Origin of the sequence: Lentilactobacillus sp. SPB1-3, from assembly GCF_026913205.2 — a bacterium.
GTDB classification, from domain to species: Bacteria; Bacillota; Bacilli; order Lactobacillales; family Lactobacillaceae; genus Lentilactobacillus; species Lentilactobacillus terminaliae.
Genome location: NZ_CP168151.1, coordinates 1095756 through 1211098 on the forward strand (window position 1 = coordinate 1095756; position 115343 = coordinate 1211098).

Consider the following 115343-nt stretch of genomic DNA (forward strand, 5'->3'; position numbering starts at 1 on the left):
GTAAAGCATCTTCATTAAATCGTTCATCAGGGACGCCTACTGCGCGAATCAAATGATTTTTCATATCATCTAATCCGGAGAATAAATCTGTTATCTCACCATTCTCGCTAAGTGCCAAGGCATTGATCGTAAAATCTCTTCGCTTTAGATCTTCCTCTAATGATCTGACAAATGTGACTTCATCTGGTCTCCGATAATCTTGATAAGTAGATTCAGTTCTAAACGTAGTTACTTCATAACCATTTCCATGGTCTAAAACCATTACTGTTCCATGTTGAATTCCGGTATCAACAGTTCTATCAAAAATTTGCTTAACTTCTTCTGGATACGCACTAGTTGCGATATCAACATCATGAATTTCTCGGCCAAGGATGGTATCTCTGACCGAACCGCCAACAAAATAAGCCTCAAAACCGGCGGCTTCAATTTTTCTAAGAATTGGTAATGCTTCTTCAAATTCAATTGGAAATTTATTTATCTTCACAATAATCGCCATCCGTACATTAATTTACTCACTAAACCATACTAACAGAATGCTGTGCGATAAAAAAGATAGACAACTATATCTTTCTGCTGTTAATATAGAACGGCTATCGAAATTTTAAGGGGGGTCTACGATGAGTAAAGTTAAAAAATTATTTCTAAACCGGGTTTCGTTCGCCGACTTGTTGGTGATTGCGTTAGGAACTGCTTTATATTCTTTTGGAATCATCTACTTTAACCTTGCTAATAAATTAGCTGACGGCGGTGTAACTGGTATTACATTGATTTTAAAAGCGCTATTTAACTTTAATCCAGCCTATTCGACAATTATTGTCAATATTCCGCTGTTTTTAATTGGAATGAGATTTTTAGGAAAACGGGATATGTTTTACACTTTGTATGGAATTCTTGCCCTATCATTCTTCTTGTGGGTCTGGCAACAAATTCCCATTCATATCAATTTGCAGCATGATTTATTGCTTGCCTCTTTGGGAGCTGGGCTCTTTGGTGGATTCGGTTCCGGACTAGTTTACCGCTTCGGTGGAACTACTGGAGGTATCGATATCATTGCCAGATTGTTTGAACGATTCCGTGGTATTCAAATGGGGCAATCCCTATTAGTGATCGATGTTTTGGTTCTGCTATCTTCATTGATTTACTTAGACATTCGTCAAATGGCTTATACATTGATTTATATCTATATTTTTTCACAAATCGTTAATTTCACGCAACAAGGTGCTTATACCGCTCGAGGAATTATTATTATTAGTAACCACTCCGAAGCAATCGCAGCTTCATTAATGGAGGAACTATCTCGAGGCGTAACTTACTTGAATGCCGAGGGTGGCTATTCTCGTGATGAGAAACAAGTTATTTATACAGTTGTTTCTCCTAGCGAATTGCATGGCCTAAAGCAAATTGTCGAAGGCATTGATAAACAAGCATTTATTTCAATTATTAATGTCCATGAGGCAATTGGTGAAGGGTTCACTTACAAACGGCCCAAAAAATTCAATCTATTTAATTAAAAACATGACAAAAAAGGTAATTAGATTTTCTAAACAGAAATCTAATTACCTTTTTTCGTATTTAATCTAGTAGTCTAACTCTTCATCTAACATCGATTGCATTTCAAAGTCTTCAGGGTCTACCTTAAGATACTGTTTCAATAACTCAATTTCTTTATCACGATCACCGTTTTCTCGATAGAAGAAAATAGCATCCTTCAAGAATTTAGTATCAGTATCTAACTCACGTTCAGCAATTTGAAAATTAGTTGTGGCTCCTTTAATATCACCTTTATGACTCAATGACATTGCCAGATTGTACGACAAATGGGCATCAAACATCTCTTGATCAGCCACTGGCTTCAACAATTCGATATTCTCATCGTCTTTACCGTTATCCACATACCAGTCTGACAAACGACTCAAAATCGAAATATCATCCGGTGCAGTCTCACGGGCCTTAGTGAGGTATTCCCCAACTAGTTCCATTTGACCCGCCTGCTTGGCGATTTCACTAGCTTTGACCCATAGCTGTTCATTATATTGGTCATTTGCCAGTCCTTCTTGAACCGTGATTAATGCCTTATCTACTTGATTTTGTTCGACGTAGGCATCAGCCAAGTATGGATATAAAGAACTGTATTGAGGCTCATCTTCTCTAATCTCTTCGAAAACGTCAATTGCTTGTTGATATTCTTTCAAATTAAAGTATGTGAATCCTAATTCAAATTTGACGTCGGAATTCATATTAATAGTCTTGATTTGCTCAAGATAACCAACGGCTTGTTCAAACTTACCTGTCTGGGCGTAGGCAACACCTAATCGTTCAACTAGGTTTATTGCGGACATCTCAGTCACACCTGACTTGATTAAATCAATGTAATATTTGATTGCCTTTTGAAATTGGCGAGTGGAAAAATAGAATTCGGCAAGAGCCAACCATATTGCTGGCTCCTCAGGAGCTAATAATTGGGCTTCTAACAACTTTTGCTCGCTATTCTCAATAAGTCCCTGGGTTTGATACAAATCAGCTGAAACCATCAAAGAACTTACATATTCGTCAGAGTCTGGGCTAACAAATGATAAATACTCCAAAGCCTTATCATCATCGTCGGCATCGATTGCCAATTCTGCCAAATTAACTTTTAAAGTATCATCATCAGGATACTTTTTTAATAATTGTTCATAAATTTCTTTTGAGTGATCAGAAAAACCATATGAATACAGTTCTTCTGCTAATGAAAATAAATATTCATCAGTATCGTTTTTTAAGGCTAGTTTATAATTCTTTTCAAAATCATCTAATTGACCCTTCTCTAAAAAATCAAGGGCAGTTTGTGAATAATTCATAATGACCTCCTTAAATAAAAAAAGCCAGTTCGACAATTGCCGATCTGACTTACCAGATGAACACTATTTTACAGCATCCTTAAGCGCTTTACCAGGTTTGAATGCTGGTACTTTGCTTGCTGGAATTTGGATTTCTTGACCTGTTTGAGGGTTACGTCCTTTACGGGCAGCACGTTCACGTACTTCAAAGTTACCGAAACCGATCAATTGAACCTTGTCTCCCTTTGCTAAGCTAGCTTGGATAGAATCAAATACTGCATCTACAGCTGCTGTAGCGTCTTTCTTAGTTAAACCAGTTGCAGTTGCAACTGAGCTTACTAATTCTGCTTTGTTTGCCATAAGTGTATTCACCTCCCTCGAAGATAGGTATGTAAAACATCACAAACTTGATTCATCAAAGAATCAGAATTGCTAAAATAACGCTGTTTCCAACATCATTTCTTGTTCAAAGATAGCATAAGAATACTGTCATTGCAATGTTTTACGCCAAAATTATCATAAAATAACGATTTTTTGATAAATATACCTTCGATTTCACAAATTACTTCCGGCTGCGTTTTATAAGGTGAATTGGTGTTCCAGTAAAATCAAAATGATCTCTAATTTGGTTCTCTAAGAATCTAGAATAAGAGAAATGCATCAATTCAGGATCGTTTACGAAGATAACAAATGTTGGTGGGCCAACCGCAACTTGAGTTGCGTAATAGATTCGTAAACGCTTAGTATTAACCGTTGGTGTGGGATGAATAGCAATAGCATCCATAATGACATCGTTCAATGCTGAAGATTGAATACGACGTTCATGGTTGTCATATACTCGCTTGATCAATGTTGGTAATTGTTCAATTCGTTGTTTAGTTTTTGCTGACACGAAAATTATGGGAGCATATGCCATGTATTGGAATTCATCTCGAATAATCTTTTCAAAGTCAGTCTGTGTATGATTATTCTTTTTCAATGTATCCCATTTGTTAACAACAACGACAATTGCCTTACCAGCTTCATGAGCATACCCAGCAACTCGTTTATCTTGTTCACGAATTCCTTCTTCAGCATTAATAACGAAGAGAGCAACATCACTTTGGTCAATTGCACTCATTGCCCGCATGACAGAATAACGTTCAGTATTTTCATATACCTTACCACGCTTACGAATTCCGGCAGTATCAACCATAGTGAATTCAGTGCCATCAGCTTCAAAATGAGTGTCAATGGCGTCACGAGTGGTTCCAGCAATGTCAGAAACAATTACTCGATCCTCACCCAGCAATGCATTAACGATAGAAGACTTTCCAACATTAGGTCGGCCAATCAAACTAAAGCGAATATCACCGTTATCAGCTTCTCCTGACAAGTCTGGGAAGTTTTTAACGATTTCATCAAGTAAATCACCAATTCCTAATCCGTGGACTCCAGAAATTGGTAATGGATCGCCAACCCCCAAAGCATAAAAGTCGTAGATATCTTCCCGAGTTTCGGGATTGTCAGCCTTATTGACCGCTAGAACAATCGGCTTATCACTTTGATAAAGAATTCTAGCAACCTGTTCATCATCATCAGTTAATCCGGCTTTAGCGTCCACAATAAACACAATGACGTCTGCTTCTTCAATGGCGATTTCAGCTTGACTTCTAATCTGAGCTGAGAATGGTTGATCATCAATCTGAATACCACCAGTATCAATCATTGCGAATTTAGTAGTTAGCCATTCACCATGGGCGTAAATTCTATCACGAGTTACTCCTGGAGTATCTTCGACGATTGAAATTCTTTCACCCGCAATTCGGTTAAATATTGTTGATTTTCCAACATTTGGACGACCAACAAATGCAACAGTAGGCATTTTCATAAAAATTCCTCCTTTCCTCTTACGAAAGAAAAAGATTATCCCGCAAAACGAGGATAATCTTTTTTACTCGTACTTGTTTATTTGTTTTCTGAATCGTTAAGTTCGTTACCGATAATATCACCTAAAGTGAAACCTGATTCTTCTTCAGGAGCATTACTTGTTGAATTGTCGCTAACGGATCTATTGTTCTTTCTGTTGTTTGAACGGTTATCATTTTCTTCACTCTTAGGAGCTTCAGTCAAAGCTTTAATTGACAATGCCAAACGTTTTCTATCAGGATCTACATCAAGAACTTTAACCTTAACATTTTCACCTTCGCTCAAAACATCGCCTGGAGTAGCAATGTGTTCATGAGCAATTTGTGAAATATGAACTAATCCTTCAACACCTGGGAATACTTCAACGAAAGCACCAAAGTCAGTCAAACGCTTAACAGTACCATCAAGTACTTCACCAGCAGATGCCTTTTCTTCAATGTTATCCCATGGTTCTGGCAATGTTTGCTTAATTGAAAGAGAAATTCTGTTCTTGTCAAAATCAACTGAAAGAACCTTAACTTTAACTTCTTGACCCACTTTAAGTACATCAGAAGGTTTGTTAACTCTTTCGTATGCAATTTGAGAAACATGAACTAATCCATCAATACCACCAAGATCTACAAAGGCACCAAAGTCAGTTAAACGAGCAACTTTACCTTCCACGATGTCGCCTTCATGAAGAGTAGACATTAATTTTTCACGGTTAGCAGCATTCTTAGCTTCAAGAACTGCACGATGTGAAAGAATCAAACGGTTAGTTGCAGGATCAATTTCAATAATTTCTAATTCTAATTCTTGATCCTTGTATTCGTTCAAGTTGTCGACAAAATGATCTGAGATCATTGATGCTGGGATAAATCCACGCACACCAGTATCAACAACTAAACCACCCTTAACAACTTGTGTCACTTTGGCGGTGATAGTTTCTTTGTTATTTGATTTTTCTACTAACTCATCCCAAACTTTACGAGCTTGTAGACGACGTGATGAAAGAAGGTAACTTCCGCCTTCCTTGTCACTACCGATTCTTGAAGTGACAACTAATTGTAATTTGTCACCAATTTTAATATCTTTAACATCTTGATCAGAAGCTAGTTCACGTTGTGGAACTACTCCTTCAACACCGGCACCTTCAATGCCGACGATAAGTTGTTGGTTGTCGTCAATTGCTAAAACTTCAGCAGTAACAACATCTCCAACATTAACTTCACTCACACTATTTAAAGCATCTAATAAATCATTATTTTCGTTATTGGCGTTTTCACTCATCAAACATTTCCTCCTTGAAACAACTCTAACCCTAAGTTTATCTTATATTGGTTATAAATGCTAGTTTAATCATCAATTAGTTAGAATTGAGTTCATCTTTTATTACAGAAGCAATCTTTTCAACTACTTCTTCAATGGAAAGTGATGTGGTATCAATCTCCACTGCATCATCCGCTTTAGTTAAAGGCGAAATTTTTCTATGAGAATCTTTGTAATCACGTGCCTCTATCTCTAATTGCAATTCATCTAGAGGCGTATCGATTCCCTTTTCTATGTTTTCTTTATATCTTCGTTGAGCACGTTCTTCAACACTGGCAATCAAAAAGATCTTAACTTCAGCATCTGGAAGAACAGTAGAACCGATATCTCTACCATCCATAACAACACCGCCATTAATAGCGATTCGTTGTTGGTCAGCACTTAGTTCTTCTCTAACTGTACTAATTGCCGAAACAGCAGAAACGGAGTTGGTGACGTCTTCTTGACGAATGGCTTCGGTGATATCTTCACCATCAATGTATACGAGTTGTCCTTTGTCGCTTGGTGCAAAACTAATTTCTGAAGATCTTACGATATCAGAAATAGCAGTTTCGTTATCAAGTGAAAGACCACTTTTCAATACTTTATACGTAATTGCCCGATACATTGCTCCAGTATCTACATAAATATAACCAAATTGTTTAGCAACTAACTTAGCTACAGTACTTTTACCAGCAGATGCTGGACCATCGATTGCGACTTGTATTCCATTCTTGTGCATATTTTAAATTTCCAATCCTTAATTATTTTACCCGTAGTTTTTGACCGGGGTGTAATTGAGAGCTTGAACTCAAACCATTCATCTTCATCAACTGGTCAACAGTCAAGCCATTGTTGACGGCCACACGATATACCCCCTGCCCTGCTTGAACAGTTGCGTAGTCGCCACCAGATCCACTTGTACTGCTTGAATTAGTTCCTGAACCACTTTGTGAATCAGTAGTTGTTTGGGAATTATTTGAGTTAGTAGCAGATGCGGTACTTGAACCCGACTGACTATTTTGAGACGTTTGACCGGTGTTGTCAACATTATTGTTTGTCTGTCTAGAAGATTGGTTATTACTTGGAGAAGATGATCCACTAGTAGAATCATTGTTAGTCATCGACTGATTATCATTTGCATTTGATGATTCTTTTGGAGCAGTCGATTTTTTGGCTACACGAGGAGTGGATTCTTTAGCTGAAGTTGATTTTTTTTTTGAATCAGATTGAGAAACCATGGACACAGAAGAAGAATTATTACTAGTCCCATCTTCTCTGCCCATCGCATTTTGTTTAACCATTCCATAAGTCAATGCAATCAATGAAATGATAACTATTAATGCGACGACAACAATCGTAATTACATTATGGTTGCTGTTTTCCTTCCGGAGTTTCACTCTTGAAAGATTGCCATCTTCATCACGATCTTCAGAAAAGGTTTGATTCCAAGGTTCCTTTTCTTCAGATGGCTTTTCGTTTTTAAGCGCCATACTTTCTCCTCCTTTAGATATCTATACTAAATTTTAGCATTAAATATGCAAAAGCTGTAATTAATTTTTTGATAAAAATAGTTGATTCACAACACTAAGCCAATCTTCTGACTGTTCATCAGCTGATACTTTTTGACTATTAATTGAATGTTCATCCATAAATGTCTGAACATCTATCCAAAATTCATCATCGATATCACAACAAAAGCCTGGCTCAGATTCATATGTGGATTGAAAAGGTGTTAATAGTTTCTCTCTTCGACACGTTGTACTCATTATATAATCAATCATTTGAGCAAGTTCGACTTGGCGTTGAATTTTTCTTTTTTCAAATATTTGTTGAACTTCATTAAGTGGAACTTGATGACCAATATAATACTTGATGACTCGATATGACTCATCGTTAAATTCAACATCCGGATGCGCATAAGCATATTCTATCTCATTGCTTGTAGGAATAGTTTTATCCAATAGTCCTAAATGAATGAATCGGTCATCATCACTAAACAATGCCAAAGCGACTCCTTTTTCCCCGTCTCGCCCACACCGACCAATTTCTTGCATATAACTTTGCAAATTGGCAGGGATATGAAAATGAATCACGAATCGAATGTCTTGCTTATCGATGCCCATACCGAATGCACTAGTAGCACATATCACATCAATCTGGTCATTCATGAATTGCTGTTGGACTGAATAACGATCTTCACTAGTCATACCACCATGGTAGGCTAACACCTTCAAATTAGCGGAAGCAGCAAGCTGTTCAGCAATTTTTTCAGCCTTTACCCGACTGGAAAAATAAATGATTCCCTTACCTGATATCGTTGATAAAAATTGCTTTACAACAGCTAATTTTTCCTTTTCATCTGCCACAACTTTTGCGGCTAAAAATATATTCGGTCTATTAACCGGTTGCGATTCGATATCAACCTCGCCATTCTCAAAACCAAGCTTGCTGATTACATCTTGTTGCACTTTATCAGTTGCTGTCGCGGTAATCATTAAGGTCAGTGGCGAATTAAGTCGTGTCCTAATCCATCCTAAATCTTGATACTCAGGCCGAAAATCTGGTCCCCATTCTGAAACACAATGCGCTTCATCGACCACGAACAACGAAATCTCCAATTGCTTAAAATGCTCCAGAACGTTTTGATTGGACAACATTTCTGGCGAAATATAAATATATTTATATTGAGAAATATTATTTAAAACGATTTGTTTTTCAGAAAAAGAAAGATTAGATGTTAATGCCACCACTCTTTTTTCACCAAGATATTGCATCCGTTGGACCTGATCTTGCATTAAGGATATTAACGGTGAAACAACCACCACCGTACCAGAGTTAACTCTGCCAAATAACTGATAGATCAAAGTTTTTCCGCCACCGGTGGGAAGGATAGCAAAAACATCGTCGCCCTGTTGCAACTTGGTTAAAACCTCTAATTGACCCGGACGAAAATCGGTAAAACCAAATTCTTCATTTAAGGTTTTTAAAAGATCAACTGGCATTTTCACGACTCCTCATTATTTGATACATTCTGAACTCAAAAAAATCGATTTGTAATTTCTGAGATAGTGACTTGTCAAACTTCCATTCAAGAATTGAATCTGGAGCGAATTCATCTAATTTATTGATTAAAGATTTATTCAAAACACGGTCAAATAATGGCTGTGGATCTGGTAACAAAATGGCGCATTCTAATAAATGTTCTCGAATAGTTGTGACTTTGACCCTTCTCTTATCTGCAATGGCAATTAATGATGAGTTGGATCTAGAAAACATGTCCCACGTTACCAGCGCACTGTGAGAGATTCGGTCTCTTTTAACACCTCGGAACAGCAAATCCATACTTGAATTTTTCAAATCAATAAAGCCCTTAACAGCCAAACAATCTCCCATATAAAGCCATAATCTTACTTCACTTTCACTCATCGATACTTTATTTGCAATCTGCTTAGGTGTCTGACCGAATCTTTCATGACCAATCAATGTTTGAGCATAAAAATCCGCCAATTCTTTTGACATAGTGGAAAGTACTTTTATCCAACCATCCCTCATAAGTTCAATTAAATCGGTGGCCTTGTTTTTAATGAACCACAATTTGACTAAACTATCATTCAACATGTCAATGGATTGCGGATAATAACGATTATTTTGATAACTATATTCAGAAACTACCTGCGTTGCTAATATAATTCTTTTCTTGAATAATTCCACGTCGTACTGACCAGCTGTCTTTAAAATATCGACTTGGCCAACCGTCTGTAACAAGTCGTCTCGAGCTTGATCGCCAAGTTCAGTTAATTGGATGAAATTGTTCTCAGGCTCAATAATTAAACCCCGTTGCTTTAAATCATTGATACTTTTATTTAAATCATCTAGCGACAATCCATGAAAAGAATCCAGATAATCTAATAGTCCGTAATTAAATCCCCAAAATAAGTTAGAAACCGTTCTTTTACCGATTAAGACGTTGAAAACAGCCTTAATTCTCCGCGGTTCAGATGACGAACAAAACAACAAAATTAGCATATCAGTTTGCATGATTCTCCTAAACTAACTACCTGCCATTAAAGACAAAGTAGTTCCGGCTAAATATTTAATAAGGATTAGCCTTCCTTCAATAACTTAACTATCAACCGTATTCATACTAAAAATAGGATAACATCATTCATACATGTTCATGAAGAATATTTGCATGTAATTTCCATGAGGGCAAAATAAAAGGCAATTCATCACGCCTAAAACGTGTTTCCTTGCCAAAAATTCAATGAGACTTAATTTTGTAACTAATTTTTATTTACCGACTATGCTTGAATACCGGTAACAAATAATCCTTGAGCAGCAAAAATACAATTGATACCGTGATTCCTTTAATTATATTAAATGGCGCAACGCCATATAAAAGAATCGCATTCAATGGCATTGATAACTTTAATCCTACCAACTGCATATACATTGGTAACACGAACAGCCAGTTTAATAATGTCATCACAACTGTGATTGATAACACCATCGAGATTACTAAAGTAAGATTCTGAACCCATTTTTTTGAATTACGGGTTAAGCTAGCAACCAATTCATAACCAATAATTAAAGTGATAGAAGACACAAAAGCGGCTGCAACACCAATTAAATTAATAACCGACGCTCCGGTTGTTACCCAATATAAAGCGGCCTTTAAACCGGCAACCACAATTCCGGAAGCAGGTCCAAAAACAACGGCAGCAATCAAAATTGGAATATCACTTAAATCAATTTTCATCCACGGAACAAACGGGATAATTGGAACCGCAATAAACATTAGAACATAAGACATTGCCGATAATACCGACAACTGAACCGTCCTTGAAACAATCATTTGGTGCTTTGAACTATTTTCCATTGTAAAAACTCCCCTTAACAATGGCAATCTTCAAAAAAATCCCGACACGAGTGCCAGGACAATTGTATTAATACAATCTTCTGCATACCAGACTATACTGTCGGCACTGGAATTACACCAGTTCAACCACATTACTGTGGGTCGCGGACTATCACCGCCGGTCGGGAATTTAACCCTGCCCTGAAGACTAACCAAATTATTTAATTAATTAAAATATATCAAATTCACAGCTAAAGTCAATTTAAGTTACTTATCATTTGTAAGTTTTTTCAATTGTTCTACTTCATGCGGCTTCAAACGGCGATATTCACCAGGAGTAAGGCCATTTAAGTTCAAAAATCCGTAATCAGTTCTACTCAATTTTTGAACCGGATGACTAATGGCATCAAACATTTTCTTAACTTGATGATTTCTACCTTCATGAATAGTTAATGAAACAATTGATGACTTACCATCATCTCCTGGTTTAACCAAGCTTGCAGATGCTTTAGCGGTTTTCTTTCCATCAATCATGACACCATCACGCAATTGTTTAAGCTCTGGAATGGTAACAGTTCCCTTAACCTTAGCAACATAAGTCTTGTCAACTTCGTACTTAGGGTGGGTCAACTTATTGTCTAAATCACCATCGTTAGTTAACAATAATATTCCTGAAGTATCATAATCAAGACGACCAACGGGATAAATTCGATATTCGACATCATCAAAGAAGTCTAAAACCGTCTTTCTACCTTTGTCATCTGAAACCGTCGTAATAACACCACGAGGTTTGTAGAACAAATAATAAACTGGTTCTTCTTTTTGAATTTCAATGCCCTTGACCACAACAGTATCACTGGCCGATACCTTAGTACCAAGTTCTTTCACTACTACTCCATTGACCTTAACTTCGCCATTTGTAATGTACATCTCAGCTCTTCTTCTTGATGCAATACCGGCTTGAGCAATTGCTTTTTGTAATCTTTCCATTTATTAGTTTCCTACCTTTACTTACTATCAATTTCTCGATTAAAACGTGTCATCAATGCGTCACTTGTATCTTCAGTCAAAACTTCATCTTTCGGTAATTCTGGCAGTTCATCTTTAGACTTTAGACCAAAATAATCTAAACAATAGTTAGTAGTCCTGTATGTTTTAGGATTACCAACTTCTTTTTTTATCCCTGCCACTTCGATCAATCCTTGGTTCAATAATCGATGAATAATAGCGGAGCTGTTTACTCCCCGTATTTCATCGACTTCGATTCTAGTGATTGGTTCATTATACATAATAATAGCGATAGTTTCTAATGCGGCTTGTGATAGAACCCTAGGCTTGGCATCAACGATAAAATCAGCCACAAATTCTTCAAAATCAGTCTTGGTTTGCAAACGATAGACTTCATCACTCACAGTGATCATTAATCCTGAATTTTCATCTTTTAGTAAACTATCTTCCAATTCGGATAGAAGTTGCCGACAAGCTGGTTTTGAAAGAGAGACACTATGAGCTATTTGAGAAAGTGAAATTCCTTCGTCACCCGAAGCGTAAATCAATGCCTGCATTTTTGCAAAATCAGTTGGCACACTAAGCATCTCCTTTAGTTATGATTATCGGATCATTTTTCTGAATTTGAGTTAATTTAATTTCTTGATATTTCGCCATTTCTAAAATCGCCAAGAAGTCAGTAATGACTTCTTCAGGAGCAGCTGCTTGCTCTGTCAGGTCGTTAAAAGTTATCTGCTCAGAATTAGTCATTATTTGTCGAATAGCTTCTGTTTGACTCTCAATAGTGTAACTCCATTCATGAATCACCGTCGACATTGGCTGATTATATCGCAACCGCTTCAACGCATCGACAAAGGCAGCCATCAAATCCAATTTGTTAAACGGAGATGGTTCTTGTAACGTCTCAGGCTTAGTTCCAACAATCATTGGGGATCGAGTGTAACTCTTTCGGCGTTTAACTTCTCCTTGTCGAAAGAAATCAGCAACGTGCTTATATCTTTGATAATTCAGCAATTGATTAACCAAATCTTCTCGAGGATCTTCCTCTTCTTCATCAACATTGTCAGTAGGTGTTGGCAAAAGCATCTTCGATTTGATCATCATTAACTTAGCGGCCATCACTAAATACTCACCAACAACATTTAAATCTAACCGCTTAGCATCATAAATATATTCCATATACTGATCAGTAATTTCGGCAATTTGAATATCATAAATATCCATCTTTGTTTGCTGAATTAAATGCAACAAGACTTCCAATGGTCCATCAAAATCTGTTAAGTGCAGTTCAGGTAAACCATTTTCCGTCATGATTTAGTTTGCTCCCAACTCTTTAAAATATTGTGAGTACTAAGACTACCGACAATTTGTTTTTCATTATAATAAGCGGCTAACTCATCTAACATCTGGTTGCAACTTGACTGGGTTTGGTTTTGCGGTGTCAAAATAAATTGGTGAATCACTACTTGATCATCGTGCTCTTCAACACCTAAAAGTCCTGCCCAGTTATGAGCATCATTTTGCCAAAGTAATATTTGACGTTGATCTGACTGATCATACCATTCCATTTCCTGAGTCACTAGATCCATATTGGAAAATTCAGTTATTAAAGAGAGTAAGCCCATCGTAATTTTTTCATAGTCCTTACGATATTGATAAAGCATTTTTAAACCTCCTAGCTTCTTGGATGATATTGTTCATAAACTTTAGCCAAATGTTTTTTAGAAACATGCGTGTAAATTTGAGTGGTGGAGATATCTGAATGGCCCAACAATTCCTGAACGATTCTTAAATCTGCACCATTTTCTAATAAATGCGTCGCAAATGAGTGCCGCAACGTATGCACAGTAACATGGTGCTCAATTCCAGCCAGTTTGGCATATTTTTTGATCATTTGCCAAATAGCCTGCCTGGTCAATTGATGACCGTGCGCATTCAGGAATATTGACGAGGTATTAGTCTTATCCCGTAATAAATCAGGACGAACATCATTTAAATAACGCTCCAACCATTCTTTAGCGATATCTGAAATTGGAATAATTCTTTCTTTGTTACCCTTTCCCAACGTCTGGATCAAATTCATGGGTAAATGCAGATCAACTAATTTTAAATTGATCAACTCAGATACTCGCAGACCTGTCGCGTAGAGAACCTCTAATATTGCTCGATCTCGTAAACCTAACTTTTTAGTGACATCCGGTGTCTCTAAAAGTGAATTAACTTCATCGACTGAAAGAACGTCGGGCAAAGTTTTGGCCTGCTTTGGTGCATCAATCTTAGCCATTGGATCACTGGTAATTTGATTAAATTGGTATAAATAAACAAAGAACTTCCGCAAACTAGAAACCATATGAATAATAGTATTGCGGGATTTTTTCTGTTTTTGTAATTCTTCGAGAAGATTCAAAACATCATACTGGTCTATCTCAGCAATCTGATTCTTATTCAATGCAAAAAAATTAACAGCTTCAGTTAAATCTTGCCGATAACTGTTAATTGTATTATCAGATAGTCCTCGCTCAACTTGTAAGTAATGCAAATAGTCTTGAACTAACTCAAGCATCTTAATCCCTGTCTTTTAAAATAATTTTGCCATCTTCTTGGCTGATCAATCTTTCTTTTAATAAATGGCCTAATGCCCGCTTAAAGGCACCCTTACTGATACCAAAGAATGTTTTGATAGCTTCTGGATCACTTTTATCAGAATATGGTAACTCACCATCAGCGCTGTGTTGTAGAACAGCTAAAACCATAGCCGCGTCATCGCCAATTGCTTTATAGGCTTTAGGCTTAGTTGACATATTAATTGTTTGATCACGTAATTGGCCAATAACTCGGCCTTCAATTACTTCACCTAATCTTGGTTCTTGAACCCGTTCGTCTGGATGCAAAAATACCAATTCATAATTATCAGTTATTAATCTAGTTCCAGCCATTTTCAACCTGTAAGCAGTTGCTTTAATTGGCTTATTATTCACAACTTTTTTAGGTTGTTGGGAAATAGCTTGGAAGATTTCTTCGTCTGCTAAGTGACCCCAAATTCTGCCCTTATTATCAACACCTAAATCGATCATCAACTTATCGCCTTCTTTAGGCCATAAATTAGTCATTGTTGGTAGTTCATCCAAAGAAACTACGACGTCTTTGTTAGGTAAACCAACGTTAACAAACACTCCTAGTCCGTGATGTTGTTTAACTACTGTGGCGAATCCATAATGATCTCGTCTAATATCTGGAATTTGACGAGTGACTTGTAATTTATGTTGTTCATTCTCATAAGTAAAGCCAGTGAACATTGATCCTAATTTCAAAGGCTTTTGGATTTCTTCTTTTGATAACATGAAGGTTGTTCCTTCAATTTGGACAAAGTAACTTTCATCATTTTCATCAGTTACCTTACCGGTTAAAACATTTGCTAATAATTCGTTCATATAAATCTCCATTCAAGATGTTATTCCATTTCATTTTACACGCTTTTTCATGTGAGTGCTAATTCCTTTACTCTAAAGCAATTTAGTCAAATAGGCAAACAAAAAAAGTGGAATGGAGAAATCTCCATTCCACTTTCAAGTTTAATTAGTAGTGATTAGATTGAGCTTGAGGCACCATGGTAAATTACACCACGACGTGAGTCAACTGTAATCAATTCACCATCAGAAATCTTGCTAGTAGCGTTAGCTGCGCCAACGATAACAGGAATTCCCATTGAAATACCAACAACGGCTGCGTGTGATGTTAAACCACCATTTTCAACAACAACTGCTGAAGCTTTTTCAATAGCTGGTAAGTAATCTTTATCAGTTGAGCTAGTTACTAAAATGCTTCCTTCAGTAACTTTGTTGTTAGCATCTGAAGCACTCTTAGCTAAAACAGCTTTTCCGATAACAGTCTTGTCACCAACACCTTGGCCTTGAACTAACTTTGAGCCGATCAATTGAACTCTCATCAAGTTAGTAGTACCACTTTCACCAACTGGAACACCGGCAGTAACGATAATTAAATCGCCTTCCTTGGCTAAACCAGTTTCAACGGCTTTCTTTGATGCAAGATCAAAGATTTCGTCTGTGCTCTTAACTTCATCAACAAGTACTGGATGAACACCCCAGTTAACCATCAAACCACGACGAGTTCTCTCATCGAAAGTGATTGCTAAGATGTCTGCATCTGGATGGTACTTAGAAATCATACGAGCAGTGTAACCTGAACGAGTAGCAGCAACGATAGTGTGGATGCCAAGTTCCTTAGCAACACGAGCAACTGAGTCACCGATTGATTCAGTAACATCACTAGCATCGAACTTAGGACGTGGAGTACCGAAGTCAGCAAAAGCATTTTCAGCCTTAACATCGATTCTTGCCATAGTAGCAACAGATTCAACTGGGTAGTCACCGTTAGCACTTTCACCAGAAAGCATAGTTGCATCAGTACCATCAAAGACAGCGTTAGCAACATCAGATGCTTCGGCACGTGTAGGACGTGGGTTTTCTTGCATTGAGTCAAGCATTTGTGTAGCAGTAATAACTGGCTTGCCTAATGCGTTACATTTTTTAATTAAAGTTTTTTGTACCAAAGGTACATTTTCAGCTGGAATTTCAACACCCATGTCTCCACGAGCAACCATCAAACCATCTGAAACCTTGATGATTTCATCAAAGTTGTTGATACCTTCTTGTGATTCGATCTTAGGGAAGATTTGAACATGTTCCATGTGCTTTTCTTCAAGTAATTCACGGATATCCATAACATCTTGAGGTTTACGCACGAATGAAGCAGCGATAAAGTCAATATCGTGATCCAAACCAAAACGAATATCACTTGAATCTTTTTCAGTGATACCAGGTAAGTTAATTGAAACACCTGGAGCGTTAACACCCTTACGTGATCCAAGAAGACCATCGTTTTGAGCAGTAACAACTAACTCACGGTTAGCTTCGTCTTTTTCTTCAATCAATGTGTCCAACAAACCGTCATCGAATAAAACGTGACCGCCAACATGAACATCATCAAACAATCCTGGGTAAGTAACAGCGATTTTTTCTTTAGTACCTTCAAGACTGTCATCCATTGAAATACGGAAAGTATCACCAGTATGGAATTCAAGCTTGCCGCCCTTTTCCACAGTGGTACGGATTTCAGCACCCTTGGTATCAAGCATAATTCCAACTGTCTTACCAGTCTTCTTTTCTGCTTCATGGACATTGTTCATGCGGCCTTCATGTTCTTCATGATCACCGTGTGAAAAGTTAAATCGGAAAACGTTTGCGCCTGCTTCGATTAGTTGAGTAATTGTGTCAACGTCAGTACTTGCTGGTCCAAGCGTACTTACGATCTTAGTTTTCTTCATAAGAAATATCTCTCCTTGTTTGATGGACACCCAGTCAAGTGATTATTAAAATCACCGTCGACTAGGTTCCCAAATTGATTTCACAGATTATTTTATCACTTTTAAACCGCAATGTCTGCCCATTTTTGAGGCCTCACATTCGTTAAAAAAGATAAATCTACAACTACCAACAAAGAAAAGGCTTACATGGATGAAATTGAATTATAAATTCACTTATAAACCACATTATCGCTACCTAAAATATCGACTAATTTTTCCTTTATTGTATCATCACTTGGCAACCACAGTTTCGATTCTAACTTAGTTACTTTTTCAGTTTTGGCATCGTACACCACAACTGGTGACGTGTTGGCTTGGTTAGCCAACTCTTTAATAATTGCAAATACCGCGCGCTTATCTACTCCGTCATTTAAACGTAGGTACCATATTTTGGGTTGTTTGCGCTGAAATGATGATAGTGCATTAGACGCTGGAACGACGCTGTTGGCAATTAGTTCCAGTGCGTCTCGTTCTTCAACGTTACCGTTGATCAATAAGACTAAATCCTTTTTTAGCCAAGACTGAATCTGACTGAACAACTGCGGGAAAACAGTGACAGACAAATCTCCAACCGTGTCATTACCTGATATAAACGCCATCTGCTTGCCGGTTTTGGTTCTAATCGTCTTAACCCTAGTGACATATAGCAAGACAGAAACATTTTTCATAGACTTCGTCAGATCAGCTATAGAAGTTATAGTCACAAATTGATTTAACTTCTGAAATCTTTCTGTTGGATGGCCTGAAAGATATGCGCCCAGCAACTCGTTTTCCTTAGTTAACTTAGTAGTTAGTGGTAAATCATCTAAATGTGGCATCTTGGGTTCTAGTGCCTTAAATAAACTAAGCGAATTTCCTGAAAGATTAATAGAATCAATAAACTCTGGAGCCGCAGCAATTAACTCCGCACGATTATTAGCGAACTCATCAAAACATCCAGAATAGATCAACGCTTCTATACTATCTATCTTTCTGAATTTTTCATCGATACGGCTAATGAAATTTTGAAACGATGTGAACTTTCCGTTGACTTGCCGTTCATCCATAATAGCTCTAACAAAATCACTACGGATACCTTTGATACTACTTAATCCAAACCTGATTTGTTGATCAGTGATCACAAAGTTTCCCTGACTATCATTGATGCTAGGCGGTAATATTGTGATTTGCCGTTTTTTAGCATCAGCTATATATTGTTTGACCTTCACATCATTATTTTGAACAGATCTTAACAAGGCAGCGAAAAATTCTCCAGGGTAATGAACCTTCAAGTAGGCTAATTCCATTGCCATCTTACTATAGGCGAATGCATGTGACTTGTTGAATCCATAGTTCGCAAATTTCTCGATGTACTCAAATGTTCTATTGGCCACAGATTCGGAATATCCTCGCTGTTTGGCACCATCAATGAAGGTAACCTTCATTTTTTCCATCTCAGCGATTTTTTTCTTACTCATAGCTCGTCGTAAGATGTCGGCCTGACCTAGTGAAAATCCTGCCAATGTACTAGCAACCAACATAACCTGCTCTTGATAAACAATGACCCCATACGTTGGCATCAAGATGTTTTTCAAAGAATCATCAATATAATCAATAGGTTGTTGAGAATGCTTGCGGTTGACCACCTCATCAATATTATCCATTGGACCAGGACGGTACAAAGCATTAACTAAAGCAACGTCTTCAAATGAAGTTGGAGCGATTTTTCTCAATACATTACGAATTCCATTGGATTCAAATTGAAAGATTCCGGTGGTATCTGCATCAGCGAATAACTTGATGGTATCCGAATCATCTAATGGTATTTGTGAAGGATCGATCTTGACTCCTGAATTATCGCTAACCAAATCAAGAATGTCAGCTAAAATTGATAGATTTCTTAATCCCAGAAAATCCATCTTTAATAAACCGGAAGTTTCTACATATTCCTTGGGATACTGAGACATCAATAAACCTTCATTACCATCCTGCAACGGAACATGGTTTACCAACGGATCATCACTTAAAACTACCCCAGCTGCATGAGTTGAATAATGTCTTGGCAAACCTTCCAATTGGCTTGCGACTTTAAATAGTTCAGCGTTGATTGATGAATCGCTAATCAAATTTTGCAATCGTTGAGAATTAGTTTGCGCATCCCTTAACGAAATGTGTAACGCATTGGGAATTGCCTGACTCCACTGATTCTGTTGGGTCACTGACAAGCCAAACGTCCTTCCAACATCTCTAATTGCTTGTTTCGCAGCCAAAGTCCCAAATGTTATGATTTGGCCGACCCGCTCATGACCATACTTATTACCGACATATTGAATTACCTCATCCCGCTTAGTATCCGGAATATCCAAGTCAATATCTGGCATTTGTGCCCGCTCAGGGTTTAAAAATCGTTCAAACAATAAGTCATATCGAATTGGGTCAACATCCGTAATTCTTAGTACATAAGCGACTAGAGAACCAGCAGCCGATCCTCTTCCGGGTCCGGTAATAATATTGGTTCGATGAGCAAAATTGATAACATCTTCAACGATTAAAAAGTAATCATCAAACCCCATCGAATGAATGACTTCTAATTCATGTTGTAAACGAGCGTAGTATGGTCTTGAATCCTCAATTTTGTCAGAATCGATTCTGTCTTGTAAACCTTGTTCACAAATCATTTTAAGATAGTCTTGTGAAGATTGATTATTAGGGGTGACAAATTTAGGTAGCTTTGCATCCTGCACATCAATCGTGACATTAGCATTATTTACTAATTGCTCAAGTTCCTGTAGAGAACTCTGCAAATTCTTTTGGATAAATTGTTGTTCAACTTCTTCAGCAGGTCTTAGGAAATACTCACCACGCTTGCGACTTGCTTCAAAAACATTTTCAATTTTAGTGCCATCATCGATTGTATTTAAAACTCGACTCAAAAATAAATCTTCTGGTTTTAAATAGTCGACTTTAACATCAGCAATCATTTTGATGCCATTGTCTGCAGCCAATTTGCTCAAAGTGTCAACCACCGTTGTCGATTGGTGAAAATCAACTCCCAGCTTGATGTCATTGGCATTAACACCCATATCCCTGAAACTGGCAATCAATTTCGAAACTTGTTGTTGCTGACCTTGAACTATCAGATCACTGACTTCACCTAAAGCGGGCAATACAATGACCACACCAGATAACATATCAACTAACTGAGAGGCATTGGCATCTTCAGTTGTGTTTGCTAGCGTTGAAATCCGCAATAGATTTTGATACCCTTCATTATTAACTGCCACCAGACTTAAAGGATAAGTCTGCTCTGTTAAGATCACTCCTGGCATTTCGAGCGTCAAGCCAATGATTGGTTTCAATCCATTTTGTAAACATAAGTTATAAAAAGATGGAACAGCATACATAACATTCAAATCACTGATACCCAAACTTTGATAACCAAGATTCTTGGCCTGGGTAATTAGGTCAGTAAGTCGAATCGGACTTTTTAACAAGCTAAATGCTGTTTTAATTCGAATTGGGACAAAACTCAAAGGTGACGCCTCCTTTATATTAGTTATAATTATAACAGAGGATTAATTTGCATCCCCATAGAATCTATTTATTTTCTTAGTTAATTGTGCTATTATACTTTTGATAGCGAGGTGGGCATGATGTCAAAACTTATTATTAGCAACATTGTAGCAATTTTTTGGGCGTTCATCTTCGGTGAAGTAATTGGATATATTGCTTCTGCCCTTGAATTAATGCCATATAGTAGCCTAGAAATCGGAATTACCGCAGCAATCACTGTATTTATTGCTGTTAACGGAATTTACCTGATCAGCAAGGTTTCCGAATCCTAATAACAAAAAGAGTGAGTCGATTGCGACTCACTCTTTTTTTATGCATTTTTAGTAACTTTAAAAGTTAGATTATCATTATCTAAATCAATTAGTACAGAACTGTCTGGGGCAATCTCATCACCAATAATCATTTTAGCAATTGGTGTCTCAACCCGACTAGTAACAAATCTTTGCATTGGTCGAGCCCCATATTGAGGATCATAACCGTTATCTGCGATCCACTGCTTAGCAGCATCAGAAATCTTCAATGTAATTAATTGAGCACGCGTCCTTTCAGATAAGTGATCAATAATCTTTTGAACAATTTGCTTAATGTTGTCTTTGGTCAACGGAGCAAATGTAATTACGTCATCAATTCGATTTAGAAATTCTGGTTTGAAACTTGCTTGGAGCAAAGTATTAACTTGTTCTTTAGCCTGTTCACTAACTTTACCGTCCTCGTCAGTTCCAGACAGAAGAATATCAGATCCTAAATTAGAAGTCATAATCAAAATAGTGTTTTTAAAGTTAATGGTTCTACCTTGACTATCAGTCAATCGGCCATCATCTAAGACCTGAAGTAAGATATTAAAGACATCGGGATGAGCTTTTTCAATTTCATCAAATAAAACAATCGTATATGGATTTCTTCTAACTGCTTCAGTTAGCTGCCCACCTTCTTCGTAACCTACATAACCAGGGGCTGCACCAACCAATCTTGAAACTGACTCTTTTTCCATATATTCAGACATATCGATTCGGACCATGTGATCTTCGGAATCAAACAAGTCTTCTGCCAATGCCTTTGCCAATTCCGTCTTACCGACACCAGTTGGTCCAAGAAATAGGAATGAACCTAATGGCTTAGATGGATCAGACAATCCGGCCCGAGAACGCAAAACTGCATCTGAGACAGCCGTAACGGCTTCGTCTTGACCAATGACTCGCTGATGCAAGTTATCGGCTAATTTCAGTAATTTTTGCCTCTCACCTTCAACCAATTTATTGACTGGAATACCAGTTTGCCGACTTACTACACCCGCAATCTCTTCGCTTGTAACAGATTCAGAAACCAGCCAATCATCGTGCTGATCATTGCTTTCCAATTCATTGATTTCTTTTTCTAGATCCGGAATCGTTCCGTGTTGTAAAACAGCTGCTTCATTTAAATCGTAATTATTTTCAGCATTGATCAAATCATTTTTGGCCTGATCTAATTTCCGTTTCACATCACTAAGGTGTTGAATAGACTTCTTTTCAGAACCCCATCTGGCGTTTAGTTCATTGACTCGTTCTTTGATTGACGCTAAATCTTTTTGAACATTGGCCAATCGTTTCTTAGAAGCGTCATCAGTTTCCTGCTTCAAGGCTGCTTCTTCGACCTCTAAACGAATCAATTGCCGATTAGCAGAATCTAATTCAGCCGGTTGCGAGTTCATCTCAACCCTAATCTCAGCCGATGCCTCATCGACCAAATCAATTGCTTTATCAGGCAAATTACGATCAGTAATATAACGATCAGATAGTTGGGCCGCTGCAACTAAAGCATTATCATGAATTTTAACGCCATGATGAATTTCTAAACTTTCTCTCAGCCCTCGTAAGATTGTAATTGTGTCTAAGACGGTTGGTTCTTCAACCAGTACCCGTTGGAATCTTCGTTCAAGCGCTTTGTCTTTTTCCATGTACTGACGGTATTCATCTATTGTAGTTGCACCAATTAGATGTAACTCTCCCCGAGCCAGCATTGGCTTTAAGATATTACCCGCATCCATACTACCTTCAGCTTTACCTGCGCCAACAATGTTATGAATTTCATCAATGAACATAATGATTTGACCGTCAGACTTACGAACTTCCTTCAACACAGCTTGGAGCCGTTCTTCAAACTCGCCACGGTACTTGGCACCGGCAATCAATGACCCCATATCTAGCTGGTAAATGGTCTTATCTTTAAGATTTTCAGGAACATCATTAGACGCAATTCGTTTGGCTAGTCCTTCAACCACTGCAGTTTTCCCTACACCAGGAGCACCGATCAGCACTGGATTGTTTTTCGTCTTTCTTGAAAGAATAGTGATTACTTCAAGAATCTCTTTATCTCGTCCTACGATTGGACCTAGTTTATTTTCTCTAGCAGCTTTTACTAAGTCAGTACCATATTTCTCAAGAGATTGGTAAGAATCTTCTTGGTTTTTGTTAACTACCTTTTGTCCGCCACGAATTTTATCAACGACATTTTGAACTTTTTGTTCAGTAATATCTTGATTAGCAAGGTAATCCTTAAACTTGTCACCATGAATACGCATTAACGCAATCGTTAAAGTATCCACTGCGATATATTTGTCATCAAGCTTATTTTTTACTTGTTCAGCATCTTGTAATAATTCATACAGATTTGAAGACATTGATTGACCATAAGAGACATTCGCCCCTTCTACGACAGCAATCGCGTCAATTTCGTCATCAAGTTCTTTTTCAACAGCGTTGATGTCTAAACCCAATTCAGAATAAATCTGGCGAGCAAGTTCTCCTGGTTGAACTAATGCTTTAAATAAATGTGCAACACTAATATTTTGTTGTTTTCTAGTAACTGCAATTTGTTGAGCAGATGATATCGCAGTTGCCACTGCTTCAGTTAAATTATCTGGATTCATTTTATTATCACCTTTTTTACTGTAATTAAAAAAGTTTGAAATAACTTTGTATTCCAAACTTGATTGCATATATTCTAACAAATTATCTGTTGTTTGACCAATCCTGACGTTTATTTTTTTGCGTAAAGTTTGGAAATTTCAATAATAACATCGACAGCTCGTTCCATAGTTTTAATTGAGACATATTCAAACCGACCGTGCATATTTTCACCACCGGCGAAGATGTTAGGGGTTGGTAATCCCATGTAAGAGATTTTAGAACCATCTGTACCACCACGAACCGGAAAGACGTTTGGCTTAACACCAACATTTTCCATTGCTTGCTCAGCAATCTTCACAACTTCAGGATTCTTAGCAACAATTTCTCCCATGTTGTAGTATTGATCTTTTAGTTCTACCTTGATTCGATCAACGCCGAAGTCATGATTCATTTCATCGGCAATACCGGCAAATAAACGTTTTCTAGCTTCGAATCGATCACGATCATGATCTCTGATAATATAGCTCATTTCAGCATGGTCAACTGTCCCTTGAAAATCGTCAACGTGGAAAAATCCTTGCCGATCAGATGTTTTTTCAGGACGATCATATACTGGTAATTGGCTATGAAAATCCATGGCGACTTGAATAGCGTTGACCATAATTCCCTTAGCTTCGGCTGGATGCACATCAGTACCAGTAACTGTTACTTTAGCGGCTGCCGCGTTGAAAGTTTCATAGTTAAGATCGCCTAATGGGCCACCATCAACAGTATAAGCAACGTCAGCACCAAAATCATCAACATCAAAATGATCTGCACCAGTCCCAATTTCCTCATCAGGGCCAAATGCCACCTTAATAGTTCCGTGTTTTTCTTCTGGATTATTTTGAAAATAAGTAAGCATAGAAATAATTTCTGCCACACCCGACTTATCATCTGCTCCTAACAAAGTTGAGCCATCGGTTGTGATCAAAGTGTCTCCTTCATATTTCTTTAAACTGGGAAATACTTTAGGGTTAAGTTGATATTGTCCCGCTTGGTCTAAATTGATTACTGAATGGCCGTCATAATTCTCGTGAATTTGTGGCTCAATATTAACTGAATTAAATGCCGCCGTATCAACATGTGAAATAAAGCCAATTGCTGGAACTTTATCCGAGACATTGGCTGGGAGAGTTGCAAAGACATACCCACTTTGTTGATTAATATGAACATCGGTCAAATTTAAATCTTCTAGCATCTTCTTTAATTTGTTAATGAACTCAACCTGATTTTCAGAAGAAGGAATGGTAGTAGAGTCAGGATTTGACCGCGTATTTTCCTTCACAAAATTCAAAAAATTAGGAATTAATTCTGTATATTTTGCCATAATGATTCCTCCAATATTATCTAAATGTAAATGGATCAGTATTTAGTTGCGAGGCACTAATTTGAATGTCCCAGTTCAATTCACGTTTCCAATTATTAAATAATTCAACCAACTTTGGTTTACAAATACTTTCGATATGATGACCTGGATCGATAACCGGCATATCTGCAGCGAGCATATCATGACCAGTATGGTAATAAACATCACCAGTAACGTAAACATCAGCGCCCATCTTTTGAGCAAGTTGATAAAATTTACCACCATCCCCACCAAGCACTGCGACTTTTTTAACTTGCCGTTGCTCATTGTTAGCAATCACTCTTAATCCAGCCACTTGATATTTATCCTTAACCATTTGAGTAAAATCAGCGAGTGTCATTTCGGATTCGAGTTCACCCACTCTACCCATTGTGTATTGATGAAATTTATCTTCTACCTTGATCAGACTGTAAAAGGGCTTTTGTAGTGGATGGACATCGTTAAGAGCTTTAATAACTTGGTCTACTTTACTTTTGAACACTTCGAATTCAAGTCTGACATTACCTCTTTCGGTTGGTTCACCAACATTTCCCAAATCCGGATCAGAAAATGATTTAGGTACGTAATAGGCAGTTCCGTCAACTTCGTAAGTATAACCAGTATATTCGCTGTTATTAACTTCGGCGCCAGAATCAACTAGTGACATTCTCACGGCCGCCGAATAAACCTTGGGCACTTGAACGGTTAGTCGATAAACAGGATCGATATAACCTGGCACCATACCAGATAAATTCTTAAGGCCTAATTTTTCGGCTAGCCAATCATTCATTCCATTATCTGCAAAATCCAAATTGGTATGGGCTGAATACACTGTAATATTATTTTGAATCAACTTAGCGTACATTGCATTTTGTGGATCAGATAAATCCAAATTTTTAGCTGGCCGAAACATCATTGGATGATGTGAAAAAATAAAATCAACTCCGTTCTCAATTGCTTCGTCAACAACTTGAGGGCGAACATCTAGTGTAACCATTAATTTTGAAGTTTCAGCATCCAATGAACCTAATTGCAATCCGACTGGATCTTTTTCCATCGCCAAATACTTAGGAGCAAACTTTTCGAAACGGTCGATAACTTGCTTAACTTTCACTGTTAAGGATCTCCTTTATCATTTCAATTTCGTTTGTGAACTGACTAACTTTTGTTTGATCAGCGTGATGTGACTGAACAATATTGTCTAAGATGCCCTGCTTTTGGGTTAATTCCCGTTGCCACTTTTTAATGAACGTTTGATTTTGTTCAATTCTCAATTTCGGTCCAAAGAATAAATCTTCAGCAGCATATTGAGGAACTTGGCCGATTTGTTGGCCAACAATGATTTCGTAGATATGACCATCTTCTTCTAAGATGTCTTCAGCAGTAATGGTGTAACCATTGTCCATCAGCCACCGCCTAACATTTTCTTCACCAACGTTTGGTTGTAAAATAAGGGTTTCTTCACCGGTCAAACGCTCTTTATCGGATTCAAGAATATGGGTAATTAAAGCTCCCCCCATTCCGGCAATGGTGATGTGGTCAACATTATCTCCTGGTTCAATGGCTGCTAAACCATCAGCTAACCTTGGCTGCAACATTTCGTTCAAACCGGCTTTAGCAATCTCATGCTTGGCATTATCAAGTGGTCCTTCACGAACCTCTCCGACTACTCCATACTTAATAATACCGTTTAAAGCTAAATTAATCGGTAAATATGCATGATCTGAACCAATATCTGCTAATCGACTGTTAGGTTTTACGTATTTTCCCACCGTTGCAAGGCGGACTGATAAATGTGTACTATTCATTATTAACTCCTCAATGTGCTTGGTAATTCAATTATAATTTATCCACATACAAAAAAACAGGGACAGCTCAACATTTAGTTAAGCTGTCCCTGTTTTTATTTTTACTCTAAGAAATCTTTAAGTTGTTTACTACGTGAAGGATGGCGTAATTTACGTAACGCCTTAGCTTCGATTTGACGAATTCGTTCACGGGTAACACCAAACACTTTACCAACTTCTTCAAGGGTTCTTGTCCGACCATCATCAAGACCGAATCTCAAACGAAGAACGTTTTCTTCACGATCTGTCAAAGTATCCAAGACACCTTCAAGTTGTTCTTTTAACAATTCATATGCAGCATGATCAGCTGGGGATGTAGCATCTTGATCTTCAATGAAGTCACCAAGATGAGAATCATCCTCTTCACCAATTGGTGTTTCCAATGAAACTGGTTCTTGAGCAATCTTCAAGATTTCTCTAACCTTTTCAGTTGGCATAACCATTTCTGCACCAATTTCAAATGGTAATGGTTCACGACCAAGATCTTGCAAGAATAATCTTTGAATTCTGATTAACTTGTTGATAGTTTCAACCATGTGAACCGGAATCCGGATAGTTCTGGCTTGGTCAGCAATGGCACGAGTAATCGCCTGTCTGATCCACCAGGTTGCATAAGTTGAGAACTTGAATCCTTTGCGATAATCAAACTTCTCAACGGCCTTCATCAAGCCCATGTTACCTTCTTGAATCAAATCAAGGAATTGCATTCCACGACCAACGTAACGCTTAGCGATGGAAACAACCAAACGTAAGTTAGCTTCAGCAAGTTCTTGCTTAGCTTCTTCATCACCATCTTCAATTCGTTTAGCCAAATTGATTTCTTCATCCGCGCTTAATAATGAAACTCGACCAATTTCCTTAAGGTACATTCTAACTGGATCATTAATTTTAACTCCAGTAGGAGCAGAAACATCAGAAAGTTCCTTCTTAGTTACTTTCTTAGCGGCCCCAATAGCCCGTGGATCTGGATCGCCGTTTTCATCAACAACACTGATTCCGTTATCTTCAACATTTTCCAATAACTCTTCAATGCCCTTTTCATCAAGTGCATATTGTTCAATGATTTTTTCGCTTAATTCATCATAAGTAACATGGCCAATTGGCTTATCATGTTTGATGATCTCGTTAAGTTCTGTTTGGTAAGGTAATTTCTTTTCAGCGGTTTTTGCGCTTTTCTTTGTTTCATCTTTTTTTGCCATTCAAAGTGCCTCCCAGTATGCTAAACATGTTTACCAGCCTGTTTTTTTTGTTCCAATTGAACAATCTCAATTGTTAATTGTCGTTGCCTTTGTACGTCCCCAATCGTCACAGCTTCCTGTAATTCTTGACGTTTACTTGCGATTTTATCAATAACTGGCGCACGATTTATAATCAAGTTTACATAATCGTCGATTTCACTATCAGTAGATTCACCAGCTAAATCTAGTGAATCGATTTCCACTAATAACGATTGCAAAGCATTTTCAGTAATGAAGCTACTCATTGTGGCCACATTATACTCGTCGAACTTAGTGAAATAACCTTCCGACAAAAGATACAGCATTTGAAACTCTTCGTCAACAAATGCGAAATTTTCAATTCCCTGAACTTTCAGCCAAATGTCATGATCGTGCAACATCCGATTAAGTAACCTAGCTTCTGCAAATTGAACCAGATTCCATTTCTGACTAACTTGTGCAGGCTGATTTATCGGTGCAACCGCCACATTAGGTTGATAAGAACTATCATTGTGCGATTGCTGCCGTTGATTAGAAGCGGCTAAAGTTTCTAACCGACTACTAAGTAATTCCTTTGAAACATTAAATTCACTAGCAACTTTATTTAGATACAAGTCACGAGTGATTGGAGATGACTCCTTAGCAATTACGGTTAATGCTTCAGAAATATAATTACCAGAATCAACCTCCGACTCTAAATTATACTGCTTTTTTAGATAATTGAGTTCAAAATCGATTGGTGAAGCTGCATGTTTTACCAACTCCATAAATTGATCAGTTCCTCGTTGCCTGATAAATTCATCCGGATCCAAATTGTCAGGAACCGTCACGATTTTTACGGCGACTTTAGAGTTATTAGCAAAACTGTCGATTGCTCGCTTGATTGCTTTTTGACCGGGTGTATCCCCATCATAAGAAATCACGACTTCGTTGGTAATACGAGAAATGTCGTACACTTGCTCATCAGTTAAGCTAGTACCCATTGAAGCGATTCCCGAATGGATTCCGGCCTGATCAGCTGAAATAACATCCATGAAACCTTCAAGTAAGATTGCTGGATCATTTTTTCGAATACTTAGTCTAGCTGAATCGAGGTTAAATAACACCTTACGCTTATTAAAAATTTCTGTTTCCGGACTATTTAAATACTTAGGTAAGTCCGGTTGCTTATTAAGCAGTCTTCCAGAAAACGCCACAGTTTTACCATTCTCGTTTCTGATGGGAAACATCACCCGATCGACAAACCGATCATACAAATCACCACTGTCATTTTCTGAGAACAATCCTGATTTTCTAAGTAACTGAAAATCAGTTTTCTTTTCATCAAAGAATGGCTTTAATAATCGTTGACCTGGAGCGAATCCCAAATGATACTTCTCAATGGTGTCATCGGTTAAGCCGCGCTTCTTCAAATAATCTAAAGCAGGTCGGCCTAACTCAGTATTAACTAGAATATGATGGTACAAAGTTACTGCTTGTTCGTGGATATCCATTAATTGAAATGCAACTGAGTTTTCACGTTTTGCTTGCTGATTACCATCACTAGCATATTTTTCATCTAAATGAATATTTTGAAGGTCAGCAACCTTACGTACAGCCTCTGGAAACGTTAAATTTTCGAGTTCCATCAAAAATTTAAATACGTTACCACCACGACCACAGCTAAAGCAATGAAAAATTTGTTTGTCTTCGGATACCGAAAAAGATGGGGTCCGTTCCTCATGAAAAGGACACAGGCCAAACAGATTTTTCCCAGATTGAGTAAGTTGAACATACTGTGACACAACGTCAACAATATTAACTTGTGAACGAACTTGCTCGATCACTTCTTCAGGGATCATTGCCATTTACCTCGCCTCCCATCTTTAAAGCTCTCTAATCCATGAAGAAGTCGCACTTAAAAAGTGCGACTTCCTCTTAGCGACACATATTAGATGTTACCATACTAATACACGTTCCACAATCAAAATGACTTAGCCTTTAACCACTAATTCATCCAGATTTCCGACGTGCATAATCAAGTTAGCAATGATCGTTAATTGTTTCAAACGATTATTCTTGACTGCTTCATCTTTAGCCATGATCATTGTCTCATCAAAGTAATTGTTAATGTCTTCTCTTAATGATGCTAATCGTTCGAAAGCATCGTTGGCACTAACTGCCATAAAGTCGTTGGCAATGTTGTTGACCGCAGCATTTAACTTAGTTTCTGAATCATTTTCAAATAATGTATTATCAACTGTTAGATCACTAGTATCGAAATCACCCTTTTGAGAAATTCTCAATACTCGAGTTAAAGCCTCAACACTCTCTTTGAAATGATCATCATCAGAATGCTCTGTAAGCACCTTACCACTCTCAATGTTAAACAAAATGTTAGTTGCTGAACCACTGGTAACTGCAGCACTGATATCATATCTAGTTCCCAAATCGTTAAGGTATTGACGAATACGATCCTTAAAGAAATCAGTGATGGTTGCCACTTGAGCATCCATATCTAATTTTGGAGCAACATTCTTATCACCCATTAACTTAATGACTTCGTGAAGTGTTGCTTCTAAATCAAAGTTCCATTGCTTATCGGCAACGATTCTAACGATTCCTGAAGCCTGACGACGAAGCGCATAAGGATCATTTGATCCGCTAGGAATCATACCAGCAGCAAAGAAGGTAATGATTGAGTCAAGTTTGTCAGCGATGGCTAACACTGAGCCAACTTCACTTTCAGGTAGATCTGAACTAGCAGAAATTGGCATATAGTGTTCACGAATGGCGGCTGCCACTTCAGCATCCTCACCGTTTAGCAAGGCATATTTTTCACCCATAATACCTTGAAGTTCGGCAAATTCGCCAACCATGCCAGTTACCAAGTCAAACTTGTAGATTTCACTAGCGCGCTTAAGATGTTCTAATTGACTAGATGTTAAACCTAACTTTTGACCATAGTAGTCAGCAATGACAGCAACTCGTTGCATCTTTTCATACATAGTAGAAATCTTGTCATGGAAGCTAACCGTCTTCAAACGATCTACGAATTGGTCGATGGTTTGTTTTTGATCTTCTTCATAGAAGAACATCGCATCTTCTAGTCTGGCAGTAAGAACCTTTTCATTACCTGCAGACACATTTTGAATATCCTTGTCATTTCCATTTCTAACAGAAACAAAGTATGGCAATAATTTGTCATCGTCACCTGTGACATAGAAGAAACGTTGATGATCTCTCATTGATGTAATCAATACTTCATCAGGAATCGCTAAGTATTTTTTATCGAAGTTACCAAAGAAAGCGGTTGGCCACTCAACTAAGTTGTTAACTTCTTCCAATAGATCTTCATCAATATTAATTGTCCACTTGTTATCAGAAGCAATTTTGGCAATTTGCTTACGAATTAAAGCTTTTCGACGATCTGCATCTGCGATAACAAATTGAGCAGTTAATTGTTCTTCATAATCGTCACAATTGTCAAGTTCAATCGCTTCACCTAAGAATCTGTGACCACGAGTAACTCGATCAGACGTTACGTCTAGAATCGACATTGGGATCACTTTATCATTGAGTAATGCAACTAACCATTTAATTGGTCGAACGAACTCAAATGAGTATTCGCCCCACTTCATCATTGTAGGGAAAGTCATTGCCATAATGACGTCTTTTAAACCAGCCAAAATTTCTTCAACTGTCTTACCGGCAATGTGCTTTTCAACATAAACGTATTCAACACCCTTCAATTCTTTAAAGGTAATGTCATCTACGCTGGCACCTTGACCCTTAGTAAAACCGATAGCAGCTTTAGTCCAGTTACCTTCAGCATCCAAAGCGATTTTTTTAGCAGGTCCCTTAACAGTTTCATCAATGTCAGGTTGTTTATCACTTAAACCATTGATTTTTAAAGCCAATCTTCTAGGAGTACTAAAAGTTTGCATTTCTGCGAATTCGATTCGTTGTTCCTTTAGATAATCTTTGGCGCGTTTTGCCAACTGATTAATACTAGGAGTCACAACGTGAGCTGGCATTTCTTCCAAACCAACTTCTAATAAGAAATTCTTAGCCATTATTTTTCCTCCTCATCTTTTAATAAAGCTTGGCGTTTCTTTTCATCTTTAATTAGAGGGAAACCAAGTTTTCGTCGTTCTTCAACAAATTCTTTGGCAACCATCCGCGCCATATTACGAATGCGTGATAAGAATCCGGCTCTTTCAGTAACTGAAACGGCTCCACGGGCATCCAACAAATTAAATGTGTGACTACATTTTAGAATATAGTCATAAGCTGGATGAACAAGGTTCATATCTAATAGTCGGTGAGCTTCTTTTTCATATTCATTAAAGAAGTTCATCAACATCTCTTGGTTGCTTTCTTCAAAACTATACTTTGAATGTTCAAATTCAGGTTCTTTGAAGATATCACCATACTTAACGTTGTCAGACCATTCAAGATCAAATACTGAGTTAACATCTTGAATATATGATGATAGTCTTTCCAAACCGTATGTAATTTCAGAAGCAACTGGATTCATTTCTAGACCACCGACGATTTGGAAATAAGTGAATTGAGTGATTTCCATTCCATCGAGCCAAACTTCCCAACCAACACCGGCACAACCCATTGAAGGGTTTTCCCAGTTATCTTCCACAAATCGAATATCATGTTCCAAAGGATCGATACCTAATTCGCGAAGACTGCCAAGATATAGTTCTTGAATGTTTTCAGGAGATGGCTTCATCAAAACTTGAAATTGATGATGTTGGTAAAGACGGTTAGGATTTTCACCATAACGACCATCAGCTGGTCTTCTAGATGGTTCAATGTATGCGGCGTTCCATGGTTCTGGACCAACCGCTCTTAAAAATGTGTAGGGACTCATGGTTCCGGCACCTTTTTCAGTATCGTAAGCCTGCATTAACATACATCCCTGTGCAGACCAATATTGCTGTAATCTTAAAATAATTTGTTGAACAGACAATTTTTCAGTCATACGAGTTCCTCCTAATTTTGGCCACAAAAAAAGTCCCTATGAAAAGTAAACTAAAAACAGCTCACTCAACATAGGGACGATATTATCGCGGTTCCACCCTAATTCTGGTAAATACCAGCACTTAATTTTCGACTACCGAAAGCGCCAAGGGTTTTTAGTCAGCTTACACTATCCTGACCTCGCTGTAAAAACCACGATTATCAATATCTTTCATGTCGAAATATTTAACTAAAAATAATGATAGTTTAACGACAATTAATTGTCAACGCACACTATAGCTTAAAGTTACTTAATTGATCCAAAAACTTCTTGCTCTTGGGCACGTACCCAACACTTCTTGTGTAAATCTGGTCGATTACCTGACGAAGCTTGGACTTGGTATCTGCATTCACATCGATTTTATTTAACTTACGAAAATCAACCACAGAAAATAATCGTAAGTAATAAATCGTTCGCTGATCTAAATGCAGTCGATACTCATCCTGATCCCAATGATTGGAGCATAACAAACCACCCATTGACTCAGAATAGTCAAACGGCAGGTCTTGTCGATGACAAACAACACAATCGACCCAATTGGGTGCGACACCAAATGCCTCTAGTAATTGAATTTCAAAAATATTCGTAATAATACTGGCATCAAATCCGTCATTCATCAAAGCCAAACCAAGTGACAATTTTTCAAACCATTCTGGAATCTGCACACTGTCCGGAAATGCAAAATCGATCAGTGACATGACATAAGTCGCGTAGGCATTGATCTCAATATCATCACTAATTTGTTGATAATGAGAAACAGTATTGCCGGAGTTGAAGTAGGATAACCCTTCCTCTTTAATGACACCATTGAAGGTACCATAAGTAAATGGCAACACTGCAGCCCGATTTTTAAAATTTTGTCGTTTGGCTCCACGCACGATAAACATCTTTTTGCCAAATTGTTTAGTAATAAATTTAGCTAGCATATCGTGTTCACGATATGCTTTTTGATACATTAATATTCCGGTAAAGTCTGTAGCGCCAATATTTGCCACGATCATTTACCTCCATCATGCTAGTAATTATCTTTGCGATAACCGTAAGATTGTAATAGCGATTGTTTATCTCTCCACTTAGGTTGAACTTTAACCCAAAGTTCAAGATACACCTTATTACCCATAAGATTTTCAATATCTTGGCGAGCAAGTGTCCCAATCTTTTTGAGCATTGTCCCACCTTTACCGATAACGATTGCTTTTTGACCATCCCGCTCAACGATAATGGTTGCTTGAATGTTTAGAACATCATTTTCATTTTTGATTCGTTCAACGAACACAGCAGTTGATGTAGGAATCTCTTGACGAGTTAATTGAAAGACTTTTTCTCTAATCAACTCAGAAATAACAAACCGCTCTGGATGATCCGTAATTTGATCTGCTGGATAATACTGAGGTCCATTTGGTAATTCACCAACTAATGAGTCAACCATTTGAGGAACATTGTTGCCTTCCAATGCAGAAATTGGAAAGACTTCTTTAAATGGTAAGGCAGTCTTGTACTGTTCAATTACAGACAACAAGTCATCAGGTGTGATCTGATCAATTTTGTTGATAATCAAATAGATTGGTTGGTCAACTTTTTTAAGTTGATCAATGATGAAGTTATCACCCGCACCACGTCGTTCAGTTGCATTAACCATAAATAAAATGGCATCAACTTCTTTAAGAGTAGAAAGTGCAGAATCCACCATAAAGTTACCCAGTTGATCCTTTGGTTTGTGAACACCAGGTGTATCGATGAATACCACCTGGGCTTCATCGGTGGTATAAACACCCTGAATCTTATTTCTAGTTGTTTGAGCCTTGTCACTCATAATTGCAACCTTTTGTCCAACGACACGGTTTAAAAATGTTGACTTACCAACGTTTGGACGGCCAACAATTGCGACGAATCCTGATTTAAAATTTGGATTATCCATAATTTACCTCACTATTTAATAAATTCGATGATTTTAGGAATGAAAATTAAGCAACCGATGATAACGGCGAAAAATGCAGAAAGCAACACGCCTCCAGCACCAATATCTTTAGCTCGTTTTGCCAATTCATTATACTGACGACCCACAATTAAATCGACAACATTTTCAACAATACTATTCAAAACTTCCGAGCCAATGACAGCAAAAAATGCCGCGAACAGCCACAGCCAGTCGTTTAAGTTAATTTGGAAGATAACTCCCATGATTAACACGACGGCCGCAATAATTAAGTCAAACCGAAAGTTCCGTTCTTCCAGAACCAGCCGACAGATTCCTGAAATTGCATGACCAACCGATTGAAAAAATGACTTATTCTTCTCGATTTGATGCTTATCTCTTGAGACCATACGCATTTAAAATCTCTTTTTGTAATGGAAACATCACGTCGGCATCCGCTTTTTCCATATGGTCATAACCATTTAAGTGTAAGAATCCATGAACTACTAAGAATCCTAGTTCCCTGTCAAAAGAATGTTCGAGATAATCAGCTTGCTCAGCAACTTTATCTACTGAAACGAAGATATCTCCAATGTTTTGTGGAATTTCAGCCATCAAATCATCGTCCAAAATAATGGGAAGGTCTTCATCCGCTTCGTCTTCAATTGCAAAACTGATTACATCAGTTGGTCGATCGACGTTTCGATACTCACGGTTGATTCGTTGAATTTCATCGTTATTAACCAAAGTAACCGACATTTCTGTGTTTTCTGGCAAATGAATATACTCACCAGCAAAATTCAAAACATCACGAATTAACTTTAATTTATCCTCAGAAACTTTATCTGCAGTTTTATCATAAATTTCTAAATCCATTGAATACTCCTATTTGATTACCCAGCGTTATCTTCGTAGGCATTAATAATCTTGGAAACTACCGGATGACGTACAACATCCTTGGAACTAAAGTTAACAAATTCAATTTGATCTATATTAGCTAAAATTTTCTGTGCGGCTACTAAACCACTTCTAGCATTTCTAGGCAAATCAATTTGTGAAATATCACCGTTAACAATCATTTTTGATCCAAAGCCAAGTCGAGTCAAAAACATCTTCATCTGCGAATTAGTGGTGTTTTGGGCTTCATCTAAAATCACAAATGCATTATCTAATGTTCGACCCCGCATATAAGCTAGAGGAGCGATTTCAATAATGCCACGCTCAAGTAAGCGCTCAGTATGTTCCGTCCCTAAAATGGCGTGTAAGGCATCATAAATGGGTCTAAGATAAGGATCAACCTTATCCTTTAAGTCACCGGGTAAGAATCCCAAACTTTCACCTGCCTCGACAGCTGGTCGAGTAAGTACAATGCGGTCAACGATTCCTTTTTTAAGGGCCGAAACCGCCATAACAACTGCCAAGTATGTTTTACCGGTTCCTGCGGGACCAACTCCAAATACAATGTCATGATTTCTAATTGCCTGTACATATTGTCTTTGGCCGAAAGTCTTAACTCGAACAGCATGATTTTTAGCGTCTTTGATCAAGACTTGATCATATAAATCGCTAAAGTACTCTAAAGTACCATTTTCAGCCATATTAAGTGCGCTAACGAAGTCACTTGAATTGATACTAATACCTTTTTCTATCAAACCAAGAATGTTTTTAAGAATCAATAGCGTAGTGTCGACAGCAGCCTCTTCTCCGGATACTTTTAGACTATTGCCAAACACATTAATTGAAACATTCAAACCACTTTCTAGGATAGAAATATACTCATCCTGAGCACCAACAATTGTTAGTAAATTATTTTGTTCTGCAACAATGAATTCTTTAGTTGTTACTTGTTCTTCTGCCAATAATTACGGCTCCCTTTCAATTATTAACTTTGGAGCTGTTCCTTAACGAGTTTATTAATAACATTCCCGTCGGCCTTGCCTTTAACCTTAGGCATAATAGCTCCCATTACTTTACCAAAATCTGCCATTGATTCAGCACCAACTTCAGCAATTGTCTCAGACACGACCTTTGATACTTCGTCTTCTGACATTTGAGCTGGAGCATAAACCTCTGTAAGCTTTAATTTATTTTCTTGATCAGCAACTAAATCATCACGGTTACCCTTTTTAAACTCAGTAATCGACTCATTAATTTGCTTAATTTCTTTAAGGACGATTTGACCAACTTGTTCGTCAGTCAACTCTTGATTATTGTTTGCGACTTCAGCGTTAGTAATCTGCGCCTTCAATCCTCGAATAACTGTTAATTTTTCCTTATCCTTGGCCTTCATAGCCTCTTTTAATTCGGAATTTAATTGCTCTTTGATTGACATTGCATTTCCTCTTTTCAAATTATACCTAAATTTTAACATTAAAAAAGACCGAAGACTAATCAATAGTAGTCTTCGATCCCTCTATGGTTGAAATTAGAAACGACGTTTCTTCTTGTTGTTACGTTTACGTGCCGCCTCAGACTTTAACTTACGCTTAACACTTGGTTTTTCATAAAATTCTCGTTTACGATATTCTTGTAGTGTACCGCTTTTTGAAACTGTACGTTTGAAGCGTCGAAGAGCATCATCAAGAGACTCGTTTTTACGAACGACTGTCTTTGCCATGTGAAATTCCCTCCCTCCGAGCTCAAAGTTTAGTTTTGATATTTAATAATACCAAAACGGTTCGAAAATAATTATACATAATTTATCAAACCTCGTCAATTGTTTCTGAAAAAAAGCCTTTTCATGGTAGAATTTATTTAGTAAATACATTCAAAGGAGTAGCAACCATGACTGCTAAACAAAACATCTATATCATTTCTGACTCAAGTGGTGGAACTGCACAAACTGTTGCCCAAACAGCCGCCTCACAATTTAAAAATCTAACAACTGAAATCAGACGATTCCCTTTTGTACAAACCGAATCAATGTTGACTGGGATACTGAAATTAGCCAAACAAAATCAGGCAATTATCTTTCACACATTGGTCAGCATTGAACTAAGTAACCAGGTTGCAGAATTCTGTCATCAAAACAACATGTACCATTTTGACTGTGTTCAGCAACCAATGAAGATGCTTGCTGAAGCAACTGGAGAAAAGCCTGCCCACGTTCCAGGCCTCATTCATGATTTGAATGAAAATTACTTTGATCGCATTTCAGCAATCGAATTTGCCGTTGAAAACGACGATGGTAAGAACACTAAGGGACTACTACAAGCAGATATCGTCTTGCTAGGGGTTTCTAGAACTTCTAAGACCCCATTGTCCTTATATTTGGCTAATCACAACCTGAGGGTCGCTAATTTACCAATTGGGCCTACCATGCAAATTCCTGAAGAATTAAAACAGGTGGAAACTAAACGGATTTTCGGCTTGATCAACACACCAGAAAAGCTCAGTCGTATTCGAAAACAACGGATGATTTCATATGGGATGGATGCTAACACGCCATATTCAGATCCAGAATACATTAAAAAAGAGCTCGATTTTGCAAAAAAACTTTATCGTAATCTTGGTTGTTTATCAATCAACGTTTCAAACAAGTCTATTGAAGAGACTTCCACAATTATTTTAGAGAGTCTGGACCTAGACGAAACGGATCTAAATCCTGATTAAAATGGTTTGTTTGCCATCATATCTTTAATGATATCAGGATTAAACTTTTGTTCTCGCAACATTTTAACTTCATAACCATGAGGATTGTAACGAATCTTTTTATCGTTCTCATCCTTCAAAACTGGCGTTTCCATAATCTTGGGAACGCTTTTTAGTTGGTCATGATGAGCAATGTAATTTAAGGCATCAAAGCCGATCGTCCCCAAACCAATGATTTCGTGACGGTCTTTGTGACTCCCCATTGGATTTTTAGAGTCGTTCAAATGAACCACTTTTAGTCGATCAATACCGATAATTTTATCAAATTCAGCCAGGACATCATCGAAATCATCTTTGACGTTATAACCAGCATCGTTAGTGTGACAGGTATCAAATGTAACTGACAATTTATCATTGTCTTGAACACGATCAATGATTGCTGCAATTTGTTCAAAAGTAATGCCGACTTCTGTCCCCTTACCCGCCATGGTTTCGATTGCAATTTGAGTGGTTTGATCAGGTTCAATAACTTCATTTAAACCTTTTGCAATATTTTCAATTGCAGCTTCGGGGCCAGCACCTACATGAGCTCCTGGATGCAAAACGATTTGTGAAGCACCAATTGCTTGTGCTCTGCGAATTTCTTCATGTAAGAAATCAATACCGAATTGAAAACTCTCTGGCTTTTGGGTATTGCCTAAATTAATGATGTAGGGAGCATGGACAACAGAAGCGACTAAGCCATTTTCCTGCATGTATTGTTGCCCAGCTTCTCCCATTAATTGATCAATCGGTTTTCGAACTGTGTTTTGAGGGGCACCAGTGTATACCATAAAAACATTTTCTTTTAAATCATGTGCTTGCTTAGCAGAACCTAAAAACATTTCTTTACCATTCATATTGACGTGTGAGCCAATTAAAAAAGTATCTGTATTCATCGATTATCGTCCTCCATTCATAATTAATTTTGCCACTTGATTAGAAGCTTGACCTGTTTCCCAAGAACAAAAGCGTTCATTAAAGTCTGCCAACTGGTGTTCAAAGCCTGGGAATTGACCATATTTGCAAAAATCGCTCAGCTTGTTGAAGAAATCTCCTTCATTGGTTACCAATGGGCCAGATAAATTGTCTGCTTGATAGTCAAAGTAAAATCCGCGTAATTCATCCCGATAATGGTCTAAATCATACGCATAATACAATGTCGGTCTCTTTAAGTTAGCATAGTCAAACATCACCGAAGAGTAATCTGTAATCAGCATGTCAGAGATTAAATATAACTCATTGATATCATCGTCTGCTAACACACTAACCCGGTCCTCATATCCCGTTATGTCAATTTTATCCTTAACAAGGTAATGAGGTCTAATAATTAGTTGCGTATCATCATCAAAACGGTCGAAAAATTTCTTTAAATTAAATGGTAATTCAAAATTATAAACGCCCTTCTGCTGATAATCATCATCACGCCACGTAGGAGCATACAAAATTACTCTATGAGGCTGCTTACCTAGTAATTTTTGTTTGAGTCCCGCAATCTTTGTTTCATTGTTTTCAGTATATAAAACGTCATTTCTTGGATAACCGATATTCAAAAAGTGATTATGAAATCCAAAAGCAGATTTAAAAATATCTTGAGAATATTGGTTAGGCGCAATTAAGACGTCCCAACGATCTGCCTCTTGTTGAAATTCTGCATGATACTTAGTCGTTGTAGTGCCAGGAATCTCAACATTTTCAATGTCTTTGCCCAATTTTTTCAAGGGTGTTCCGTGCCAGGTTTGAATATATCTAGTCCCACGATTTTTATGCCACCACAGTGGAAGACGTGAATTCATGACCCAATATTCCGAGGTGGCCATCAAAACTGCCCATCTAGGAGTAAACCTACGAATCAATTTCATTTCTGGATGTGATTGTGCCAATCGTTGATATTCTGAAGGCTTCACACTGAAATAAGCAGTACCTTTATAAGTTGAATCCAGTTTAACTAATTCTTGATAAATCGCGAATGGATTGTCATTAATATCTCGTCCATTAAAGCTTTCAAACATTACCCGACCTTTTTTTACCGGAATACAAAGAAACCCATCGTTAATAACGATGAGCACTAGTCGAGCAATAAGTTTTATTAGTTGTTTAAATTTATTACCCATTATCTTTGCCTGCCTATATAAGGTCAACAAATCTTGACCGGAATTTGTAATGCAGATGTGATCCTACTAGTAAGAAGAACAAAACAAAACCCCAGAATACCAAGTTTAAAGTTCCTTGTTGCCAGAAATGTCCTTCATTAAACATGGCTTCTCTAAATCCGTTAACCACGTAGAAGAACGGATTTAACTCAAGAACACGAACCATTGGTGCTGGAAAGGCGTTAGTTTGGAAGTTAAACAAGACACCTGATAGGTAGAATAACATTCTCATAACAGATTGAAGTAAGATTTTGTAATCTCTAATCAAAACAGAGATAGTTGAATTAAAGATACCAAATGCGATTAACCAAGCAATCATACAAATGAAGTAGTAAATCCATTCAAACCAAGAAATTGTTGGAAAAACGTTGTTCAAAAAACCAATTAAAATGGTGAAAACCAACATGGTCCAAAAAGTCGTTAAATTGCTGACGATTTTAATTGTTGGCAAGATGCTGACTGGAAATTTCATTTTCGAAACCATACCAACTCGCTCATAAATACTCTTTGACGCATCTAGAGTAACTCGGTTCATGAAGAACCAAGGTGTAATACCGATTACCATCCAAGGTAAATAACCAATCCCATGAGTTGCATTACCATGTTTCAAACCGACACCGAAAACAATCCAATAAATTCCAATTTGAATCAATGGGTATAAATATTCCCACATTAAACCTAAATAATGGCTTTGATACTCTGCTTTATCTTCGTAGCGTGAAATTCTGAAAATGATTCCCAAATTTTCAGCTTGTTCTTTAATTAATGTCCATACTTCTTTCAAAACGAGCTCTCCTTAAATTAAATAATTAAAAGTTTTGTAAGTAATGTTCAATAACTCTATCCGATGCATTACCGTCATTAAAAGTATTCCAGCGTTTGTTAAATTCCTGAAAGTCCGAGGGTTGATCTGCCACAATTGCTGCTGCCAGTTCTTTGACAGTAAGTAGCGGTTTGTCGGGTAGCCAATCTAAGAAATCATTCTGGATTCCGGGATCTTGACGATATCTTTCTAAATCATACATAAAGAAAATAACTGACTTAGCATTTTTTAGCAAGCTAAAATCAAACACCACCGAAGAATAATCGGTGACCAAGGTATCAGTAACGGTCAATAAGTCATTGGTTGAAAACTGATGGTAGAAGCGGATCCGTGGATTTCTAACTTCACGAACTTTATCTTCGCGATCCTGAACTACAGGGTGCAATTTAATGACCACGATGGAATTAGGATCACTAGTAAGTGCATTGCTGACTCCGTTAGGTAATTTAAAATTACCATCCTCACGGTACGTCGGTGCGTATAAGATGACCCGTTTACCTTTTAATTCTGGAGCGGAACGAAAGATTCGGTCTCTGGAAGCCTGAATAGCTTCATCATCAAATAATTCATCCGATCGTGGATAACCCAACAGTTTCATCTGATTGGCTTTAGCATGATAACTTCTTTCGAATACTTGCCCCATGGATTCAGAAGACACTATGTAGTCATCAAATTTATCATACACTGACTCGAATCGTTTCTTATCAGAAGTAGTTCGATCATTTGTTGTTGGATCTTCCCAACCAAACTTTTTAATGGCACCATTTGCATGCCAAAGTTGAACTACCTTCATTTTAGGAGTTTTAACCAAGCCACCTAAAAATGCATAATAGTTATCACAAAAAATTAATCTAGCACTCATGACCTTCGGGATTTTTCCCAAAACAAAGCTCACATTATCTTTAAAAGGTCTGGTAATAATACCGTAAGCAGCTAAATCTGTAGCTGCGGCCTCAGTGTTACTTCGATAATAAACCAAAAGTCGACTATTCTTCGGTTTTTTTGCAGCTAATTTTTTTATGAAATCTACATTATTATCAAAACTCATAAAGTAGACAATGTTTCTCTTTTTTCTAAACAAATTCAGAATCGACATGACCCTAATTAAAAAGAGATAAATCACTTTCAACACACTCACCAATTTCTATTCAGATTCGTTAACCTGAGTATTATAACATACTGCGTTCACGATTTTTTTGCCAACAACAATCGTAGATAATTCTTTAGAATTAGGGCATCGGATCGTAAAAACGACCAACGATTTTAACTGTATCTGATAATGAAGCAAATGCGTGTGGATCAGATTCAAGTAAGGCTTCTTCCAATTCCCCCATCTCATACCTCGAAATGACCGTGAACAGAATCGTTTTTTGGTCATGTTGATATGCTCCTTCAGCATTATGCACGATGGTAATTCCTCGTCGTAAATGATTTTGAACACTATCAATCACTGTGTTAGGCCGTGATGTAATGATCATAACTTGCATTCGCTGTTGTTTAGTATATGTCATGTCCATTACCTTAGCATTCACAATTAAACTCAAAACAGAATAGAACGCGTATGGCCATCCATACATTAAACCGGCAGCTAAAATAATGAATACGTTAAACATAATATTGATTGAACCAATTGAGCGTCCAGTTCGATCACGAATAACGATTCCCAAGATGTCTAATCCACCAGTAGAAATACCATTTTTCAAGGCAAGACCGGTACCAAAACCATTAACTGCCCCACCAAAAATGGCGCAAATAATGGGATCATGCGTTAGTTGAATCGGATGCATCATTTGAATCATTAAACTTGATAAAAACACGGTAAAGATGGTAAAAATCGTAAATTGGTGACTAATTGCCTTCCAAGCTAATAAAAATAGCGGAATGTTAAGTAAGAATAATCCCACACCAGTAGTAATAGTGATTGGTAAAAAACGTTCAGAAACAGTGGTCAATAATTGCGCAAAGCCTGTGATTCCTGAAGAATATATGTGTCCCGGTGTCCAAAAGAAATTAACCGCGATGGAAACTAAAATTGCGTAGATAAAAGAAGTTGATGCTTTGGTGATATAAGCATGTCGCTTAAGCACTTTTGAAACGTCGTCCATTAAATTAGCCATCCCCATTTAAATTTTATTCATATTGATTATATGCTTATTTATGTAATAAAAAAGGCCGATTTTTAATCAGCCCATTTTTAATGCTATTTTTTGTCTTCATCATCATGTTCAGTGACGAAAATTCCTAAATCTTCTAATTGTTTATTAGCAACTGGTGCTGGGGCGCTAGTCAATGGTTCAACTGCTTTGGAATTCTTAGGGAACGCAATAACATCACGAATGTTATCACGATCAGCCAATAGGCGAACAAATCTGTCCAAACCAATTGCAAGACCACCATGAGGTGGAAAACCATAATCCAATGCCTCTAAGAAGTAACCAAATTGTGATTCTGCACTTTCTTTAGTAAATCCAAGTGCTTCAAACATTTTTTCTTGAATGTCGCGACGGTGAATACGAATTGATCCCCCACCTAATTCGAGACCATTTAAGATAATATCGTAACTTTGAGCATACGCCTTGTGAGGATCTTCATCTTCATTCATCAAGTAATGAACATCTTCTTCATTTGGCATAGTGAATGGATGGTGAGCAGCTACATAACGCTTCAAGTCAACATCGTAATCAAACAATGGCCAGTCGACGATCCACAAGAAAGCAAACTTAGATTCATCGATCATATTTTGTTCTTTAGCAATTTGAACTCGTAAGTAAGCTAAGGTATTTGCAACAACCCGACTATTGTCAGCAGCAAATAATAATAAGTCACCGACTTTAGCCTCAGTAGTAGCCAAAATTTGATCTCTGACACCTTCATCAGCAAAGAACTTAGCAATTGGTCCTGAGAAACCATCATCAGTAACTTTCAACCAAGCAAGTCCTTTAGCGCCAAAGCGTTCGACATACTTACCAAAAGCATCTAAGTCTTTTCTTGAATAAAGGTCTGCCCCACCAGGAACAGCAATTGCTTTGACTTGGCCACCGTTTTCGACAGCAGAAGAGAATACCTTAAAGTCAACTGACTTCATAATTTCAGAAAGATCCTTCAATTCCATACCGAATCTAACATCTGGTTGATCAGTACCAAAGCGAGCCATTGATTCATCCCAGCTCATTCTGGCAAATGGCAATTTAACTTCAACTCCTAAAGCATCCTTCATAACTTTAGCAATTAAGCCTTCAGTTACTTCTTGAATTTCCTCAGGATCAGCGAATGACATTTCCATATCGATTTGGGTAAATTCTGGCTGACGATCACCACGCAAATCTTCGTCACGGTAACAACGAGCAATTTGGTAATATTTATCAAAACCGGCACCCATCAATAATTGTTTGAATTGTTGAGGTGATTGAGGTAGTGCATAAAATGAACCAGGATAAACTCTTGATGGAACCAAGTAGTCACGGGCTCCTTCTGGAGTTGATTTAGTTAAAGTAGGAGTTTCAATATCAATAAATTCTTGTGAATCAAAGAAACTATGAACCGATTGAATGATACGGTTACGCATCAAAATACTCCGTTGCATTTCTGGACGACGTAAATCAAGGTAACGATATTTCAATCTAAGTTCATCTGAAACATTGATGTTATCTTGAATGTAGAATGGTGGAGTTTTAGCAGTAGCTAAAATCTTAGCTTCTGTAATATCAATTTCAATCTTACCAGTTCTCATACGGTCATTAACTTCTTTATCTGCTCTGGCAACGACCTTACCACGAACTTCAACTACATATTCCCCACGAAGTTGATCAGCGACTTTTAAAGCCTCTGGACCATATTCTTCACTAAATACGAGTTGAACGATGCCCTTGATATCTCTTAGGTCAATAAAAATTAAACTACCTAAATCACGGCGTTTTTGAACCCATCCCTTAAGAACGACTTCTTCGCCGATTAAATTCTCGTCTACTAATCCTGCATATGTTGTTCTTTTCATTTTGTCATTTCCTTACTCATCAAAATTATTGGTAATCACAGTATTAAAGTTCGTGGTAATTTCATCAATTGGTACACTAACTTCTTTTCCTGAAATCATAGACTTAACATTGGCTGTTTTATTTTCTAATTCACGATCACCAATGGTAATTGTAAATTGGGCATTCAGCTTGTCAGCTGATTTAAACTGAGCTTTAGGCTTACGATCAAGATAATCTCGGTCAGCAGAGAAGCCATCATTTCTCAAAGCTTGGACGATTTTAAGAGTGACTTCACTAGTGCCTTCACCAATACCAACCGCGTACACATCTAATTGGTCAAGAATTGGTAATTCTATATCTTGAGCATCTAATAAAACCATCAATCTTTCGACACCCAAACCAAATCCGATACCTGGCATTTCAGGTCCGCCAAGTTCCTCAACTAGACCATTGTAACGACCACCAGCACAAATCGTGGTATATCCTTCACCCAATGACTTTGAATCAACCATAATTTCGAAAATAGTATGTGTGTAGTAGTCCAAGCCTCGAACCATAGTATCGTCAACGTCATAATCAATTTCCAACGTGTCGAGTAAATGCTTAACAGCGTTGAAATGTGCTTGAGAGTCTTCTGAAAGATAATCCAAAATTGATGGAGCATCCTTGACGATTTCTTGATCTCGCTTATCTTTACTATCTAATACTCGTAACGGATTCTTGTGTAATCTAACTTTTGAATCATCACTTAGTTCGTCAAAATATGGATCTAAGTAATCTATTAAGGCTTGGCGATAGTTGTCTCGAGTCTCTTGATCTCCTAAACTATTAATTGCTAACCGTAGACCCGTTAAACCAAGGCGTTTAAGGAAATTAATAGCCATTGCGATTACTTCAACATCTAATTCAGGTTCGTTACTACCAAAAGCCTCGACCCCGATTTGATGGAATTCCCGCTGACGACCAGACTGTGGACGTTCATATCTAAACATTGAACCCATATAGAATACCTTTACGGGTTTTTGGTGTTCGGGACCGTATAGTTTGTTTTCAACGAATGCTCGAACTACACCAGCAGTACCTTCTGGACGCAAACTAATATGTCTGTCACCTTTATCATGAAAATCATACATTTCTTTTGTTACTACGTCAGATGTGTCCCCACTAGTTCTAGAGAACACCTCAAAATTTTCGAACATTGGCGTCCGAATTTCGCGATAACGGTAATTGTCAAAGATCATTCTTGCTGTTTCTTCGATATAGCCCCATTTTCTCGCTTCATCTGGTAAAATATCGGCCGTTCCTTTTGGTCGTTGATATCTCATGAATAAGCCCTCCTAAAAATAAAAAGCACCCCTGTCATTGACAAGGGTGCTTCTCGCACGGTACCACCTTAATAAAACTCAAGAATAACGCTCGCGCGAATAGTAGTTACACTATTAACCTTACCAAAAAGTGTCATTCAGGATTTTTGTTACGTCTTTTCACCGACCAGACGCTCTCTTAAAACAACATAAGCCCTACTGTTCTTTTCACCGGTTGTTTATTTAACTAAATATAACATTAGTCGAGAATTTAAATAATGTCAAGATGATAAATCAATTGCGTAAACCCATCTGTACATTATAATAGACTTACTGAATGAATGGGATGGAAGAAATTGAAAAAAATCACACAAAATCGTAGCTGGGTCATTGCTACATTAACTATTATCATTACACTAACTATTATGTTAGTTGCATTGTATGCTAACTCAGTAACAGTCAAAGTAAATTCATTGAATTTACGGACAGGCCCAGCAATTACTTATTCAATCAAAGAAAAGGTTCATAAAGGTGAGCGACTACAAGTCATTGATAGAAAGAATGACTGGATAAAAGTCATTGCTCACCACAAAGACATCGGCTGGGTAGCTTCATGGTTGGTAGATAATCCTAAAGCCAACAGCGTAACCAGATTGTCAGAAGCAACCATTGCCATTGATCCTGGCCATGGTGGTAGCGACTCAGGCGCCTTATCAACTACCGGTCAAGAAGAAAAGAAATACACATTAATTTTCGCGACTAAGCTAGCAAAAACTTTGCGAGCCAAAGGTGCTCGCGTCATCATGACCAGAGACAGTAATAAAACCGTCGCGTTAGCTGATCGCCCTAAAATTGCAATTAAGAATTCCGCAAACCTATTTATTAGCATTCACTTCGATTCATCTGATGTTGCTAATGATGCGTCAGGTGTAACTACTTATTACTACCATCCTGGCCAATCAAAGACCCTGGCCAATTCGGTCAACAGTCAATTGACAAATTTACCACTACCTAATCGAGGTGCTGAATTCGGTAATTTCTTAGTGGTCAGAGACATTTCCATTCCGTCGATTTTGATTGAAGGTGGCTACATCAATAACGATGGTGACTTTAAGCAAATTTCTTCTGCCAGTTACCAGCAACAATACGTCAATGATGTCACTAATGGAATCTACAACTACTTCAAAGATAACAATTAAAAACAATAAAAAAGGTTGAGGAAAATATCCTCAGCCTTTTATTTTTGTTTTAAATAGTCTAGTAACTCTGATAATGCAGTCACCCGAATATCAGGATTGCCAGTATGCAATATTGTTCGGTTAAGATCAAATAAAGCAGTGAAGACATTGGCGTTATTACCAGCTTCAACATCTAACTGTCTATCACCGATCATCATTGTTTGATCATTCGACAAATCATAAGTTTTCTTCAACCAGTTCAAAGAATCTGGTTTGGGCTTTCTGGGAAATTTATCAGCAGAAGTGACAAAACCAGAAAATTTATCTAATAAATCAAATTTAGCCAGCAAATCTTTTGCCTGTTCATCCCGATGTGTCAACAGAAAGTTTCCACCATCATTATTCAAGGCAAGGTCTAAGAGTTCATTTACTCCAGAAAATGGTTTAGCTGCCATGACCATTTGATCTTGGTATTTTTTATTGATTTCACCGAGTTTGGTTTCATCGACTCCATAAAAACTAGCATATTTCTTAAGTGCTGAACCAACAGAATGCTGTCTCATTACTACATAAATTTCGTGTTCATCAATCTCGACACTATCGATTCCCAAATCATTTAAAGCTTTTGCAAATGCTTGCACCATCTGAGGATAAGTATCAAATAATGTTCCGTCAAAATCCCAAATCAAATTTTTAATCATCATAAACTCCTAGTAACTACTTATTATCGGTATCAAACAAAATTGTTACCGGCCCATCGTTTTCGATATTGACCAACATATCGGCGCCAAATACACCAGGCTTAACAGTTATGCCAGTGTCAGCAAGTTTATCATTGAATCGCTCGTAGACTTGTTTAGAACGAGTTGGCTCGCCCGCTTCTGTGAAACTTGGACGATTACCCTTCTTCGTATTGGCAAATAATGTGAACTGAGAGATAGATAGAATCGCGCCACCAACTTGATGAATATCTAAATTAAGCTTCTGATCATCATCTTCAAATACTCTTAACTTGTTGATTTTGTGTACTAAATAATCAATTTCAGCATCACCGTCAGTATCATTAACACCAACTAATAACACAAAACCACCATCAATTTGATTATAAATTTCATTATCTATGCTAACAGAAGCACGTTTAACTCTTTGAAGGACGATTCTCAATTTAAAAACCCCTATCTAAAAATTCGTTCTACTGAGTACACATCATGAATGTTCTTTACTGTATTAATCAGTCGATCAAGTTGTTCTAAGTTATGAATACCTACCGAAATTGAAATCGTAGCCATCTTATTGTGATCAACTTGACCATTGATAGAAGATACATCCTTGGTCACATTGCCAATGGCATTCAAAACATCAGTCAACATTCCAGAACGATTGTAACCTGAAACGGATAAGTTCGCAGGATACGTTTCTTTACCAGTATCTGGATTTTCCCATGATACCTCAATCAATCGTTCACCATTATCTTCAGCCTTTTTGATGTTTGGACAATTAATTCTGTGAACTGATACTCCACGTCCCTTGGTAATGTATCCAACAATTTCGTCTCCAGGAACTGGTGTACAACAGTGGCTTAATCTAACCAACATGTTCTCAACACCCTCGATAATGACTCCACTGGAAGAAGAAGCCTGTCGGGAACTCTTCTGTGGCTTAGTATCATTATTTTCAGAAATCGTTTGGTGTTTTTCCAAAACTTCGCGTTCAGCTTGATCTTGGCGTTCCTTTTTTTGCTGAGCACGAATATCCTCGGTGATTCGGTTAACTACTCCGGTGGGTTGTAAATCACCAAAACCAACGGCTGCCAATAGATCCTCGCCATGGTGATAATTCATCCCAGCAGCAACTGAATTTAATTTTTCATCAGTTAACACTTCTTTAGGATTAAAACCTTCACTTTGCAAATGGCGAATCAGCATATCACGACCTGTTTCGATATTCTGTTCACGATCTTCCTGACGGAAAAATTGTTTAATTTTATTTCGTGCCCGCCGTGTTCTCACTAGTTGCAACCAATCACGACTTGGACCGGTGGAATTTGGTGAAGTAATAATGTCAACGATATCCCCATTAGAGATTTCAAAATCTAGAGGGACGATTTTGCCATTAACTCGGGCACCGGTTGTGTGATGGCCCACTTCAGTATGAATGATGTAAGCCATATCCAAAGGTCCCGCACCCTTAGGTAGCTCAAAAACGTCACCTTTAGGAGTGAAAGCATATACTCGATCACCAAATAATTCACCTTTGACGCCGTCCATAAAATCAGCGGCATCATCCGTATCTTCCTGAAGTTCAATGATTTCTTTAAACCAATTTAGTTTATTATTATCATTTGATCCTTCAACACCGTCTTTGATACCTTCTTTGTAAGCCCAGTGAGCAGCAATACCAAATTCAGCCACTTGATGCATCTCTTGAGTTCTGATTTGTACTTCTAATGGCTTGCCCTCTGGACCGATCACAGTGGTATGCAATGATTGATACATATTAGCTTTTGGCATAGCAATATAATCTTTAAAACGGCCAGGCATTGGTTTCCATTCAGAATGAATAGCACCTAAAACAGCATAACAGTCCTTAATTGAGTCCACGATGACACGAATAGCCAACAAGTCGTAAATCTGACTGAATTGTTTATGCTGATCGACCATTTTTCTATAAACTGAGTAAATATGCTTTGGCCGACCATAAATATCAACTTTTAAATGTAAATCAGCAATAGAATCCTCAATTTGACTAATTGCTTTTTGAATATAATCTTCCCGTTGATCTCTTCGGGAGTTCATTAAATGGACGATTCGGTAATATTGTTGTGGATTTAAATAACGCAGACTAATATCTTCAAGTTCCCATTTAATCGTTCCAATACCTAAACGATCAGCAATTGGCGCATAAATTTCCAAGGTTTCCTTAGCGATTCTGCGTTGCTTATCTGGTCGCAAAGACTTAAGCGTCCGCATGTTATGCAAACGGTCAGCCAACTTAACGATCATTACCCGAATGTCTTGACACATTGCTAGTAGTAATTTTCGGTGATTTTCAGCCAGTCTTTCTTGACTGGATTTGTATTTAATTTTAGATAGTTTAGTAACCCCATCCACAATCAAAGAAACGTCGTCACCAAACATTTCCTTAACATCAGCCAAAGTGACTCCAGTATCTTCCACAATATCGTGTAAGAAACCAGCAGAAACGGTTGCCGGATCCATATGAAGATCAGCTAAAATACCAGCAACTTGAATTGGATGTGTGATATATGGTTCACCAGATTGACGGTGCTGGTCAGCATGGGCAATCTTAGCAAACTCGTAAGCTTTCTTCACTTCTGTAACGTGTTTATCGTTCATATATTCGGCTGCTTGTTTGATGACTTCGTCGGCAGTCCATACTTTTGTGGCCATAAAATCACTTACTTTCTTGGTAATTACTTAGCACTATTCTACAATTAATCGGTTAATGACTCAATTCAAAGTGATACGATGCAGCAGCTAGAACATAAAAAGGTGCGGTCTCAGTTCTCAAAATTCGAGGTCCTAAACCAGCTGATATAAACTGACTTTCAGAAAGATGATTAATTTCATCATCAGATACCCCACCTTCAGGACCGATTACGAATACAGCCGAATCTCCTGAATTCATATTAGAGAATGCTTTACTCAAATTTGACTGTTCACCCTGCTTAGCCGATTCTTCATAAGCTACCACGTGGACATCATAATCATCCATGTCAATGTCTGCGATCTGTTTTGCGAACTTAATTTTGGGGACGACATTTCGATGGGATTGTTCCGCTGCACTTTTAGCAACTTCTTGGAGTCGACTGATTTTTTTATCAGCTTTATTATCCCAGTGAACGACGGAGCGTTGCATCTGAGTGAAAATGATTTCGTTGACTCCTAATTCTGTGGACTTCTGAACAATAATTTCTGGCTTACTCTGTTTCGGTAGACCACAAATCAAAGAAATTTTGACCGGCAGTTCCACATTGTGATTTAAATCACGAATTATATGACAAACTGCTTGTTGGCCATCAATTTTAGTCAATTCTGCCAAATACACATGATGATCATTCAATACTACTTCTAATTGATCACCAGGTTCACTACGCAGTACTCTAACAAAGTGTTTGGCAACGTCAGTTGGTAATTCAATATTATGATCATCTGGTAGATTACTATTAATGAAATAATGTTGCATATTTAATCCTCATCTTTAGTAGGTTTTTGAGCAATAATTGAGTACCAATCACCCATGTTTAAAATTTGTAAAACTTTGAATTCTGAATTGGTAATGGCCTCTTTAACAACATCTAGCTTTGAATTGATAATTCCTGCAGTGATGAACTTGCCACCGGGCTTTAGATTTTCAAAAGCTTGTGGAGCAAGTGGCACAAGAATTTCAGCCAAAATATTGGCAACGATAATATCAACTTGTTTATGAATTCCATTCAGCAAATCATTAGGCACAATTTCCATTGCGTCATCGTTAAAGTTAAGGCGAACGTTGTCTTTAGCTGACTTAACAGCAATATCATCAACGTCTGTGGCGAAGATATCACCAACCCCTAATCTTTTGGCGGCAATACTTAAAACTCCAGATCCAGTACCAACATCGATCATTGATTCGCCGCCGCGAATTACTGTTTCTAAGGCTTGCAGTGATAATTGCGTGGTTGGATGAGTTCCAGTTCCAAATGCCATTCCTGGATCTAGTCGAATGACCTGTTCATCGCCAGTGGTTGGATTATACCCCTCCCAACTAGGAACAATTGTTAAATATCTAGTAAGTCTGACTGGATGATAATATTTTTCCCATTCAGTTGCCCAATCTTCATCAGCTACAATACTTGATTTCACTTCAGCTGGACCAGGATTCAAGCCAAAGTCACTTAAATTCCTAACGCGTTCTTCGATCATAGGCACTTTGGCCAAAATATCTTGAGAATCAGGAAAGTACGAGCTAACAATCGCTCCATTACTGATATGCGGAATATCTTTCATATCAAATAATCGGCCATGATTAGCCTCTGCTTGTGGATTGATTTTCTTGAAGTCTTCTGCGTCTTCGATTTTTACCCCACTTGCATCAAAATCCATGAAAATATTAGCAACCGCCTCAACGGCTTCACTCGTTGTTAGTACGGATATCTGTGTCCAATTCATATATAAATTCCTTTCCGATACAAAAAAAGCATCCTATTTGGATGCGCCATTTGATACTTCCTGTTCTTCATCATCTAAATCATCATGCACTTTAGCGTCATGATTAAGTAACCGAGATTGTAAGTAATTTAATAACTCGGCTTCTGTGCGGAAAACCCGCGGATGCTTTTGCTTATGAAGTCTTAAATCGATTTCATTGATTCGCTGTCTTCCAGTCCACTTGTGACTGTACCTAACTATCAGTCTATTATCAAGTTGCTTCTTTCCAAACTTAAAAATATAGATATTTTCGGGTGTCAACAAGGGGCGCATATACTCTTTTTTATAGAAAAAACCATTTTTTCTAAGAAATTGTTTAGTACGACTAAGAATAATGAACACCTCCTGCATGTTTATTGTTGCTTGTTAAACTCTTCATAAAAAAACAATTAATATATATACTAATGTAACCTGACCAAAAACGCAAACGATTTATTTGAATTTTTCCAATTTGTTTGTAATGATAGTTCTAAGGAGATGAACCTAAATGGAAATGTTTCGCGTCCGCTTTATTAACCAAATTACAGATGAAACCATACGAATTGGCTACACTGCAATTTTAGAAAACAATTTAAGTCCTGTCATCTATGAAGGACGCCAAGTTTTCTACCGAGATCATCTACAACCAAATCTATTAAAAACTGGTGAAGCAGCACTTGAGGCTTTAGATAACATCTTTCAGGCAATTCCAGAAAAATATGTTCTAAAGCAGGTTGCATTTGAGGCTTCTCATAATGCAGGAATCCTTCAAGCACCTAAAAAAAGATTATTCAATGACTATATTATGGAACACGGTCTATTAGAACGTGTTAAATATCATCGGGATGATGAAGATAATATTATCATTGATACCAATTTAATAACAGAATTACGAATTGGTTAGAGAATCATTCCAGAACTATGATGAACAAATTCATCATAGTTCTTTTTATTTGTCATTTTGTTCATCTTCACCAGTCTGTAAGACAGCCATAAAGGCAGCTTGAGGAATTTCCACTTTACCAACTGACTTCATTCGTTTCTTACCACGCTTTTGTTTATCCAATAACTTAGCTCGTCGATCAGGGTCACCTGTATGAATCTTCGAAGTAACATCCTTTCGATAAGCCTTGATATTAGTTCTGGCAATGACTTTTGAACCGATAGCGGCCTGAATGGGAATCTCAAAGTTTTGTCGAGGGATAATTCCCTTTAACTTAGTAACGATGTCTCGACTACGCGAATCAGCAAATTGTTTATGTGTAATGAAACTCAAAGCATCAACTTTATCGCTATTCAATAAGATATCAACCTTAACCAAATCACTTGGACGATATTCTTCGAGATCGTAATCAAGTGAAGCATAACCCCGAGTACTTGATTTTAACTTATCAAAGAAATCAAAAATGATTTCTGAAAGTGGCATATGGTAAATGACATTAACTCGATAATCATCAAGGTAATCCATAGTTTCAAAGATTCCTCGGCGACGTTGACACAATTCCATGACAGCCCCAACGTATTCATTAGGCACCATAATAGTCGCCTTAACGAATGGCTCCAATATTGATTTAATTTCTGAGGCATCTGGCATTTCAGATGGGTTTTCAACTTCAACCGCGGTGCCATCAGACTTATTCACGTTGTAAGTAACTGATGGAGCAGTTGTAATTAAATCTAAATTAAACTCTCGCTCTAATCTTTCTTGAACCACGTCCATGTGCAAGAGTCCTAAAAATCCACATCTAAAACCAAATCCTAAAGCCTGCGATACTTCAGGTTCAAATTCCAACGCCGCATCATTCAACTTCAATTTTTCTAATGATTCACGAAGATCTTCAAATTTAGCATTGTCAGTTGGATAAAGACCTGCGTACACCATTGGATTCATTTCACGATATCCTGGTAAGGCCTTGTCTGCTGGATTCTCCACACTCGTAATCGTGTCACCAACTCGTGTTTGAGTAATATCCTTGATACTGGCAGTAATATAACCAACATCCCCAGACATTAAATAATCACGTTTCACTGGATGTGGTGAGTTAACACCAACTTCTGTAACCTCGTACTCAGAACCAGAATTCATTAGTTTGATTTTATCGCCGGGCTTAACGGTACCATCTTCAAGCCTAACACTTAAAACAACTCCCCGATAATCATCATAGATTGAATCAAAAATCAAAGCCTTTAATGGAGCACTAACATCTCCGGTTGGGGCTGGTACCTTGGAGACGATTTGTTCGAGTAATTCCTTTATTCCAAGACCTTTTTTAGCACTCGCCATCACGGCGTCAGAAGCATCGATACCAATAACATTCTCGATTTCTTCTTTAACCTTTTCTGGTTCAGCAGATGGCAGATCAATTTTATTGATTACAGGAACGATTTCTAAGTCATCATCTAAGGCCAAGTACACGTTGGCCAATGTTTGGGCCTCAACTCCTTGAGCAGCGTCAACAACTAAAATGGCACCTTCACAAGCGGCCAAACTTCTCGAGACTTCATATGAGAAATCGACATGTCCTGGGGTATCGATTAAATGAAATTCATAATCGTTACCATCATTGGCATGATACTTTAACTCAACGGCATTTAATTTGATAGTAATACCGCGTTCTCGTTCAAGATCCATATTATCCAACAACTGATCTTTCATTTCTCGTTCTGAAACCGTGTCAGTCATTTCTAGGATTCGATCCGCTAACGTTGATTTACCGTGATCAATATGCGCAACAATGGAGAAGTTACGAATATATTTTTGATGCTCTTTCATTTTTTCAATATCCATATTGATATCTCACTTTCGTTCAAATTACTTCTTAGTTCAATTATAAGTGATTGAACTACTAAAAGAAAAGAGGCTGCCAGAAATGTTTACCACTAGCAGTCTCTTTATTCGTCAAAATGCCAACGGTAAAAGTTAACATTTGAATTTTAAGTTAAAATCACCTAGATAAGTTTTACTTATTACCATCAAAAGCATCTTTTAATTTATCAAAAATATTACCTGATTTACCTGAACCGGTATCTTCTTCACCAGAAGCAGCGGCTAAGGCCTCAAGCGCAACCTTTTGTTCTTTGTTTAAAGACTTTGGTGTCACAACGTTAACGGTTACCCGTTGATCACCATTGCCTTTACCACGAAGATGGGGAGCACCTTTACCACGTAATCTAAACACAGTTCCGTTTTGGGTTCCAGCAGGAATCGTTAAATCAACATCCCCATGAACCGTTTGAACCTTAACCTTACCTCCAAGGGCAGCCTTAGAGAAAGTGATGTCTTGATTCATGTAAATAGTTGCTCCATCCCGTTGGTAGATCTTAGAAGGTTTAACCTTAAAAACAATATATAAATCACCGTAAGGTCCGCCATTTTCACCGGCTTCTCCTTGGTTTTGTAGACGCATTTGTTGACCATCGTCAACACCTGCAGGAACAGTAACTTCGATTTCGTGGCTTTGATCAACATGGCCACTACCACCACAAGTTGGGCATTTTTCTTTAATCTCTTTACCAGTTCCGTTACATACAGGACATTCTTGTCGAGTTTGCATTCTTCCAAGAGGAGTATTGGTTTCTACTGTGACAAATCCTCGGCCACCACAATTATGACAGGTTACTGGAGAAGTTCCTGGTTTAGCACCAGTTCCACCACAGGTGTCACATTGTGCCTCACGGTTATACTTGATACGAGTTTTCTTACCAAAAATGGCTTCTTCAAATTCCAAAGTCATTTGATACTGCAAGTCTCGACCTTGGCGTGGGGCTGTTGGATCAGCTGTTTGCTGGCCGCCACCACCGCCAAAAAATTGACTAAAGATATCATCAAACCCAAAACCGCCACCAAAGTCAGCGCCACCTTGTGAGTAGCCGCCGCCACCGAATCCTTGTGGTCCTTCTGCAGAACCATATTGATCATAATTAGCGCGTTTTTGAGAGTCACCTAAAACTTCGTAGGCTTCAGTAATATCTTTGAATTTTTCTTCAGCATCTGGTGCTTTATTAATATCTGGATGGTATTTTTTTGATAATTTTCTGTAGGCGTGCTTAATGTCGTCTTCAGAAGCATCCTTGGATACACCAAGAATATCATAATAATCTTTGTTAGCCATGCTAAACTCCCGTCTTAGTTACTTTATCATCCTTGACAGAATACCATATTTTAACAAAAAGCCAAAGCTCATCGGCCTTGGCTTTTTGGACAATTAATTATTTTTTGTCATCGTCGACTTCTGAGAAGTCACCGTCAACGGTACCGTCATCCTTGTTACCATCAGCAGAACCTGCATCAGTAGCGCCATCACCGGCTTGACCATTTTGGGCTTGGTCTTGATACAACTTAACTGCAAGATCTTGAGTGATCTTAGTAAGTTCATCTTTCTTAGCCTTCATGTCTTCGATGTTATTGTCTTCACGAGCTTTCTTTAAAGCATCGCGAGCATCGGTAGCCTTCTTGATTTCGTCTTCAGAAACTTTGTCCTTAACTTCTTCCAAGGTCTTGTCAGTTGAGAACAATAATTGATCAACTTCATTATTTAAATCAGCAGTTTCCTTACGTTGCTTATCTGCTTCTTCGTTAGCTTGAGCATCTTTCATCATCTTTTCAATTTCTTCATCAGACAAACCAGATGAATCTTTGATGGTGATCTTTTGTTCCTTACCAGTTCCCTTGTCCTTAGCAGAAACATTAACAATACCGTTCTTATCGATATCAAATGTAACTTCAATTTGAGGGATTCCTCTTGGTGCAGCAGGAATATCAGTTAATTGGAACTGACCTAAAGTCTTGTTGTCAGCAGCCATTGGACGTTCACCTTGAAGAACATGGATATCAACGGCTGGTTGATTATCAGCAGCAGTTGAGAACACTTGTGACTTGCTAGTAGGAATAGTTGTGTTGCGGTCGATCAACTTAGTAAACACACCACCCATGGTTTCGATACCAAGTGACAATGGAGTAACATCAAGTAAAACAACGTCCTTAACATCACCAGTGATAACTCCACCTTGAACAGCAGCACCTAAAGCAACGGCTTCATCAGGGTTGATTGAGTGGTTAGATTCCTTACCTGTCCAGCTCTTAACAGCTTCTTGAACAGCAGGAATTCTAGTTGAACCACCATTTAAAATAACTTGGTCAATATCGCCAACAGATAGGCCAGCATCTTTCAATGCGCTATCAAAAGGCACTTTAGTTTTTTCAACTAAGTCAGCAGTTAATTCATTGAACTTAGCTCTTGTTAAAGTTGTTTGTAAATGAAGAGGTCCATTAGCACCTGCAGAAATAAATGGAAGACTAATTTCTGATTCGGTAACACCAGAAAGATCCTTCTTAGCTTTTTCAGCAGCATCCTTCAAACGTTGAAGTGCCATCTTATCGTTAGCTAAATCAACACCGTTGGCTGCCTTGAAGTCAGCAACTAACCAGTCGATGATACGTTGATCAAAGTCATCACCACCAAGATGAGTGTCACCATTGGTTGAAAGTACTTGGAAGACACCATCGCCTAATTCAAGTACAGAAACATCAAAAGTACCACCACCCAAGTCATAAACAAGAACTTTTTCATCCTTGTCTTGCTTGTCCAAACCGTATGCAAGTGATGCAGCAGTAGGTTCGTTGATAATTCTTTCAACTTCTAGTCCGGCAATCTTACCGGCATCCTTAGTTGCTTGTCTTTGTGCATCATTAAAGTAAGCAGGAACGGTAATAACAGCCTTTTCAACTGTATCACCAAGGTAATCTTCAGCAAATCCTTTGATGTATTGTAGAATCATTGCAGAAATTTGTTGAGGAGTGTACTTCTTACCATCAATATCTACAGTGTAGTTTTCTTCACCCATGTGACTCTTGATTGAAACAACAGTGTTAGGGTTAGTGATTTCTTGTCGCTTGGCAACTTCACCAACTTGTGGTTGACCATCTTTAAACGCAACAACGGAAGGAGTTGTACGAGCACCTTCTGGATTAGGAATAATCTTTGGTTCGCTACCTTCTAGAACAGCTACGGCTGAGTTAGTAGTTCCTAAATCAATACCAATAATTTTATTACTTGCCATTTTATCGAATCCTCTTTTTTAAATTATTTTGCTACGACAACCATTGCGGGACGTAATACCCGGTCTTTTAATCTATATCCTTCTTGTAGGACCTGAACGACCGTATCCGCTTTATGATCATCACCAGCATCAACTGTTTGAATCGCTTGATGATACTTGGGATCAAAATCTGCTCCCTCGGCATCGATCTTTTCGACTCCGTTATCAAGTAGGGCTTTGTCAAGATGATCAGATACCATCTGAACACCCTGCTTTAATTGCTGACCACTTTCGTCTGAAACTTCAACACTTAATGCACGTTGCAAGTTATCGACAATAGGTAAAATATCATGAGCCAGTTGTTGACCATCATACTTAATCATATCAGCTTGTTCTTTTTTAGCGCGATTTTGAATATTTTTGATTTCAGCTTCTGCACGTAAATATTTATTTTCCATTTCATCTAATTGAGCCTTTAATTTCTCAATTTGATCAGTCTCCGGAGAACTCTCTGGTTCAGAAGTTTGATTATCAGTTGACTGATTGGAATCTTCATTTACAGCATCGTTGTTTTCAACTGGTTCATCAGCTGAATCATGCTTTTCTTCTGACAAAAAATCGCCTCCTTTGAATTATTCATGATCTTCATCATCATAGTAACCAAGAATTTTGCGGGTCATTTCTTCCCTGAGGGCACCCACAATCCCGATTACTTTGGCGTATGGCATTCTGGTAGGGCCAATTACGGCAATTACCCCGCGACCATATTCTTTCAGATCATACGTTCCAGTAATTAAACTATAGTTTCTCAACAAATCATTTCGCAATTCGTTGCCAATCCTAACTTCAACATCGCTAGATTCAGGATGAACTAATTGAGCGACCCCGTCTCCTGTATCTAAGAGATTATATAAAGGTTTCAAATAGTCAATGTCCTGACGGTCAGCAAATCTAAGCAGATTCAATCGACCACCTATGTGCACGCGATCTTTACCAACTTCATTGAGCATATCATCAAAGATATTCAAGAAGCCCTCTGGCGTTTGAACGTACTTAGCAATTAAAGCAGGAATCTCAAACTGAAGCTTGTTGACCACCTCGTTCAGTGGTTTGCCAACTAACTCCTTGTTAATAATATTAACAATCGTTTGCAATTGCTCTGGGGTAACGTCGTGCAACCTAACTACTTTATCCACCACGTGACCATTATCGATAACGATGATCGCCATTACTTGGCGGTCATCCAACCGAACCAGTCTGAATCCAGATAGCTTAATTGTCCTGTCTTGTTCAGGATTAAAGGAAACTGCCATGTAGCTAGTTAAATCTGATAATACCTTAGCAGACTCTTGGATTATCTCATCAATTCGGTTAAAGTCCCCATTAAATGAGCTCTTAATGAAATCTTCAGAGCTATCATCTAGTGGATCAGGTTGAACTAAATTATCAACATAGTAGCGATACCCTTCCATTGAAGGGATTCGACCAGAAGAAAAGTGGGTTTTAGTAATCAAACCTTTTTCCTCTAAAGTCGCCATTTCATTTCGGATGGTTGCGGAACTAACACTTGTCGGAAATTCATCAGACAGGAGTTTAGACCCCACAGGCATCCCATTCTTCGTGTAATCACGAATAATAATTTGCAAAATTTCTTTTTGCCTATCAGTTAACAATTTGAAATCACCTCTTTTTAGCACTCATAACCATCGAGTGCTAAGGCACATATATAATCTATCAAACCCACTACTATTAGTCAAGACATCTAGCGAATTTTTTAGCAAACAATTCTAATGAGTGCTAATTATTTCTGGATGACGCTTTAAATAGTCACGAGTGTATAACTCATCTTCATATAACTGTTTAGTCAATTGTTCTGTGGTTGCGAATTTTACTTCACCACGAATATAATCTAGCCAATCAACAGTGATTGTTTCTCCATAAATATTTTGATTAAAATCCAAAATATTTATTTCAATGGTCATTGGTAATTTATCTGAGAAAGTAACGTTGTGTCCTACCGATGCCATCGCAATATGTTGTTGATCACCAACTTGTACTCGAACAACATAAATTCCCACGTTTGGTAACCACTGCAGTTCAGAATGCTCAACATTAGCCGTCGGATAACCTAATAGCCTACCCACTTCTCGACCATGAACCACATATCCCTGAGATCTAAACGGACGACCTAGTAAATGAGTGGTCAAATTAACGTCGCAATCATCTAAGGCTTTACGAATTCTAGTTGAACTAACTTTCTCACCCTCAAATTCAATTGGATCAGCAGTAACAACATTGAATTTACCATCGCTGTAATCAGGAAGGTGTTTCATATCAGCTGTGTCTGTTCCGCCATACGTGTGGTCAAATCCGGCGACAACTGTAATTGCATTAAACCGCTTAATAAAATTATCAACGAATTCTTGTTCAGATTGAGCTTGAAAAGCATAAGTGTAATTGGTGTAGTAAACCCGATCAACACCCAAAGATTCAAAAATTCTCATCTTTTCTTCGTACATAGTTAAGTACCGCTTTTCGTGATCATTCAATTGTTTGTAAACAATCGCTGGGTGATGATCATACGTTAAAACGGCGAGTTTGGCACCTGATTTTTCAGCAATCTGTTTAGCTTTATTGATTACATCTTGATGACCCAAATGAACACCATCAAAGAATCCCATTGCTAATACGATTTTTTCTTTACTGCCAACATTATCAGCTAGAGGATAATGTAACTTAACAATTTCCAATTTCTTTCACCTTCAATTAATTTAAGAACATTTTATAAGGGCGATACTGCCTTTTGTTTTCATCAAATTGATAGAGCGCCTTCACTTGATTCTGATATTTTAGCTTAACTACCTGAGCGCTTGAATTCACTTCATCAATATCTAAGAACACGCCGTTAGAAACAAGCTGAAAAAGCTTATCAGACAAATCAACACTTGGGTATTGTGAAAGTGAATCATCAAGAGAAACTAAGTATTGGTCGATTTCTCCCGCTTCCATGGCCTCGGCCACTTCTGATAATTTCACACACTGGTCGATTGTGAAACCAGCACTCTTAATTCTTGTCAGTGAAGACATAACTGCTGGTAATCCAAGAGATTTACCAAAATCAACAGCAAGAGTTCTGACATACGTTCCCTTAGAACATCCTACTTCAAAGTAAATGGTTTGCTGCCTTTGTTCTTCATCGTAGACAGATGGAGAAGTTTGCTTGAAGTAATCAATGTGAATCGTTCGTGCTGGACGTTCAATTTCAATTCCTTCACGAGCATATTCGTACAATTTACGGCCGTTGATTTTGACAGCTGAGAACATCGGTGGAATCTGTTCGATATCACCAACCATATTTTCTAATGCTTCATCGATTTGTTGATCTGTAAATGGACTATCAACAGGTTTTGAATCAATAATATTCCCATCTAAATCCTCAGTATCATATGCAACACCCAAAGTAATCGATCCACGGTACGCTTTACCAGACTGCATCAACAATTCTGAGATTTTGGTTGCTGGACCGACACAAATCGGCAAAACACCATCCACGTTTGGATCCAGAGTACCTGTATGGCCAATTTTCTTGGTATGCAAAATTTTTCTCAGTTGACTAATACAGTCAAAACTAGTCATATTTTTTTCTTTAAAAAGTGGTAATACACCATTCATCGATGACTCTCCTGTAAGGTTTTAATCCAATAAATTATAGCACACGCTATCTTATTGATATGTATCAAAAAGAGATTTGACCATTAAATCTGCCAAATCTCCAAATTGTTATTGTTTTGAATTAAGTTCATTGATCAAACGATCAATTTTATCACCATATCGAACAGAATCATCTTGTTCGAATGTAATTTCAGGTGTTTTAAAAATACTCAAACGAGCACCTAATTCTTTTCGGATAAGGCCAGTAGCCTTTTCCATACCAGTTTGTGTCTTCTCTTTATCAGAAGCTTTGTCTGATAAGATGCTGTAATAGATTTTTGCTTGTTGCAAATCTCCAGTTACATCAACTCCGGTAATCGTCACTCCTTGAACACGAGGATCTCGTACTCGCTTCAATAAAATATCAGTGACTTCTTTTTGGATTTCTTGTTCAAGTCGACCAACTCTGTATTGAGCCATGAATAATTCCTCCTTATTCTACAGGAACTTCTTTCATTTCGTAGGCTTCTACGACGTCGCCCACCTTGATGTCATTGTAATCTTGGATAGTAAGCCCAAGTTCGAATCCTTGCTTAACTTCTTTAACATCGTCCTTGAAACGCTTCAAACTGTTCAACTCGCCGTCATAAATAACAACACTATCACGGATAAGGCGAACTTTACTATCACGTTTGATGACGCCGTCAACAACCATTCCACCCGCAATTGTACCAACTTTAGAAGCTTTATAAGTTTCACGAACTTCTACCGAACCAGTAATTTCTTCTTTGTATGTTGGTTCCAACATACCCTTCATAGCTGATTCCACTTCGTCAATTGCGTTATAGATAACTTGGTGAAGACGAATATCAACATTGTCACTATCAGCTTGAGCCTTAGCTTGTGGTGTAGGACGAACATTAAATCCAATAACGATAGCGTTACTTGCTTCAGCCAATGCAATGTCACTTTCGTTGATTGCACCTACTGCGGCATGAATAATATTGACCTTTACGCCAGAAACATCAATCTTTTGCAAACTATTAGCCAATGCTTCAACAGAACCTTGAACATCTGCCTTGATCAAGACATCAACTTGTTTCATTTCACCCTCTTTAAGAGAATCAAACAAGTTATCCAAGGTAACGTGAGTCGTCTTACGACGTTCTTCAACTTGAGCTTCTTTAGCTCTAGCTTCACCAGCAGCTCTGGCAGTCTTTTCATCATCAAAGACAACGAAACGATCACCGGCTTCTGGAACATCATTCATACCGGTAATCTCAACTGGCATAGATGGTGTAACCTTCTTTAAATCACGACCACGTTCGTTGTTCATAGTTCTAACTCGTCCGAAGGTGTTACCAACAACGATTGGATCACCAACGTGTAAAGTTCCAGCTTGAACTAACAATGTGGCAACTGAACCACGACCCTGATCAAGTCGAGCTTCAATTACTGAACCAACGGCTGGTTGATCTGGGTTAGCTTTGAGTTCCAACATATCTGCTTGTAATACGATCATATCAAGCAATTCATCAATGTTTTTACCGAATTTAGCTGAAATGTTAACAAAGATGGTATCGCCACCCCAGTCTTCAGGAATCAATCCATATTCAGCTAATTGTTCGATAACGTGGTTTGGATTAGCATCTGGCTTATCAATTTTGTTAACAGCCACGATGATTGGAGTTCCAGCGGCTTTCGCATGGTTGATAGCTTCAATTGTTTGAGGCATAACACCATCATCAGCAGCAACTACCAACACAGTAATGTCAGTAATGTTTGCTCCACGAGCACGCATTTCAGTAAAGGCAGCATGTCCTGGAGTATCCAAGAACGTAATCACATTCTCACCATGTCTAACTTGATAGGCACCAATGGCTTGAGTAATTCCACCGGCTTCACCAGCAGTGATATGTGAATGTCTTAAATGATCTAGCAATGTAGTCTTACCGTGATCAACGTGTCCCATGATAGTAACAACTGGAGGACGGTTCTCTAAATGATCATCATTAGTCATTTCGCTTTCAAAAATCTTATCGATATCTGAAACGTCTTCTTGAACCTTTTCTTCAGCGCTAATACCATAATCAGCAGCCAAAATTTCAATTGTATCTTTATCAAGTGATTGGTTTTGGTTAACCATAACACCTAACATGAATAACTTCTTAACGATTTCGGCTGGCTCTCTATGCAATGCCTTACCTAAATCTTGAGCGTTCATACCGTCAAAGTACATCAAAGTTTCTGGTAATGGACGTTCCTTACGTTCAGGAGCGCCATGATGTTCAACTTCACGCATACGTTGGTTTTTTTGTTTCTTCTGCTTCTTTTGACGCTTCTTGTTTGCTTTACGAGAATTATTGTTACCTCGTGAAGGATTTAAACTACCGCCAAACCGTCCGCTACCGCTATTGTTGTTACTGCGGTGAGCGTTACTAGAACTTGTTTGGTTGTTGCTTGGTTTGCTTTGGGTAGTGTTAGATCTATTTTGAGTGCTGTTAGATCTGTTTGAATTATTGTTAGATCTGCTTTGACTACTATTTTGGTGATTTTGATTATTCGTCTTATTAGCTTGGCTTTGTGTTGAATGTTGAGTATTGCCATTGCTATGATTATTACTAGAATTCTGGCTATGGTTGTTATTCAAATTATTACTCCGATTGTTAACAGAATTACCACTACGACTAGTAGCCGAGTGATTGTTATTATTTTGTTGATGCGTTGAATTACTATTTGTTCGTGAACCATTATTAGAATGATTTGAACTAGTAGTTTTTGTCGGACGGTCAGTCGACTTATTGCTGGTAGCTTGACTTTTACTGCTGCTTGCGCCACCAAATGATTGTCTCAAATGTTGTTCTTGGTGGTCATCAACTGTCGACATATGATTTTTAATGTCGTAACCTGCTTCTGCAGCTTTGTCTAAAATCGCCTTACTGGAGACATTGAGTTCTTTAGCTAATTCATAAATTCGCTTTTTCCCCATATAATCACTCTCCCTTGCTTTGTTTAGTTAATTCGATCATTTTTTTTGCCATACCAGAATCACTAATACCGATTATACTGCGCTTAACACCAACAGCATTACTTAGTTCTTCGCTAGTGAGCAAAACGTTCGTCGGAACGTTATAAGTGGTGGATTTGTCAGTAAATTTTTTAAAAGTATCCTTACCGCTATCACTAGCAATAAATAAAAACTTCAAGTTATTCGCTCGGAGTTCCTTTAATAAAATTTCTTGACCCGAAACTGTTTTACGAGCTCGTTGAGCCAATCCAAGAAAATTGATAAGGGCTTGTTTATTGTCCATTTTCAAACAACTCTTTTCGAGCTTGTTTATGATCAATATAGGCAATCAAGTCATCATAAAATGAATCATCAATCTTCACTGAAAATGCTTTTTCGAAGACATGTTCACGCTTGGCCTGGTTAGCTCGGTCAACATCAATTGAGATGTAAGCTCCTCGACCAGACTTTTTACCAGTCTCATCGATAGAAACTGTTCCGTCAGCGTCGCGGACGATCCTGACCAATTCTTTTTTAGGCGCCATTTCACCAGATACGATATCTTTTCGCATTGGAATTTTTCTTTTTTTCATAAAAGTTCGCCTCCAAACAAAAATTATTCTTCGTTAGTTGAATTAGTATCGGTTTCATTAACGTCTTCATCATCGTTATCAACATCATCAAAGTCATTATCTGATGCGCTCATTTCTGCAGCAGCTTCTGATTCAGATTTAATATCGATTTTGAAACCTGTTAACTTAGCAGCTAATCTGGCATTTTGACCACGTTTCCCAATTGCCAATGATAATTGATAATCAGGAACGATTACAGTACATGCACGATCATTATCTGGATCGAAGATGACATCGACTACTTCAGCAGGATTCAATGCGTTCGCAATATATCTTGCATCATCATCATCCCATTCAACGATATCCATATTTTCACCATTTAATTCATTAACGATTGTTTGTACACGTTGACCTTTAGGACCAACTGCAGTTCCGACTGGATCAATGTCAGGATTGTTCGTTCTAACTGAAACCTTAGCACGGTCACCAGCTTCACGAGCGATTGAAACAATTTCTACTGTTCCATCGTAAATTTCAGGAACTTCTTGTTCAAATAATCGCTTAAGCATTCCTGGTTCTGTACGACTAACAAATACTTGTGGACCCTTAGTAGCATTTTCCACTTTGGATACATAAACTTTGATTCTTGACTGTGGACGATATACCTCATTAGGCATTTGATCACGAATACCCATTACAGCTTCAACTTTATCTAGACTTACGTAAACAAATCTAGTATCTTGTCGTTCAACTGTACCAGTAACTAATTCGTCTTCATACTTACTATATTCATTGAACACAATTTCGCGTTCGGCTTCTCGAACACGTTGCATAATAACTTGTTTTGCCGTTTGAGCAGCGATTCGACCAAAGTTTTGAGGAGTAACCTCAAACTTGATTTCGTCACCTAATTCATATCCACGATTAATAGCTACAGCATCTTCAAGTGAAACTTGAAGTTGAGGGTCATTAACCTCTTCTACCACAGTCTTAACTGCATAAACGTGCATGTTTCCCTTTTTTTGGTCAAATTCAACTTCTACGTTTTGAGCTTGACCATAGTTACGTTTATAAGCTGAAACTAAAGCTGCTTCTAAAGCTTCAATCACAACTTCTTTTTTGATACCCTTTTCTTCTTCAAGAGAAGACAGTGCACCCAAAAGTTCACTACTCATTATTTTACTCTCCTTTTAAAATTTGATTGCTAATCTTGACTTGGCAATTAATTCTCGAGGTACATTTATTACAGTTTTCTTAGGGTCATCTAGTTGTAAGTCGATTGAATCTTCATCGACCTTCAACAAGGTTCCCTCATAAGCCTTTTGATTATCTAACTTTTTAAATAAAGAAACGTGGATATATTGATCAACAGCTTCTTTAAGTTCTTTATCGTTTCTTAGCGGACGTTCAGCACCTGGAGATGAGACTTCTAAGAAGTAAGCCTCTGGAATTGGATCTTCCGGTAAAGCATCGATTTTTTCGCTTAATTCATCAGAAACCAATACACAGTCATCAATTGTTACTCCACCTGGTTTATCAATATAAACTCGTAGATAATAACTTTTATTTTCCTTCACAAATTCAACATCAAATAAGTAAAAAGAATGTGACTCCAAAATCGGCTCAACAATTTCTTTTACTGTCTCAACAACGTTGCTCAAATATTCTCCTCCTAAAAAATCCAATAAAAAGAGCGAGCATTTCTGCTCACTCCTTTTCCAAGTTATTTAGTAACACAAATGATATCACAAATCACCTAGTTTAGCAAATCGTTACATCATGTCAAACAGACTAAGTTGGTTTTCATCAGGCAAACCATTTAGAATGTTATTTTCTGTCATAAATTCAATTAAAGTCTTTGAAACCTTTCCTCGCTTGGCGAGATCTTCTTTTGAAATGAAAGGACGGTCTTCACGCGCAGCAACAATTTGCTTAGCTACGTTTAATCCAAGTCCAGGAACTGAATCAAATGGTGCAATCAATGTCTTACCATCAATTAACCACTCTGATGCGTCTGACTTGTCCAAATCAACCATCTTAAACTCATAACCTCGTTCAAGCATCTCGTTGGCCAACTCTAAGACAGTCAATAGGTTCTTTTCCTTGGTAGAAGCTTCCATACCCTTGTCGGTAATTTCTTTCATGGCATTTTTGACAGCGTCTTTACCGCGTGACATTGACACAATATCAAAGTCATCGGCACGAACTGAAAAGTAGGCTGCGTAATATACCAATGGGAAATACACCTTAAAGTAGGCAATTCGCAATGCCATCAAGATATAAGCCGCCGCATGGGCACGAGGGAACATATACTTGATTTTCAAACATGATTGAATGTACCAATCTGGCACGTTAGCTTCCTTCATAGCCGCCTGCCACTCGTCAGGAATCCCTCGACCCTTTCGGACATGTTCCATAATTTGGAAAGCCATTTCTGAATCTAATCCCCAGTGAATCAAATCGGTCATGATATTATCACGACAACCAATCACATTAGCAATTGTGGCTGTACCATTTTTGATCAGTTCATCAGCGTTACCGATCCACACATCAGTACCGTGTGACAGTCCAGAAATTTGTAGTAGCTCAGAATAATTACTTGGGTGAGTTTCTTCAAGCATCCCTCGCACAAATCGCGTCCCAAATTCTGGTACTCCAAGCGTTCCAGTCTTTGAATTAATCTGTTCTTCGGTGACACCTAAAATCTCTGGACTTGAGAATAACGACATAACTCCCGGATCATCCATTGGAATTGATTTAGGCTCGATCCCTGATAAATCTTGCAGCATTCTGATCATCGTAGGATCATCATGTCCCAAAATATCAATTTTTAAGATGTTGTCATGAATTGAATGGAAATCAAAATGCGTTGTCTTCCAAGCAGCCGTGCGATCATCAGCTGGATACTGAATTGGAGTAAAGTCATAAATATCCATGTAATCAGGAACAACGATAATTCCAGCTGGATGTTGTCCTGTAGTTCGCTTGACTCCTGTAGCACCCTTAGATAAACGATCTTCTTCAGTTCCTCTGAATACCTTGCCGGTATCTCGCTCATATGCCTTTACATAGCCATATGCGGTCTTGTCAGCAACTGTACCAATAGTTCCGGCTCGGAATACATTTTTCTCACCAAACAGCACCTTGGTATAGTTATGTGCGATTGGTTGATAATCACCAGAGAAGTTCAAATCAATATCCGGAACCTTATTACCAGTAAATCCTAAGAATGTTTCAAAAGGAATGTCATGACCGTCACCGATCATTTCAGTTCCGCATTCAGGACATTTCTTCTCAGGTAAATCATATCCTGAACTATATTCACCCTTAGTATAGAACTCAGAATGTTGACAGTTCGGGCAACGATAATGTGGTGGTAAAGGATTAACTTCAGTAATTCCAGTTAAAGTCGCAACCAAACTAGAACCAACGGATCCACGAGAACCTACCAAATATCCATCCTTGTTACTCTTATGAACCAGACGTTGAGCAATCAAATAAATAACTGAGAAACCATTCCCAATGATACTTTTTAATTCCTTTTTTAATCGCTCATCGACGATTTCAGGCAACGGATTTCCATACATTGCATGGGCAGTATCCATTGTCTTATTCTGAATTTCATCTTCAGCGCCCTCCATTCGAGGCGTATATAATTTATCCTTCAATGGATGAACTTCTTCAATACTATCAGCGATGGCATTAGTATTTGTCACAACAATTTTTTTGGCGAGATCTTCGTCTAAGAATGAAAATTCTGACAACATTTCATCGGTACTCAAGAAATGCTGATCAGGTAGCGTTTGCCTGTTAAGTGGATTAGCACCACCTTGAGAATTGATTAAAATCTTTCGATAAATATAGTCATGGTCATCTAGATAATGAACATCACCGGTAGCTACGACAGGTTTATCTAATTCTTGACCTAAATCAATAATATTTTGAATGATCTCATGCAATTTTGATTCATCCGAAACTAATCCGGAATCAATTAATGGTTGATAGACCCTAGGTGGTTGCACCTCAAGATAATCGTAAAATTTAGCTTTCTCACGCGCCTGTTCCACACCTTTTTGCATCATAGAAGTGAAAACTTCTCCACTTGAACAAGCTGAACCAACAAGAATTCCTTCACGATACTTTTCCAGCTGCTTTCGTGGCACTCTTGGAACCCGATAGAAATAATCAACATTAGAAAGTGAAACAATTTTGAACATATTTTTAAGTCCGTCTTGAGTTCGAGCAAGCAGAGTGGCATGACTTGGTCTGGCGTGTTTGTACGCGTCATTATCAGTCATATGATCATTTAGTTGATCATGATACTTAATGTCATAGTTGCTCTCAGCATCTTTTAAGAAAATATAATTCAAATGACCCGTAGTTTCAGCATCATAGATAGCCCGGTGATGATGTTCTAGTGAAACATCAAAACGCTTAGCCAACGTATTTAAACGGTATCCCTTCAAATGTGGATATAAGAATCTGGCTAATGTTAACGTATCGATAATTGGATTAGAAATTTCTGACATACCATGGCGCTTATAACCCGTGTTCATAAAGCCAACATCAAAAGTTACGTTATGCCCGACAATAATTGAGTCACCACAAAATTCTCTGAATAATTTAAATACTTCTTCTTCAGATTTAGATCCCCGAACCATCTCATCAGTAATTGACGTTAAATTAGTCGTTTGTTCAGACAATGGAAAACCCGGGTCGATAAATTCTTCAAATTGATCAACAACATTTGAATTTTCCATACGGACAGCTGATAATTCGATTACTCGATCATAAATTGCGGAAAGTCCCGTGGTTTCCACATCAAAAATGACGTAAGTAGCGTCCTTTAAAGGTACATGAGCGTCATTATAAGTAATCGGTTCACCTTCATCGACTAAATTGACTTCAACTCCGTACAGCATTTTTAAATCGTTTTTTTCACCAGCATGAAAAGCATCAGGAAATCCCTGAACGCCAGCATGATCTGTGATTGCTAGAGCAGAGTGCCCCCACTTTTTAGCACGTTTGGCGAAATCGGCAATATTATTAGTGGCATCCATTTGACTCATCGAAGTGTGTAAATGAAGTTCAACCCGCTTTTCATCAGCAGGTGCCAAGTCTTGTTTAATTGGATGACTAACTGGATTAATATCATTTGCCATTAAAGTTAATTCATGAGAATAGTTATCCTCTTGAACGCTACCTCGGACTTTAACCCAATTTCCTTCTTCAACCCCATCGAAAGCACCCTTTTCATTTTTACCTGAAAACTTTTTAATGGAAATTGAAGACGAATAGTCAGTAACTTTTAACATCAGAAGTTCTCGGCCAGATCTAAGTGCACGAATTTCTTTTGAAAAAACGTAACCCTCGACTACAACGGAACGTTCTTCTTCAACAATTTCATCCATTCTTGTTGTGGGAACATCGCCATTAATTTTCTTACCAATTGAACTTGAACCATTACCAGAATTATTTTTCTTAGGTTTTGATTCGTTTAACTTCATGGCCTCATTAGCTTTTTTTACTAATTCAGCGCCATTAGCTTCATTTCGCTTACGCAATGCTTCGATATTTTTTTGAGATGCAGTTTCGTCAACAATTGTGTGAATCGTAAAGTTAGGGAATCCTGCTCGCCGATATAAATCTTCAATTGGCCCAAGGGCAGTATTGGCCATGAAATTTTTCACAATTTCATTTTCAGCCACAAATTGAACTCGATCATCCTGAAGGTCTGGTAAATGATTATCACATAATTCCTTCAATAATGGTGAAGTAACACCAGAATTTCTCACGACCCATTCCCAATAATCTCTTAGCAAGTTTTCGTCAAACGTTTGATTATTAGGTCTGATAATGAAAGAAACATTAGCAATGTTGTTAAACGCAGCTTGCAATCTGTCGTTGAACTGATCGTACACTTCAAATGGCAATATGGCGTTAGTAGTGATATTAAACTGCCATTTACGGCTTTTTTCGTGAACTTCCAGCTTATCTAATCGGGCATTATCAAAGATTGGATCATCCTTCATCTCAAACCACTTTAATTGTTCAAGAAGCTTTTGAAACATCTCATTCTGATTAAGCGCCAAACTTATTCCTCCTCACTAACCAGAAAAAACTGGGAAATCCCAGTTTTTTTATAAACCATAAAATTAATCTTCTAAATTATCAAGTAAAATCTTAACCATTCCACTAAGTTCTTCAACTTTAGCTTCAAGTGTTTCACCATTTTTTCTAATCTTAATTTCTACGATACCATCTTCTGCTTTTTTACCAACCGTAACCCGAACTGGAATTCCTAATAAATCAGAATCAGCAAACTTAACTCCTGCTCGTTCCTTACGATCATCAACTAAAACGTCTAATCCACTTTCAGTTAATTCAGATTCAATTTTATCGGCTAATTCTCTTTGAACATCATTTTTGATGTTCACTGGAATAACGTGAACCATGAATGGTGCCACTGACTTAGGCCATACTAGACCATTTTCATCACCATATTGTTCAGCAATTGCTGATAACAATCGACTGATACCAATTCCATATGATCCCATAATAATTGGAGTTGCACGACCATTTTCATCAAGAACGGTTGCGCCGAGACTATCTGAATATCTAGTTCCTAACTTAAAGATATGACCGATTTCAATTCCACGAGTGAACTTAAGAGTACCTTCACCATCGGGAGAAACTTCGCCTTCCTTAACAAAGACAAAATCATCAACATCGTCTGAATTAATATCACGATCAAAATTAGCGTTTAAGTAATGGAAACCATCTTCATTTGCGCCAACAACAATGTTGCGCATACCCTTGATCCGTTGGTCAACTAATACCTTGATATTTTCATCAAGATCAACTGGTCCAAGAGAACCAAAACCTGCGCCAATTAATTGTTTGGCTTGGTCATCGGTAGCTGGTTCTAGAAAATCGGCTTTCAAATAGTTCTTAACCTTAACATCGTTAACTTCATAGTCGCCAGGAACAACAACTAGTACAGGTTCATCATCAGCAATAAAGAGCATTGATTTACCAATTTGTTCCGGTTTAACATCAAGAAAATCACTGACTTCTTCAATCGTCTTAGCATCTGGGGTAGCAACTTTTTTCAAGTCGGCGATTTCAGCATGAGAAGTACGATCAGCAATCTTAGCTTTAGCCATTTCAAGGTTGGCAGAGTAATCACTATCAGTCGAGTAAGCAATGGTGTCTTCACCAATACTTGCTAATGCAGAAAATTCTTTTGAATCTGATCCACCCATGGCACCACCATCACCAATGATGACCCGATAATTTAAACCAATACGGTCAAAAATGTTAATGTAGGCTTTCTCCATTGCTCGATATGCTTTATCTAAGTCTTCTTCATTAGCTGAGAATGAATAAGCATCCTTCATAATGAATTCTCTACTACGTAACAAACCATAACGAGGACGATCCTCATCACGATATTTAGCCTGAATTTGATAAAGCATGAATGGCAATTGTTTATAAGATTTAACGGCATCACGAACCAACTGTGTAAATGTCTCTTCATGTGTTGGTCCTAAAATGAAGTCAGTATCATGACGATTTTTAAACTTAAATAGTTCAGGACCATATGTTTCATATCTTCCTGATTCACGCCATAAATCTGCTGGAAGAACTCCTGGGACAAGCATTTCTAAAGCTTCTGCTTTTTCCATTTCTTCACGGACAATCTGTTCAATATTAGAAATCACTCGATATGCCATTGGTAAATAAGCGTACATCCCTGCAGACACTTGACGAATATATCCAGCTCTCAGTAACATTTGGTGACTTAACGCTTCTGCACCACTAGGGGTTTCCTTTAAAGTTGGAATCAAAACCTTTGATTGTTTCATCTTATCTTTTCTCCTTCAGACATTAATGCAAGAAATATCTGGAAATGTCGTTCCAAGTTACCAAAACCATCAAGACCACTAAGAAGACAAATCCAATTAACGTAAGAACCGTTTCAGTTCTTTCAGAAACTGGTTTACGTCTAATTGCTTCGATAATGTTAAGTAGTAACTTTCCTCCGTCCAATCCTGGAATCGGAATTAAGTTAATAATCGCTAAGTTTAATGATAAGAACGCTAAGAAGTACATTACTCCCGCAATTCCACCACGAGTTGCTTGTGAGGTCGTAGCGAAAATAGCCACTGGTCCTCCAAGATCATTAAGACTGAAATGACCGGTAATCATTGACCAAAGCGCTGATAAAAGTCGTGCACTCAAGTTATATGTTTGAGTGAATCCACCTAGTATTTTTGCTTTAAAACTGGTATCTAAATGTTCAGTAATACCAATTACGCCAACTTTTTTATCACCTGACTTCACTGTCTTAGGTGTCAAAGAGACCTTCTTAGTTTTCTGACCACTTTGAACCTCAAGATTAACTTTTTTACCAGCCTTATTTTGAATATTAGTTGCTAAATCATTCCAGTTAGGTGTATCAACACCATTAACTGAAAGAATTTTATCACCATTTTTGATACCAGCATCACGAGCCACGGAATCGGTTGGTGCTACATTAACCCGATTAGAATTATTCGCAACACCACCCTGCATGAATGACAAAATTGTGAATACCAAGATGGTTAAAATAAAGTTATTAAAAACTCCAGCAACATTAGTAATCATTCTATGAGGTAATGAAGCAGACTGAAATTGAACGTCCACAGGCGCGATTTGTACTTCTGTACCATCTGACTCCACAATTGTGGCATCATGAGCAACCGCGTAACGCTTTAACTCTGACTCATCCCCATTTTCATATCCTTCCAAGAACAAGTCCTTTTCAAGATCTGTTTTAACAACGGTCACTGGAATTCCCTGGAAAAGAGAATTTTTATTACTTGTATTGATTGAAGTTACTAAGTTGTCATCGTTAACCTTCAAAGACACAGGTGTGCCGGGTTTAATCTCCTCATCGTCATCAGCATCACCGGCCATGCGGACATAACCGCCTAAAGGTAATAGCCGTAATGTGAATGTGGTGTGGTTTCGAATAAAGTAAAACAGCTTGGGACCCATACCAACAGAAAATTCACGCACTAAGATCCCTGATTTTTTGGCGGCATAGTAATGACCAAATTCATGAGAAATAACAATAATCCCAAAAACTATAATAAATGCAATGATAGTTGTTATCAAAGATGGTAGCCTCCATTTTTATATGATTCCGACCAGATGCAAAATAGGTAATACCAATAGTAAACTATCAAATCTATCTAGAATTCCACCGTGGCCAGGTAAGATTTTTCCTGAATCCTTTACATCATAATACCGTTTCAGTGCAGATTCAATTAGATCTCCAAATTGGCCTGTAACCGATAATAAAGCAGTTACGATAATGATTGTGACAATGCTCATGGAGTTGATTGGATAAAAAATTAGGAAAATGGTACATAAAATAACAGCACTTAATGAACCTAATACAGAACCTTCCCATGTCTTGTTTGGACTAATATGAGGTGCCAATTTATGCCTTCCAAACGCTCTGCCAAAAAGATAAGCACCGCTATCAGTAACCCATACTATAAACAAAGCATACAGTACCGTAGTTAATGATAAATCTCTAGCAAGGGTAAAGTAATGGAAACCTAACCCGACATAAATCATACCTAAGGTAAGCACTCCAACGTCATCGAAAGTAAATTTGTTTCTTGAAAACACTGTCAATAATAGTAACAGCAAAACAAAAATATAAAACAAAAACATTCGATCAATATAGCTTGGAAGGATACTCAACCATGCGTTAGGAATTATCATCACACTAACTCCTAGATAACTGATGATTGACTCAAAAGAAATCAGTAACTTCTTCTTCATAACTAAAATTTCAGACATCGCAATGATTCCAAGTACGAGGGCGGCCAAATCGGTCCAAATTCCACCCAAAATAAGTATTGGAATAAAAATAATTAATGCGACTACTGCTGTAATAACTCTTTGTCTCAAATCAATGCACTCCTATTCGGTATCAAGGCCACCAAAACGACGATGTCTTCCTTGATATTCAATGATTTCATCTCTTAGTGTATTGGCATCAAAATCTGGCCAATACGTATCGACGAACTCTAACTCACTATACGCTATTTGCCATAATAAGAAATTAGATATTCGCTCTTCACCGCTCGTCCGAATCAACAGATCAGGATCAGCATATTTACCAAGCGATGCAGACATTAAATGATCGCTAATGATATCTTCATCAATATCATCAACATCTAAACTACCGTCCTTAACCAGCCTGGCGACTTGTTTGACCGCATCCACTATCTCGATGCGGCTACCATAATTAAGAGCAAAATTAAGGATCATTCCCGTACAATCAGCTGTTTGCTTAACTGCATCGTTGACCGCTTTTTGTGTGGCCTTGGGTAATTGATCAATAATTCCCATCACTTGAACTTTAACATTATTTTTTATTAAATCAGGAACGAAGTCACTAAAGAAAGTTACTGGTAATTTCATCAAAAAATTGACTTCTTTATCCGGACGTTTCCAATTTTCTGTCGAAAAAGCATATAAAGTCAACACTTTGACGCCGAGATCACTTGCGGCGATGGCTACCTTTTTAACGGTTTGCATTCCTTCTTTATGACCGGCAATTCTTGGAAGATGTCTTTTTTGAGCCCATCGTCCATTACCATCCATAATGATAGCAACATGTTCAGGAACGTTGTCCTTATCGATTTCTACAATTGAATCCTGCTTATTATCTTTAACCATAATTTCACCTTTAAAACTCAACAAAAATAAAGGATGAGTCCTGCTCATCCTAAATAGTCGTTATTCTTCATTTGGGGTCTCTTCAGGACCATCAACCATTCGCCATTCTCCTCGACCAGCATCGGCTAACGTATTGAAGTATTTCAACAAGTTGTTAGCATCTTCAGGGCTAACTCCGCCTAAGACGTTCAATCCCTTTCCAGTGGTCATTGGTTCTGACAAATCAGTAATTTCATTATCATTTTCGATAGTAGCAGTTGAAAATGCCATTACCCAATCATCTTCTACTAACTTAGAAACGATAAAGAACAAGTTAAAGTCTTCTTGGACGTATGCAGGCATTGCAAACAATCCATCTTGAACTTGTTGTAATTCATTACCGTTATAATTCAAAGTTGTAATTTCTTCAGGAGTAATTTCCATGTTTAGTTTAAACAACATGTGTTCAAATTCTTCGGTACCAGGAACAACTTCTACTTGATTATCATCAGCCATATTAATTTCTCCTATCCGCTTACTACTTCTTTTTCCTTTTCAGCAACCTTTTGATCAACCACTTTGATTGCATCATCAGTAACCTTTTGGGCTTGTTCTTCAAATTTATGGAACTCATCATCAGTTATTTCGTCAGCCTTATGACTCTTCTTCAATGCATCCATAGCTTCGCGACGAACGTTTCTGATGGCAACCTTACCTTGTTCACCAGTAGCTTTAACTTGCTTAGCAATCTCTTGACGACGTTCTTCAGTCAAAGCTGGAACTGCTAATCTGATTGCATTACCATCATTTGTTGGACTAATACCTAAATCAGCTTCGTAAATTCCTTTTTCAATGTTTTCAAGGGCTGATTTATCAAATGGGGTAATCAAAATTACTCGTGCTTCAGGAATGGAAATTGAAGCTACTTGATTTAATGGTGTTTGGGCTCCATAGTAATCAACCATAACTCTGTTTAATAAGCTTGCATTGGCCCGACCCGCTCTAATTCCGCCTAAATCACGGTCTAGTGCTTCGTGAGCTTTTTGCATCTTAGTCTTAGCTTCATTAATTATTGTTTTAGCATCTTCCATAAACTATTTCTCCTTCACTGTTGTACCGATATTTTCACCGGTAACTACTTTACGAATATTACCTGGTTCGTTCAAATTAAACACTACCAATGGGATATGGTTATCCATGGACAACGAACTAGCTGTTGAATCCATGACCTTTAATCCCTTACTGATAATATCCATGTATGTTAAAGTATCAAACTTAACGGCATCTTCGTTAGTCCGAGGATCGTCAGAATAAATTCCATCAACACCATTTTTAGCCATTAAAATGGCATTTGCATCAATTTCTGCAGCACGTAAAGCAGCTGTCGTATCAGTAGAGAAATAAGGGTTACCTGTACCACCTGCGAAAATTACTACACGTCCCTTTTCGAGATGACGGACAGCCTTTCGACGGATGTATGGTTCCGCAATTTGTCTCATTTCAATTGATGTTTGTACTCGAGTAGGCACCCCTAATGATTCGAGGTTATCTTGTAATGCTAGACCGTTCATAACTGTTCCCAGCATACCGATGTAGTCAGCTTGGGCACGTTCCATACCCATAGCGGCTCCTGACTCGCCACGCCACATGTTACCACCACCAACAACAATTCCGATCTGGATTCCCAAATCATAGATGTTTTTGATTTCAGCTGCCACGTCCTTAATAACGGGTGGATTTATTCCTTGTCCTGCATCACCTGCTAAAGCCTCACCACTTAGCTTCAACACGATTCTGTTATATTTTATATCAGACATCAAAGTGCCTCCTATTGTTAATCGTTACATATAATTTTAGCATAATCTGAAGGATAACAACAACACATCTGCTAATTTCAGAAATTCTTAGTTTAGATGATCATTATTATCAAAAAAATATATATTTATGTAAAAAAAAAGTGCCCAAGGGCACTTTTTCTTACTTCAATTGTGAACGAACTTCATCTTCGAAGCTTTGTTGAGTTTGTTCGATTCCTTCACCAACTTCGTAACGAACGAACTTACGAATAGTACCATTCTTTGAGGCAACAAACTTGCCAACAGTTTGGTCTGGGTCTTTAACGAACTCTTGATCTTCAAGTGAAATTTCTGATAAGAACTTGTGTAAACGTCCTTCAACCATCTTTTCAACGATCTTTTCAGGCTTACCTTCATTAAGTGCTTCTTCAGTAAGAACCTTCTTTTCTTCAGCAAGGCGGTCAGCAGGAACTTCATCCTTGTTTAGGTATTCAGGGTTGATTGCAGCAACGTGCATTGCAACATCCTTAGCAGTTTCTTCATCTGCACCTTCAACAAGAGTTAAAGCAGCGATAGCACCACCATTATGAAGGTATGCACCAAATGATTCGTTATCATTCTTTTCAACAACTTCAAAACGTCTCAAAGTAACTTTTTCACCTGTAACTTGAGTAGTTTCAACGATATCATCTTTAACAGTACCCTTTTCAGTCTTGATGTTTAAAGCATCTTCAACAGTTGCTGGTTTTTCGATAGCAATTGCATCACTAACTTTGTTTACAAGATCCTTGAATGGATCACTAGTAGCAACGAAGTCAGTTTCTGAGTTGATTTCAACAATTGCAGCAGTGTTTTCATGGATAGCAATATTTGCTAAACCGTTAGCAGCAACACGGCCACTCTTCTTTTCGGCTTTAGCAACACCTTTTTCACGTAAAACTTCGATAGCCTTGTCAAAGTCACCTTCAGTTTCAACAAGCGCCTTTTTGGCGTCCATCATACCAACACCAGTTTTTTCACGTAATTCTTTTACTTGAGATGCAGAAATTTTTGCCATTTGATTGGCCTCCCTTTTCAAATAAAAACTGACCCTACACTAGGCCATATTGGTCTGAAAGCGATAGAGTCAGCCTAAGTGCTTAATTATTTATTATTTACCTTCAACTTCGTTAGCGATTGATTCGATTGAATCGTCGCTCTTAGCGTCATCGCCAAAAGTTTCTTCGTTAACGTCATCTTCGCCTTGGTTACCTTCGATGATAGCATCAGCCATCTTAGCAGTAATCAAACGAACGGCACGAATTGCATCATCGTTAGATGGGATAATAACATCGATATCATCTGGATCAGTGTTAGTATCAACCATAGCAACGATAGGAATGTTCAATTTTTGAGCTTCCTTGACAGCAATTTGTTCCTTACGAGGATCAACGATGAACATAACATCTGGAATTCTTGGCATATCTTCGATACCACCAAGGAATCTTTCAAGCTTGTCTTGTTGTTTCATTAACAATGAAACTTCCTTCTTAGGAAGACGTTCGAAAGTTCCGTCAGTTGCCATCTTCTTTAATTCTTTTAATCTACGAACACGAGTTTGAATAGTGTTCCAGTTAGTCAAAGTACCACCAAGCCAACGATTGTTAACAAAGTATTGACCTGCACGAGTAGCTTCTTCAGCAATTGCATCTTGTGCTTGTTTCTTAGTACCAACAAACAATACAACGGCACCCTTTGATGCTTCATCCTTAACAAAGTTGTAAGCAGTGTCGATAAGCTTAACAGTCTTTTGTAAGTCGATGATGTAAATACCATTACGTTCAGTAAAGATATATTCCTTCATCTTTGGGTTCCAACGACGAGTTTGGTGACCGAAGTGAACTCCGGCTTCCAATAATTGTTTCATAGAAATAACAGCCATGATATAGCCTCCATAAATTAGTTTTTTCCTCCTCAAAGATCAATTGACCTAGCCACCAAAATGGCACTAACCTAGTTCATCACTTCGAGTGTGTATTTAAAATACCTAGAAAATTATATCTAACATCAGCGATTAAAGCAACCTTTATTTGCCTATTTAATCAATAAATCCATTAAAATTTTTAAATTTTGATGAATCATGTTACAATATTGTTTCGAAACAAGGAGGCAACATATAAATGATAAAAGCCATCGTTTTTGACGTTGATGACACTCTTTATAATCAAGAGCCCAGTTTTAACGCAGCTTTTCGCTCCGTTTTCAACGCCGATATCGATAACGAATTGTTAAAGCAGCTTTACATGAACTATCAAAAACAATTCTATCTTGTGCAAGCAAAAGCTTGTCAAGATCAATTGGATCTAACAGATAGTGAAGCTAACTTTCACAGTTTACACCATACTTTCAAGAAATTCGACATCAATGGACTAACAAAAGAAACTGCAGATCAATTTGAAGAAGAATTCTTTAATAATCGTGAGAATATTCAATTAGCTGACGGTTTATCAACCATCTTCAATCAGCTATCAACCAAGTTTAAGTTGGGAATCATCACTAACGGAACTAATAAAGATCAGTTATCAAAAATCATGAAGTTAAAACTTCAGCATTGGATAAGTCGTGATCAGATCATTACTTCAGAAGATGCTCACGCCGCCAAACCCGATCCATTAATTTTTACCATGATGAATCGTAAGTTTGATCTTCGTGGTAGCGAGATGCTATATGTTGGTAGCTCATTTGATGAAGACATAGTACCCGCGAAAAAAGCCGGTTGGCAGACAGTGTGGTATAACCCTTTCAATGGAACGATCAGTGATTCAAGTGCCATTCCAGATCAAACTGTATCAAATATTGAAGAACTAAAAGAACTCCTAACTGAATTAGCAGCTGAAAGAACGGAAAAAGAGCCTGAGATTTAATCTCAAGCTCTTTTTTTGTTAATTATAATTCAACTAATTTGTCGGATTTACCAGACTCAATCAGTGATTTATTGGCATCCATGGCAAAGTAAACCATATTTCTAACAGCCCGCTTAGTGTAAAACGAAATATGTGGTGTCACCAAAACATTTTCACGTTTCATTAGATTCTTTAAACGTTCATCAGGAATGTTTTCAAAACTACCAAAGTCGGTATTGAATATTCCAACTTCATTTTCATAAACATCAATTGCCGCACCGGCAACCTTCTTTGAATCTAAAGCCCGAATCAATGCATCAGTATCAATTAAAGAACCTCTCGCAGGATTTAACACATATACTCCATCCTTCATTTTATTAAAGGTTTCATCATTGAGCATGTGTTCATTGTCCTTAGTGGCAGGTGCGTGTAACGAAATGACATCGGACTTACTAAAAAGTTCATCTAAGGTATCAACGTACATTCCCTTTTTCTCTAATTCAGGACTATGGAACACATCATATGCTATGACCTTAGCGCCAAATCCTTCATAAATTTTGATCACGGCTTTACCAATTCTTCCGGTTGCCACTACCCCAACTGTCATCTGATTTAGTTCATCAGCGATATCAGGTGCCCAAGTCAAATCTCCATTAGCTTGTTTTCGATCAAAAGTATTAGTTCTTCTCAACAAACGCATTAATTGCGTAATAGTTAATTCTGCAATCGCTTCAGGTGAATATGCTGGAACATTGGTAACTTTAATACCATTTCTCTTAGCAGCCTCAGCATCAATATTATCGACTCCGACGTTTCTAAGTGAAAGAAATTTGATACCGAATTCACCTAGTTTATCCAAAACAGATGCTGTGTATGGCTTTTGTTGATAAACCACCGCTCCATCTGCTCCATTTGCCAACTCAACTGTTGAATCATCCAATAATTTATCAGTTGAGACTACCTCAACATCAGGGTTTTCATCGCTCCATTTATCAAGATATGGTTTTTCATCATCTCGAATGCCATATGCAATAATCTTCACAAGATCTACCTCCTTAAGTAGTTAAGATAAGTATAACATTGAAAGCGAATTCAGCATTAGCTATGATTACGAATATAGCTGATTTTTTTCTGCCGATTCATTTTTTTGAAATGATATTCAGCACTCATTGCATCATGTTTGGTGGAAAATTCTTCTGAGTACAAAATTTTAATTGGTTTATGTGCCTTGGTATACTTGGCACCCTTGCCCGACTGATGGACTTCAAACCTGCGAATGACGTCATCAGTATAGCCAGTATAAAGAGTGTCGTCTTCGCAGAGTAATACATACATGTAGAATTTTTTATCGTTTTCCATAGAGCATCATCTCGATTGATTCAGAATAATGATCACCGTCGTGGACAATGACATCATCCAAAATTTTTACGCCGTTGTAGTGACCATCTTTAATTCCCGAAACTAATACCATATTAGCTAACTTTCCTTTGCTAGGTCGAACAAATTGCAATGATTTGGGCTCAATCCGGTGTTCTCGCATTGTAACTAAAATATCTGTTAATCTGTCTGGCCGATGCACCATAAAGAATTTTCCATTCATTTTCAATAAAGCACCAGCTGCTTGAACCACCTGTGACAGATTAGTGGTAATTTCATGCCTCGCAATTGCTAAGTATTCATTGGGATTCTTTTCTGAAGTTTCGTAATTTAAAAAATAAGGTGGATTGACTGTCACTACATCAACGGAGTCTTTCTTAACATAATTAGTCGTATTTTGAAGGTCATCATTAATAACAGTGATTTGGTCTTCCAAATTATTTAGTTTAACACTCCTAGATGCCATGTCAGCCAATCTATCCTGTATTTCAACCTCGTATATTTTTGCATTAGTACGTTCACTAATGAAAAGTCCAACCGCACCATTGCCAGCACAAAGATCAACAATTTTTTTAGTTTTATTTCTGGAAACAGCTGCGAATTCAGCCAGCAAGACGGCATCTAGTGAAAAAGAAAACACCTTGCTACTTTGAATGATGGAGATATTTTTACTATATAATTGATCAATTCTTTCATCATCTTTTAAGTAAGAGTTCATAATATAAAATCCTTTATATGTTATTGTTTATTAGGTTGACCAAGACATGTTGCCAAAACAAATCATTTTACGTAAAATAAGGCTATCGAATAGCAAGAAAGAAGGAAAACAGTTTGTTTTATTCATTTGCTCGCGTGGTAGTTAAAATTATCCTGTTTATAATTAACGGTAATGGTCACTACCTTAACAAAAATCGACTACCTAAGGGTAATTATATATTAGTTGGACCTCATCGAACTTGGTTTGATCCAATTTATTATGCAGTGGCAGCTAGCCCCCAAAAATTTAGTTTTATGGCAAAAAAAGAACTATTTAAAAATCCGATTTTAAGATACATCTTGGTCCATTCAAATGCCTTTCCAGTTAACAGAGAAAATCCTGGACCATCAGCTATCAAGCAGCCTGTTAGAATCTTAAGAAAACAAGATTTATCATTGATCTTATTTCCTTCAGGTACACGGCATTCAAGTGATTTAAAGGGTGGTGCCGCTTTGATTGCCCAATTGGCAAATGTACCTTTAGTTCCCACAGTGTATCAAGGTCCCTTAACTTTCAAACACTTACTTTCTAGAAAAAAAGTGATTGTTTCGTTTGGTGATCCCATCTACGTTGATAGAAAAACTAAGTTAGATGATAATGCACAAAAAGAAATCGAACAACAATTGCAAGAAGCATTTGATAAGCTTGATGAAGAAGTTAATCCAGATTTTAAGTACATTGATGAATCTAAAAAATAAAAAAGCGGGATGAGCAATTACTCATCCCGTTTTTTTATTTTTTAGAATTTTGAGACTTCATCGAATTCATCATTTGGTGAAGTTTCTTTTGGGATGGTTTTTGTCCCATTTGAAGCATCATTTGTCGTAATTGATCTTCACTGAATGGTGGGTTTTCTTTTAAATATCTCTCCATGTATCTACGAGAAATAAAAAATCCGCCAAACAATCCAGCAATTAACGCAATGATTACAATTAAAACCCACAGCCAAGTTGCCAAAGTTTCGGCCTCCTTATTTACGTATCATCAATAATCTTACACAAAAATCGTGCAAATATAAAGATAATTTGGAAGAAAAACGAATTTAATCTTTAAGCTAATCGTCTCGCAGACCTTTTTTACGTTGAATCTTTTTGACTTTATCTGGTGTAACTTCTTTACCATTGTCATCAAAGACCTTCATCATTTCAATTTGTGACCTGAAGTTCTCTTTAAATCTAGCAACGTATTTCTTTCTTAAATCGGCCTGTTCCAACTTCTCAATTTCAGTTAATCCTTCCTCTTTAGCTTTTTTAGCTAATTCATTAATTCTAGGAACGATTTTTTTTAAAACTTCATCGCCAATTTCTTCAACAGCGTGTTTTTTATTTTCTTCTTTAGTCAATTAAATTCCTCCAATAATTAAAAATGGCTCAACATAATACGAACGTGTGTTTGAAAGCCATAGTGGTTTATGTTACGATTAGTGCAACAATAAAGAACGATGAGGTGTCTTCAATGAAAACAACCCAAAGTAAACAAATAGAGATTTTACATTACATATGGGAAAAAGTAAACGAACATGGTTATCCACCTACAGTTCGTGAAATTGGTGAGGCTGTCAATCTTTCCTCTACCTCTACAGTTCACGGCCACATTGCTAGGTTAGAACGAAAAGGTTATCTTGTCAAAGACCCTTCAAAACCCAGAGCTTTGGAAGTCACCCAAGAAGGTATGAATGAGCTTGGGATTAGTCCCACTCAAAAACAGATTCCTATTCTTGGAACAGTAACCGCTGGTGAACCAATTCTTGCAGTCGAAGAAGCTACAGACTATTTCCCACTACCTAGTTCACTAAGTAACAGCGACCAACCGCTGTTTATGCTACAAATTCGTGGTGAAAGTATGATAAACACCGGAATTCTTGATGGAGATTTCGTTATCGTCCAAAAGCAATCTACAGCTGAAAACGGTGATATCGTCATTGCCATGACCGATGAAAACGAAGCAACCTGCAAGCGTTTCTTCAAAGAAAGTGATCACTTCAGATTACAACCAGAAAATGATACTATGGCGCCAATAATCCTGAACCGAGTAAGTATCCTCGGCAAAGTTGTAAGCTTATTTAGAGGCGACATTTACTAATACTAATAAACGGAATGAATTGTTAATTCATTCCGTTTATTTTTTTAGAAATCAATGTTCATCTCTTGATCTCTGTAAATTAATTTATCATCTGAACGACCCTTAAGTACAAATCGAGAAGAATCACCGCTTAAATCGTTAGCAGTGTTCGCAGCATCTATTAGACCTTGTTTGTACATGGCCTCATATTCGGAAATGGTCAGTTGATTTCGATTATTTATAATCTGATCAACGGCATGCTTCAATTTAGAGTTATCAAAATCTTGTAGGATACCAGCAAAAAACTCTCCTTGAGCTCCAGAACCATAACTAAACATACCGATCCTATCACCAGCAGATAAAGTATCTGAATTAGCAATTAATGAAATCAAACTTAAGTATAATGAACCCGTATATAAGTTACCAACACGTGAATTATAAATAATTGATTCGTGAAATTCGTGCCAAATCGATTCCATCGAAGGATCATCTTCACCCGCAACAGAACGCAGTGCCTTAATACCCATCTTAGGATAAGGTACGTGGAAGGTTAACGCGGAGAAATCATTGATTGTTAAATCAAATTTCTGTAAAAACTGTTTAAAAGTCCGATTAAAAAAATCAATATAGACATCATTAGAATAATGGCCATCGACTTTAGCTTCCTTGGTATACCCTGGTCGCCAAAAGTCCATAACATTTTTCGAATAAAAAGTACTTCTACCATCAAATTGAATAATTTTTGGTTGGTTGGAAATCAGCATCACAACTGCCCCGCCACCCTGAGTAACTTCGCCAGAGGTATTTAATCCATAGCGAGCAATATCCGCACCAACAACTATTACTTTGCGGTCAGGATGCAAAGTTATATAGTCAATGGCCATTTGTAATCCAGCAGTAGCTCCATAACAAGCCTGCTTGATCTCAAATGCCCGCGCATTATCTGAAATACCTAATAAAGACTGTAAATACATTGAAGCGGCTTTTGAGTTATCAATCCCAGTTTCGGTTCCAAAAATGATCATATCAATAAGCTGCTTATCCTCATCAGACAAAATGTTCGTTGCTGCGTTGGCGGCCATCGAAACAACATCTTGTGATGGAGGAATGACCGACTGTTGCTTTTGTCCGATTCCAACCAAGAATTTATTAGGATCTTGTTGCCGAGCCTTCGCTAAATCAACCATATCGATATAATAAGGTGCTGTATAGAATCCAACTTTTTCAATTCCCACACTCATACTGAATTCCTCCAAAAATAAAACAAACTATGATTGCGATTTACTATCGCTCATCATAGTTTATCAGCATATGTACCTAATTAGCTTCTATCTAAACTTAATTTGGTATTTTTCTGTACCATTAATTGAATCAATAATCATACCGTCTTCGAATGATCCAGCAAATACAAAGCCCTCATGAAAACCGCCTACTGAAACGAATGTCCATTGGATGGTTAGTGAATTGTTGTTAAGTACCGAACCACCAATTCGAATTCCGGATAATTGTCCAGTGGTTCCGTCTGAAATTTCTACTTCTTGATTACCTAAATTTCCATTTACATATAAAGTTAACATTTAATCTCCTACCAATCGTTTTCTAGTGTAATAATATATCATACGAACTCAATAATTGCCATAATCCCAGGGAAGCCTTAAACTTAAATTATAAAATGATTTGGGAGGGTAATTTATGAAAATCAATATTCATCGCTCATCAAGCAATCGACTTTTAGCCGGTGTAATCGGTGGCATTAGTGAACATTTTAACTGGAATGCCAATCTTGTTCGAATCTTATTTGTATTGTTAGCGATTACCCCAATGTTCCCAGGAATTATTGTTTACTTAATTCTTTGGATCCTAATGGGAGATCCTGAATAAAATATTTCAAAACTTTAACGCCCGTTGTTCTGGGCGTTTTTTAATTGCCATTTTGCCAGAAAATACCATAAGAAGGCCAACAAAAAAAATAATACAAAAAATAGCAGAAACAGTTGCAAGAATAAACTCTCAGGCAACATATTGATGACCGGATCTTTGTCTGGATCAAAAATCCAATCCTCATTCCTAAACAATAGTTCATGAAACCAAATGAATACTTGATTAAAATTTACCATCATCATTGCAACGACCATTATAAAGACGGTCACAACAATTTTGATAGGACTCATAATCAACCATGTCAATTTACTGCGCCACAAGTTGCGCCAACAGATAATCATTACCGGTATCAAAATTAATAACACAACGTTATTAAGCATAATCAAATGCCTTACATCCCTAAAATGCAGCAGCCCTGCAGCTGAACTTCTAAAACATTTGAAATTCAGCTGCGATATAAAAGGATTTTGCAGGTAATCAATTATTCTTAAATATTCTTGATGCATCTGAGAAAAGGAAAGACCAGTGAGTGTTTTAAGGTTTTCAGTGTGCATATTAATATCAAATAGCCAAACTGAATTGACTGTTAAAAATATGGCCAAACTCATAGAAAATAAAATAACACACAGACCACTCAGCCACTGTTTCCTAGAAACACTTTTCATCATTTGAATTGCCACTCATCAAGAGAGTCTATCTGATAAGTTGGCTGAATCTCTTGTTGACTGACTTCTTCTTTAGTAGACAACCCTGAATATACTAGCAAAGTATCGATTTCAGCGTTGATTCCCGCCTTAATATCAGTATTATAGTTATCTCCGACCATGATGACTTCATCTTTTGTTAAACCAATTCTTTGTAATGCACTGTTGATGATCATCGCATTTGGTTTACCGATCATTATCGGTTCTTGTTGCGTGGCATGTTCAACAAATTTAACAACTGTTCCGGCGCCAGGCAACATGCCGCGCTCCTTAGGAATATTTGTATCTGGATTAGTCCCGATAAACTTCGATCCATTACGGATTGCCAAAACCGCTTCAGTCAGCTTTTCGTATGTCAAGTCAGAATCCAGCCCCACCACGACGAATTCGGGGTCGACTTTATTCAACTGAAATCCTTTGGCGAGAATTGACTGATATAATCCCATTTCACCGACGATATAAACAGAACTTGCTCTGGGATCGTTGGTCTGGCTCTCCATATAATCAGCTGTAGCCATTCCAGAAGTATAAACATTTTCTTCACTGACATGAATGTCATGATTATTTTCTAAGTCGGCTACAACATCAACGGGTAACTTGGTCGAGTTATTGGTGACGAATAAAAACGGAATCGATTGCTTCTGCAATGATTCAATGAATCTCTTTGCTGCAGGAATTCTTTTTTTACCCGCGTAAACAGTGCCATCTAAATCGATAAAATAGCCCTTGTACTTAGTCATATCATTCTCCTAAATTAATCTTTGTTTTCTTTAATAACAAACTTATGTTTATTGGACGACTTTTTCTCTTGTGTCACTGTTACATTTTTTCGTTTGTTGATTGGAGCTTTCTTTGCAGTAGTCTTTTGTTTAACGTAACCATTCTTTTGTGAATTTCTTCGACGATTGTTCTTTGAATTGTTGCTTCGCTTTCTTTTAGATCCGTCTTGATGACCTGAATTATTGCGACGAGTAATTGGTCTGGCCTCTAAATTATGAACTACAAAATATTTTGCACCAAAATTGACCAATTCCAATACATAATCAGTAATTTCATTAGCGAAAGGTCCTTGAACGTTTGCTCGATCCACTTCAAAGAAGCCCTTCATCCTTAATTGATCATAACTATAATCACCAACAATATAATCATATTGACTAAATGCTGGATTATATCTTTGTCTGAAATCTTCAAAATCAAACGCATCTAAAAATTGTCTATCGATTTCATATTTATGATCATTAACGGTAAATTCTGTTTCAGATTCGCGAACAATTTTAGCCATTGGAGATTGTTGTTCATTTTTTTCAGCCAATAACTCTGCTAGTGCACTTTTTTCCAAATAATTCACCTCCGTTAATTAATACTTATTTGGGGTCAATGGATAGTTTTTAGCTAAATAGTCGCCAAAAACATCCCGTAAGCTTTCATCATATAAAATTTCATTCTTACCAACAATATCGATGGTTGGGAAAAACGGCACAAACAAGTAGTGATCTGGCATGGCCACTTCGTAGGTCTCAATTGGGGAGACAGGTTCTTCATGAAATAACAACTGACCGTTATCATTGAATCTAAGTCCACCATAGTGAAGTAGTCCAAAATACTTACCTCTAAATCCCATGCCCTTTTGTGGAAATTTAACCAAAAAATTGCGGTTCTTTTCCATTTCTTTCATTAACCGCCAAAGATCATAACCATTGAGTGTCACCTTCATCACATGCATGGCATGGGGCAGCATCTGATGTAATTGATTGCGATCAATAACTCCTGCCGGCAAATTTGTTAAAAACAAACCTGAATTTAAGATGCCAATTTTAGTTTGTGCCTTATCCATTATTGCATGTAATCCTTCATCTACCAAACGCGAGTGACCAATAAGGTTGGTGCCCATTTCAGTTGGAATACGAGCAATTTTATTCTTGGCAAGCAACATCTCACCTTGTTTTTCGTATCCTGAAATTTCTGAGGCATCTTCTGGTAACTCAGGTAAATCAGCTGTCTCGATGACCCTAGCTTTCTTTGAAATAACTCGATGATTCTCAAGCTCAAGTGTGATTTCGCCAATATAATGCCCCCACTTTTCAGCGGCAGCTAAAATCGATTGGTTAACTTTCTCTCCATGAACCAAAAGATGATGGGTATGAGAACCAATAATTACTGTTAAATCAGGAAATTTCCTTGCTAAAATTCTATCCTGATTAATTCCTAAATGACTCAATAAAACAACGATATCATACTTACCCTTATTTTGAGCTAACAATTTTGGAATCACTTTTTCAGGTTCAATGGGTTGCCACCCTAAGATTGGATAAGTTAATGAATATGGAGCTGTCATCCCGAGAATTAATACTCTTGTACCCTGTTCTGTCTTAATAATTTTATCAGGTTTTGCCCATGTTGGATAAACATTATTTTTGGCATTTAAAATATTGCCTAATACCACATCAAAATTGGCGTCCTTATATAATTCATCCAATTGGTCATGCGTATTAGTTAACCCCTCATTGTTACCGATTGTGACTGCATCATAATGAATTTGATTGAGCAATTCGACATTGGCTGTACCATTAGTAACTTCAGTTAATGGATGAGCTCGATCCAAAGCGTCTCCTAAATCAACGGTTATAACGGAAGATCCTTTATATTGATTCAAAATTTGCTGGCGTTCAGAAATCAAATATCGTCTGATTCTTGGCCAATTTTCTAAATGAGAATGTAAATCATTTGTATGCAAAATCGTCAATCGTTCTTTCATACTATGTGTCACTTCCTTTTTGCAAAATCAATTTCCTTTTGTTCAACTATTTTTTCAATTTGAGCTGAAGAAAGTGGTGTTCCAAAAGGAACCTTTTCTCCAAGATAATCCAATTCTGGGCTATCAATACCGACATTAATGTCCTCTTTAATTGGCACAGCATAATGATGGATATGACCGTGCAAATTAATAATTTGTTTAACAATGCCCATCATCATTGGATAGTGCGTTAAATAATATTGCCGATGGTTCATCTTAATTAAAGCACCAACATCGTGAAACTCGAATTTCATGCCATCGCCTACTGAATGATTATAGTGCTCTAAATACTTAAATAAATCTCTGGAATCATGATTCCCCTTGATTAGGACTAGGCGCCCATTAAGCTGATCTAATACTTCAAAAATTTGTTCATATGCAGCTTTAGCTGGCCTAGTATGAAGCATAGCAATGTCTCCAAGGTGATATACAATATCATTTTCACCAACTGTTTTATTCCAATTATCAATGATCGTGTTATTCATCTCTTCGACGTTTGCAAATGGTCTTGGAGCAAAATCACTCATACCTAATAACTGTTCATGAAAAAAGTGTGTATCTGATGTAAAGTATTGCATTTTATCGTCTCCAATGCTGTCTTATACAACAATGATAACACCTGGTTATTGGCCTGTAATCTAAAATGCCAGCGATTTTAAGCGACAAAAAAGGTACTGGAGCAACTAAGACATCTCCAGTACCTTGTATATTTGTCGCATGGTTATGTTAAATTATTAATTCTGTTTTACCCGATCTGAAAATACTTTGAATAAATATAAAGCTAATAGCCAAGCAACTGAACCGATTAAAGCAATTAGTGTCTCAGTTTTAAATAGTAAGATGATGCCTACAAACACCAAAAATGCTAAAACGAAATAATCTGAAATTGGATAAAAAGGCATTTTAAATACGAGTTGATTCTCAGAATTATTTTTCTTAACTGACTTGCGATATTTGAGATGGGCAATTACGATTGCCCCCCAAACAAACAAGAAACAGGTAGTGGCAACACTAGAAATAAAACTGAATACATTTCCAGGCATAAATACACTGACAATTACCACTAAAGCAATGACTAAGGTTGAAAATACGATAGCATTAACTGGTATTTGTCGTTTTGATAGCTTACCAATTATCTTACCAAATTTGGATTTACTTTCGAACGTCAACGAAAATAACATTCTACCAGTCGTAAAAATCGAACTATTACATGCTGATAATGCCGCAGTTAGCACAACAAAATTAATAATCATTGCAGCAGAATTAACACCAATTCCTGAAAATACTTGCACAAATGGACTGCTGGTTGGGGAGATATGCTGCCAAGGGAAAATACTCATAAGTGCTAGTAATGAACCCACATAAAACAGAATAACCCTCATAGGAACTTCGTTGATACTTTTAGGAATAATCACATCTGGATCCTGTGTCTCAGATGCTGTCATCCCGATCATCTCAATACCCGCAAAACTAAACAAAACCATTTGAAATGATAACAAGAAGCCAGAAACATGATGAGGAAACATGCCACCTCGGCTAATATTTCCTATCGATGCATATCCGTACGGAGTCTTGTAATGAATAACTACCAAGACAACTCCAACAATGATTAACGCTATGATAGCCACAACCTTAATCATCGCGAACCAAAATTCAGTTTCACCAAATGCCGCAACTGCAAAAATATTAATCAGAAACAAAACCAATAATATTATCAATCCTGTTAACCAGACTGGCATCTTTGGAAACCAAAATTGAATATATAGACCAGAAGCCGTGACCTCTGCCATCGCGATTGCTACCCAACATGTCCAGTATGTCCAACCAATGACAAAATGGGCCTTGTCACCCATATATTTTTTTATGAAATGAACAAACGAGTTACTATTTACATCTGATACTAATAACTCACCGAGCGCTCGCATTAACAAAAAACAAGCAATACCAGCTATTATGTAAGCAAATATGATTGCTGGTCCTGCTAAATGAATAGATTGGCCAGCACCAAGAAACAATCCGGTACCAATTGTACCGCCCAATGCAATCAACTGAACATGTCGATTCTTCAATCCTCGCGACAACTGTTCATCTTCACCATTAGATTGCAAAAATCCACCTCCGAAATAATTACCTATTTAAAGTTACTATGTTATTGTATCATTTATTTTTAATAAATATCAAAAAAGCCGTGAGTTTACTCACGGCTTTTGATTTATATTATTTACGTAATCTTTCGATGTCTCGAACGATCATTAATTCTTCATCAGTAGGAATTAATAATGTCTTCACAGTTGCATCATCAGTACTAATATCTCTTTCGACACCACGAACATTGTTCTTTTCTGGGTCAACTTTGATACCAAAGTATGATAATTGATCAGTAACTTCTTGTCTTAAAGTGATACTATTTTCACCAATACCTGCAGTAAATACCAAGGCATCGATACCACCCATTTCGGCTACATAACTACCAACGTATCTTACCACGCGATTCATGAACATATCACGTGCAAGATGAGCACGATGATTATCATTTTGTGCTTCTTCGACTTCACGCATATCAGCTGAAACACCAGAAATTCCAATCAAACCTGATTTATTATTTAAGATATCAATCATGTCATCATAATTGGTGATATTTTCTTTATCCATAATGTATTGAAGTAACGAAGGATCTACGTCCCCTGAACGAGTCGCCATGGTAATTCCGGCAACTGGAGAAAAGCCCATTGATGTATCATATGACTTACCATCTTTGATTGCGTCGATAGATGCTCCCGCACCAAGATGCAATACAACAAGTTTTAAGTCTTCAAGAGGTTTGCCAAGCATATCAGCTGCTCTTTGTGAGACATAACGGTAACTTGTACCATGCGCACCATATTTTCTTGCCTTGTGTTTTTCATAATATTCATAAGGCAAGCTGTACATATAGTTAATTTCAGGTAATGTAGTGTGGAATGAAGTATCGAACACAGCCACACTGATAACATCAGGCAAGATTTTCTTAAATGCCTTGATTCCCAAAACATTAGCTGGTTCGTGTAAAGGAGCAAATTCTCTCAATGATTCGATTTCGCCCAAAGTCTTATTATCAATAATTACAGAATCAGTGAAGTACTCACCACCTGCAACTACACGATGACCAACACCGGTAATTTCGTTGAAACTTTCTAAAATTTTTAAACTAATTAATTTATCAAGCAACAATTTAATTGCTTCATCATGGTTTTCAATATCTAATGTATCGGTGTATTTTTGACCATCGCCATACTTGATTTCAACATCTGAACTGCCAAGACCAATTCTTTCAATGGCTCCCAAAGCTAACAACTTTTCGTTTGGCATCTCAAAAAGTTTGAATTTTAATGTAGAACTTCCAGCATTAATAGCAATCGATTTTCCCATAATAGTAATTACTCCTCAATTTTATTTGGACATATTATTTTTACGCCACTCATCAATTTCAGTAAGGAAATTTTGAACTCCCTTAGCGTCTTTGAATGACGGAAATTCACCTAACATAACTGGTTCAGCCTGCTTAGCATCGCCACCGACCTTCTGCAAAATTAAAATCGACTTTTGAGCCGTTTCGTTTGCAAATAAATCCTTTGGTAGATTAAGCAATCCCTGTAAATAAACTTTGCCTTGCATCCATTTTAGCAAAGATTTGGCTTCATCGGACTTAAATATTGCAGATGGAACGAGAAAAATTCCCACTCCACCATCCGCTAGATGATTTGCTGCCATCTCAAGAAACAAATGATGAACGAAAGAATGGCCTTTTTCTGCCTTTGTTTCGAAATTAGCAACATTTTCATCAATTGGATAATAGCCGATTGGTAAATCTGAAACAATTAGATCTACCTTGGGAACCATCACGTCGGTGATTGCATCTTCGTGATACAAGTCAGCTTGAATCTGTTGAAGCTCAAATGAACTGGCAGCAATTTCAAACATGGCATCATCATTTTCTAATCCATAGGGATGAGCTTCAACATTAATATTGTTGGTTAGGCCATTGATTACAGTAGTTAATAAGTTTCCTGTTCCCATTGCTGGATCCAGGATACTAAGGGACTGGCGATTTTCTAATAATCCAGAAGCGATATAACTTACTACGTCACCAATTGTATCTGGAGTTAACTGATAATTAGCTTGCAATTGATCCGCCTTTGAAACTTTCAAAATCATCATTTGCAAAGCCTTACGCATCGTATTCGGTTCGTATTCGATTTGATCAAACTTATCGATTTCGGTCTGAATTCTCTTTGCATCAGCATCACTGATTTCTCCACCTTGAGGAGAACCATCAAGAATATCACCCAATGCTTCTATCAGCGCATCCACCGATGACGAATCTCTGGTATTTTTTACAATTCCAGTAATCGTATCGAACACATTAAAAATTTTGGTAATCTGTTCATCACTCAGCTTACTCAGCCCCTTTTCACAAGTATTTGTACTGTTAAATACTACCAGAAAAGGGGTATGAAATTCAAGATAGATATTAGTTCACAAAGTCTATTTTAACGGTAACTTTCGACTAATTCGCCGATATTGCTATGTTGATGATAAAAACCCGTTACTTGAATAATTAAACAGAAAGTGATGATAGTGGCAAATATAATTGCGACGACCGTTAAATAACCTGATTGCTGTTCATTTCTTTGAAGAAACCAAAGCTCGATATCTCTCACCATTTTCAAAAATGACCGTAATTTCCGGTCTATCCTTTGCCTTGCTGAATTCAATTTTCTTAACATTTTGAACGAGCGGAATGTATCCATTAGTTTCACCTGCTAACGTGACGATGTTTTTAACTTTTTTAATCCGATAATACTTGTTATTCGATTTACTATCTAACAAAATTCCTTGTTTCTTTGGATTCTCAAATTTGAATTTAAATTTGTCATTTTCTATCAAACTAATAAATCTATAAAAAGAAATTTGCTGATAGTTCGCGGGGGTGTTCACAATTTTTAAATTCCACAACAAAATACCAAAACTAAATATGATAATTGCCATACTAACAATTGTTTCAGCAAGTAAAAAACCACCGCTATGGTTTCTTATTTTTGGCATTCGCCACCACCTCATATTTAATTCGACTTTGCTCTAAACGAAGATGGTCTTGGACATTTTGTTGATATATTTCATGACTGATCATTAGGTACAAACTACTGAATAAAGTTATGATAGTTAATCCTATCAATGAATCAATCAAGGTAAATCCTGATAGATTATTTTTCCTCAATAACGAAGCCTCCCCAACCCAATTGAATTTTTTGTTTATACACAACTTGATTAAAATCATTTAACCAGCGAATACTTTGTGGACTTGAAAAGCCACTATCTGTAATGATAATTTCCTTATGGTTATTAGGATGAATAGTCGGGGGATACCTAATTTTAAAGCCATCTGTTTTAGAACGATATTCGTAAAAATGAATTTCATTTTTATCACTTTCAATTGAAATTTTAGTCATCGAATGCTTAAGCAAACAATGATTTTGCACAGTTTTAAAACATCGATTATATTCTTCAAAAAATACTCGTTCAGATAATTTTCTCTGACGTAACGCGGTCCCAAAACTAATAGTCAATCCAAGAATTAGTGAAGTCACCATTAACACCACAACACTCTCCGCCACGGTAAATCCCGACCTATTTAACAACTTCATTGTTCTTAATTTCAATTCCACTTGCTTGGGCTTCTTTTAGCTGCTTTTGACTAAGGTAGCCTTTTTTCTGTAAATCAATCAAAGTAACTTTAGATTGATTGGGAAACTCGGTCTCGTACGCATCAAATTGAGATTGAACCACGGATACCATGGCATTTGCATGAATCCCTTGTGCATGTTTACGTTGGTTAGATAAATTGGGGATGATAATTAAAATCAACAGCGAAATTATAAAAAGAACTATTGTCATCTCAATCAACGTAAATCCGCCTGCTTGTTTCTTGATTTTATTGTTTAAAATTGTCTTTTTCATTCTTAATAAATCTCCTTCAATGAGCCATAAATCGGCATCAATAGTTGGTAATATGCCAATACAATTGCTACACCAATGGCGCAAAACATTACAGGCTGCACCAAGTTGATCAATCGGTCGACTCTTCTCGAAAATTCCTCAAAATGCTTCTGGGAATAAGCGTTCATTGATTGGGCAATTTGTGGGGTCGTTAAGCCAGTATTAAAAAAATTGATCATCTCTTTTGAAATAAAGGCATATTTTGACACAACGATCTTGATGTCTACACCATCAACCAATTCTCGGTTTAACGAGGTACCTAAATTGTGTAGCAATGAATTCCTTTCAAAGGTGTTTAACAATTCAATAATTTCTTTACTAGGTAGACCATTTCTTAACATAACAGCCAAATTACCAGCTAAATAATAATTTATATATGACTGCATTACTTGACCCACCAACGGAAATCGAATTAAAATCGCCATCTTTTGAATCTTAGTTTTTTGCTTAACCTCATATGCTGCAGTTCCAAGTATTATCAAGAACATAAAAATCACACACCATGTAAATAAATTATGTGAATCCACTGAAGTATTGGTAGTAGCGATTTCGGAAACACTTGGCATAATCACGACTTTAATTCCCACGACTAATAACGTGAGCATACCCAATAAAAAGAATGGATAAAGCAGAATTTCTTGAATTTTTTTCATTTGTCGTTGTCTTGCTTCAAAGAACCGACCTAGTTCGGTCAAAGTTACCGACAGTTGCCCATGACGTTCAGCCACCATAAGTTGTTGATATGTTTCCACGTCAATAAAAGGTCTAACACTGAGTGCAAACTGCATCCCATTAGACAAATCATTTGCAATTTGACTGACTGCCTTAGCAAGTTTAGGCTCCGTCTCAACCGTGAATTCAAGAGCATGATCAAGTGAAAAACCTGAAGCAATTAAATTCCCGACATTTTTGAAGAAATAAGCTTTGGTATTAATCGGCCACTTATCCGAATTCATAGCGTTCAGCTTCCACATCAGTGATTTCACCATTTGTGACCCCCTGTTTTAAATACATTTGCCACTCATGCCAATCGTAACTAAGATGCTTTAGTTCCTTGGCAGAATGACTGATTAATAAACCTTGCTTTGCACCATCAACTGTCTCCAATATTCTTTGATATGCAACTCCAGTTAGAGCCTGATCAATAAATTGCTGCTCAATTCCAAGATTTTGTAACCGCTGAATAACCCCAGTTGGACTTTGGGAATGAACCGTTGTAAGTACTAAATGTCCTGATAAAGCGGCTTGAATCGCCGCGTTTGCGGTCTGATTATCTCTGATTTCACCAACAATAAATACGTCCGGTCTATGACGAAGTCCCACTTTTATTAATTCAGAATAATTTAATCCAGCGGCCTCATTTATTTGAAGCTGTAAAAAAGATTGATTATTCAACTCAACAGGATCCTCAATTGTCATGATTACCTGTTCTTTGCTCAACTCGGAGGCTAATTTATAGATTGTAGTTGTCTTTCCAGAACCAGTTGGGCCGGCAAATACAATCATTCCCCGCCGATCGCACAAACTGCGAACATTGGAATATTCACATCCATTTAGAAAATGGATATCATCTGACTCGCTGTCATAAATCACCCTCATAACAAGTGATTCATTACCTTCCACATCTCCTACAGTAGACAAACGAATTGGGTATTTTTGCCACATAATTCTTCCCATTTGTGGCCGACGTTTTTCACTAACTACCATCTTGGCAGCATACTTTAAACAGTTAATTATTTGATTTGCATTATTAATATTAACGTTGTCATATCCGGTCAAACCGTGGCTAGTACGCATTGCTATCCGATATTCTTGACCTTCACAAAGAAAATAAATGTCAGAACTTTTCTTTTCAGTGGCGATCGTTAACATGTTTTCAATATATTTTTCAATTTCCATAAAATTCACCTCGCAACAGTTAATTACGTAATTTCATGAAAAAAACAACAAAAAAAGCCAACCTTTTTCAAGGTTGGCTAAAAATATATATTTTTTATTCTTCTGATTCAGGCAAAACGGCTGCTTCATAAACGTCTTGCACATCATCATTGTCTTCAAGCTCGTCGATCAAACCAGTGTATTGTGAAATCTTATCTGCAGGAACTTCAGTAGTTGTTTCTGGGAACAAACGAACTTCTGCAGTTTCCAAATTGTAACCTTTGGCTTGAAGTGCATCACGAGCACTTGCTAAAGATTGTGAGTCAGTGAAGATTTCAAACATGTCATCAGTAGTTTGCATGTCATCAGCACCAGCATCTAAGGCGTCCATTAACATAGTGTCTTCATCAGTATCAAGGTCTTCACGAAGGATTTCAATAATTCCCTTACGATCGAACATATATGAAACCGAACCACTAGCACCAAGAGAACCACCATGATGAGTGAATGCTGAACGAACAGCAGCTGCAGTACGGTTCTTGTTATCTGTCAATGCAGAAACCATGATTGCAGTACCGCCTGGTCCATATCCTTCATAAGTGATTTCTTCGAACTTAGCTCCACCAACACCTGATGCCTTATCAATAGCGCGTTGAACGTTATCTTTAGGCATGTTAGCTGCACGAGCTTTGTCCATTACCAAACGAAGTTGTGGGTTATTGTCTGGATCAGGATCACCTGCTTTAGCGGCTTGGTACAAGTCACGAGAAATCTTTTGGAAAATTTTTCCACGTTTTGCATCCTGAGCGTTTTTACGACCTTGAATATTATGCCATTTTGAATGTCCTGACATTTCCTTAACAACTCTTTTCTAAAATTAATTTAGTTACTGTTTACATACCCTATGAGTTTACCAAATTAAGCGCCCCGTTTCAAGGACACCAGTTAATTAGTCTCTTTCCTACGGTATTTATTAGTCAATTACGTTTTCATGACTGATAAAACTCGCAATTAACTTACCCATGTAACCAGGTGATTCTTTCATCCCTCTATGCAACCAATTTAAAGACAGATTAATGACAGCACCACTCATAAAATCATTCCAATAATCTTGATTCATTCTACTGATTTCATCGGTATAACTACCTGTAATACCAACCTTTGAACCAAAATAGTAACAAAAAATCTTCAGGTTCAACCGGCATTTCACAAAACCAAAAAGATCAAATCATTCAAAAACAATATAACAAAGTGATTGCCAATCAAAAGCGACCATTATCTGCCACTATAAAGAACAGCATTCATAAGCAAATTACCACCTCTGTGACTAAAGAAATCAATAATCAAAACAAATTGATCAATCAGATTATTCATTATGTTCAGGTGACAAGTCATAATGAATTAACCCATGCGTTCATCCGACCATATCAATTGGCAATTCCATTTTTGGTCTTGCAAGCTTGATTAGCCTACTTTTTTACAAGAAAAGGATTTAAAAATAAAAACGCAGCTCAGATAAATAAGCTGCGTTTTTTAGTATCAATCTTTATTTAGTTGAATCACGTTTCATCAAACCATAAGGCAAAATCACGTTTTTATCATCAATCGGTTCATCATTCATCAATTTAGTTAACAAACGCATTGCAACCGCACCAATATCATAAAGTGGCTGTGTGATTGATGACATCTTAGGTCTAACCATTTCAGTTAGCTTAGTATCGTTACTAGTGATAACTTCAAAGTCGCTAGGTACATTAACACCTGCATCAGTCATACCATTCACAATTCCGGCAGCCAATTCATCATCAGTCACCATAGCAGCAGTAGCTTTTGCTGATGCCAAAGCGGGCTGTAAAAGGGTTCCAGTTTTGTATGAACTATCAGTTTCAAAAACTAACTTATCATCAAATGGAATGCCAACTTCTTTAAGTGCTTGCTTGTATCCTTTCAATCGATACTTACTGTTGATTGGTTGACTTAATGGTCCACAAACAAACGCAACCCGTTTGTTGCCTCGGTCAATCAAGCTCTTAACTTCTTCTTGAACAGCGGCAGCATAATCAATATTCACGCTGGGTTGAATTTGTTCTTCATCGATCGAACCTGCTAATACGATTGGTGTTTTAGTACGTTTGAATTCTTCTCTTAATTCTTCGGTGATATTATTACCCATGAAAATAATTCCATCAACCTGTTTAGATAAAAGCGTGTTTAAAACAGTAACTTCTTTTTCACCATTCGAATCTGAACTGGTTAAAATGATGTTGTACTTATACATAGTAGCAACATCATCAATTCCTCGAGCAAGTGCAGAGAAGTACAGATTAGTTACATCCGGCATAATTACACCGACAGTTGTCGTCTTTTTACTTGCCAAGCCACGAGCAACGGCGTTGGGACGGTAGTCTAGTTTATCGATAACATCCAAGACTTTTTTTCTAGTAGCTGGTTTTACGTTGTTATTCCCGTTAACAACACGAGAAACCGTCGCCATTGACACATTGGCTTCACGAGCAACGTCATAAATTGTTACAGTTTGTTTATCCATAAGTGATAGCCCTTCCTTTGAAGACACAATATGTTTTCATTTGTTTTCAAAACATTATCAAATATAACAAAATTTTTCTCTCATAGCAATTTGAAAACGTTTTCATTATAAATGATAAACTAAGATTGATATTTTTTCAAGAGGAATAGCCATCCCCTATTTTCACGTATGCTATACTGAAATCACTATATATAAGGGAGTGTTTTGATTGAGCAAGATTGAACAAATACAAAATTGGCTTTCAGATAATCATAATTCTGCAGCTTTGATCACTGATCCTAAAACAATTCAATACTTGACTGGATTCTACAGTGACCCAGTTGAACGAGTATTGATGATGGTTGTTTTTAGAGATAGCGATCCATTCATTTTTGGGCCTGCCCTAGAAGTTGAAGCTATTAAGGATACTGGTTTCACAGGTCCTGTATATGGTTACTTAGATCATGAAAATCCTTGGAAAATGATTGCCGATCAAATTGACAGCCGAAAACTCAATGAAAAAGATTTCGCCATTGAAAAAACAGCTTTAACAGTTGATAGATTTGAACAACTCAAAAAAGTGTTGTCAACTGCATCATTTACAAACGATATTACCCCATTTATTGAAAAAATGCGGTTGATTAAATCAGATGATGAAATTGAAAAATTAAACGTCGCTGGAGAATGGGCCGACTTCGCTTTCAAAGTTGGTTTTGAAGCCGTGAAAAAAGGTGTTCCAGAATCAGCTGTTGCTGCTGAACTCGAATACGCATTAAAGAAAAAAGGTATTATGGAAATGAGTTTTGATACCTTAATTCAAGCCGGTGCCCATGCTGCTGAACCTCATGGAGCTACATCAGGTAATTTGATCAGCGACAATCAGCTTGTACTTTTTGATCTTGGAACCGTTTGGGAAGGTTACATCAGTGATGCTTCAAGAACTGTTGCGGTTGGTAAACCCGACGATAAATCAATGGATATTTATAATGTTTGTCTTGAAGCACAATTAACAGCGCAAGATGCTGCCAAGCCAGGAATCACAGCGGCTGAACTTGACAAAGTTGCTCGAGACGTAATCGATAAGGCCGGCTACGGTGAATACTTTATTCATCGACTTGGCCATGGAATGGGTATGAGCGAACACGAATTTCCTTCAATCATGGAAGGAAACGACATGGTCCTTCAAACAGGTATGTGTTTCTCAATTGAACCAGGAATTTATATTCCAAATGTTGCAGGTGTCAGAATTGAAGACTGTGTTCACATCACAGATTCTGGTTGTGAACCATTTACTCACACTACTAAAGAATTACAATACGTGGATTAATCATTTAAAAAAAGCAGTTTAGAAAATTAATTTTCTAAACTGCTTTTTTGTTCGTTATTATTAAAATACAGTGACTGTCCCATCAGGATAGATCATAACAGTATCTGTCAATTCATAACCATCACTATCATCAAAAACCTCTTTAGGATCAACGACAATATCAACTTGACTGTCATCTTCGTCAAAATCGTCATTGGTCTGGTTATTCTTAAAAGAATCCATGGTTGTCTTTGCTTTTTGGGAAGACTGTTTCATTTGTTCAGAAATTATCTCGCGTGCATCATAGATTGCATCTTCAGCATAAAATGCGTAGTCGACTGCACAATCTCTTAAATCTTCTGCACGATTCTTAATTTCTTGTTTAAGTTGTTTTTTATTATCTTCATCTAATCTCTGATAAGCGGCGTAAATTCCGGCACCAAGTAATCCAGCAAAGATTCCGCCAGTAAATTTCTTTCCCATACCATCAACCCCTAGTCTGTATTTTTACTACTTTTACGATTTCTAAATGCCTTCCATGCGGCCTTAGAGAAAGCCCCAGCAACACCAGCCTTAGCGGTTGAACTACCAGAACTCTTAACTCTTTGAGTAAGGTTTTTAGTAGCTTCATTAAGATCTGAAACACTTTCACCTAAATCGGCAGCTGCCTGAAATACTGGCGTAGTTATATTCAATTTTTCATCAATATCCTTCACCAAAGTATTTGATGTTGCCATGATTTTATCAGTTTGCTTAGCAATAACATCAACGTTACTGGTAACCGATTTTATTGTTACATTTACTTCTGAAATTGTTCTTGCAATCTTCATTAAGAACAAACCAATAAAAAGTACTAATAATAAAAATGCGACTGCAGCGATTAAGCCTGCAATTTGCCCTGCTGTCATAATGGGTCCTCCTTATACGACGATTTACATTTAGAATAGCATTAGGCCAATAAAATAACAATGAAATTGTCTAAAACTGTATTTAAAATTAGCACTTCATTTGTTACGATTAAGAATGAATATCATAATTAAGGATGGTTAACTTTGAAAACATTTAATCAGTTAGTATCTCAACATAAATTTCCCAATATTGGTAAATACTTTGACTGGGACAAAATTTTAGATTCCATCATAAAAAACACGCTTCTCATTATAATTGTTATTATATTTTTATTGATAATCAATCGCATTGGCAAAGCCACCATTCACCATCTATTTAAACAGTATCGAAAGAGATACTCTCAAAATGTCACAGAAAAACGAATTTTAACATTTCAGACATTATCATTAAACGCTTTTTCATATATAATTTGGTTTCTACTATTTTATTGGATACTATCAATTATTGGTATTCCTGTTGGAACTTTAATTGCCAGTGCTGGAATATTTTCTTTAGCAATTGGTCTTGGTGCTCAAGGATTCGTGACAGATATCGTTAGTGGATTCTTTATCTTGCTCGAAAAACAAATCGAGGTTGGCGAATACGTTAATATCAACAATGTTCAAGGCACAGTTAGTGCAGTCGGGATCAGAACGACTCAAGTAATTGCTGATGATGGTACCTTGAATTTTATACCAAATCGAAGCATTCAAACCATTGCCAACATGTCACGAAACAACATGGTGGCAAAAATTCAAATTCAAATCACACCAGAGACTGACATCAATAAAGCTATTTCATTGATTGAAGAGGTTAATCAAAAACAAGCCAAAAATTACCCAGATATTGTCAGTGACCCCACGGTTGTTGGAGTTGTGTCCTTACCCAACAACCAGCTTGCTATTCAAATCAATATGACTACTAAAAACGGGGCTCAATACCATATCCAACATGATTTTCTGGGATTATATCTACAATTACTACGTGAAAACGACATTAAGCTTGGAACGAGTCCAATCAATTATAAATAAAATAAAAAGCATTACCCAAAAATGGGTAATGCTTTTTATTTTCCAGAACTGGCTTCATCCTCATTCCGGTTGTACGCCGGCAAAGCAACATAATTATCAGTAAAGTTATGAGTTAGATAATTAAACTGTTTCATAATCTCTCTTCTAGTACAGATTCCGAGAAACTTATTGTTGTCATCTACTACCGGCAAGAAATTTTCATCTTCTAAATAATGCATAATTATTTCGATATCATCAGGATCTTTCACTACCGGGACACCGGTTTGCATAACATCCTTAACTAGTAAATCATGAAGTGGTTCACTTGATATCTCTTCGTTGGTCAACATCTTTTCGGTAATCATCTGCAAAGATAGCATCCCTTTAAACTGATTATCATTATTCAATACTGGAATCTTAGCGTATTTTACTTTGGTAAGTACTAAGAAGCTATGACTAAGTTTGGCGTTTTCATTCACAGTGGCCACTAAGTCAGCATCGATCATTGGCTGTCGCTCACTCTTCCTTAAAACAGCTTCAATTGGCTTATCAATCATTAATATAAACTCCTTTATAAATCACGACGGTCAAACTGAAAATGCAAATCTGGAACTAAATGCATCTCACGATTATAGTAATCTACAACAAATTCTTTTGGCGTAATTTCGATGGTACAGAACGTCCCACCAATACTTTGAAATTCTCCTCGAGGTTGAGAAATACTTCCGGGATTAACCAGCAACACTCCTGAGCTAGCAGTACACATTAACTGATGAGTATGGCCAAACAAAACTAAGCCAGCACCTTTTGCCTCAGCAGTTAAAACTAAATTCAAGAAACTCGAGTTAACATTTTTTAGATGGCCATGGGTTTGATAAATAGTGACATCATCTAATGGGACGAGTCTCTCGATTGGAAAATCCTCGAAGTCCATATTACCCTTAACTACCAAGAACTGGTCTACCAGGTCAGATTCCTTGGATAATTCTGAATCTCCGCAGTGAAAAAAATAATCAACTTGTCCCACAAATTCAGCGTGAATATCTCTTAAAATCTGTTGATCACCGTGATTATCACTGACAACTAAAATTTTGTTCATGACCAAGCCTCATCTAATTTAGCAACTAATTGCTTGATGGCCCGACCACGATGACTAATCATGTTTTTCTCGTCAACCGTCATCTCAGCCATTGATTTTTGACTATCAGGAACCAAGAAATAAGGATCATATCCAAATCCGTTGTCCCCTCTTGCCTCCGTAAGTATTTGGCCATTCACGATACCTTCAGCCGTCATCTTATCACCTTCCGGAGATAAATATACCAAGACAGTCTTAAAATAAGCTGAACGATCTTTGCCTTTTAATTCACGCATTAACTTACTATTATTTGCAGCATCGTCGTGATCCCCAGCGTAGCGAGCGGAATGGATCCCTGGCTCTCCATTTAATGAGTCAACAACTAAGCCAGAATCATCAGCAACAACTGGTTTATTAACTACTTTCATAACTGCTCGGGCCTTGATTTCTGCATTCTCTTCAAACGAATTACCATTTTCATTAATTGGTCCAACTTCAGCATAATCGTTAAGAGAACTGATTTTGACATCAAACTTAGATAAAGCAGATTTAATTTCAGAGATTTTATGTTGATTTTGAGAAGCGATAATAATTTCAGTGGGTTTATTCATAGTCTTTCCTCTATTCAAATTAAACAATTATATTCTTAATTGCGTGTCCGTCGTCATTATAACAAATTACAACTCATGAGAAGCGCAGATCAAAAATAATTCACTTTTTTCAAACAATTTTCGAAATTTTTGAGCTTGATACAATCTGAGGGCTCCCATAAATGTTCAGAAAAAAAGAATTGGTAGATAATTCCACCAATTCCTAACTTTATAATTCAATATGATCAGCAGTAATTTTACTTTCCAGAAAATTATCTGCAACTTTAACAAAGTCATCCACGTTGCCTGTTGTATAAAAAGTATCAGCAACATTTTGTTTCAAACTCGTTAGTGCATCTTTTTTAGTTAACAAGTCTGCAACCTGTGTAGCCGTCGCTACTCCAGGATCTACCAACGTTACGCCAGGTAAAGCAGCCGCTACTTCTGCACTGATTACAGGAAAATGAGTACATCCTAAAATCATTGTATCAATATCGGAATCTTTAAATGAACCTAACTGTTGTGAAACCAAATCAAATGAATGAGCACTTCCTGCTTCACCATTTTCTACTAAACTAACAAAATCTGGGCATCCTTGTGAGATAACTTCAAAATCTCCAGCATTTTTTATGATTCGTTCATAATCACCAGATTTAACAGTTCCATTGGTAGCAATAACCCCAATGGAATGATTCTTAGATGTTGACAGAGCAGTATCTGCACCCGGTTGAATGACACCAATTACAGGAATTGGTAGTTCGTCTTTCAAACGCTCGTATGCAGCAGCAGTGGCCGTATTACAAGCAATCACCATCGCTTTAACATCCTGGTCAACAAAATAGTCAGCGATTCTTCTGGTCAATTCATAAACTTGTTCAGCCGACTTTTCACCATAAGGTAAATTAGCTTGGTCCCCAACATAAATAAATTGTTCATTTGGCAAGACTTTTTGCAATTGATCATACACGGTCAATCCGCCAATACCGGAGTCCATAACTCCAATTTTTCTATTATCCATCGAATCACTTCTTTACTTAGTCTACTTATAATTATCAAACATTTCTTAAAGACATTCAACCAATGACTTTGTTTATTGAAAAATATTGTATAATATTTATATTAAATTTCGAATCAATGGAGATTAGAAAATGAATAGCAAAACATACGAACAAATGCTTAACGATCCTGAATTATCACATCTTCTTGGACAAACCCTTCTTCGCGATGATTTGCTTACAGAAATTCTTGGTGATGAAGCTCACGAAATTCTTTATTGGGCCGGCAAACGGTTGGGACGAAATTATCGTTTAAAGTCAGTCGATGACATTATCAATTTCTTTGCACAATTTGGATTTGGAAATCTTGCATTAACCAAAGAATCGAAAAACCAAATGGACTTTGAAATTACCGGTGAAATCATCAAAACTCGCTTGAGTAACGATGCTGATGCCGATTTTCAACTTGAATGCGGTTTGATAGCCCAACTAGTTGAATTTATTTCTAACAAGCAATCAGAGGCAGAAAACATTAAACGGAATATTAAAAAGGGCATTATCACAATCCGAGTTTCATCAAGCGATGAACAACCAATCGATGCCATTATTCCCGATGATTTTTTTGAAATTAAACATGCAGATGCTGCCGATACTGAATAACAACCTAAATAAAAAACGGGTAGACCACTAAGGTCTACCCGTTTTTATTTAATCAGTATATTGATCAAGAATCTTCTTTAATTGTTCTTTTGAGTGGTAGCCAACTACAGTATCCACTACATCACCGTCTTTTTTAATTAACAGTGTTGGAATGCTCATAATTCCAAATGATTGCGGTGTATCAGGATTAGCATCAACATCCATTTTGTTGAATGTTACGTTATCCATTTCCGTAGCCAATTCCTCGACAACTGGTGATTGCATTCTACATGGACCACACCATGTTGCCCAAAAATCAGTTAGCGTTACGCCTTGAGCAGTATCGCTTTCAAATGTTTTATCAGTTGTTTCACTTACCATAAAAGCTACCTCCTTTTAAGTTACTCATATAATCATACCAACAATTAACTAAAAATCAAGTTAATTGCCTACAACACATTATTTGAACTTCACAACTGTGGAACCATCACCACCAGCATTAGGGGCTGAATAGCCAAAACTAGCTACCCGAGGATGACTCTTCAAGAAGTCGTTAACTCCACTTCTGAGGGCTCCAGTCCCCTTACCATGAATGATAGTAACCGTTGGGTAACCTGCTAATAATGCTGAATCAATATATTGGTCTAATCGACTCATCGCTTCTTCATATCTTTCGCCCCTTAAATCCAAGGTTGGTGAAATACCACTTGAACGAGTCCGCGAAACCCGTGGACGATACTTAGATTTTTCTTCTGGAGTAGCTTGACCCTTCTCTAAATCATTAGGATCAATCTTCATCTTCAAGATACCTAATTGAACTTCCCAAGATCCATCCCGTTGCTTCTCAATCAATGTCCCGCGTTGACCGTAGGATTTAACCAACACTTCATCACCCTTACGAAAATCATGCTTTTTCTTTTCTCGTTTAAGGACTTTGTTCTTCTTAAGGTTTGGTTCTACTTCTAATGCGTTCAAAGCGCCTTTAGCATCCATTAATTCATTTTCTTTAACAGCTGCTTGGCCGGCACGAGCTTGCTTCTTGTGAAGATCATCAATAATTTCATCAGCTTGTTGCTTAGCTTTGTCAACCACCTGATTAGCTTCGACCCGAGCATTTTCTATCAACTTTTCTTTACTATTTTGATATTTATCAAATTGCTCTTTTAATTCACTATGAAGTTCCTCAGCTGAATTCAATTGACTTTCTAAGTCCTCGGCCTCAATTCTGGCTCGCCTAGTTTGCTCAGTCAACTCAGAAATCATATTGTTGATATCTTGATTAGTATCGTCTGTGAACGATCTAGCCTTATCAATAATTAACTGTGGCAAACCCAATTTTTCCGCAATGTTTAACGCATTACTTTGTCCAGGAACACCAATCATTAGTCGATATGTGGGCTTCAACGTTTCGACATCAAATTCCATAGAAGCATTAATGGTATTTGGACGATCATATGCAAATGCCTTTAACTCTGGATAATGGGTTGTCGCAATCAACTCAGATGACTTGTCAGCGATGGCATCAATAATAGCCATAGCCAGTGCAGCACCTTCCTTAGGATCGGTTCCGGCACCAAGTTCATCTAACAAAACTAATGATCGATCAGTTATCTGATCAAGAATAGAAATAATATTATCCAAATGTGAAGAGAAAGTACTCAAATTGGCCTCAATTGATTGATCATCGCCAATATCAGCGAACACATCATCAAAAATTCCAATTTGGCTCTCTTCATTAGCAGTAATAAATAAACCTGACTGACCCATTAATTGAATTAAGCCAATAGTTTTGATCGTAATGGTTTTACCACCGGTGTTTGGTCCAGTGACAATAATGGAACGGTAATCACTACCAATGGCAATATCGTTTGGAACGACCTTATTGATGTCAATTAACGGATGACGAGCCTTACGTAATTTAACTTCATTATTGTTAGACAATATTGGTAATGTTGCCTTAACACTGTGAGCGTACTTAGCTTTACCGTTCACGAAATCTAAGTGGCCCATCAAGTGCATATTTTCCTTTAAAGTTTCTGTATATGGTCTAAGACTCTCAGTTAATTCGATTAAAATTTTTCGTTCTTCTTCACGTTCAGATAGTTGTAATCGTCGCAACTCATTGTTACTCTCGACAACACCACTTGGTTCAACATACAAGGTTTGCCCCGAAGCACTTTGGTCATGAACGATTCCGCCAAATTTTTGTTTATATTCAGCTTTAATGGGAATAACAAAACGATCATCACGAACCGTAATAATTGTTTCACTCAAATACTTGGAATCAGGACCTTTGATGAACTTATCCATTCTAGAACGGATATTAGTTTGCGTTCTTTGAATTGATCTGCGAATCGATCTTAATTCACTGGATGCACCATCCAAAATACGACCATCGTCATCAACCGATCTGACCAGGTTGGCAGTGATTTCCGGCATCAAATCTAATTGTTCAACTAATTGGTCGATTAATCTAAGTGTCACTTGATTCGTTTTTAAATCGTCAAAGAAATCTACAACCACTTTCAATGAAACTAACAATTTCTTAATTTGGGCTAATTCCGTCCCTGACAATGAAGCATTTTCAATATTCAATCGCTTCAAAAATGGTGCTATTTCAGTCAAATTAGGAATTGGAATCTCGCCCTTTAGTCTGACAATGTCAGCCCCATCGGCAGTTTCCTTCAGCCATTCATTAACTTGATCATAATCAGAGCTAGGCGTCAGTGTTGCTAGTTGATCACGACCAGCATCTGTAACCAAGAATGTATTAATTTGATCTTTTATTTTACTGTATTCAAGTGTTGTGAATACTTTAGAGTTCAATTATTTCGCCCCTTTTTCTAAGCGTTATCAACTACATGATCAATTTGTTGTGGCGCAGACCTTACAATGTATTTGGCAACGTAAGACTCTTGATATTGTTCCTTGACAGGCTCGCTAAATAGTAAAAGTAAATTTAATCCTGCAAAGACAAATAAATAGGCTACTAATAGCCTAATTACACCACCAAAAATCGCATTTACCTGTTTTAAAACTACAATTCTCGTGGCTGGACTAATTACTCTCTTCAATAACATAATTACCCGCCAAACTAGTGTATAAATAATTAAAAATGAAATCCAATATACCAGTCTGTGCTGATCAGTTAAATTAAATTGATTAACTATCCAATCAGAGACATTGGCAGTGTATCGCCAAGCAAGTGCCAAAGCAAATATAAAGCCAACTAAATTCAAAAATTCGGCAACAAATCCCCGACGGTATCCAGCAGTAAAGCTCAATACCAGAATGGCAACAATGATTAAATCTAAAATCATCTTTACTTCTCCTGATCTACCGCAGAGCCTGATCGTTTCGCCGCATCTTCCTTCATTGATAATTGATTGGAGATAGCATTAAAAGCTGTCAAAATTGCGCGATCATCTTTGCTAGTGTTAGGTAATTGTTCCTTAATTTGTGTTAATTGTTCATTTAACAAATCAGCGGTAGCCTGCATATGTTCATATGAGCCGGAACCAATGAAGATATATGGCTTACCATCAATCGTTGCCTTAAACCTTCTCTTTTCATTTTCCAAGAATTTTCACTCCTAAACTCAATTAAAAAAGACTGGGAGTCGAAAAAATTTCTACTCCCAATCCATTTTAACAACTATTCTTCTTTGTTATCTTCGTCATCATCACCGTGAAGGAAAGTATTTAAAACTTCCTCAATCATGTCCCATTCTTCATCAGTTTCAATTAACTGAAGTTCTCCACCTTGGGGATCTGATGGATCATCATCCTTAGGTAATGCATAAGCTTGAATATCAACTTCTTCATCATCGCTTTTACCAGTTGGGTAAATCAAGATGTATGATTTATCGAAATCCTCTGATTTAAATGTGAATAAGACATCATATAATTGTTCGTCGCCGTTTTCGTCAACTAGCGTAATTTGTTGTTGAATAGGTTCATCTGCCATTAATATAGTACCCCTTTATATTTGTGTTAGTTTTCCTTTACGATCTAGGTAATTCTGTAGAATCAAACTAGCCGCAAGCTTATCAATAACTTTTTTCCGTTTCTTCCGTGAGACGTCAGCCTCTTCGGTAAGCATTCTTTGTGCTTCCACAGTAGTCAAACGTTCATCTTCAAAATCAACTGGCAATTTGAATTTATCACTCAGCATCTTGCCATATTCTTGCGAAGCTCGAGCGCGATCACCGAGGGTATTATTCATGTTTTTGGGCAAGCCAAGAACAAAACCACCGATTTGAAGTTCGTCAACAAGCTCTGCGATTCGGTCTAAACCAAACTCGCCCTCATCTTCATTAATTCGCACGATTTCAACACCTTGCGAAGTCCAGCCAAATGCATCACTAACTGCAACACCAACGGTCTTGGAACCAACATCTAGACCCATTATCTTCATTTAATTCGTTTCCTTACTTTCGTTGGGATGATTATCTAGATAAAAGCGCACTAGTTCTTCGATAATCTCATCACGTTCATGACGACGAATTAAATTCCTAGCGTCAAGATTACGGGGAATGTATGCAGGATCACCTGAAATCAAATAACCCACAATTTGGTTATATGGATTATAACCCTTTTCCTCTAAGGAGCGGTACACCGTTAACAACGTATCCCGAACATCCTTTTTCTGATCATCACTGAAATCAAAAAACATGGTTTTATCTAATGAGTTCATATAATTCACCTCTATGACTAAAAGTCATTTGAATTAATTTTAACCGATAAGCTTGGAAACTACAATCATGGTAACCAAATTGTTTGAAAATAAATTATTGTTCACTTAACCAATCAACTGCATCATTCATTGCGGCTTCTAGACCAGCAGGCTTTTTACCACCAGCTTGTGCCATGTTAGGTCGGCCACCACCGCCACCTTGAATGTTTTTGGAGATTGCTTTAATCAAATTAGCAGAAGATAAACCAGCAGAGACGCCATCTTCACTAGTTGCTACGATCAAGTTAGCCTTATCGCCCTTACCAGTACCAAGAACTAAGACATCAGAAAGCTTCTTATCACGCCATGTATCAGCCAATTGTCTCAATTGATCCATTCCTGAGTCTTTGATTACCCCAGTAATAATCGTGTACTTACCAGCGGTTTGAGCATTTCCGAAGACATCCTGAGCTTGTTGAGCAGCCATCTTAGCTTCTAATGAAGCTTGTTTTTGTTCAAGTTCTTTTACTTGTTGTTGAAGTTGATCAACTCGATTAGTAACTTCTTTAATTTGAGTAACCTTAAGTTTCCCAGCGATTTGTTTTAAAGTATGTTCTTCATCATTTAAGAATTCGAAGGCTTCCTTTGAGGTAACTGCTTCAATTCTTCTAACTCCAGCACCGACACCAGATTCAGATAAAATCTTGAACAAGCCTAACTCGTTAGTGTTCTTAACGTGAGTACCACCACAGAATTCAATAGAGAAATCACCGATGCTAACAACCCGAACTTGGTCACCATATTTTTCACTGAAAAGTGCAATGGCACCCATCTTTTTACCGGTCTCTGGATCAGTAATAGTTGTTTTCACATCAAGCTCTTTAAAGATTTGTTCATTAACTAGATCTTCAACTCGTTGTAAATCTTCAGAAGTAACTGAACCGAAATGGTTAAAGTCAAATCTAAGATAACCAGGTTCAACTAATGAACCTGCTTGTTGAGTATGACCGCCAAGAACATTTCTTAGCGCTTGGTCCAATAAATGAGTAGCTGTATGATTTTTCTCAACCTTACTATGGAAAGCTTCATCAACCTTAAGAATGTATGTTGCACCCTTCTTCAAAGGTTGTAATAAGTTAACTGTGTGCAAGTTTTGACCATTAGGAGCGTGTTGAACATCAATGACTTCAGCAACTTTGTCACCATCTTCATTGAAAATATCACCCTTATCAGCGACTTGGCCACCCATTTCAGCATAGAATGGTGTTTTATCAAAAATAACTTCAGCTTCGCCGGACTTAGTTTCTTCAACTAATTTTTCATTCTCAATTAGAACAACTGCCTTGGCATCATTGACTTCTAATTGATTATAACCAACATACTCACTTTGATCCTTAATTTCAATTAATAAATCTCTCTGAACGCCCATTGATTTAGCATTGCTACGAGCACTACGAGCACGGTCTTTTTGTTTTTGCATTTCTGCGCTAAATCCATCTTCATCAACCTTTATACCTGCGTCAGCAGCAGATTCTTGAGTTAATTCTAATGGGAAACCATAAGTATCGTAAAGTTTGAATGCTGTTGCACCATCAATCATGTTAGAACCATTTTGTTTGGCAGCTTCAATAACTTCGTTCAATAGCTTCAAACCACCAGCCAAAGTTTCGTTGAAACGATCTTCCTCAGACTGAACCACTTTAGAGATGTAATCGCTTTGTTCCAAAACTTCTGGATAATGAGATTTTAAAGTCTCACCAACAATTGGAACCAGTTTATAAAGGAATGATTCATTGATTCCGAGCTTTTGTCCGTTGACAATAGCACGTCTGATAAGTCGACGAATAACATATCCGCGACCTTCATTAGAAGGAATCGCACCATCACCAATGGCCACAGTAATAGCTCTGGCATGGTCAGCAATCACTCTAAAACTTTGATCAAGCTTATGGTCTTTGCCATATTGTTTGTTATCACTTAATTTCTCTGCTTCATGAATCATTGGCAAAAATAAGTCTGTTTCAAAATTAGTTTTAGCATTTTGGAAAATAGAAACGACACGTTCTAATCCCATTCCCGTATCAATGTTCTTTCTTGGAAGAGGTTCATAAGTACCTTCTGGAGTATGGTTGAATTGTG

120 protein-coding genes and 1 riboswitch (2 of these 121 cut by a window edge) are annotated in these 115343 nt (G+C 37.4%); of the genes, 13 read left to right on the forward strand and 107 right to left on the reverse strand.

Translation table 11 applies throughout. The annotated features are described in order from the left end of the window. Positions 1-496: the start of a CCA tRNA nucleotidyltransferase gene (locus O0236_RS05505; protein WP_372791029.1), read on the reverse strand. Its footprint begins 731 nt before the window's first position; only the first 496 of its 1227 coding nucleotides appear in the window; the start codon lies at positions 494-496; its stop codon lies beyond the left edge, outside the window. 121 nt (positions 497-617) lie between these two features. Between O0236_RS05505 and O0236_RS05510 the strand changes: the two genes are divergently transcribed. Then, positions 618-1511: a YitT family protein gene (locus O0236_RS05510; RefSeq protein WP_268913107.1), complete on the forward strand. Its 894-nt coding sequence runs from the start codon at positions 618-620 to the stop codon at positions 1509-1511. A 66-nt stretch (positions 1512-1577) separates the two neighbouring features. Here the strand turns inward: O0236_RS05510 and O0236_RS05515 are convergent, their stop codons facing one another. The 17 genes from O0236_RS05515 to dnaE all read right to left on the reverse strand — a co-directional run bounded on the left by O0236_RS05515 (position 1578) and on the right by dnaE (position 20778). Then, positions 1578-2840, reverse strand: a complete 1263-nt coding sequence (locus tag O0236_RS05515) for a tetratricopeptide repeat protein (RefSeq protein WP_268913108.1) — start codon at positions 2838-2840, stop codon at positions 1578-1580. 63 nt (positions 2841-2903) lie between these two features. After that, positions 2904-3179, reverse strand: coding sequence for an HU family DNA-binding protein (locus O0236_RS05520; RefSeq protein WP_125008188.1), 276 nt, complete (start codon positions 3177-3179; stop codon positions 2904-2906). Between the two features lie 202 nt (positions 3180-3381). Further along, entirely contained in the window at positions 3382-4689 is a 1308-nt protein-coding gene (gene der / locus O0236_RS05525; protein ID WP_268913109.1) for a ribosome biogenesis GTPase Der, read from the reverse strand. Between the two features lie 77 nt (positions 4690-4766). Beyond that, positions 4767-5996, reverse strand: coding sequence for a 30S ribosomal protein S1 (gene rpsA, locus O0236_RS05530; protein WP_268913110.1), 1230 nt, complete (start codon positions 5994-5996; stop codon positions 4767-4769). 76 nt (positions 5997-6072) lie between these two features. Continuing rightward, entirely contained in the window at positions 6073-6756 is a 684-nt protein-coding gene (cmk, locus tag O0236_RS05535) for a (d)CMP kinase (RefSeq protein WP_268913111.1), read from the reverse strand. 22 nt (positions 6757-6778) lie between these two features. Further along, positions 6779-7507, reverse strand: a complete 729-nt coding sequence (locus tag O0236_RS05540) for a LysM peptidoglycan-binding domain-containing protein (RefSeq protein WP_268913112.1) — start codon at positions 7505-7507, stop codon at positions 6779-6781. A 60-nt stretch (positions 7508-7567) separates the two neighbouring features. Further along, entirely contained in the window at positions 7568-9019 is a 1452-nt protein-coding gene (locus tag O0236_RS05545; RefSeq protein ID WP_268913113.1) for a RecQ family ATP-dependent DNA helicase, read from the reverse strand. Then, the gene (locus O0236_RS05550; protein ID WP_268913114.1) at positions 9009-10055 is read right to left on the reverse strand and encodes a helix-turn-helix domain-containing protein; all 1047 of its coding nucleotides are present in this window, start codon (positions 10053-10055) and stop codon (positions 9009-9011) included. The genes O0236_RS05545 and O0236_RS05550 overlap by 11 nt, the downstream gene beginning before the upstream one ends. 256 nt (positions 10056-10311) lie before the next feature. After that, positions 10312-10896, reverse strand: coding sequence for an ECF transporter S component (locus O0236_RS05555; RefSeq protein ID WP_268913115.1), 585 nt, complete (start codon positions 10894-10896; stop codon positions 10312-10314). Between the two features lie 71 nt (positions 10897-10967). Next, a riboswitch (FMN riboswitch) is annotated at positions 10968-11088 on the reverse strand. 54 nt (positions 11089-11142) lie between these two features. Then, entirely contained in the window at positions 11143-11865 is a 723-nt protein-coding gene (locus tag O0236_RS05560) for a pseudouridine synthase (RefSeq protein ID WP_268913116.1), read from the reverse strand. A gap of 17 nt (positions 11866-11882) precedes the next feature. Further along, on the reverse strand, positions 11883-12470 hold the full coding sequence (gene scpB / locus O0236_RS05565; RefSeq protein WP_268913117.1) for an SMC-Scp complex subunit ScpB: 588 nt from the start codon (positions 12468-12470) through the stop codon (positions 11883-11885). Next, positions 12463-13194 (reverse strand): segregation and condensation protein A, encoded by a 732-nt coding sequence (locus O0236_RS05570; RefSeq protein ID WP_268913118.1) that lies wholly within the window; start codon positions 13192-13194, stop codon positions 12463-12465. The genes scpB and O0236_RS05570 overlap by 8 nt, the downstream gene beginning before the upstream one ends. Then, positions 13191-13547, reverse strand: a complete 357-nt coding sequence (locus O0236_RS05575; protein WP_268913119.1) for a reductase — start codon at positions 13545-13547, stop codon at positions 13191-13193. Before O0236_RS05575 ends, O0236_RS05570 begins: the two co-directional genes overlap by 4 nt. An 11-nt stretch (positions 13548-13558) precedes the next feature. Then, complete coding sequence (gene xerD / locus O0236_RS05580) at positions 13559-14446, reverse strand: site-specific tyrosine recombinase XerD (protein WP_268913120.1); 888 nt, start codon at positions 14444-14446, stop codon at positions 13559-13561. Position 14447: 1 nt separating this feature from the next. After that, entirely contained in the window at positions 14448-15314 is an 867-nt protein-coding gene (locus O0236_RS05585; RefSeq protein ID WP_268913121.1) for a S1 RNA-binding domain-containing protein, read from the reverse strand. 155 nt (positions 15315-15469) lie between these two features. After that, complete coding sequence (pyk, locus tag O0236_RS05590) at positions 15470-17227, reverse strand: pyruvate kinase (protein ID WP_268913122.1); 1758 nt, start codon at positions 17225-17227, stop codon at positions 15470-15472. 209 nt (positions 17228-17436) lie between these two features. Then, positions 17437-20778 (reverse strand): DNA polymerase III subunit alpha, encoded by a 3342-nt coding sequence (dnaE, locus tag O0236_RS05595; protein ID WP_268913123.1) that lies wholly within the window; start codon positions 20776-20778, stop codon positions 17437-17439. 120 nt (positions 20779-20898) lie between these two features. Here dnaE and O0236_RS05600 point away from each other — a divergent pair, with 120 nt between their 5' ends. Continuing rightward, positions 20899-21090, forward strand: coding sequence for a DUF2929 family protein (locus O0236_RS05600; RefSeq protein ID WP_268913124.1), 192 nt, complete (start codon positions 20899-20901; stop codon positions 21088-21090). Between the two features lie 38 nt (positions 21091-21128). Here O0236_RS05600 and clpB read toward each other — a convergent pair whose 3' ends face one another. The 15 genes from clpB to rpsU form a co-directional block, all read right to left on the reverse strand. Then, complete coding sequence (clpB, locus tag O0236_RS05605; protein WP_268913125.1) at positions 21129-23726, reverse strand: ATP-dependent chaperone ClpB; 2598 nt, start codon at positions 23724-23726, stop codon at positions 21129-21131. 110 nt (positions 23727-23836) lie between these two features. Beyond that, complete coding sequence (pepT, locus tag O0236_RS05610; protein WP_268913126.1) at positions 23837-25075, reverse strand: peptidase T; 1239 nt, start codon at positions 25073-25075, stop codon at positions 23837-23839. A gap of 16 nt (positions 25076-25091) precedes the next feature. Next, positions 25092-26207 carry a Nif3-like dinuclear metal center hexameric protein gene (locus O0236_RS05615; RefSeq protein ID WP_268913127.1) on the reverse strand — a complete coding sequence of 372 codons (1116 nt, stop codon included), beginning with the start codon at positions 26205-26207 and terminating at the stop codon, positions 25092-25094. Next, positions 26197-26901: a tRNA (adenine(22)-N(1))-methyltransferase gene (locus O0236_RS05620; RefSeq protein ID WP_268913128.1), complete on the reverse strand. Its 705-nt coding sequence runs from the start codon at positions 26899-26901 to the stop codon at positions 26197-26199. Before O0236_RS05620 ends, O0236_RS05615 begins: the two co-directional genes overlap by 11 nt. A 101-nt stretch (positions 26902-27002) precedes the next feature. Next, positions 27003-28139, reverse strand: coding sequence for an RNA polymerase sigma factor RpoD (gene rpoD, locus O0236_RS05625; protein WP_268913129.1), 1137 nt, complete (start codon positions 28137-28139; stop codon positions 27003-27005). Between the two features lie 20 nt (positions 28140-28159). Continuing rightward, a complete protein-coding gene (gene dnaG, locus O0236_RS05630) occupies positions 28160-30004 on the reverse strand; it encodes a DNA primase (RefSeq protein ID WP_268913130.1) in 1845 nt (614 codons plus the stop codon). A gap of 126 nt (positions 30005-30130) precedes the next feature. After that, positions 30131-32212, reverse strand: coding sequence for a glycine--tRNA ligase subunit beta (gene glyS, locus O0236_RS05635; RefSeq protein ID WP_268913131.1), 2082 nt, complete (start codon positions 32210-32212; stop codon positions 30131-30133). Then, positions 32212-33135, reverse strand: coding sequence for a glycine--tRNA ligase subunit alpha (gene glyQ / locus O0236_RS05640; RefSeq protein ID WP_268913132.1), 924 nt, complete (start codon positions 33133-33135; stop codon positions 32212-32214). Before glyQ ends, glyS begins: the two co-directional genes overlap by 1 nt. A 272-nt stretch (positions 33136-33407) precedes the next feature. Then, positions 33408-34175: a DNA repair protein RecO gene (recO, locus tag O0236_RS05645; RefSeq protein ID WP_268913134.1), complete on the reverse strand. Its 768-nt coding sequence runs from the start codon at positions 34173-34175 to the stop codon at positions 33408-33410. Positions 34176-34189: 14 nt separating this feature from the next. Then, the gene (gene era, locus O0236_RS05650; protein ID WP_125008205.1) at positions 34190-35092 is read right to left on the reverse strand and encodes a GTPase Era; all 903 of its coding nucleotides are present in this window, start codon (positions 35090-35092) and stop codon (positions 34190-34192) included. Positions 35093-35103: 11 nt separating this feature from the next. Beyond that, complete coding sequence (locus O0236_RS05655; RefSeq protein ID WP_268913309.1) at positions 35104-35499, reverse strand: diacylglycerol kinase family protein; 396 nt, start codon at positions 35497-35499, stop codon at positions 35104-35106. After that, the gene (ybeY, locus tag O0236_RS05660) at positions 35483-35965 is read right to left on the reverse strand and encodes an rRNA maturation RNase YbeY (RefSeq protein ID WP_268913135.1); all 483 of its coding nucleotides are present in this window, start codon (positions 35963-35965) and stop codon (positions 35483-35485) included. Before ybeY ends, O0236_RS05655 begins: the two co-directional genes overlap by 17 nt. Before the next feature lie 17 nt (positions 35966-35982). Continuing rightward, positions 35983-36948 carry a PhoH family protein gene (locus O0236_RS05665; protein WP_268913136.1) on the reverse strand — a complete coding sequence of 322 codons (966 nt, stop codon included), beginning with the start codon at positions 36946-36948 and terminating at the stop codon, positions 35983-35985. Positions 36949-36971: 23 nt separating this feature from the next. After that, complete coding sequence (locus O0236_RS05670) at positions 36972-37421, reverse strand: GatB/YqeY domain-containing protein (RefSeq protein WP_268913137.1); 450 nt, start codon at positions 37419-37421, stop codon at positions 36972-36974. Positions 37422-37514: 93 nt separating this feature from the next. After that, complete coding sequence (gene rpsU, locus O0236_RS05675; RefSeq protein WP_003553874.1) at positions 37515-37706, reverse strand: 30S ribosomal protein S21; 192 nt, start codon at positions 37704-37706, stop codon at positions 37515-37517. A gap of 167 nt (positions 37707-37873) precedes the next feature. Here rpsU and O0236_RS05680 point away from each other — a divergent pair, with 167 nt between their 5' ends. Continuing rightward, positions 37874-38701: a pyruvate, water dikinase regulatory protein gene (locus O0236_RS05680; RefSeq protein WP_268913138.1), complete on the forward strand. Its 828-nt coding sequence runs from the start codon at positions 37874-37876 to the stop codon at positions 38699-38701. On the opposite strand, the gene O0236_RS05685 is transcribed toward O0236_RS05680, so the two are convergent. From O0236_RS05685 to hisS, 7 genes are all read right to left on the reverse strand, one after another. Next, on the reverse strand, positions 38698-39618 hold the full coding sequence (locus O0236_RS05685; RefSeq protein ID WP_268913139.1) for a deoxyribonuclease IV: 921 nt from the start codon (positions 39616-39618) through the stop codon (positions 38698-38700). The two genes, O0236_RS05680 and O0236_RS05685, sit on opposite strands and share 4 nt — an antisense overlap. A 3-nt stretch (positions 39619-39621) precedes the next feature. Beyond that, the gene (locus tag O0236_RS05690) at positions 39622-40833 is read right to left on the reverse strand and encodes a CDP-glycerol glycerophosphotransferase family protein (RefSeq protein ID WP_268913140.1); all 1212 of its coding nucleotides are present in this window, start codon (positions 40831-40833) and stop codon (positions 39622-39624) included. A gap of 13 nt (positions 40834-40846) precedes the next feature. Continuing rightward, a complete protein-coding gene (locus O0236_RS05695) occupies positions 40847-41656 on the reverse strand; it encodes an ABC transporter permease (protein ID WP_268913141.1) in 810 nt (269 codons plus the stop codon). 25 nt (positions 41657-41681) lie between these two features. After that, complete coding sequence (locus tag O0236_RS05700; protein WP_268913310.1) at positions 41682-42791, reverse strand: CDP-glycerol glycerophosphotransferase family protein; 1110 nt, start codon at positions 42789-42791, stop codon at positions 41682-41684. 133 nt (positions 42792-42924) lie between these two features. After that, positions 42925-43800 (reverse strand): YitT family protein, encoded by an 876-nt coding sequence (locus tag O0236_RS05705; RefSeq protein ID WP_268913142.1) that lies wholly within the window; start codon positions 43798-43800, stop codon positions 42925-42927. Positions 43801-43895: 95 nt separating this feature from the next. Further along, positions 43896-45689 carry an aspartate--tRNA ligase gene (gene aspS / locus O0236_RS05710; RefSeq protein WP_268913143.1) on the reverse strand — a complete coding sequence of 598 codons (1794 nt, stop codon included), beginning with the start codon at positions 45687-45689 and terminating at the stop codon, positions 43896-43898. Positions 45690-45701: 12 nt separating this feature from the next. Further along, on the reverse strand, positions 45702-46994 hold the full coding sequence (gene hisS, locus O0236_RS05715; RefSeq protein ID WP_268913144.1) for a histidine--tRNA ligase: 1293 nt from the start codon (positions 46992-46994) through the stop codon (positions 45702-45704). A 335-nt stretch (positions 46995-47329) separates the two neighbouring features. On the opposite strand from hisS, the gene O0236_RS05720 reads away from it, so the two are divergent. Beyond that, positions 47330-48172 carry an N-acetylmuramoyl-L-alanine amidase gene (locus O0236_RS05720; protein WP_268913145.1) on the forward strand — a complete coding sequence of 281 codons (843 nt, stop codon included), beginning with the start codon at positions 47330-47332 and terminating at the stop codon, positions 48170-48172. Positions 48173-48210: 38 nt separating this feature from the next. Here the strand turns inward: O0236_RS05720 and O0236_RS05725 are convergent, their stop codons facing one another. Genes O0236_RS05725 through O0236_RS05750 form a run of 6 tightly spaced genes read right to left on the reverse strand, consistent with a single transcriptional unit; the run spans position 48211 to position 53712 of the window. Beyond that, on the reverse strand, positions 48211-48852 hold the full coding sequence (locus O0236_RS05725; RefSeq protein ID WP_268913146.1) for an HAD-IA family hydrolase: 642 nt from the start codon (positions 48850-48852) through the stop codon (positions 48211-48213). Between the two features lie 16 nt (positions 48853-48868). Further along, positions 48869-49315 (reverse strand): D-aminoacyl-tRNA deacylase, encoded by a 447-nt coding sequence (gene dtd, locus O0236_RS05730; protein ID WP_268913147.1) that lies wholly within the window; start codon positions 49313-49315, stop codon positions 48869-48871. 11 nt (positions 49316-49326) lie between these two features. Next, positions 49327-51561 (reverse strand): RelA/SpoT family protein, encoded by a 2235-nt coding sequence (locus tag O0236_RS05735; protein WP_268913148.1) that lies wholly within the window; start codon positions 51559-51561, stop codon positions 49327-49329. 52 nt (positions 51562-51613) lie between these two features. Then, entirely contained in the window at positions 51614-52357 is a 744-nt protein-coding gene (locus tag O0236_RS05740) for a 16S rRNA (uracil(1498)-N(3))-methyltransferase (RefSeq protein ID WP_268913149.1), read from the reverse strand. 2 nt (positions 52358-52359) lie between these two features. Beyond that, the gene (gene prmA, locus O0236_RS05745; RefSeq protein ID WP_268913150.1) at positions 52360-53322 is read right to left on the reverse strand and encodes a 50S ribosomal protein L11 methyltransferase; all 963 of its coding nucleotides are present in this window, start codon (positions 53320-53322) and stop codon (positions 52360-52362) included. A 33-nt stretch (positions 53323-53355) separates the two neighbouring features. Next, positions 53356-53712 carry a hypothetical protein gene (locus O0236_RS05750; RefSeq protein WP_268913151.1) on the reverse strand — a complete coding sequence of 119 codons (357 nt, stop codon included), beginning with the start codon at positions 53710-53712 and terminating at the stop codon, positions 53356-53358. Positions 53713-53848: 136 nt separating this feature from the next. Here O0236_RS05750 and O0236_RS05755 point away from each other — a divergent pair, with 136 nt between their 5' ends. Continuing rightward, positions 53849-54244, forward strand: a complete 396-nt coding sequence (locus O0236_RS05755; protein ID WP_268913152.1) for a hypothetical protein — start codon at positions 53849-53851, stop codon at positions 54242-54244. Between the two features lie 45 nt (positions 54245-54289). On the opposite strand, the gene lepA is transcribed toward O0236_RS05755, so the two are convergent. The 23 genes from lepA to rpsB form a co-directional block, all read right to left on the reverse strand. After that, entirely contained in the window at positions 54290-56128 is a 1839-nt protein-coding gene (gene lepA / locus O0236_RS05760) for a translation elongation factor 4 (protein WP_268913153.1), read from the reverse strand. A 172-nt stretch (positions 56129-56300) separates the two neighbouring features. Then, a complete protein-coding gene (dnaJ, locus tag O0236_RS05765; RefSeq protein WP_268913154.1) occupies positions 56301-57452 on the reverse strand; it encodes a molecular chaperone DnaJ in 1152 nt (383 codons plus the stop codon). Between the two features lie 97 nt (positions 57453-57549). Then, entirely contained in the window at positions 57550-59400 is a 1851-nt protein-coding gene (gene dnaK, locus O0236_RS05770) for a molecular chaperone DnaK (protein WP_268913155.1), read from the reverse strand. Positions 59401-59423: 23 nt separating this feature from the next. Continuing rightward, a complete protein-coding gene (gene grpE / locus O0236_RS05775) occupies positions 59424-59993 on the reverse strand; it encodes a nucleotide exchange factor GrpE (protein ID WP_268913156.1) in 570 nt (189 codons plus the stop codon). 18 nt (positions 59994-60011) lie between these two features. Continuing rightward, the gene (gene hrcA, locus O0236_RS05780; RefSeq protein WP_268913157.1) at positions 60012-61052 is read right to left on the reverse strand and encodes a heat-inducible transcriptional repressor HrcA; all 1041 of its coding nucleotides are present in this window, start codon (positions 61050-61052) and stop codon (positions 60012-60014) included. A gap of 114 nt (positions 61053-61166) precedes the next feature. After that, positions 61167-62129 carry a riboflavin biosynthesis protein RibF gene (gene ribF, locus O0236_RS05785; protein ID WP_268913158.1) on the reverse strand — a complete coding sequence of 321 codons (963 nt, stop codon included), beginning with the start codon at positions 62127-62129 and terminating at the stop codon, positions 61167-61169. A gap of 16 nt (positions 62130-62145) precedes the next feature. Beyond that, a complete protein-coding gene (gene truB / locus O0236_RS05790; RefSeq protein WP_268913159.1) occupies positions 62146-63051 on the reverse strand; it encodes a tRNA pseudouridine(55) synthase TruB in 906 nt (301 codons plus the stop codon). Positions 63052-63159: 108 nt separating this feature from the next. Next, entirely contained in the window at positions 63160-63510 is a 351-nt protein-coding gene (rbfA, locus tag O0236_RS05795) for a 30S ribosome-binding factor RbfA (RefSeq protein ID WP_268913160.1), read from the reverse strand. A 13-nt stretch (positions 63511-63523) separates the two neighbouring features. Continuing rightward, on the reverse strand, positions 63524-66019 hold the full coding sequence (infB, locus tag O0236_RS05800; RefSeq protein ID WP_268913161.1) for a translation initiation factor IF-2: 2496 nt from the start codon (positions 66017-66019) through the stop codon (positions 63524-63526). Positions 66020-66023: 4 nt separating this feature from the next. Beyond that, complete coding sequence (locus O0236_RS05805) at positions 66024-66341, reverse strand: L7Ae/L30e/S12e/Gadd45 family ribosomal protein (RefSeq protein ID WP_268913162.1); 318 nt, start codon at positions 66339-66341, stop codon at positions 66024-66026. Continuing rightward, positions 66331-66630, reverse strand: a complete 300-nt coding sequence (gene rnpM, locus O0236_RS05810; RefSeq protein ID WP_268913163.1) for an RNase P modulator RnpM — start codon at positions 66628-66630, stop codon at positions 66331-66333. Before rnpM ends, O0236_RS05805 begins: the two co-directional genes overlap by 11 nt. Positions 66631-66653: 23 nt before the next feature. Next, positions 66654-67784, reverse strand: coding sequence for a transcription termination factor NusA (nusA, locus tag O0236_RS05815; protein WP_268913164.1), 1131 nt, complete (start codon positions 67782-67784; stop codon positions 66654-66656). Between the two features lie 15 nt (positions 67785-67799). After that, positions 67800-68270 carry a ribosome maturation factor RimP gene (rimP, locus tag O0236_RS05820; RefSeq protein WP_268913165.1) on the reverse strand — a complete coding sequence of 157 codons (471 nt, stop codon included), beginning with the start codon at positions 68268-68270 and terminating at the stop codon, positions 67800-67802. Between the two features lie 111 nt (positions 68271-68381). Then, positions 68382-72680: a PolC-type DNA polymerase III gene (locus tag O0236_RS05825; protein ID WP_372791793.1), complete on the reverse strand. Its 4299-nt coding sequence runs from the start codon at positions 72678-72680 to the stop codon at positions 68382-68384. 84 nt (positions 72681-72764) lie between these two features. Next, positions 72765-74477 (reverse strand): proline--tRNA ligase, encoded by a 1713-nt coding sequence (locus O0236_RS05830; protein WP_268913167.1) that lies wholly within the window; start codon positions 74475-74477, stop codon positions 72765-72767. A gap of 22 nt (positions 74478-74499) precedes the next feature. Continuing rightward, positions 74500-75771 (reverse strand): RIP metalloprotease RseP, encoded by a 1272-nt coding sequence (gene rseP / locus O0236_RS05835; protein WP_268913168.1) that lies wholly within the window; start codon positions 75769-75771, stop codon positions 74500-74502. 18 nt (positions 75772-75789) lie between these two features. After that, the gene (locus O0236_RS05840; RefSeq protein ID WP_268913169.1) at positions 75790-76578 is read right to left on the reverse strand and encodes a phosphatidate cytidylyltransferase; all 789 of its coding nucleotides are present in this window, start codon (positions 76576-76578) and stop codon (positions 75790-75792) included. A 12-nt stretch (positions 76579-76590) separates the two neighbouring features. Further along, positions 76591-77352: an isoprenyl transferase gene (locus tag O0236_RS05845; RefSeq protein WP_268913170.1), complete on the reverse strand. Its 762-nt coding sequence runs from the start codon at positions 77350-77352 to the stop codon at positions 76591-76593. A gap of 60 nt (positions 77353-77412) precedes the next feature. After that, entirely contained in the window at positions 77413-77847 is a 435-nt protein-coding gene (locus O0236_RS05850) for a hypothetical protein (protein ID WP_268913171.1), read from the reverse strand. A gap of 11 nt (positions 77848-77858) precedes the next feature. Continuing rightward, positions 77859-78422: a ribosome recycling factor gene (gene frr, locus O0236_RS05855; protein ID WP_268913172.1), complete on the reverse strand. Its 564-nt coding sequence runs from the start codon at positions 78420-78422 to the stop codon at positions 77859-77861. Positions 78423-78425: 3 nt separating this feature from the next. After that, the gene (gene pyrH / locus O0236_RS05860; protein WP_268913173.1) at positions 78426-79148 is read right to left on the reverse strand and encodes a UMP kinase; all 723 of its coding nucleotides are present in this window, start codon (positions 79146-79148) and stop codon (positions 78426-78428) included. A gap of 160 nt (positions 79149-79308) precedes the next feature. Continuing rightward, positions 79309-80184, reverse strand: a complete 876-nt coding sequence (tsf, locus tag O0236_RS05865; protein WP_268913174.1) for a translation elongation factor Ts — start codon at positions 80182-80184, stop codon at positions 79309-79311. A 93-nt stretch (positions 80185-80277) separates the two neighbouring features. Further along, a complete protein-coding gene (gene rpsB / locus O0236_RS05870; RefSeq protein ID WP_268913175.1) occupies positions 80278-81048 on the reverse strand; it encodes a 30S ribosomal protein S2 in 771 nt (256 codons plus the stop codon). A 238-nt stretch (positions 81049-81286) separates the two neighbouring features. Between rpsB and O0236_RS05875 the strand changes: the two genes are divergently transcribed. Beyond that, positions 81287-82030 carry an HAD family hydrolase gene (locus O0236_RS05875; RefSeq protein WP_268913176.1) on the forward strand — a complete coding sequence of 248 codons (744 nt, stop codon included), beginning with the start codon at positions 81287-81289 and terminating at the stop codon, positions 82028-82030. Between the two features lie 22 nt (positions 82031-82052). Here O0236_RS05875 and O0236_RS05880 read toward each other — a convergent pair whose 3' ends face one another. Genes O0236_RS05880 through O0236_RS05890 form a run of 3 tightly spaced genes read right to left on the reverse strand, consistent with a single transcriptional unit; the run spans position 82053 to position 84104 of the window. Further along, positions 82053-83051, reverse strand: coding sequence for a D-2-hydroxyacid dehydrogenase (locus tag O0236_RS05880; RefSeq protein ID WP_268913177.1), 999 nt, complete (start codon positions 83049-83051; stop codon positions 82053-82055). Positions 83052-83107: 56 nt separating this feature from the next. Beyond that, positions 83108-83368, reverse strand: coding sequence for a GIY-YIG nuclease family protein (locus O0236_RS05885; protein ID WP_268913178.1), 261 nt, complete (start codon positions 83366-83368; stop codon positions 83108-83110). Beyond that, positions 83355-84104, reverse strand: coding sequence for a tRNA1(Val) (adenine(37)-N6)-methyltransferase (locus tag O0236_RS05890; protein ID WP_268913179.1), 750 nt, complete (start codon positions 84102-84104; stop codon positions 83355-83357). The genes O0236_RS05885 and O0236_RS05890 overlap by 14 nt, the downstream gene beginning before the upstream one ends. A gap of 113 nt (positions 84105-84217) precedes the next feature. On the opposite strand from O0236_RS05890, the gene O0236_RS05895 reads away from it, so the two are divergent. Beyond that, the gene (locus O0236_RS05895) at positions 84218-84841 is read left to right on the forward strand and encodes a lysophospholipid acyltransferase family protein (RefSeq protein WP_268913180.1); all 624 of its coding nucleotides are present in this window, start codon (positions 84218-84220) and stop codon (positions 84839-84841) included. Between the two features lie 34 nt (positions 84842-84875). Here the strand turns inward: O0236_RS05895 and O0236_RS05900 are convergent, their stop codons facing one another. Further along, complete coding sequence (locus tag O0236_RS05900; protein WP_268913181.1) at positions 84876-85100, reverse strand: YneF family protein; 225 nt, start codon at positions 85098-85100, stop codon at positions 84876-84878. A gap of 97 nt (positions 85101-85197) precedes the next feature. After that, positions 85198-85446 (reverse strand): DUF896 domain-containing protein, encoded by a 249-nt coding sequence (locus tag O0236_RS05905; RefSeq protein ID WP_268913311.1) that lies wholly within the window; start codon positions 85444-85446, stop codon positions 85198-85200. 152 nt (positions 85447-85598) lie between these two features. Between O0236_RS05905 and lexA the strand changes: the two genes are divergently transcribed. Then, positions 85599-86225 (forward strand): transcriptional repressor LexA, encoded by a 627-nt coding sequence (gene lexA / locus O0236_RS05910; protein WP_268913182.1) that lies wholly within the window; start codon positions 85599-85601, stop codon positions 86223-86225. Between the two features lie 44 nt (positions 86226-86269). On the opposite strand, the gene O0236_RS05915 is transcribed toward lexA, so the two are convergent. Together O0236_RS05915 and O0236_RS05920 are read right to left on the reverse strand one after the other, a co-directional pair. Continuing rightward, the gene (locus tag O0236_RS05915) at positions 86270-87445 is read right to left on the reverse strand and encodes a hydroxymethylglutaryl-CoA synthase (protein ID WP_268913184.1); all 1176 of its coding nucleotides are present in this window, start codon (positions 87443-87445) and stop codon (positions 86270-86272) included. An 87-nt stretch (positions 87446-87532) separates the two neighbouring features. Then, entirely contained in the window at positions 87533-87781 is a 249-nt protein-coding gene (locus tag O0236_RS05920; RefSeq protein ID WP_268913185.1) for a hypothetical protein, read from the reverse strand. Positions 87782-87896: 115 nt separating this feature from the next. Between O0236_RS05920 and O0236_RS05925 the strand changes: the two genes are divergently transcribed. Beyond that, positions 87897-88085, forward strand: a complete 189-nt coding sequence (locus tag O0236_RS05925; protein WP_268913186.1) for a PspC domain-containing protein — start codon at positions 87897-87899, stop codon at positions 88083-88085. Positions 88086-88099: 14 nt separating this feature from the next. Here the strand turns inward: O0236_RS05925 and O0236_RS05930 are convergent, their stop codons facing one another. From O0236_RS05930 to O0236_RS06005, 16 genes are all read right to left on the reverse strand, one after another. Next, positions 88100-88753: a TIGR01906 family membrane protein gene (locus O0236_RS05930; protein WP_268913187.1), complete on the reverse strand. Its 654-nt coding sequence runs from the start codon at positions 88751-88753 to the stop codon at positions 88100-88102. Further along, on the reverse strand, positions 88750-89529 hold the full coding sequence (locus tag O0236_RS05935) for a TIGR01457 family HAD-type hydrolase (RefSeq protein ID WP_268913188.1): 780 nt from the start codon (positions 89527-89529) through the stop codon (positions 88750-88752). Before O0236_RS05935 ends, O0236_RS05930 begins: the two co-directional genes overlap by 4 nt. A gap of 14 nt (positions 89530-89543) precedes the next feature. After that, positions 89544-90128, reverse strand: a complete 585-nt coding sequence (locus O0236_RS05940; RefSeq protein ID WP_268913189.1) for a YutD family protein — start codon at positions 90126-90128, stop codon at positions 89544-89546. Between the two features lie 18 nt (positions 90129-90146). Next, the gene (locus O0236_RS05945; RefSeq protein WP_268913190.1) at positions 90147-91544 is read right to left on the reverse strand and encodes a bifunctional metallophosphatase/5'-nucleotidase; all 1398 of its coding nucleotides are present in this window, start codon (positions 91542-91544) and stop codon (positions 90147-90149) included. A gap of 8 nt (positions 91545-91552) precedes the next feature. After that, positions 91553-92161 carry a metallophosphoesterase gene (locus O0236_RS05950; protein WP_268913192.1) on the reverse strand — a complete coding sequence of 203 codons (609 nt, stop codon included), beginning with the start codon at positions 92159-92161 and terminating at the stop codon, positions 91553-91555. A gap of 156 nt (positions 92162-92317) precedes the next feature. Next, a complete protein-coding gene (locus tag O0236_RS05955; protein ID WP_268913193.1) occupies positions 92318-93691 on the reverse strand; it encodes an amino acid permease in 1374 nt (457 codons plus the stop codon). A gap of 109 nt (positions 93692-93800) precedes the next feature. After that, complete coding sequence (locus tag O0236_RS05960; RefSeq protein WP_268913194.1) at positions 93801-94991, reverse strand: acetate/propionate family kinase; 1191 nt, start codon at positions 94989-94991, stop codon at positions 93801-93803. Between the two features lie 21 nt (positions 94992-95012). Next, complete coding sequence (locus tag O0236_RS05965; RefSeq protein ID WP_268913195.1) at positions 95013-95984, reverse strand: class I SAM-dependent methyltransferase; 972 nt, start codon at positions 95982-95984, stop codon at positions 95013-95015. Positions 95985-96245: 261 nt separating this feature from the next. Beyond that, positions 96246-96668: a ComGF family competence protein gene (locus tag O0236_RS05970; protein WP_268913196.1), complete on the reverse strand. Its 423-nt coding sequence runs from the start codon at positions 96666-96668 to the stop codon at positions 96246-96248. Beyond that, entirely contained in the window at positions 96646-96840 is a 195-nt protein-coding gene (locus tag O0236_RS05975) for a type II secretion system protein (RefSeq protein ID WP_268913197.1), read from the reverse strand. Before O0236_RS05975 ends, O0236_RS05970 begins: the two co-directional genes overlap by 23 nt. Further along, entirely contained in the window at positions 96827-97213 is a 387-nt protein-coding gene (locus O0236_RS05980) for a hypothetical protein (RefSeq protein WP_268913198.1), read from the reverse strand. The genes O0236_RS05975 and O0236_RS05980 overlap by 14 nt, the downstream gene beginning before the upstream one ends. A gap of 37 nt (positions 97214-97250) precedes the next feature. Next, entirely contained in the window at positions 97251-97580 is a 330-nt protein-coding gene (gene comGC, locus O0236_RS05985; protein WP_268913199.1) for a competence type IV pilus major pilin ComGC, read from the reverse strand. Between the two features lie 2 nt (positions 97581-97582). Then, positions 97583-98608 carry a type II secretion system F family protein gene (locus O0236_RS05990; RefSeq protein WP_268913200.1) on the reverse strand — a complete coding sequence of 342 codons (1026 nt, stop codon included), beginning with the start codon at positions 98606-98608 and terminating at the stop codon, positions 97583-97585. Next, positions 98562-99518 carry a competence type IV pilus ATPase ComGA gene (comGA, locus tag O0236_RS05995; protein WP_268913201.1) on the reverse strand — a complete coding sequence of 319 codons (957 nt, stop codon included), beginning with the start codon at positions 99516-99518 and terminating at the stop codon, positions 98562-98564. The genes O0236_RS05990 and comGA overlap by 47 nt, the downstream gene beginning before the upstream one ends. Before the next feature lie 94 nt (positions 99519-99612). Further along, positions 99613-100350 carry a YebC/PmpR family DNA-binding transcriptional regulator gene (locus O0236_RS06000; RefSeq protein ID WP_268913202.1) on the reverse strand — a complete coding sequence of 246 codons (738 nt, stop codon included), beginning with the start codon at positions 100348-100350 and terminating at the stop codon, positions 99613-99615. 120 nt (positions 100351-100470) lie between these two features. Beyond that, a complete protein-coding gene (locus O0236_RS06005) occupies positions 100471-100707 on the reverse strand; it encodes a TetR-like C-terminal domain-containing protein (protein WP_268913203.1) in 237 nt (78 codons plus the stop codon). Here O0236_RS06005 and O0236_RS06010 point away from each other — a divergent pair. After that, the gene (locus tag O0236_RS06010) at positions 100659-100961 is read left to right on the forward strand and encodes a hypothetical protein (protein ID WP_268913313.1); all 303 of its coding nucleotides are present in this window, start codon (positions 100659-100661) and stop codon (positions 100959-100961) included. The genes O0236_RS06005 and O0236_RS06010 overlap by 49 nt on opposite strands. A gap of 82 nt (positions 100962-101043) precedes the next feature. Here the strand turns inward: O0236_RS06010 and ccpA are convergent, their stop codons facing one another. Beyond that, positions 101044-102045, reverse strand: coding sequence for a catabolite control protein A (gene ccpA, locus O0236_RS06015; protein WP_268913204.1), 1002 nt, complete (start codon positions 102043-102045; stop codon positions 101044-101046). A gap of 208 nt (positions 102046-102253) precedes the next feature. Here ccpA and O0236_RS06020 point away from each other — a divergent pair, with 208 nt between their 5' ends. Beyond that, entirely contained in the window at positions 102254-103351 is a 1098-nt protein-coding gene (locus O0236_RS06020) for a M24 family metallopeptidase (RefSeq protein ID WP_268913205.1), read from the forward strand. Between the two features lie 60 nt (positions 103352-103411). Here O0236_RS06020 and O0236_RS06025 read toward each other — a convergent pair whose 3' ends face one another. Further along, positions 103412-103813, reverse strand: a complete 402-nt coding sequence (locus O0236_RS06025) for a YtxH domain-containing protein (RefSeq protein ID WP_268913206.1) — start codon at positions 103811-103813, stop codon at positions 103412-103414. Positions 103814-103824: 11 nt separating this feature from the next. After that, the gene (locus tag O0236_RS06030; RefSeq protein ID WP_268913207.1) at positions 103825-104238 is read right to left on the reverse strand and encodes a DUF948 domain-containing protein; all 414 of its coding nucleotides are present in this window, start codon (positions 104236-104238) and stop codon (positions 103825-103827) included. Between the two features lie 144 nt (positions 104239-104382). Between O0236_RS06030 and O0236_RS06035 the strand changes: the two genes are divergently transcribed. Next, the gene (locus O0236_RS06035; RefSeq protein ID WP_268913208.1) at positions 104383-105249 is read left to right on the forward strand and encodes a mechanosensitive ion channel family protein; all 867 of its coding nucleotides are present in this window, start codon (positions 104383-104385) and stop codon (positions 105247-105249) included. A gap of 35 nt (positions 105250-105284) precedes the next feature. Here the strand turns inward: O0236_RS06035 and cbpB are convergent, their stop codons facing one another. The 4 genes from cbpB to murI form a co-directional block, all read right to left on the reverse strand. Beyond that, the gene (gene cbpB / locus O0236_RS06040) at positions 105285-105785 is read right to left on the reverse strand and encodes a cyclic-di-AMP-binding protein CbpB (protein ID WP_268913209.1); all 501 of its coding nucleotides are present in this window, start codon (positions 105783-105785) and stop codon (positions 105285-105287) included. 14 nt (positions 105786-105799) lie between these two features. Next, positions 105800-106327, reverse strand: a complete 528-nt coding sequence (locus tag O0236_RS06045) for a metallophosphoesterase (protein ID WP_268913210.1) — start codon at positions 106325-106327, stop codon at positions 105800-105802. Beyond that, complete coding sequence (locus tag O0236_RS06050; RefSeq protein WP_268913211.1) at positions 106324-106917, reverse strand: XTP/dITP diphosphatase; 594 nt, start codon at positions 106915-106917, stop codon at positions 106324-106326. Before O0236_RS06050 ends, O0236_RS06045 begins: the two co-directional genes overlap by 4 nt. A gap of 208 nt (positions 106918-107125) precedes the next feature. After that, the gene (gene murI / locus O0236_RS06055) at positions 107126-107914 is read right to left on the reverse strand and encodes a glutamate racemase (RefSeq protein ID WP_268913212.1); all 789 of its coding nucleotides are present in this window, start codon (positions 107912-107914) and stop codon (positions 107126-107128) included. A 130-nt stretch (positions 107915-108044) separates the two neighbouring features. Between murI and O0236_RS06060 the strand changes: the two genes are divergently transcribed. After that, positions 108045-108551: a YslB family protein gene (locus O0236_RS06060; RefSeq protein WP_268913213.1), complete on the forward strand. Its 507-nt coding sequence runs from the start codon at positions 108045-108047 to the stop codon at positions 108549-108551. 48 nt (positions 108552-108599) lie between these two features. Here O0236_RS06060 and trxA read toward each other — a convergent pair whose 3' ends face one another. From trxA to alaS, 8 genes are all read right to left on the reverse strand, one after another. Continuing rightward, complete coding sequence (gene trxA / locus O0236_RS06065) at positions 108600-108911, reverse strand: thioredoxin (protein WP_268913214.1); 312 nt, start codon at positions 108909-108911, stop codon at positions 108600-108602. Positions 108912-108989: 78 nt separating this feature from the next. After that, complete coding sequence (locus tag O0236_RS06070; RefSeq protein WP_268913215.1) at positions 108990-111356, reverse strand: endonuclease MutS2; 2367 nt, start codon at positions 111354-111356, stop codon at positions 108990-108992. Positions 111357-111373: 17 nt separating this feature from the next. Continuing rightward, positions 111374-111850, reverse strand: coding sequence for a CvpA family protein (locus O0236_RS06075; protein WP_268913216.1), 477 nt, complete (start codon positions 111848-111850; stop codon positions 111374-111376). A gap of 2 nt (positions 111851-111852) precedes the next feature. Continuing rightward, positions 111853-112110 (reverse strand): cell division protein ZapA, encoded by a 258-nt coding sequence (locus O0236_RS06080; RefSeq protein WP_268913217.1) that lies wholly within the window; start codon positions 112108-112110, stop codon positions 111853-111855. Positions 112111-112184: 74 nt separating this feature from the next. Then, a complete protein-coding gene (locus tag O0236_RS06085; protein ID WP_268913218.1) occupies positions 112185-112496 on the reverse strand; it encodes a DUF1292 domain-containing protein in 312 nt (103 codons plus the stop codon). A gap of 15 nt (positions 112497-112511) precedes the next feature. Continuing rightward, positions 112512-112946, reverse strand: coding sequence for a Holliday junction resolvase RuvX (ruvX, locus tag O0236_RS06090; protein ID WP_268913219.1), 435 nt, complete (start codon positions 112944-112946; stop codon positions 112512-112514). Continuing rightward, on the reverse strand, positions 112947-113225 hold the full coding sequence (locus tag O0236_RS06095) for an IreB family regulatory phosphoprotein (protein ID WP_268913220.1): 279 nt from the start codon (positions 113223-113225) through the stop codon (positions 112947-112949). It abuts the gene before it with no gap. A gap of 94 nt (positions 113226-113319) precedes the next feature. Beyond that, positions 113320-115343: the 3' portion of an alanine--tRNA ligase gene (alaS, locus tag O0236_RS06100; protein ID WP_268913221.1), read on the reverse strand. The gene runs 619 nt beyond the window's last position; 2024 of the gene's 2643 nt are visible here — the last part of the coding sequence; its start codon lies off the right edge, out of view; the stop codon is at positions 113320-113322.

Coding starts and splice junctions, on each gene's coding strand:
- O0236_RS05510 (WP_268913107.1), top strand. CDS start 618: ATGAGTAAAGTTAAAAAATTATTTCTAAACCGGGTTTCGTTCGCCGAC.
- O0236_RS05515 (WP_268913108.1), bottom strand. CDS start 2,840: ATGAATTATTCACAAACTGCCCTTGATTTTTTAGAGAAGGGTCAATTA.
- O0236_RS05520 (WP_125008188.1), bottom strand. CDS start 3,179: ATGGCAAACAAAGCAGAATTAGTAAGCTCAGTTGCAACTGCAACTGGT.
- der (WP_268913109.1), bottom strand. CDS start 4,689: ATGAAAATGCCTACTGTTGCATTTGTTGGTCGTCCAAATGTTGGAAAA.
- rpsA (WP_268913110.1), bottom strand. CDS start 5,996: ATGAGTGAAAACGCCAATAACGAAAATAATGATTTATTAGATGCTTTA.
- cmk (WP_268913111.1), bottom strand. CDS start 6,756: ATGCACAAGAATGGAATACAAGTCGCAATCGATGGTCCAGCATCTGCT.
- O0236_RS05540 (WP_268913112.1), bottom strand. CDS start 7,507: ATGGCGCTTAAAAACGAAAAGCCATCTGAAGAAAAGGAACCTTGGAAT.
- O0236_RS05545 (WP_268913113.1), bottom strand. CDS start 9,019: ATGCCAGTTGATCTTTTAAAAACCTTAAATGAAGAATTTGGTTTTACC.
- O0236_RS05550 (WP_268913114.1), bottom strand. CDS start 10,055: ATGCAAACTGATATGCTAATTTTGTTGTTTTGTTCGTCATCTGAACCG.
- O0236_RS05555 (WP_268913115.1), bottom strand. CDS start 10,896: ATGGAAAATAGTTCAAAGCACCAAATGATTGTTTCAAGGACGGTTCAG.
- O0236_RS05560 (WP_268913116.1), bottom strand. CDS start 11,865: ATGGAAAGATTACAAAAAGCAATTGCTCAAGCCGGTATTGCATCAAGA.
- scpB (WP_268913117.1), bottom strand. CDS start 12,470: ATGCTTAGTGTGCCAACTGATTTTGCAAAAATGCAGGCATTGATTTAC.
- O0236_RS05570 (WP_268913118.1), bottom strand. CDS start 13,194: ATGACGGAAAATGGTTTACCTGAACTGCACTTAACAGATTTTGATGGA.
- O0236_RS05575 (WP_268913119.1), bottom strand. CDS start 13,547: ATGCTTTATCAATATCGTAAGGACTATGAAAAAATTACGATGGGCTTA.
- xerD (WP_268913120.1), bottom strand. CDS start 14,446: ATGCTTGAGTTAGTTCAAGACTATTTGCATTACTTACAAGTTGAGCGA.
- O0236_RS05585 (WP_268913121.1), bottom strand. CDS start 15,314: ATGAACGAATTATTAGCAAATGTTTTAACCGGTAAGGTAACTGATGAA.
- pyk (WP_268913122.1), bottom strand. CDS start 17,227: ATGAAGAAAACTAAGATCGTAAGTACGCTTGGACCAGCAAGTACTGAC.
- O0236_RS05600 (WP_268913124.1), top strand. CDS start 20,899: ATGTCAAAACTTATTATTAGCAACATTGTAGCAATTTTTTGGGCGTTC.
- clpB (WP_268913125.1), bottom strand. CDS start 23,726: ATGAATCCAGATAATTTAACTGAAGCAGTGGCAACTGCGATATCATCT.
- pepT (WP_268913126.1), bottom strand. CDS start 25,075: ATGGCAAAATATACAGAATTAATTCCTAATTTTTTGAATTTTGTGAAG.
- O0236_RS05620 (WP_268913128.1), bottom strand. CDS start 26,901: ATGAATAGTACACATTTATCAGTCCGCCTTGCAACGGTGGGAAAATAC.
- rpoD (WP_268913129.1), bottom strand. CDS start 28,139: ATGGCAAAAAAAGATGAAACAAAGAAAAGCGCAAAAACCGCTGAAAAG.
- dnaG (WP_268913130.1), bottom strand. CDS start 30,004: ATGGCAATGATCCCTGAAGAAGTGATCGAGCAAGTTCGTTCACAAGTT.
- glyS (WP_268913131.1), bottom strand. CDS start 32,212: ATGGCTAAGAATTTCTTATTAGAAGTTGGTTTGGAAGAAATGCCAGCT.
- glyQ (WP_268913132.1), bottom strand. CDS start 33,135: ATGACTGAAAAATTGTCTGTTCAACAAATTATTTTAAGATTACAGCAA.
- recO (WP_268913134.1), bottom strand. CDS start 34,175: ATGATCGTGGCAAATATTGGCGCTACAGACTTTACCGGAATATTAATG.
- era (WP_125008205.1), bottom strand. CDS start 35,092: ATGGATAATCCAAATTTTAAATCAGGATTCGTCGCAATTGTTGGCCGT.
- O0236_RS05655 (WP_268913309.1), bottom strand. CDS start 35,499: ATGGTCTCAAGAGATAAGCATCAAATCGAGAAGAATAAGTCATTTTTT.
- ybeY (WP_268913135.1), bottom strand. CDS start 35,965: ATGGATTTAGAAATTTATGATAAAACTGCAGATAAAGTTTCTGAGGAT.
- O0236_RS05670 (WP_268913137.1), bottom strand. CDS start 37,421: ATGTCAATCAAAGAGCAATTAAATTCCGAATTAAAAGAGGCTATGAAG.
- rpsU (WP_003553874.1), bottom strand. CDS start 37,706: ATGGCAAAGACAGTCGTTCGTAAAAACGAGTCTCTTGATGATGCTCTT.
- O0236_RS05680 (WP_268913138.1), top strand. CDS start 37,874: ATGACTGCTAAACAAAACATCTATATCATTTCTGACTCAAGTGGTGGA.
- O0236_RS05685 (WP_268913139.1), bottom strand. CDS start 39,618: ATGAATACAGATACTTTTTTAATTGGCTCACACGTCAATATGAATGGT.
- O0236_RS05690 (WP_268913140.1), bottom strand. CDS start 40,833: ATGGGTAATAAATTTAAACAACTAATAAAACTTATTGCTCGACTAGTG.
- O0236_RS05700 (WP_268913310.1), bottom strand. CDS start 42,791: ATGTCGATTCTGAATTTGTTTAGAAAAAAGAGAAACATTGTCTACTTT.
- O0236_RS05705 (WP_268913142.1), bottom strand. CDS start 43,800: ATGGACGACGTTTCAAAAGTGCTTAAGCGACATGCTTATATCACCAAA.
- aspS (WP_268913143.1), bottom strand. CDS start 45,689: ATGAAAAGAACAACATATGCAGGATTAGTAGACGAGAATTTAATCGGC.
- hisS (WP_268913144.1), bottom strand. CDS start 46,994: ATGAGATATCAACGACCAAAAGGAACGGCCGATATTTTACCAGATGAA.
- O0236_RS05725 (WP_268913146.1), bottom strand. CDS start 48,852: ATGATTAAAAATTTGATTTGGGATTTTGACGGAACATTATTTGATACT.
- O0236_RS05735 (WP_268913148.1), bottom strand. CDS start 51,561: ATGGCCACAAAAGTATGGACTGCCGACGAAGTCATCAAACAAGCAGCC.
- O0236_RS05740 (WP_268913149.1), bottom strand. CDS start 52,357: ATGCAACATTATTTCATTAATAGTAATCTACCAGATGATCATAATATT.
- prmA (WP_268913150.1), bottom strand. CDS start 53,322: ATGAATTGGACACAGATATCCGTACTAACAACGAGTGAAGCCGTTGAG.
- O0236_RS05750 (WP_268913151.1), bottom strand. CDS start 53,712: ATGCAGGAGGTGTTCATTATTCTTAGTCGTACTAAACAATTTCTTAGA.
- O0236_RS05755 (WP_268913152.1), top strand. CDS start 53,849: ATGGAAATGTTTCGCGTCCGCTTTATTAACCAAATTACAGATGAAACC.
- lepA (WP_268913153.1), bottom strand. CDS start 56,128: ATGGATATTGAAAAAATGAAAGAGCATCAAAAATATATTCGTAACTTC.
- dnaJ (WP_268913154.1), bottom strand. CDS start 57,452: ATGGCTAACAAAGATTATTATGATATTCTTGGTGTATCCAAGGATGCT.
- dnaK (WP_268913155.1), bottom strand. CDS start 59,400: ATGGCAAGTAATAAAATTATTGGTATTGATTTAGGAACTACTAACTCA.
- truB (WP_268913159.1), bottom strand. CDS start 63,051: ATGAATGGTGTATTACCACTTTTTAAAGAAAAAAATATGACTAGTTTT.
- rbfA (WP_268913160.1), bottom strand. CDS start 63,510: ATGGCTCAATACAGAGTTGGTCGACTTGAACAAGAAATCCAAAAAGAA.
- infB (WP_268913161.1), bottom strand. CDS start 66,019: ATGGGGAAAAAGCGAATTTATGAATTAGCTAAAGAACTCAATGTCTCC.
- O0236_RS05805 (WP_268913162.1), bottom strand. CDS start 66,341: ATGGACAATAAACAAGCCCTTATCAATTTTCTTGGATTGGCTCAACGA.
- rnpM (WP_268913163.1), bottom strand. CDS start 66,630: ATGAAAAAAAGAAAAATTCCAATGCGAAAAGATATCGTATCTGGTGAA.
- nusA (WP_268913164.1), bottom strand. CDS start 67,784: ATGAGTAGTGAACTTTTGGGTGCACTGTCTTCTCTTGAAGAAGAAAAG.
- O0236_RS05825 (WP_372791793.1), bottom strand. CDS start 72,680: ATGTTTCAAAAGCTTCTTGAACAATTAAAGTGGTTTGAGATGAAGGAT.
- O0236_RS05830 (WP_268913167.1), bottom strand. CDS start 74,477: ATGAAACAATCAAAGGTTTTGATTCCAACTTTAAAGGAAACCCCTAGT.
- O0236_RS05845 (WP_268913170.1), bottom strand. CDS start 77,352: ATGGTTAAAGATAATAAGCAGGATTCAATTGTAGAAATCGATAAGGAC.
- O0236_RS05850 (WP_268913171.1), bottom strand. CDS start 77,847: ATGGCTGATGATAATCAAGTAGAAGTTGTTCCTGGTACCGAAGAATTT.
- frr (WP_268913172.1), bottom strand. CDS start 78,422: ATGGAAGATGCTAAAACAATAATTAATGAAGCTAAGACTAAGATGCAA.
- pyrH (WP_268913173.1), bottom strand. CDS start 79,148: ATGTCTGATATAAAATATAACAGAATCGTGTTGAAGCTAAGTGGTGAG.
- tsf (WP_268913174.1), bottom strand. CDS start 80,184: ATGGCAAAAATTTCTGCATCTCAAGTAAAAGAATTACGTGAAAAAACT.
- rpsB (WP_268913175.1), bottom strand. CDS start 81,048: ATGGCTGTTATTTCTATGAAACAATTATTGGAAGCCGGAGTTCACTTC.
- O0236_RS05875 (WP_268913176.1), top strand. CDS start 81,287: ATGATAAAAGCCATCGTTTTTGACGTTGATGACACTCTTTATAATCAA.
- O0236_RS05885 (WP_268913178.1), bottom strand. CDS start 83,368: ATGGAAAACGATAAAAAATTCTACATGTATGTATTACTCTGCGAAGAC.
- O0236_RS05890 (WP_268913179.1), bottom strand. CDS start 84,104: ATGAACTCTTACTTAAAAGATGATGAAAGAATTGATCAATTATATAGT.
- lexA (WP_268913182.1), top strand. CDS start 85,599: ATGAAAACAACCCAAAGTAAACAAATAGAGATTTTACATTACATATGG.
- O0236_RS05915 (WP_268913184.1), bottom strand. CDS start 87,445: ATGAGTGTGGGAATTGAAAAAGTTGGATTCTATACAGCACCTTATTAT.
- O0236_RS05920 (WP_268913185.1), bottom strand. CDS start 87,781: ATGTTAACTTTATATGTAAATGGAAATTTAGGTAATCAAGAAGTAGAA.
- O0236_RS05925 (WP_268913186.1), top strand. CDS start 87,897: ATGAAAATCAATATTCATCGCTCATCAAGCAATCGACTTTTAGCCGGT.
- O0236_RS05930 (WP_268913187.1), bottom strand. CDS start 88,753: ATGATGAAAAGTGTTTCTAGGAAACAGTGGCTGAGTGGTCTGTGTGTT.
- O0236_RS05935 (WP_268913188.1), bottom strand. CDS start 89,529: ATGACTAAGTACAAGGGCTATTTTATCGATTTAGATGGCACTGTTTAC.
- O0236_RS05945 (WP_268913190.1), bottom strand. CDS start 91,544: ATGAAAGAACGATTGACGATTTTGCATACAAATGATTTACATTCTCAT.
- O0236_RS05950 (WP_268913192.1), bottom strand. CDS start 92,161: ATGCAATACTTTACATCAGATACACACTTTTTTCATGAACAGTTATTA.
- O0236_RS05960 (WP_268913194.1), bottom strand. CDS start 94,991: ATGGGAAAATCGATTGCTATTAATGCTGGAAGTTCTACATTAAAATTC.
- O0236_RS05970 (WP_268913196.1), bottom strand. CDS start 96,668: ATGCCAAAAATAAGAAACCATAGCGGTGGTTTTTTACTTGCTGAAACA.
- O0236_RS05980 (WP_268913198.1), bottom strand. CDS start 97,213: ATGGTGACTTCACTAATTCTTGGATTGACTATTAGTTTTGGGACCGCG.
- comGC (WP_268913199.1), bottom strand. CDS start 97,580: ATGAAAAAGACAATTTTAAACAATAAAATCAAGAAACAAGCAGGCGGA.
- O0236_RS05990 (WP_268913200.1), bottom strand. CDS start 98,608: ATGGTGAAATCACTGATGTGGAAGCTGAACGCTATGAATTCGGATAAG.
- comGA (WP_268913201.1), bottom strand. CDS start 99,518: ATGGAAATTGAAAAATATATTGAAAACATGTTAACGATCGCCACTGAA.
- O0236_RS06000 (WP_268913202.1), bottom strand. CDS start 100,350: ATGTCAGGACATTCAAAATGGCATAATATTCAAGGTCGTAAAAACGCT.
- ccpA (WP_268913204.1), bottom strand. CDS start 102,045: ATGGATAAACAAACTGTAACAATTTATGACGTTGCTCGTGAAGCCAAT.
- O0236_RS06025 (WP_268913206.1), bottom strand. CDS start 103,813: ATGGGAAAGAAATTTACTGGCGGAATCTTTGCTGGATTACTTGGTGCC.
- O0236_RS06030 (WP_268913207.1), bottom strand. CDS start 104,238: ATGACAGCAGGGCAAATTGCAGGCTTAATCGCTGCAGTCGCATTTTTA.
- cbpB (WP_268913209.1), bottom strand. CDS start 105,785: ATGATTGATAAGCCAATTGAAGCTGTTTTAAGGAAGAGTGAGCGACAG.
- O0236_RS06045 (WP_268913210.1), bottom strand. CDS start 106,327: ATGAACAAAATTTTAGTTGTCAGTGATAATCACGGTGATCAACAGATT.
- O0236_RS06050 (WP_268913211.1), bottom strand. CDS start 106,917: ATGAATAAACCCACTGAAATTATTATCGCTTCTCAAAATCAACATAAA.
- murI (WP_268913212.1), bottom strand. CDS start 107,914: ATGGATAATAGAAAAATTGGAGTTATGGACTCCGGTATTGGCGGATTG.
- O0236_RS06060 (WP_268913213.1), top strand. CDS start 108,045: ATGAATAGCAAAACATACGAACAAATGCTTAACGATCCTGAATTATCA.
- trxA (WP_268913214.1), bottom strand. CDS start 108,911: ATGGTAAGTGAAACAACTGATAAAACATTTGAAAGCGATACTGCTCAA.
- O0236_RS06075 (WP_268913216.1), bottom strand. CDS start 111,850: ATGATTTTAGATTTAATCATTGTTGCCATTCTGGTATTGAGCTTTACT.
- O0236_RS06085 (WP_268913218.1), bottom strand. CDS start 112,496: ATGGCAGATGAACCTATTCAACAACAAATTACGCTAGTTGACGAAAAC.
- ruvX (WP_268913219.1), bottom strand. CDS start 112,946: ATGAAGATAATGGGTCTAGATGTTGGTTCCAAGACCGTTGGTGTTGCA.
- O0236_RS06095 (WP_268913220.1), bottom strand. CDS start 113,225: ATGAACTCATTAGATAAAACCATGTTTTTTGATTTCAGTGATGATCAG.